107 protein-coding genes and 3 pseudogenes are annotated in these 111,008 nt (G+C 42.4%); 15 read left to right on the forward strand and 95 right to left on the reverse strand.

The features are described 5' to 3' along the window. Window positions 1-77: 77 nt before the first annotated feature. The 10 genes from D5281_RS09895 to D5281_RS25575 form a co-directional block, all read right to left on the reverse strand. On the reverse strand, window positions 78-2,501 hold the full coding sequence (locus D5281_RS09895; protein ID WP_160560002.1) for an ATP-dependent DNA helicase: 2,424 nt from the start codon (window positions 2,499-2,501) through the stop codon (window positions 78-80). 249 nt (window positions 2,502-2,750) lie between these two features. Then, window positions 2,751-2,978, reverse strand: a complete 228-nt coding sequence (locus D5281_RS09900; RefSeq protein WP_160560003.1) for an HPr family phosphocarrier protein — start codon at window positions 2,976-2,978, stop codon at window positions 2,751-2,753. 287 nt (window positions 2,979-3,265) lie between these two features. Further along, the gene (locus D5281_RS09905; RefSeq protein ID WP_330584927.1) at window positions 3,266-4,054 is read right to left on the reverse strand and encodes a TIGR03915 family putative DNA repair protein; all 789 of its coding nucleotides are present in this window, start codon (window positions 4,052-4,054) and stop codon (window positions 3,266-3,268) included. A gap of 17 nt (window positions 4,055-4,071) precedes the next feature. Beyond that, on the reverse strand, window positions 4,072-5,388 hold the full coding sequence (locus tag D5281_RS09910) for a putative DNA modification/repair radical SAM protein (protein WP_160560004.1): 1,317 nt from the start codon (window positions 5,386-5,388) through the stop codon (window positions 4,072-4,074). A gap of 136 nt (window positions 5,389-5,524) precedes the next feature. Further along, window positions 5,525-6,853, reverse strand: coding sequence for a replication-associated recombination protein A (locus D5281_RS09915; protein ID WP_160560005.1), 1,329 nt, complete (start codon window positions 6,851-6,853; stop codon window positions 5,525-5,527). Window positions 6,854-6,951: 98 nt separating this feature from the next. Then, complete coding sequence (locus D5281_RS09920) at window positions 6,952-8,217, reverse strand: hypothetical protein (protein ID WP_160560006.1); 1,266 nt, start codon at window positions 8,215-8,217, stop codon at window positions 6,952-6,954. 113 nt (window positions 8,218-8,330) lie between these two features. Further along, window positions 8,331-11,465: a type I restriction endonuclease subunit R gene (locus tag D5281_RS09925; RefSeq protein ID WP_160560007.1), complete on the reverse strand. Its 3,135-nt coding sequence runs from the start codon at window positions 11,463-11,465 to the stop codon at window positions 8,331-8,333. A gap of 157 nt (window positions 11,466-11,622) precedes the next feature. Further along, window positions 11,623-12,795 carry a restriction endonuclease subunit S gene (locus D5281_RS09930; protein WP_160560008.1) on the reverse strand — a complete coding sequence of 391 codons (1,173 nt, stop codon included), beginning with the start codon at window positions 12,793-12,795 and terminating at the stop codon, window positions 11,623-11,625. After that, window positions 12,776-14,659: a class I SAM-dependent DNA methyltransferase gene (locus D5281_RS09935; RefSeq protein WP_160560009.1), complete on the reverse strand. Its 1,884-nt coding sequence runs from the start codon at window positions 14,657-14,659 to the stop codon at window positions 12,776-12,778. The genes D5281_RS09930 and D5281_RS09935 overlap by 20 nt, the downstream gene beginning before the upstream one ends. 225 nt (window positions 14,660-14,884) lie before the next feature. Continuing rightward, on the reverse strand, window positions 14,885-15,007 hold the full coding sequence (locus tag D5281_RS25575; RefSeq protein ID WP_277935277.1) for a hypothetical protein: 123 nt from the start codon (window positions 15,005-15,007) through the stop codon (window positions 14,885-14,887). Window positions 15,008-15,115: 108 nt separating this feature from the next. Between D5281_RS25575 and D5281_RS09940 the strand changes: the two genes are divergently transcribed. After that, on the forward strand, window positions 15,116-15,382 hold the full coding sequence (locus D5281_RS09940; protein ID WP_160560010.1) for an AbrB/MazE/SpoVT family DNA-binding domain-containing protein: 267 nt from the start codon (window positions 15,116-15,118) through the stop codon (window positions 15,380-15,382). Next, window positions 15,379-15,783: a putative toxin-antitoxin system toxin component, PIN family gene (locus D5281_RS09945; protein ID WP_160560011.1), complete on the forward strand. Its 405-nt coding sequence runs from the start codon at window positions 15,379-15,381 to the stop codon at window positions 15,781-15,783. Before D5281_RS09940 ends, D5281_RS09945 begins: the two co-directional genes overlap by 4 nt. Window positions 15,784-15,943: 160 nt before the next feature. Here D5281_RS09945 and D5281_RS09950 read toward each other — a convergent pair whose 3' ends face one another. The 4 genes from D5281_RS09950 to D5281_RS09970 all read right to left on the reverse strand — a co-directional run bounded on the left by D5281_RS09950 (window position 15,944) and on the right by D5281_RS09970 (window position 18,449). Beyond that, entirely contained in the window at window positions 15,944-16,132 is a 189-nt protein-coding gene (locus D5281_RS09950; RefSeq protein WP_160560012.1) for a hypothetical protein, read from the reverse strand. Between the two features lie 281 nt (window positions 16,133-16,413). Further along, window positions 16,414-16,764: a hypothetical protein gene (locus D5281_RS09955; protein ID WP_160560013.1), complete on the reverse strand. Its 351-nt coding sequence runs from the start codon at window positions 16,762-16,764 to the stop codon at window positions 16,414-16,416. A 112-nt stretch (window positions 16,765-16,876) separates the two neighbouring features. Beyond that, window positions 16,877-17,347 (reverse strand): hypothetical protein, encoded by a 471-nt coding sequence (locus D5281_RS27315; RefSeq protein ID WP_456299540.1) that lies wholly within the window; start codon window positions 17,345-17,347, stop codon window positions 16,877-16,879. Then, window positions 17,295-18,449, reverse strand: coding sequence for a methyltransferase domain-containing protein (locus D5281_RS09970; RefSeq protein ID WP_160560014.1), 1,155 nt, complete (start codon window positions 18,447-18,449; stop codon window positions 17,295-17,297). Before D5281_RS09970 ends, D5281_RS27315 begins: the two co-directional genes overlap by 53 nt. A gap of 213 nt (window positions 18,450-18,662) precedes the next feature. Between D5281_RS09970 and D5281_RS26920 the strand changes: the two are divergent. The 4 genes and pseudogenes from D5281_RS26920 to D5281_RS09995 all read left to right on the forward strand — a co-directional run bounded on the left by D5281_RS26920 (window position 18,663) and on the right by D5281_RS09995 (window position 20,785). Further along, window positions 18,663-19,020 (forward strand): annotated as a pseudogene (locus D5281_RS26920) (type III toxin-antitoxin system ToxN/AbiQ family toxin). 343 nt (window positions 19,021-19,363) lie between these two features. After that, on the forward strand, window positions 19,364-19,858 hold the full coding sequence (locus D5281_RS09985; protein ID WP_160560017.1) for a GNAT family N-acetyltransferase: 495 nt from the start codon (window positions 19,364-19,366) through the stop codon (window positions 19,856-19,858). A gap of 70 nt (window positions 19,859-19,928) precedes the next feature. Continuing rightward, window positions 19,929-20,186 carry a TfoX/Sxy family DNA transformation protein gene (locus D5281_RS09990; protein ID WP_160560018.1) on the forward strand — a complete coding sequence of 86 codons (258 nt, stop codon included), beginning with the start codon at window positions 19,929-19,931 and terminating at the stop codon, window positions 20,184-20,186. 56 nt (window positions 20,187-20,242) lie between these two features. Beyond that, on the forward strand, window positions 20,243-20,785 hold the full coding sequence (locus D5281_RS09995) for a hypothetical protein (protein WP_160560019.1): 543 nt from the start codon (window positions 20,243-20,245) through the stop codon (window positions 20,783-20,785). Window positions 20,786-20,801: 16 nt separating this feature from the next. On the opposite strand, the gene D5281_RS10000 is transcribed toward D5281_RS09995, so the two are convergent. The 6 genes from D5281_RS10000 to D5281_RS10025 all read right to left on the reverse strand — a co-directional run bounded on the left by D5281_RS10000 (window position 20,802) and on the right by D5281_RS10025 (window position 23,271). Then, window positions 20,802-21,029 carry a DUF6809 family protein gene (locus tag D5281_RS10000; RefSeq protein WP_160560020.1) on the reverse strand — a complete coding sequence of 76 codons (228 nt, stop codon included), beginning with the start codon at window positions 21,027-21,029 and terminating at the stop codon, window positions 20,802-20,804. A 65-nt stretch (window positions 21,030-21,094) separates the two neighbouring features. After that, a complete protein-coding gene (locus tag D5281_RS10005) occupies window positions 21,095-21,502 on the reverse strand; it encodes a type II toxin-antitoxin system HicB family antitoxin (protein ID WP_160560021.1) in 408 nt (135 codons plus the stop codon). Between the two features lie 39 nt (window positions 21,503-21,541). After that, window positions 21,542-21,721 (reverse strand): type II toxin-antitoxin system HicA family toxin, encoded by a 180-nt coding sequence (locus tag D5281_RS10010; protein ID WP_129180456.1) that lies wholly within the window; start codon window positions 21,719-21,721, stop codon window positions 21,542-21,544. Window positions 21,722-21,732: 11 nt separating this feature from the next. Further along, on the reverse strand, window positions 21,733-22,086 hold the full coding sequence (locus tag D5281_RS10015; RefSeq protein WP_277935278.1) for a hypothetical protein: 354 nt from the start codon (window positions 22,084-22,086) through the stop codon (window positions 21,733-21,735). A gap of 181 nt (window positions 22,087-22,267) precedes the next feature. Further along, window positions 22,268-22,858, reverse strand: a complete 591-nt coding sequence (locus D5281_RS10020; RefSeq protein WP_160560022.1) for an ATP-dependent Clp protease proteolytic subunit — start codon at window positions 22,856-22,858, stop codon at window positions 22,268-22,270. Next, a complete protein-coding gene (locus D5281_RS10025) occupies window positions 22,855-23,271 on the reverse strand; it encodes a helix-turn-helix domain-containing protein (RefSeq protein ID WP_160560023.1) in 417 nt (138 codons plus the stop codon). Before D5281_RS10025 ends, D5281_RS10020 begins: the two co-directional genes overlap by 4 nt. A gap of 226 nt (window positions 23,272-23,497) precedes the next feature. Here D5281_RS10025 and D5281_RS10030 point away from each other — a divergent pair, with 226 nt between their 5' ends. Beyond that, window positions 23,498-23,977, forward strand: a complete 480-nt coding sequence (locus tag D5281_RS10030) for a superoxide dismutase family protein (RefSeq protein WP_160560024.1) — start codon at window positions 23,498-23,500, stop codon at window positions 23,975-23,977. Window positions 23,978-24,032: 55 nt separating this feature from the next. Here the strand turns inward: D5281_RS10030 and D5281_RS10035 are convergent, their stop codons facing one another. From D5281_RS10035 to D5281_RS10045, 3 genes are all read right to left on the reverse strand, one after another. Further along, the gene (locus D5281_RS10035) at window positions 24,033-24,761 is read right to left on the reverse strand and encodes a MerR family transcriptional regulator (protein ID WP_160560025.1); all 729 of its coding nucleotides are present in this window, start codon (window positions 24,759-24,761) and stop codon (window positions 24,033-24,035) included. Between the two features lie 178 nt (window positions 24,762-24,939). Next, on the reverse strand, window positions 24,940-27,195 hold the full coding sequence (locus tag D5281_RS10040; RefSeq protein ID WP_160560026.1) for a M56 family metallopeptidase: 2,256 nt from the start codon (window positions 27,193-27,195) through the stop codon (window positions 24,940-24,942). A 137-nt stretch (window positions 27,196-27,332) separates the two neighbouring features. Then, window positions 27,333-27,740 carry a BlaI/MecI/CopY family transcriptional regulator gene (locus D5281_RS10045; protein ID WP_160560027.1) on the reverse strand — a complete coding sequence of 136 codons (408 nt, stop codon included), beginning with the start codon at window positions 27,738-27,740 and terminating at the stop codon, window positions 27,333-27,335. A 663-nt stretch (window positions 27,741-28,403) separates the two neighbouring features. Between D5281_RS10045 and D5281_RS10050 the strand changes: the two genes are divergently transcribed. Next, on the forward strand, window positions 28,404-28,760 hold the full coding sequence (locus D5281_RS10050; protein ID WP_160560028.1) for a hypothetical protein: 357 nt from the start codon (window positions 28,404-28,406) through the stop codon (window positions 28,758-28,760). A gap of 209 nt (window positions 28,761-28,969) precedes the next feature. Continuing rightward, window positions 28,970-30,292, forward strand: coding sequence for an alpha-glucosidase/alpha-galactosidase (gene melA / locus D5281_RS10055; RefSeq protein ID WP_160560029.1), 1,323 nt, complete (start codon window positions 28,970-28,972; stop codon window positions 30,290-30,292). A 242-nt stretch (window positions 30,293-30,534) separates the two neighbouring features. On the opposite strand, the gene D5281_RS27170 is transcribed toward melA, so the two are convergent. The 5 genes from D5281_RS27170 to hypB all read right to left on the reverse strand — a co-directional run bounded on the left by D5281_RS27170 (window position 30,535) and on the right by hypB (window position 35,844). Next, the gene (locus D5281_RS27170) at window positions 30,535-30,693 is read right to left on the reverse strand and encodes a DUF5605 domain-containing protein (RefSeq protein ID WP_408637268.1); all 159 of its coding nucleotides are present in this window, start codon (window positions 30,691-30,693) and stop codon (window positions 30,535-30,537) included. Next, entirely contained in the window at window positions 30,694-31,731 is a 1,038-nt protein-coding gene (locus D5281_RS10065; protein WP_160560030.1) for a DUF5692 family protein, read from the reverse strand. Between the two features lie 97 nt (window positions 31,732-31,828). Then, window positions 31,829-32,173: a hydrogenase maturation nickel metallochaperone HypA gene (locus D5281_RS10070; RefSeq protein ID WP_160560031.1), complete on the reverse strand. Its 345-nt coding sequence runs from the start codon at window positions 32,171-32,173 to the stop codon at window positions 31,829-31,831. A gap of 20 nt (window positions 32,174-32,193) precedes the next feature. Beyond that, entirely contained in the window at window positions 32,194-34,977 is a 2,784-nt protein-coding gene (locus D5281_RS10075; RefSeq protein ID WP_160560032.1) for an FAD-dependent oxidoreductase, read from the reverse strand. 192 nt (window positions 34,978-35,169) lie between these two features. Then, the gene (gene hypB / locus D5281_RS10080; RefSeq protein ID WP_160560033.1) at window positions 35,170-35,844 is read right to left on the reverse strand and encodes a hydrogenase nickel incorporation protein HypB; all 675 of its coding nucleotides are present in this window, start codon (window positions 35,842-35,844) and stop codon (window positions 35,170-35,172) included. A gap of 402 nt (window positions 35,845-36,246) precedes the next feature. Here hypB and D5281_RS10085 point away from each other — a divergent pair, with 402 nt between their 5' ends. After that, window positions 36,247-36,720 carry a GNAT family N-acetyltransferase gene (locus D5281_RS10085; protein WP_160560034.1) on the forward strand — a complete coding sequence of 158 codons (474 nt, stop codon included), beginning with the start codon at window positions 36,247-36,249 and terminating at the stop codon, window positions 36,718-36,720. Between the two features lie 80 nt (window positions 36,721-36,800). Here the strand turns inward: D5281_RS10085 and D5281_RS10090 are convergent, their stop codons facing one another. The 14 genes from D5281_RS10090 to D5281_RS10150 form a co-directional block, all read right to left on the reverse strand. Next, the gene (locus D5281_RS10090) at window positions 36,801-37,610 is read right to left on the reverse strand and encodes a methyltransferase domain-containing protein (RefSeq protein ID WP_277935279.1); all 810 of its coding nucleotides are present in this window, start codon (window positions 37,608-37,610) and stop codon (window positions 36,801-36,803) included. A 94-nt stretch (window positions 37,611-37,704) separates the two neighbouring features. Continuing rightward, the gene (locus D5281_RS10095; RefSeq protein ID WP_160560035.1) at window positions 37,705-38,244 is read right to left on the reverse strand and encodes a BUD32 family EKC/KEOPS complex subunit; all 540 of its coding nucleotides are present in this window, start codon (window positions 38,242-38,244) and stop codon (window positions 37,705-37,707) included. Further along, on the reverse strand, window positions 38,241-39,260 hold the full coding sequence (locus tag D5281_RS10100) for a LacI family DNA-binding transcriptional regulator (protein WP_160560036.1): 1,020 nt from the start codon (window positions 39,258-39,260) through the stop codon (window positions 38,241-38,243). The genes D5281_RS10095 and D5281_RS10100 overlap by 4 nt, the downstream gene beginning before the upstream one ends. A gap of 205 nt (window positions 39,261-39,465) precedes the next feature. After that, window positions 39,466-40,335 carry an ABC transporter permease gene (locus tag D5281_RS10105; protein WP_160560037.1) on the reverse strand — a complete coding sequence of 290 codons (870 nt, stop codon included), beginning with the start codon at window positions 40,333-40,335 and terminating at the stop codon, window positions 39,466-39,468. Then, window positions 40,332-41,237 carry an ABC transporter ATP-binding protein gene (locus D5281_RS10110; RefSeq protein WP_330584936.1) on the reverse strand — a complete coding sequence of 302 codons (906 nt, stop codon included), beginning with the start codon at window positions 41,235-41,237 and terminating at the stop codon, window positions 40,332-40,334. The genes D5281_RS10105 and D5281_RS10110 overlap by 4 nt, the downstream gene beginning before the upstream one ends. A 276-nt stretch (window positions 41,238-41,513) precedes the next feature. Beyond that, window positions 41,514-41,924 (reverse strand): DUF3783 domain-containing protein, encoded by a 411-nt coding sequence (locus D5281_RS26535; protein WP_160560039.1) that lies wholly within the window; start codon window positions 41,922-41,924, stop codon window positions 41,514-41,516. A 112-nt stretch (window positions 41,925-42,036) separates the two neighbouring features. After that, window positions 42,037-42,513, reverse strand: a complete 477-nt coding sequence (locus D5281_RS10120) for a pyridoxamine 5'-phosphate oxidase family protein (protein ID WP_160560040.1) — start codon at window positions 42,511-42,513, stop codon at window positions 42,037-42,039. Window positions 42,514-42,600: 87 nt separating this feature from the next. Beyond that, window positions 42,601-43,326, reverse strand: a complete 726-nt coding sequence (locus D5281_RS10125) for a SigF/SigG family RNA polymerase sporulation sigma factor (RefSeq protein ID WP_160560041.1) — start codon at window positions 43,324-43,326, stop codon at window positions 42,601-42,603. A 3-nt stretch (window positions 43,327-43,329) separates the two neighbouring features. Beyond that, window positions 43,330-43,824: an anti-sigma F factor gene (gene spoIIAB / locus D5281_RS10130; RefSeq protein WP_160560042.1), complete on the reverse strand. Its 495-nt coding sequence runs from the start codon at window positions 43,822-43,824 to the stop codon at window positions 43,330-43,332. Window positions 43,825-43,920: 96 nt separating this feature from the next. Further along, the gene (locus D5281_RS10135; RefSeq protein WP_277935280.1) at window positions 43,921-44,244 is read right to left on the reverse strand and encodes an anti-sigma factor antagonist; all 324 of its coding nucleotides are present in this window, start codon (window positions 44,242-44,244) and stop codon (window positions 43,921-43,923) included. A 145-nt stretch (window positions 44,245-44,389) separates the two neighbouring features. After that, window positions 44,390-45,808, reverse strand: a complete 1,419-nt coding sequence (locus D5281_RS10140; protein ID WP_160560043.1) for a tetratricopeptide repeat protein — start codon at window positions 45,806-45,808, stop codon at window positions 44,390-44,392. A gap of 11 nt (window positions 45,809-45,819) precedes the next feature. Then, window positions 45,820-45,969 (reverse strand): hypothetical protein, encoded by a 150-nt coding sequence (locus D5281_RS25590; protein WP_277935281.1) that lies wholly within the window; start codon window positions 45,967-45,969, stop codon window positions 45,820-45,822. A gap of 154 nt (window positions 45,970-46,123) precedes the next feature. Further along, on the reverse strand, window positions 46,124-47,449 hold the full coding sequence (locus D5281_RS10145; protein WP_160560044.1) for a bifunctional folylpolyglutamate synthase/dihydrofolate synthase: 1,326 nt from the start codon (window positions 47,447-47,449) through the stop codon (window positions 46,124-46,126). 12 nt (window positions 47,450-47,461) lie between these two features. Further along, window positions 47,462-49,045 (reverse strand): DUF342 domain-containing protein, encoded by a 1,584-nt coding sequence (locus tag D5281_RS10150; RefSeq protein ID WP_160560045.1) that lies wholly within the window; start codon window positions 49,043-49,045, stop codon window positions 47,462-47,464. Window positions 49,046-49,186: 141 nt separating this feature from the next. Between D5281_RS10150 and D5281_RS10155 the strand changes: the two genes are divergently transcribed. Next, on the forward strand, window positions 49,187-50,257 hold the full coding sequence (locus D5281_RS10155; protein WP_160560046.1) for a DUF3048 domain-containing protein: 1,071 nt from the start codon (window positions 49,187-49,189) through the stop codon (window positions 50,255-50,257). A 90-nt stretch (window positions 50,258-50,347) separates the two neighbouring features. Here the strand turns inward: D5281_RS10155 and D5281_RS10160 are convergent, their stop codons facing one another. The 8 genes from D5281_RS10160 to D5281_RS10195 all read right to left on the reverse strand — a co-directional run bounded on the left by D5281_RS10160 (window position 50,348) and on the right by D5281_RS10195 (window position 57,568). Further along, window positions 50,348-50,779: a YolD-like family protein gene (locus tag D5281_RS10160; protein WP_160560047.1), complete on the reverse strand. Its 432-nt coding sequence runs from the start codon at window positions 50,777-50,779 to the stop codon at window positions 50,348-50,350. Beyond that, on the reverse strand, window positions 50,776-52,305 hold the full coding sequence (locus D5281_RS10165) for a Y-family DNA polymerase (protein WP_160560048.1): 1,530 nt from the start codon (window positions 52,303-52,305) through the stop codon (window positions 50,776-50,778). The genes D5281_RS10160 and D5281_RS10165 overlap by 4 nt, the downstream gene beginning before the upstream one ends. A gap of 224 nt (window positions 52,306-52,529) precedes the next feature. Beyond that, on the reverse strand, window positions 52,530-53,168 hold the full coding sequence (locus tag D5281_RS10170) for an MBL fold metallo-hydrolase (RefSeq protein ID WP_160560049.1): 639 nt from the start codon (window positions 53,166-53,168) through the stop codon (window positions 52,530-52,532). Between the two features lie 249 nt (window positions 53,169-53,417). After that, complete coding sequence (locus D5281_RS10175; protein ID WP_160560050.1) at window positions 53,418-53,969, reverse strand: GNAT family N-acetyltransferase; 552 nt, start codon at window positions 53,967-53,969, stop codon at window positions 53,418-53,420. A gap of 204 nt (window positions 53,970-54,173) precedes the next feature. Beyond that, the gene (locus tag D5281_RS10180) at window positions 54,174-54,860 is read right to left on the reverse strand and encodes a TIGR00266 family protein (RefSeq protein ID WP_160560051.1); all 687 of its coding nucleotides are present in this window, start codon (window positions 54,858-54,860) and stop codon (window positions 54,174-54,176) included. Between the two features lie 88 nt (window positions 54,861-54,948). After that, complete coding sequence (gene rhaM / locus D5281_RS10185; RefSeq protein ID WP_160560052.1) at window positions 54,949-55,263, reverse strand: L-rhamnose mutarotase; 315 nt, start codon at window positions 55,261-55,263, stop codon at window positions 54,949-54,951. 253 nt (window positions 55,264-55,516) lie between these two features. Beyond that, window positions 55,517-56,269 (reverse strand): class I SAM-dependent methyltransferase, encoded by a 753-nt coding sequence (locus tag D5281_RS10190; protein ID WP_160560053.1) that lies wholly within the window; start codon window positions 56,267-56,269, stop codon window positions 55,517-55,519. Window positions 56,270-56,446: 177 nt separating this feature from the next. After that, a complete protein-coding gene (locus D5281_RS10195) occupies window positions 56,447-57,568 on the reverse strand; it encodes an aldo/keto reductase (protein WP_160560054.1) in 1,122 nt (373 codons plus the stop codon). A gap of 221 nt (window positions 57,569-57,789) precedes the next feature. Here D5281_RS10195 and D5281_RS10200 point away from each other — a divergent pair, with 221 nt between their 5' ends. Beyond that, the gene (locus D5281_RS10200; RefSeq protein ID WP_160560055.1) at window positions 57,790-58,908 is read left to right on the forward strand and encodes an aldo/keto reductase; all 1,119 of its coding nucleotides are present in this window, start codon (window positions 57,790-57,792) and stop codon (window positions 58,906-58,908) included. A 202-nt stretch (window positions 58,909-59,110) separates the two neighbouring features. Here D5281_RS10200 and D5281_RS10205 read toward each other — a convergent pair whose 3' ends face one another. The 17 genes from D5281_RS10205 to D5281_RS10285 all read right to left on the reverse strand — a co-directional run bounded on the left by D5281_RS10205 (window position 59,111) and on the right by D5281_RS10285 (window position 80,628). Beyond that, the gene (locus tag D5281_RS10205) at window positions 59,111-59,746 is read right to left on the reverse strand and encodes a flavin reductase (protein WP_160560056.1); all 636 of its coding nucleotides are present in this window, start codon (window positions 59,744-59,746) and stop codon (window positions 59,111-59,113) included. A gap of 319 nt (window positions 59,747-60,065) precedes the next feature. Then, window positions 60,066-61,442, reverse strand: coding sequence for an MATE family efflux transporter (locus tag D5281_RS10210; protein ID WP_160560057.1), 1,377 nt, complete (start codon window positions 61,440-61,442; stop codon window positions 60,066-60,068). Between the two features lie 205 nt (window positions 61,443-61,647). Beyond that, entirely contained in the window at window positions 61,648-63,735 is a 2,088-nt protein-coding gene (glgX, locus tag D5281_RS10215) for a glycogen debranching protein GlgX (RefSeq protein WP_277935291.1), read from the reverse strand. A gap of 257 nt (window positions 63,736-63,992) precedes the next feature. Then, window positions 63,993-66,269 carry a helix-turn-helix domain-containing protein gene (locus D5281_RS10220; RefSeq protein WP_277935282.1) on the reverse strand — a complete coding sequence of 759 codons (2,277 nt, stop codon included), beginning with the start codon at window positions 66,267-66,269 and terminating at the stop codon, window positions 63,993-63,995. Between the two features lie 19 nt (window positions 66,270-66,288). Beyond that, window positions 66,289-67,305 (reverse strand): family 43 glycosylhydrolase, encoded by a 1,017-nt coding sequence (locus D5281_RS10225; protein WP_277935283.1) that lies wholly within the window; start codon window positions 67,303-67,305, stop codon window positions 66,289-66,291. Window positions 67,306-67,318: 13 nt separating this feature from the next. Continuing rightward, window positions 67,319-68,179 (reverse strand): carbohydrate ABC transporter permease, encoded by an 861-nt coding sequence (locus tag D5281_RS10230; RefSeq protein ID WP_160560059.1) that lies wholly within the window; start codon window positions 68,177-68,179, stop codon window positions 67,319-67,321. 27 nt (window positions 68,180-68,206) lie between these two features. Further along, a complete protein-coding gene (locus D5281_RS10235; protein WP_160560060.1) occupies window positions 68,207-69,121 on the reverse strand; it encodes an ABC transporter permease in 915 nt (304 codons plus the stop codon). Window positions 69,122-69,271: 150 nt separating this feature from the next. Beyond that, window positions 69,272-70,999 (reverse strand): extracellular solute-binding protein, encoded by a 1,728-nt coding sequence (locus tag D5281_RS10240; RefSeq protein WP_277935284.1) that lies wholly within the window; start codon window positions 70,997-70,999, stop codon window positions 69,272-69,274. Window positions 71,000-71,377: 378 nt separating this feature from the next. Further along, the gene (locus D5281_RS10245) at window positions 71,378-72,421 is read right to left on the reverse strand and encodes an electron transfer flavoprotein subunit alpha/FixB family protein (protein WP_160560061.1); all 1,044 of its coding nucleotides are present in this window, start codon (window positions 72,419-72,421) and stop codon (window positions 71,378-71,380) included. A gap of 144 nt (window positions 72,422-72,565) precedes the next feature. Further along, complete coding sequence (locus D5281_RS10250) at window positions 72,566-73,348, reverse strand: electron transfer flavoprotein subunit beta/FixA family protein (RefSeq protein ID WP_160560062.1); 783 nt, start codon at window positions 73,346-73,348, stop codon at window positions 72,566-72,568. A gap of 110 nt (window positions 73,349-73,458) precedes the next feature. Beyond that, window positions 73,459-74,613 (reverse strand): acyl-CoA dehydrogenase, encoded by a 1,155-nt coding sequence (locus D5281_RS10255; RefSeq protein WP_160560105.1) that lies wholly within the window; start codon window positions 74,611-74,613, stop codon window positions 73,459-73,461. Between the two features lie 235 nt (window positions 74,614-74,848). Further along, a complete protein-coding gene (locus D5281_RS10260) occupies window positions 74,849-75,688 on the reverse strand; it encodes a 3-hydroxyacyl-CoA dehydrogenase family protein (protein WP_160560063.1) in 840 nt (279 codons plus the stop codon). Between the two features lie 145 nt (window positions 75,689-75,833). Next, window positions 75,834-76,619, reverse strand: coding sequence for an enoyl-CoA hydratase-related protein (locus D5281_RS10265; RefSeq protein WP_160560064.1), 786 nt, complete (start codon window positions 76,617-76,619; stop codon window positions 75,834-75,836). A gap of 150 nt (window positions 76,620-76,769) precedes the next feature. After that, window positions 76,770-77,954, reverse strand: coding sequence for an acetyl-CoA C-acetyltransferase (locus D5281_RS10270; RefSeq protein WP_160560065.1), 1,185 nt, complete (start codon window positions 77,952-77,954; stop codon window positions 76,770-76,772). Between the two features lie 195 nt (window positions 77,955-78,149). Then, complete coding sequence (locus tag D5281_RS10275; protein WP_277935285.1) at window positions 78,150-79,244, reverse strand: hypothetical protein; 1,095 nt, start codon at window positions 79,242-79,244, stop codon at window positions 78,150-78,152. A gap of 626 nt (window positions 79,245-79,870) precedes the next feature. After that, a complete protein-coding gene (locus tag D5281_RS10280) occupies window positions 79,871-80,257 on the reverse strand; it encodes a hypothetical protein (RefSeq protein ID WP_160560066.1) in 387 nt (128 codons plus the stop codon). Window positions 80,258-80,295: 38 nt separating this feature from the next. Next, entirely contained in the window at window positions 80,296-80,628 is a 333-nt protein-coding gene (locus D5281_RS10285) for a hypothetical protein (RefSeq protein WP_160560067.1), read from the reverse strand. A 461-nt stretch (window positions 80,629-81,089) separates the two neighbouring features. Between D5281_RS10285 and D5281_RS10295 the strand changes: the two genes are divergently transcribed. Further along, a complete protein-coding gene (locus D5281_RS10295) occupies window positions 81,090-81,404 on the forward strand; it encodes a hypothetical protein (RefSeq protein ID WP_160560068.1) in 315 nt (104 codons plus the stop codon). Window positions 81,405-81,534: 130 nt separating this feature from the next. Then, complete coding sequence (locus D5281_RS10300) at window positions 81,535-81,879, forward strand: hypothetical protein (protein ID WP_160560069.1); 345 nt, start codon at window positions 81,535-81,537, stop codon at window positions 81,877-81,879. Between the two features lie 100 nt (window positions 81,880-81,979). On the opposite strand, the gene hflC is transcribed toward D5281_RS10300, so the two are convergent. The 28 genes and pseudogenes from hflC to D5281_RS10440 all read right to left on the reverse strand — a co-directional run bounded on the left by hflC (window position 81,980) and on the right by D5281_RS10440 (window position 109,897). Beyond that, a complete protein-coding gene (gene hflC / locus D5281_RS10305; RefSeq protein ID WP_160560070.1) occupies window positions 81,980-82,858 on the reverse strand; it encodes a protease modulator HflC in 879 nt (292 codons plus the stop codon). Between the two features lie 131 nt (window positions 82,859-82,989). After that, window positions 82,990-84,108 (reverse strand): FtsH protease activity modulator HflK, encoded by a 1,119-nt coding sequence (hflK, locus tag D5281_RS10310; protein ID WP_160560071.1) that lies wholly within the window; start codon window positions 84,106-84,108, stop codon window positions 82,990-82,992. Between the two features lie 787 nt (window positions 84,109-84,895). After that, complete coding sequence (locus D5281_RS10315; protein ID WP_160560072.1) at window positions 84,896-85,966, reverse strand: M23 family metallopeptidase; 1,071 nt, start codon at window positions 85,964-85,966, stop codon at window positions 84,896-84,898. 251 nt (window positions 85,967-86,217) lie between these two features. Then, window positions 86,218-86,985 carry a histidinol-phosphatase gene (locus D5281_RS10320; protein ID WP_160560073.1) on the reverse strand — a complete coding sequence of 256 codons (768 nt, stop codon included), beginning with the start codon at window positions 86,983-86,985 and terminating at the stop codon, window positions 86,218-86,220. Between the two features lie 51 nt (window positions 86,986-87,036). Beyond that, window positions 87,037-87,840: an ABC transporter permease gene (locus D5281_RS10325; protein ID WP_277935286.1), complete on the reverse strand. Its 804-nt coding sequence runs from the start codon at window positions 87,838-87,840 to the stop codon at window positions 87,037-87,039. Between the two features lie 182 nt (window positions 87,841-88,022). Beyond that, window positions 88,023-88,829: an ABC transporter permease gene (locus D5281_RS10335; protein WP_160560076.1), complete on the reverse strand. Its 807-nt coding sequence runs from the start codon at window positions 88,827-88,829 to the stop codon at window positions 88,023-88,025. After that, on the reverse strand, window positions 88,826-89,812 hold the full coding sequence (locus D5281_RS10340; protein ID WP_277935287.1) for an ABC transporter ATP-binding protein: 987 nt from the start codon (window positions 89,810-89,812) through the stop codon (window positions 88,826-88,828). The genes D5281_RS10335 and D5281_RS10340 overlap by 4 nt, the downstream gene beginning before the upstream one ends. A 319-nt stretch (window positions 89,813-90,131) precedes the next feature. After that, the gene (locus D5281_RS10345) at window positions 90,132-90,776 is read right to left on the reverse strand and encodes an ABC transporter ATP-binding protein (protein ID WP_160560078.1); all 645 of its coding nucleotides are present in this window, start codon (window positions 90,774-90,776) and stop codon (window positions 90,132-90,134) included. Window positions 90,777-90,874: 98 nt separating this feature from the next. Continuing rightward, window positions 90,875-91,513 (reverse strand): hypothetical protein, encoded by a 639-nt coding sequence (locus tag D5281_RS10350; protein ID WP_160560079.1) that lies wholly within the window; start codon window positions 91,511-91,513, stop codon window positions 90,875-90,877. A gap of 88 nt (window positions 91,514-91,601) precedes the next feature. Further along, the gene (locus tag D5281_RS10355) at window positions 91,602-92,408 is read right to left on the reverse strand and encodes a hypothetical protein (protein WP_160560080.1); all 807 of its coding nucleotides are present in this window, start codon (window positions 92,406-92,408) and stop codon (window positions 91,602-91,604) included. Continuing rightward, on the reverse strand, window positions 92,401-93,171 hold the full coding sequence (locus D5281_RS10360) for a hypothetical protein (protein ID WP_160560081.1): 771 nt from the start codon (window positions 93,169-93,171) through the stop codon (window positions 92,401-92,403). The genes D5281_RS10355 and D5281_RS10360 overlap by 8 nt, the downstream gene beginning before the upstream one ends. Before the next feature lie 51 nt (window positions 93,172-93,222). Then, the gene (locus D5281_RS10365; RefSeq protein WP_160560082.1) at window positions 93,223-94,431 is read right to left on the reverse strand and encodes a hypothetical protein; all 1,209 of its coding nucleotides are present in this window, start codon (window positions 94,429-94,431) and stop codon (window positions 93,223-93,225) included. A 184-nt stretch (window positions 94,432-94,615) separates the two neighbouring features. Then, a complete protein-coding gene (locus tag D5281_RS26540; RefSeq protein ID WP_160560083.1) occupies window positions 94,616-95,854 on the reverse strand; it encodes a sensor histidine kinase in 1,239 nt (412 codons plus the stop codon). A gap of 50 nt (window positions 95,855-95,904) precedes the next feature. Then, the gene (locus tag D5281_RS10375) at window positions 95,905-96,630 is read right to left on the reverse strand and encodes a LytR/AlgR family response regulator transcription factor (protein ID WP_160560084.1); all 726 of its coding nucleotides are present in this window, start codon (window positions 96,628-96,630) and stop codon (window positions 95,905-95,907) included. A 126-nt stretch (window positions 96,631-96,756) separates the two neighbouring features. Next, a complete protein-coding gene (locus D5281_RS10380; RefSeq protein ID WP_160560085.1) occupies window positions 96,757-99,000 on the reverse strand; it encodes an ABC transporter permease in 2,244 nt (747 codons plus the stop codon). Between the two features lie 5 nt (window positions 99,001-99,005). Further along, window positions 99,006-99,686: an ABC transporter ATP-binding protein gene (locus D5281_RS10385; RefSeq protein WP_160560086.1), complete on the reverse strand. Its 681-nt coding sequence runs from the start codon at window positions 99,684-99,686 to the stop codon at window positions 99,006-99,008. Window positions 99,687-99,754: 68 nt separating this feature from the next. After that, the gene (locus tag D5281_RS10390; RefSeq protein ID WP_160560087.1) at window positions 99,755-100,939 is read right to left on the reverse strand and encodes a sensor histidine kinase; all 1,185 of its coding nucleotides are present in this window, start codon (window positions 100,937-100,939) and stop codon (window positions 99,755-99,757) included. Continuing rightward, window positions 100,936-101,607 carry a response regulator transcription factor gene (locus D5281_RS10395; RefSeq protein WP_160560088.1) on the reverse strand — a complete coding sequence of 224 codons (672 nt, stop codon included), beginning with the start codon at window positions 101,605-101,607 and terminating at the stop codon, window positions 100,936-100,938. The genes D5281_RS10390 and D5281_RS10395 overlap by 4 nt, the downstream gene beginning before the upstream one ends. An 83-nt stretch (window positions 101,608-101,690) precedes the next feature. Further along, window positions 101,691-103,505, reverse strand: coding sequence for a M56 family metallopeptidase (locus D5281_RS10400; RefSeq protein WP_160560089.1), 1,815 nt, complete (start codon window positions 103,503-103,505; stop codon window positions 101,691-101,693). Window positions 103,506-103,581: 76 nt separating this feature from the next. Further along, window positions 103,582-103,962: a BlaI/MecI/CopY family transcriptional regulator gene (locus D5281_RS10405; RefSeq protein WP_160560090.1), complete on the reverse strand. Its 381-nt coding sequence runs from the start codon at window positions 103,960-103,962 to the stop codon at window positions 103,582-103,584. A 106-nt stretch (window positions 103,963-104,068) separates the two neighbouring features. Then, on the reverse strand, window positions 104,069-104,566 hold the full coding sequence (locus D5281_RS10410) for a hypothetical protein (RefSeq protein WP_160560091.1): 498 nt from the start codon (window positions 104,564-104,566) through the stop codon (window positions 104,069-104,071). A gap of 106 nt (window positions 104,567-104,672) precedes the next feature. Further along, window positions 104,673-106,031: a sensor histidine kinase gene (locus D5281_RS10415; protein ID WP_160560092.1), complete on the reverse strand. Its 1,359-nt coding sequence runs from the start codon at window positions 106,029-106,031 to the stop codon at window positions 104,673-104,675. Next, the gene (locus D5281_RS10420; protein WP_160560093.1) at window positions 106,028-106,744 is read right to left on the reverse strand and encodes a LytR/AlgR family response regulator transcription factor; all 717 of its coding nucleotides are present in this window, start codon (window positions 106,742-106,744) and stop codon (window positions 106,028-106,030) included. Before D5281_RS10420 ends, D5281_RS10415 begins: the two co-directional genes overlap by 4 nt. A 100-nt stretch (window positions 106,745-106,844) precedes the next feature. After that, a pseudogene (locus D5281_RS25605) lies at window positions 106,845-107,033 on the reverse strand (lantibiotic ABC transporter ATP-binding protein); the annotation flags it as partial. Window positions 107,034-107,581: 548 nt separating this feature from the next. Continuing rightward, window positions 107,582-107,725, reverse strand: a complete 144-nt coding sequence (locus tag D5281_RS10425) for a helix-turn-helix domain-containing protein (protein ID WP_160560094.1) — start codon at window positions 107,723-107,725, stop codon at window positions 107,582-107,584. Beyond that, a pseudogene (locus D5281_RS10430) lies at window positions 107,712-108,151 on the reverse strand (RNA polymerase sigma factor). The gene D5281_RS10425 and the pseudogene D5281_RS10430 overlap by 14 nt, the downstream one beginning before the upstream one ends. 164 nt (window positions 108,152-108,315) lie before the next feature. Further along, window positions 108,316-108,945, reverse strand: a complete 630-nt coding sequence (locus tag D5281_RS10435) for a GyrI-like domain-containing protein (protein ID WP_160560095.1) — start codon at window positions 108,943-108,945, stop codon at window positions 108,316-108,318. Window positions 108,946-108,997: 52 nt separating this feature from the next. Then, window positions 108,998-109,897, reverse strand: coding sequence for a helix-turn-helix transcriptional regulator (locus D5281_RS10440; RefSeq protein ID WP_160560096.1), 900 nt, complete (start codon window positions 109,895-109,897; stop codon window positions 108,998-109,000). 218 nt (window positions 109,898-110,115) lie between these two features. Here D5281_RS10440 and D5281_RS10445 point away from each other — a divergent pair, with 218 nt between their 5' ends. Beyond that, complete coding sequence (locus D5281_RS10445; RefSeq protein WP_160560097.1) at window positions 110,116-110,898, forward strand: helix-turn-helix domain-containing protein; 783 nt, start codon at window positions 110,116-110,118, stop codon at window positions 110,896-110,898. The last annotated feature ends 110 nt before the right edge of the window (window positions 110,899-111,008 follow it).

Here is a 111,008-nt window from a genome sequence, read left to right on the forward strand (position 1 = left end):
TGATAATTGAATCATTGCCAGATATTGAGTTTTCAAGGTGCATAGCTAAAATCTATGTGCGAAGTTTGAGTTATATACTATAACCATTCATTCCAAAACCTTTCTATCCTCCTACCAATCTGTTCAAGGGATATTCTTTCATATTTTTCCCACTCTCTTGGGAACATTCTGAGGTAGGAGGAATTGAGGAACCTTTCATCCAAAAGCACAATAATTCCAACATCATCCACCGTCCTGATTACCCTGCCTGCCGCTTGAAGCACTTTATTCATCCCCGGATATTTGTAGGCGAAATCAAATCCGCTTTCTCCTCTCAAATCAAAGTAGCTTTTCAAAATTTCACGTTCATTGCACACCTGCGGCAAACCTGTTCCTACAATAATCGCTCCGATAAGGCTGTCCTTCTTTAAATCAATTCCCTCACTAAAGATTCCCCCAAGCACACAAAATCCCAGCAGTGTTTTTCCTTCTTCATCCGCTCCGGCAAATCTGGCAAGAAATTCCTCTCTGCTCTTTTCATCCATACGCTCCTCCTGCAAAAGGCATTCTACACGGTTGGTATCTAAAAAATAATTGTAATACACATCATATATACTTTTCAAAAATACATGGGAAGGGAAAAACACCATATAATTTCCTTCCCTCTGGCTGATAACGTTGTGGATATAAGCGGCAATATTGTAATATTCCATATCTGAACGTCTTGTATATCTGCTGGTCACATCCTCTGCCACAAATACTCTTTTTTTCTCCGGGTCAAAAACGGAATGGGCATAGACCTCATAATCCTCCGCCTCACCGCCCAGCAGTCGCTTATAATACTGAATTGGCAACAAAGTAGCGGAAAACAGAATCGTACTCCTCCCACGCGTCATACACTCACGAAGGTTTTTGGCCGGATTCACACAAAAGAGCCTGATCGAAAACCCTCCATCTGACGCAAGCTGTGTGTAGACCACATAATTTTCATCCAGCTTATCGTTTATCAGCAAAAAATGAGAGACTTCAAAATAAAAATCCAGTACCTCGCCTCTTGCTGCACCTTCCTCATTATCCTCCAGATAATCCTCCATAGCGGCAGAGAGCCTTGTAAGTGCCCGTATAAACGGTGCCATATCTTCATCGTCAAGATACGTATAGTCCTCACACTGCCTTTTTAGTTTCAAAAGCTCCCTGTTGCACGCCTCAAGTTGGCGGTACAGCTTCACTTCATATTCCTTTACCACCTTCTTAAGGGCCAAAAAATCCTCTTTTTTCAGAACCGCACTGTACATTTCCCTGCCACGGTCCACCAGATTATGCGCCTCATCAATTAAAAATATGTAGTCTTCCCTGACTCCCTCTGCAAAAAAGCGTCTTAAATACACATGTGGGTCAAATAGATAATTATAATCTCCAATCACTCCATCCGCAAAGAGACTCATATCAAGGCACAACTCAAAAGGGCAGACTTTATGCGCCCTTGCGCAATCTTCTACCGCCTCTCTATTAAAGTTGTCCGCATGAGTCAACAAGTCGTAAATCGCATCATTGATGCGATCAAAATGTCCCTTGGCATATGGACAAAACTCCGGATTGCACTCTGTCTCCTCCATAAAGCATATTTTATCCTTAGCAGTCAAAACCACGGATTTAAATTTCAGTCCCTTCTTCCGCATCAGCTCAATCGTATCATCCGCCACCGTTCTGGTAATCGTCTTTGCGGTCAGATAAAAGATCTTTTCCCCCATCCCCTCCCCAAAAGCCTTTACCGCAGGAAATAATGCAGAGATCGTTTTCCCCACACCGGTAGGCGCTTCTATAAATAACTTCCGCTTATGATAAATGGTTCGATAGACATAAGAAACAAGCTCTTTTTGCCCTTTGCGGTAAGGAAAAGGGAAAGAAAGATTTTTCATGGATGCCTGCCTTTCCTTCTGCCATGAAAATTGAAAATCAGCCCATTTCCTATACTGCCCCATCAACTCACCAAACCAATTATCCAATTCTTCTTTATCAAATTCAAAATAAAAATACCTGATTTCCTCCGTATCAATGTTGCAGTAGGTGAGCCGTACTCTGATGTGTCTTAGGCCATTTTGGATTCCATAAATATACGCATAGCATTTTGCCTGTGCCAAATGCACCGGCACCGCTTCCTTCATTTTGTGGATATCTCTGTAAGTTCCCTTAATCTCATCTATGGTCACTGACACCAAGTCTCCACTGTCCCCATCTCCCTCACTGCCGGGCAGTGGAGGCGGATAGGCTATGTCGCCTCCCTGGCTTATGATAATACCATCCGCCCTCCCCTCAATATGTATATCATAATCCGGCGTCTTTTCAATGTGGCGCAAAAAAACTTCCGCATGATAATCCGCCCCCATAGTGCGCTGAATCAGGCGGTGGATTCTTCCGCCCTCCTGCATGGCATTTTCAGGAGCTGTCGTTCTTCTGTTATCTATATTTCCGGAACGCAGAATAAACTCCACCAGATTCCTTACTGATATATGTATCTCCATTTAAACCCTGTATCCTTCTTATATGGCGGCAGTCACCAAATATCTATGAGATGCTTCGCATCTCTATAAGCACGTCTACTTGGCTCGTTGCCTGCGGGAATAATTGCCAATCATGAAAAAAATCTCCTAAAAAGATAGTACGCTATCTTCTCAGGAGAGTCAATCAAATGCTTCTATAGATTACTTTGCGCCAACAACTCATACATGAATGCTTAAGCAAGGTCCTTCCTAAGCCTTTCAGGTCCGCACCTAGTATGCAAAAGCCAGACGATTCATCATCTTTTCAAATTCCGGATTATATCCATTATAAGCCACAGTCAAAATCCTATTTAAATCCAATCCTAACACACCGACAATTGACTTGGCATCTACCGTGAATCTGTTGTAAGAGACATCGATATCAAAATCACATCTTGAAGCTGTAATCACAAAATCCTTCACATCATCCAATTCTAATTTGATCTTTCTCTGCATCATAATTATCACCCTCCTTCTTGTCAATGCATGGCGGAAAACGTTTTCTTGTTTGAAGAAAGATTACCACCCAATTCCAAATTTGTAAAGTATTTTTTTTAATACAATCTCCGGGCACACCGCATGCTTTTGGCAATTTGTATAAACCATATTACGCCCTTTTATGCTATTTTGCCTTACACCTCACATCTGCAAAGCTTCACAAAACAATTTTAACAGGCAAAACGGCACTCCTGATATGCACATCTTCTAAAATAATCTACTATTCATATCCATTATCACCAAAATTTCTATTTTTTATACTTTTCATTTTCCTGAAATTCTGTCATATACTCACGGTATCTAATGGGCAGCATATTGCGCTGCAGCCCATAGCTTTCGCGTTCCTTTATTGCTATAGTATGAAAAAAGCAGCTAAACAGTTCGCTATACTTTCTCTCACCATCAGAGCAGCGCCGCTCCGGCCGCCCTGTTTCCTCATCGCCACACACCAAATACCAATCCTTCTTAGCCGGATGCACCGCATAGATATCCCTTTTTTCGTCATGGATCACGAAATTCTCAAGGGGAAGCCTGTCTGCAAAATGCGGTACAATAAAGGTAAGCACATTATTCTTCGGTCCAATCACTGCATACAAAATCCCATTTTCCAGCTCCTTAAACCGCAAAAATTCCACATGATAATGAGCTTCATTGGCTGTAAACCGCGCCATCTCAAAAACTCTGTGGATATATGGGTTTGACAGGTTTCCCATCAGCTCTTTTTTGTTTTTCATGGCAAACCCTGCCACCACTGCCTTATACACTGCCTCTCCCTTATCCATCTCCCTGGATGCAAGGGCCCGGCAGATAGACAGATATGCCTCCTGCCCAAATTCCCTTACGATTGTTCTTGCCACGCTGGCTGTCTTTTTTGCATCCGGCAAGCAGGTTTCATAGACAGCAAAAAGCCTGTAATTTTCTTCCTCTCCAACGCAAATGTGTATCTGCTCATGGGGTTTTTTCTTAAGATATGCGTCATATATCCCTGTAAAAACTCCTTCCAGAGAATCCTCGCAGCTCAAATAATATTCTTCCACAGCAATCCTCCACCATATTACCATTGACATGCGGCATCATCAAACAAAGACAGCTGCCTGTAAGTCATACCATCTCTGTCAAAGGGCAGTTTTTCTTTTCTGTCAATCAGATTTCGGGCAATGTAGTTTTCTTCCAGCTTTGTTGGGTACATCATCCTGCCATTGCAGGTAATAAAATACAGTGCCCTCTTTAATACCACGCCAATCTTCTTAAGATCATCAAAGCCAAGATTTCCATTGCGCCTTGCTCTTACAATACGCTGGGCGCTTTTAACGCCAATTCCTGGTACCCGCAAAATAATTCGGTAATCTGCTCTGTTAATCTCAACAGGAAATTGTTCCAAATGTCGCAACGCCCAGTCAGCTTTCGGGTCTAATAACACATTGAAATTAGGCTTTTTCTCGCTCAAAAGCTCCCCCGCCTCAAAGCCATAAAAGCGCAGCAGCCAATCCGCCTGGTACAATCTATGTTCCCGCAATAATGGCGGCCCCTCCGGCAGCGCCGGCAGAGACTTATCCACATTTACACTGACAAAAGCAGAGTAATAAACTCTTTTTAGGTCAAACTTCTTATAAAGGTTCTCTGCTACCGTCATAATCTGGTAATCGCTCTCGGGAGTGGCGCCTACAATCATCTGTGTGGACTGCCCCGCAGGCACAAAGGATGGCGCATGCTTATAAACCATAATTTCATTTTTATTTTGGGTAATTCCCTGCTGAATCTGGCGCATAGGCCACAATATATTCCTACGGTGTTTATTAGGCGCTAACTGCTTAAGCCCCTCCGCCGTGGGAAGCTCTAAGTTGACACTCATCCGGTCCGCTAAAAGCCCCATCTGTCTAACCAGTTCCGGATCTGCGCCAGGTATCGCTTTCACATGTATATATCCCTGAAAGCGATGTAATGTTCGCAGCTTATACACCGCCTCATAAATTAATTCCATAGTATATGTGGGACTATAAAGAATCCCGGAGCTCAAAAAAAGCCCTTCAATATAGTTGCGCCTGTAAAACTGGATGGTCAGCTCGCAGATCTCATCCGGTGTAAAAGACGCTCTTGGCACATCATTGGATTTTCGGTTGATACAATATTTACAATCATAGATACACTCATTGGTAAACAGAATTTTCAGAAGGGAAATGCACCGTCCGTCTGCTCCAAAGCTGTGGCAAATGCCAGCTGCCAATGTGTTTCCAATGCCTGTCCCATCTCCCCTTCGGCCTACGCCGCTGGAGGAACAGGAGACATCGTACTTGGCGGCATCTGACAATATCCTCAACTTCTCCATAATGGACATTTCTTCCTTTTTTCTGACAGTAAGACCATTCTCCATGACTCCGCTCCCATAATACAAATCGATTCGCAGTGCGTTTTCGAACACGTGTTTGCAATATCATATCACGATTCATCACAGTAAGCAATAGTTTTTTCGAATGTTTGTTCCATTATATGGAATTGCGTATTACTTTCTATATTTTAAAAGATTTTTTAAATGTTTTAATCCGTTCTAAACGTTCCTTCACAGCTCTCTCCGCTCCCTGGTCAGTGGGCACATAATATTCCCTGTCCTCCAAAGACTCCGGAAGGCATTTCATATCCGTAAGCTTTTCTTTTGTATTATGGGCATACTGGTATCCCTCACCATAATGCAGCTCCTGCATCAGGCTGGTCACACCATTTCTGATTTGCAACGGTACCGGTTCGGTCAACATCTTTTCCGCGTCTGCTCTCGCCTTTTCATAGCCTGTGTAAAGGGCATTGGATTTGGGCGCCATACATAAATAAACCACTGCATGGCTCAAATTCACATTGCATTCCGGCATTCCGTTAAAGTGGCATGCCTGATAAGCGGCAACCGCCACCTGCAAGGCCTGGGAATCCGCCATTCCTACGTCCTCACTGGCAAACCGCACCAGCCTCCTTGCTACATAAAGGGGGTCTTCCCCAGCTTCCAGCATCCGCGCCAACCAGTAAATTGCCGCATCCGGATCACTGTTTCGCATTGACTTATGTAATGCAGATATCAGATTGTAGTGTTCTTCTCCATTTCTGTCATACAGCAGCATCTTCTTTCCGGTGCACTGCTCCAAAATTTCCTCCTGCACAGTTATGGAACCATCCGCTTCTATTTTGCCATTTAACACTGCCATATCCAGCGTATTTAACGCCGTTCTAGCATCCCCATTCGCAAAAACTGCAATGGCATTTAACAGTCTTTCTTCTATATAAATTGTATAATTACCAAGTCCCCGTTTGTCCGTAAGCGCATGGTGTAACAGCTTTTGCATATCCTGACTGGATAAGGCCTTCAGCACAAACACCTTGCACCTTGACAAAAGAGCGGAATTAATTTCAAAGGAAGGATTCTCCGTGGTGGCCCCGATTAAAATGATACTTCCCTTTTCCACATAGGGGAGAAAGGCATCCTGCTGCGCTTTATTAAAACGATGGATCTCGTCCACGAACACAATCGTCCTTTTTCCCATCATCCGGTCAAATTCCGCCTGCTTCATGACATCCTTTATTTCCTTAATGCCACTTGTGACAGCGCTGAAATCAATAAATGACGCTTGTGTCTTTTTGGCAATAATCCGCGCTAATGTAGTCTTTCCCACCCCTGGAGGCCCCCAGAATATCATGGAGCAAAGCATATCCTTATCCAAAAGGTTCTGCAGCACCTTTCCTTTTCCTACCAAATGCTCCTGACCGATATAGTCATCAAGTGTCTGCGGTCGGAGCCTGCTGGCGAGAGGTGTACTCATATTTACTTCCTGTGTGAAAAGTGATAATTGTTCCATCCTTTAGTCCTCTTTCGAACATTTGTTTTTATTTTATCACTATTGGCCTCATTTGTAAATCAGATTTCAAACCTTCTGTGGCACTATTAACAGCAGCGCTAATCCCATATAAAATAACGAAAATCGGTAAAGTTTTTAACCCTGTCAAACTCCTCCTGTGGTAAGAACAAATATCTGTAAGGGGTAATTTCCTCTTTTCCCGGACAATAAACAGAAATACTGTAACCGCTAAGCTTCGTCCCTCCCCAGAGCATATCTGACGGCTCCAAAATTTCTTTTTCCTCACTTAGATAAATCACATTTTCCTCATAAGCGGAAAATTCTCTCCATCCATAATACAGGATACCATACTCCTCCTCCCGCCATCTCCCTGCGGTCTCCTTTACCGGCACAGCCTCCATCCCTTCTACCAACATGGTAAAATCCTTTTCCTCCTCATAAACCCCATTGGTAATACCGTGCAGGTCAATGCGTATTTCACTTGATTTCTTCCTGTCATAGGAAATCAAATAGCTGTCCACATAATTGTCATTCTCATCAAACCCTTTCAGCATAGTGTCAAAGCTTATGATTGTCCCATCCGAGCTGAAATGAAGTGAAAAGCTGGTGGCAATGCAAAGCTTTTCGGGTAACGCCACCTTCTTTTCAATGTCCTCTAAAATTCCGGACAGCTTGTCTTCATAAAGATTATCGTGCACCAGTTCTGTCCGTTTCGTATTTTTCATCTCCTGCAAAAACCACGACAGCTTTCCATTGTAGGGCACAGCACTTCTTACCACAAGCGCCATTCCAATAAAACTAATGCATATCCATCCTAAAAGAATTGGCGTTTTCAAAAGGCATTTCTTCCTGATGCCAACTGCTGACAGCTTTAGTTTCAAAAACTCCCGCCCCTCGTCTCCTTGCAAAGACTCACCCTGCAAATCCTTTGCCTCATGATCCAGTTCTATGTTAAAAAAGTGCCCTTCTTTATCAGCAAGGCAGCATCCTTTCTTATTCCAGCGATAATACACAAGGTCGGAAAAGGGAATCTCTTTGCAGTAATCGTTAATCTGCACGGTCAATTCTCCATCTTTTACGAAAAACCTCTGATAGGTAAAGGGCAGGCTGTTTTTCTGATATTTGCTGCAGGAGAAAAGAAACCTTAAAAATAGTATGAAGAAAACGACGGTGCATACAAGCAGCACTGGTACATTCTTTTTTATTCTTCCATACTGACATAAAGAGTAGAGATGAAACCATGTTATTCCACCTAAAAGTAAAACCGGAATACGGCAAAAAAAGCGGTAGAACATCTCTTTACGGATTCTTCTTTTAAAGGCTTTTTCTGTATTAAGCTGTATGAATTTCGTTCCTTTTACCAAATTTTTCTCCTCTTTTTATGATTTAAATTCTAACACTCTGCTGCCAATGAGCCACCTGTAATCGTACAATATCTGTTCCTACAATAATCGAACTTTCTCCATATTTATTATGTTTATGCCACTTCCTTATATCTCACATAGACATATTCAAAAATCTTCTGTCTATATGTAAATATTGCATTATCCGAATAGCATTCCGGCAGTTTCTCCCACAAAATCTTGCCAATGAGCGTATCTATCTCCGCTTTTGTTTCTTGCTTATCTGTCCAATGGTCAAGCTCTGCAATTTTGTTCTTAATCTTATCCAGTAAGTCTACTGCAATTTTTTTAATCTTCTTGATTTCTTCCTTAGAAAGATCTTCATCAAATAGCATATCGTATAATGATAATTCTTCATCGCTTGTGAAGCCTTCACGAACGTATCTTTGTTCTTCCTGGTTCATGGAATTGGCCAAATCCATAAGTTCCATGAATATCCTTTCAATATTGGCCCTGTCCTGCTCCTTATTATATTCTTCGATAATCTTCTGATAGCGCTCATAATAATCTACACGCCTGGGATTGTCCTTGAGCATTTTATGTAAACGGGTCTGAATCAGTTCATCCAGCTCCATGAGCATAAGGTTCTTCTTTTTAACCTTAGCAAACTCCCTGCGAAGTAAATCAAAATCAATCTTGCTGATGTCAAAGCGCTTTGCTATACTCCGATTTTCGTTTGTCTTCTCTATCAAAATGTATTCATTTAATATACCATTAATCTGTACCATCAAATCAACTGTATTCAAATATTTCTTCTTTTTCTTTAACTCATTAAATATTGCAATAACAGCATCTTTCTTTTGCCTGTCTCCCTCTGAAATATTATGTCTGTCAAGATATCTCATCATACGATTAAGCTCGCTACCATAAGTCATAAATTGCTTTTTACTCTCTCTACTGTCAGTTACGACATTTGCCGCTTCCTGCAGCAGGGCAAGTTTAGCAAATCCCTTTGCAGCCACAAGTTCACTTAATATAAAGCCTTTACCACGCAAAAATTCATCTGCATCAGCTATAATTTTCAGGATTCTCTCTATCAATTTTTCTTTATCATCTGTTGGATCTACACTTTTTCCGCCAGCATTTACTGTATAATCGGCAAGTGCCTTGCGAAGTGCTTTTACGATACCAATATAGTCAATAATAAGTCCGTTATCTTTTCCCTCGGCTACACGGTTTGCCCTTGCGATAGTCTGCATCAGGGTATGCGCTTTTAAAGGTTTATCCAGGTATAAGCATGACAAACACTTTACATCAAATCCTGTAAGCCACATCGCACAGACAAAAACGACTCTCAAATGATTGTCCTTATCCTTAAATTCTTTATCAAGCTCACGCTTTTCCATCTTTTCACGGTGTGGTTTGATATCCAGACTCCACTTCCTAAAGGTTTGGATTTCGTTCTGCTCCTGTGATATTACTACAGCCATCTCCGTATCCGTCATCCACTTTATCTTGCGTTCAAGCTCCTGCACTTCCTGTTGTGAGGCATTTTTTCTCTTATTCCTTAATAATTCAATTTCTTCATGCCAATACTCCTGCACCATATTGTACATGCGGACACAAGTAACCTTATTCAAGCAAACAAACATTGCCTTGCCGCTTGCCCATAGGTCAGAGTAATGTGATACAAAATCTCTGGCAACCGAACGAAGCCTTGGCTCTGCTGTCAAAAGATGAATTTCTTTTTCAAACTCATGCTCTAATTTCTCGACCTTTTCTGCATCAAGGTCTGCCGCCTCAATCGCATCAAGGATTTTATCTGTAATATCGGGGTTCTGTATATCAAGTATCTTCTCACCTCTATTCTCGTAGTAAAGCGGCACAGTAGCCTTATCTTCCACTGCGCGCTTAAAATCATAAATAGAGATATAACCACCAAAGGTACGTTCCGTAATATTATCGTTCAATAAAAGCGGGGTTCCGGTAAAACCAATTCTGGCAGCTGTCGGAATCAAGTCCATCATATTATCTGCAAATATGCCGTATTGACTTCTATGTGCTTCGTCCGAAATGATAATGATATCATGGTCGGTGATAATGGGTTTTTCTACTTTCTTATTAAATTTTTGAATAAGAGTAAATATAAAGCTTGGGTTGCCTGTCAATTTCTTTATCAGGTCGTCACCACTTGTAGCTATGAACTTTGAGGCCTTTGTCTTTCCCAACAAACCACAGTTTTCAAAGGTATCGCTAATCTGCGTATTAAGTTCGTCCCGATCAGTAAGTACAACAATGGTAGGCGATCCTGCAAATTTTCTACGGATTTTCTGAGAAAAAAATACCATCGAATAGCTTTTGCCGGAACCCTGTGTATGCCAAAACACACCAAGCTTTCCATTGTTAAGTTTACGGGCCTCATAAGCCTTCACCGCTTCATTCACTCCAAGATACTGATGATTTCTTGCAAGTATTTTGACAGTAGTTCCTCCGGAGTGGTCATACAAAATAAAATTTTCTAATAAGTCCAAAAAATTAAACTTATTACAAATACCCCGAAGCATTGTTTCCAGCGCAACGCTGCCTGTCTCCTGTTCATTAAGTCTTTTCCATTCATGAAAAAACTCATACTTACTTCCAAGCGTACCTACTTTTGACTCAATACCGTTTGATAACATCAAAAATGCATTATAATAAAACAGATGGGGAATGGTATCCAAATAATCTGTATAATTATTTGTATATGCGTCCTGTACATCTACTGTATTCTTTTTCAATTCTATAAATAAAAGCGGAATACCATTTACAAATCCCACAATATCTGTACGCCTGTGGTATAAGTCACCATGTATTTTTAGCTCTTTAATAGCAAGAAAATCATTATGATCAGGATTTACAAAGTCTATAACAACTACTCTCTTTTCCTCTACTTGTCCGTTTGATTTTTTTACTTTTACAGGAATACCATCACGGATATAGCCATACTTTTCCTCGTTTATCTGCATCAAAGAAGAAGTGGAAAGATGCTGTTCAAAAGTCTTTAGCGCATCCTCCACAAGTTCTGGTGTTATCCATGGATTAAGTTTCTTAAGGGCATCTTTAAAATAACGTATTAAAAGAATATCCTTGTAGGATTTTCTTCCAAAAGAACCGTTATCACCAAGAATTTCTGCATTATATGCAAGCTCAACTCTCCATCCAAGTTCTTCTTTTAGAAAGTTGCCGGCACTTTCTTGAACTAATATATTTTCTGAGTAATCGTAGCTCATATACCTTTCTCCTATAATTTTTCATACGAGATAATATCTCTTTTAAGAAAACCCTTAAAAAGTAATTATCATTTAATACAGCTTTATGCTTCTACCCCTTAGAACAATATGTGCAAAAATCCCATCATAATTTTACTACAGATTTCCAAATAACATATTACACCACTATTTCTCCACCCATAAGTTTCGGTAATAATCTATCTCGCATTTCAATTAATTTACGATTTTGATTAAGCAATAATTGCCTCTTTTTAAAATACACATCAAACGGCTCATACATTTTATTGGGTGCTCTCAGTAATTCAATTGTATCAATATGTTTTTTTCCTAAATGCGATACGGTTGCACCAACAACCGTTTTTTCAAAATATTTAATAGGATCCCGAATTGCCCACAATAACCATCCATGGATAGCTTTATCATACGGTCTAATGCAGCATGTCCGTTGCACTAAATATGAGGTTTCTCCACACCAAGAATTGATATGAAATTCACCATCCATACCGACAATAATTTCACCGTTCTGAACTCTATACTGGTCATCTGCATTTTCTGGTGTATAATCACCTGTAATTCCAGGTGGAATATTTCTAATTCTAATTATCGGAGTTCCATTTCCCTTATTATTAAATAAAGTCCCATCAAAAGCATATCCATATTGAACATCACAAAGGTCAACTAATTTTTCTTTTTTCCACCCTTCTGGTACTCCGTCAACAATATCATATTTCTCATATCCAGGAAACCTCAAATCTACAAACCATTCCTTATAAAGGCGTTGTGCTGCTTCTTCTAAGAGTTTAAGTTGTTTTTGGTTATTTTCAATGATGTCATCAAATGGTTTTAAAATATTTACAATTTTTTCTTGCATTTTATAGGGCGGAATTTCAATTTCTATGCCTCTTAGCGCTGTGAGACTAATAGTCCTTTGTGCCGCTCCCAAAGCAACGGCATCTGCTTTCATATAAAAGTCTCTATTTAACATTGTATAAAATAGGAATTCTGGAACTATCTTTTCCCTGTCAGGTCGTAAAATCGCAATATGGCGTTGAAATACGAATTTCTGTTCCTCATTCATAAATACAGGAATTCCAAATGATCCAACTACAGAATAGAGAATATCTCCTATGCGAGCTTTTTTCTTATCATCTAATCCATCATAATACTCTTGCGGAACAAACATTGTATCTGTTAAATCAAATTTATTATTATTTGTAATATTGGAAATTGTTACAAAAGGGATTCCGCTATCTGCCTTTGGAGGCGGCTGATGATCTCCATCTGCAATTGAATTACAAACATCAGCTAATTTATATTTTCCCCAGCTCATACCCCATCTCCTTCATATTCCGCGAGATGACATCCATCAATTTATTACTTTCCGCCTGTAAATCTAAAAGTTCCTTATGTATCTCAACCATTCTTTCTGCAAAGTCAACCCCATCATCCTCTGCAGGCGCCACCCCTACATAGACTCCTGGAGTAAGCGACCATCCTTTACTTTCAATTGTTTCAATATCTGCAATTTTACAAAGTCCAAGAATATCCTTATACTCACTCTCACCAAACTTGCTGTAAAGCCACCTCGCTTCCTTTACCACTTCTACGATTTCTTCTACAGATAAAATTTTTTCGTCCCACAAAGCCTGCAACTGTTTCTTTTCTTTCTTATCACAGGATTCCGCAACCTTCTTTGCTCCCTCTCTGAGTTTTTTTAGATGCGTATTGGCTATTTCAAATCCATCTATGAATACATTATCCATTACAGCATTAAGAGGCTCCTCACCCGCCTCTATAATCATTTCTTTCAGCACAGTCTTATATTCTTCAAGTAATGCCTTGTACTTATCTGTCTCACCCCTGTAAAGCCAAACAATAGCATTTATATTTTTAAGCTGCCATTCGCTCCACTCATTCAGTGTGCGGTCTACCACCGTGTAATAATTTCTTGCATCTATAAAAAGGACTTTATTTTTTAACTCATCTGCCTTCCCCTTATCAAAAAACCATAAAGAACAAGGCAAACTCTTTGTGTAAAAGAAATTGTTTCCTACGCTTACCATAACATCCACATGACCGGTCTTGACAAGCTTTTCTCTAATGTCCTTATCGCCTCCCTGACTATCTGTTGCGGAAGAAGCCATAACAAATCCTGCTCTGCCTGTTTCATTCAGATAAGCATAAAAATAAGAAATCCAAAGATAATTTGCATTTCCGATTTCTTTACTCTTATTCTCCTTCGGCATTCCAAAAGGAAGCCTGCCCGCATTAGCTACTGACTCCGCCTTTACTTTATCTACATTGAAGGGTGGATTCGCCATAACATAATTACAACACCCCTCCAAATTATGCGCGTCATAATAAAAACTGTTTGCCTGATCTCCTGATTCGATTACTCCGGTCAATCCATGTACAGCCATATTCATAAGACAAAGCTGCGCATTATACGCAACCTTTTCCTGTCCATAAAAAGTCATTCTGCTGTTTGCCTGTAATCCTGCCTCATTTACAAAATCGCCTGTCTGTACAAACATACCGCCTGAACCGCAAGCAGGATCTAATAGCACACCGCCTGCAGGCTCTAAAATATTTACAATCATCTTTACCAGTGATTTAGGGGTAAAGAACACCCCATCATCAGAAGCAATATTTTTAGCAAATTTATTCAGGAAATATTCATAGATACGGCCAATAACATCACCCCCAACTTCATCAAGGCCGTTGTTATTGAATATTCTCAAAAGTTCGCCAAGCAAATCATCTGAAAAATCTGTATAACTCTTTGGCAGTACTCCGGTAAGCTGCTCACTTTGCTGCTCCACAAGCTCCATAGCGTTATTTACTATCTCCCCAAGACTTCCCATAGTTTGGCCTGCCACATTCGTAAGCACAAGTGAAGCCACATTCTCCGGCAAATTTACAAGCCAACTGTATTGGGCCATTTCCGGAAGATACAAGGCACTCTTAGCAACAAAATCTCTTGCCTCTACCGGCATCTTACGTCCATTCCTCATGGGCCTATTTTTTAATATTTCTTCTTCTACCATTTTAAATCTGCTATACGCATACCTTAAGAAAAGTAAGCCAAGTACCGGCATGCAATACTGATTGGAGGTCAACTTTGAGCCCGCCCTAAGCAAATCAGCAGACTCCCACAAGTCTGCTTCTAATTTTTTAATACTTTTATTATCCATTGCGATGCTTCCTCCGAATTTTTTATCCGCATCTTTTCACATCTTCATTATATACTGGGGATTTCTATTTGAAAAGATGCGGATAAAACATTTCATCTACATTACAATAAAGATACCATTTATAACTTCTCGGAATCTCAATGAATGAGATGCCTCCTAAAACTTGACAACTGAATATCGTGTAGGAAAAGGAGCTTGTTGGAGCGTTCCACGGAAATCCTTCTGTCATATTCCTTTTCCCATGGGATGCTTACAGGTGTTAAACTTAAAATCTATGACCGGGTCACAGCCCCGGATCAGGACGATACTCTTTTTATTATCCAGTTTTCTTACCTCGTCCAGTGTCATAAGCTCTTTGCCGTATTGTCAAGTGGTGAATTCAATTTTTCTTGCATATACTTTGACGTTGTGGCATAATATAAGTAAGAAATTCTTACAAGAAAGGAGCATATGTAAATGAGTACACAAATATTAACTGTTTCTTCCAAAGGCCAAATATCTCTGCCAGTTAGCATCCGAAAACTTCTGTCGATTGATACGGGTGATAAACTGGTGGCATATACTTCCGGAGATGTTATCATGCTCAAAACTTTAAAACTTCCTTCTGCCGAAGAATTTGAAGCGTCACTGGACGAAGCGCAAAAATGGGCAAAGTCTGTTGGATATAATGAAAACGATGTTAATGATATAGTCAAATCGGTTAGAAAGAAGAAACGAGTATGAGAATTGTGATAGATACAAATGTTTTGATTTCTGGTGTGTTTTTTGGCGGATTCCCAAGAGAAATTCTTCGTGCTGTTGTTGATCAGAAGATAACAGCCTGCGCTACGACAGAAATTATTAACGAATATGAGGAAATCGTGCAGGAGATGATTGACAGAAAACAAGGGCATATTAATAGAACAATTTTAAGCCCGCTAATTAAAGCTATGGAAATTATCGAACCTGTTACTCATGTTGAAATATGCCGTGATCCTGACGATAACAAATTTCTGGAATGTGCAAAAGATTCTCACGCTTTATATATTGTCAGCGGAGATAAAGATCTACTCGTAATAGAGCAGTTTGGAAACATTCAAATCATGAATGCAAAGGATTTTTGTGAGAAATATTTTTCCGAATAAAAAAGCTATTCTCTTTTCGATATGTTGAAAAACATAGCTAAAAACTGTATCTTAAATAATAAAGGATATAACTATATTGAAGACATAAACTGTTTTATAAAAACAACCCTTCTCCATATAAAGAGAAGGGCCATATATTTTATTTTAATTTTCCTCTGTATCATTCGTCTGATTTTCCGATAGACTTGTGATTTTTTGCTTGGCAGATAATGAGTACATAAGCATATCCCATAGAGTAATACATTTTTTGAAATTTGATCTCGACTGATGACCCTTTCCATTTATTGATGTTAATAACTTCATGAGCTGTCACAGATTCAATCTTATCCGCTGTCGCAAATCTGCTCATTTTCCTGTCATGCTTTCAATTGCATATACAATTGTTCAGTCCCATCTTTTTGCCAGTCCCCAGGACAGCATTTTCCATGCAGCTGTCGGAAACTGTCTGACAATTCCAGACAGGGCAGATCATATCCACCTACGGAATTGCGCCTGAATTATGCCCAATTCACGCAGGAAGGCCGCCCAGATCATTCCGGACGGCCTGTTTTTCCTGTTCCCTTATGAAATTGTCCCCATTCCACGCACACTTCGTCAAACGTCTGTTTTGCCTATAGTTGCCATGCTTCCCTACAGCCAGTCCCTCCCTGTATACCCGGATAATGCCCGCAGGGCGTGGGCAACGGTTACTGCATCTGTTTCATTCATATTCGCTGACAGCCTCTCTTTGTTCCAGAATAAATCGGACAGTCTGCTTAAGGGGCATCCTGTATCAATGTCCGGCATACAGATATACTGGCCGCTCATATATTTCCCGAACACTGCATTGATACAGCTGTCCCTCCCATAAATAATAAGCTCCGCCATGCAAGGGCCGTAACTTCTGACTTTCACTTCCCCAAGCCATCTTTCTTCCCTTTTTCCTTCTTCCGCCGGCACGGTGCATACAAACTCCATGCTCCCTTCCGGCCATGTCATCATCCCACACCTCCCAGCATCTCATGGTCCGCCACAAAACGCACCATGTGCCCGTCCAAAAGCCGCTTCTGCTGCTGGCACGCATACATCAGAGCCTTTTCACATACACGGTTTATCATCCGCGGTATGCCCGCAGATATTTTATATACTTCATCTTCTGCACCGCTGGTAAAAATCTCTTTCCCTGCTCCTGCATGTGGCGGTTTTTCTCCGGCAGCGTCAGCATGGGGATATAGTAATCCCCGACAAGAACATAGTCAATGCCGTTCTCATGTGTGTATTTCAGCAATTTCTCCATTATCGACCTCCTGTATTCAATTTTCAGAATCCAGCTGATCGTGTCCCTGTCCATGTGAAATTCAAGGCAACTGAACTCTTCACCAACAAGTATGTCATAATCGTTTCCAGCTTTTGTAAATAAACATTCTTCACGGAATACTCTTGTAAGTCTGTCATGTTCCTTTTTGTCAAAATGCTCAAATGTGTATGGAATAAAATATCCTTTACTTTCCTTTATGATTACACCATACATATCAAGCAAGAGTATTTGCTTTTTTCCCGGTCTTTTTTCCAATCTTCTTTCCATAAGAAATCATGTTTCCTTTCACAAACGTATATCCGGCAGTCGGGTTATCTGCAAAGAAATCCGCAATTTCAATATTTCGACTGCAATAATCTTCGGCTTCTTTGCGGGATAAACCATGGGTTAATAAATGGAGAATCAGCCTTTCCTTTTGCTCATCACGAATGCCAGAGGTCCAATCGTTATATGCGATAAAATCATTTTTTGTTTCCTCATAATCTGCATATTGCGTAGTAATAAACTCTACCTTATCGTTCATTCTTACATCAACATCGGCGAGTCCCAGCTTTTGCATCATATGTGCAGTTTTGATGGCAACCGCATAATCACGCCCCTGCATTGCAAGTTCAGTCTGCCACTTTTTCTCCAATCCTTCATGCCTGCATAGCTCCTGATAATCCATGCCGTCAATATAAAGCCCACAGCACTCAAATTCTCTGTTTGCATCTATGCATACAACATATCCATCTGGTTTTGCAAACTGAATCATCTTCTGTATAAAGGCTGACGGATTATCCAAATGCCTAAGAACAGCCTGACATACTACAAAGTCATACTGGTTTTCGACTGAATAATTAAAAACATTTTCACAGAGAAAATCCGCCTCCAATTTTTGACTTTCAAAAAGAGCTTTTCCCTTTTTGATCAAATCTACTGCGAAATCAATTCCTGTATAAGAGCTTCCCTCAGGCAGATAAGGAAGCAGCAACAATCCTAAAAATCCATATCCGCAGCCGCAGTCCAATACAGAAATTGGTTTATCAATCTTCCAGACCTGTGAAATAAGAAAGCGCGTATAGTCATCGTTCCAATAACTTTTTCGTGTCCTTAAAAGGTATTCCTGCTTTTGGTTCCAAAACTCTTTTGTTGCTGTTTTTTCAGGAATATATATCTCACCGTCAAGCGGTTTTAAACCTAATAACTGATCTGTTGATACTTTAAAATAATCTGCCAGTAATGGAAGAATGGTTATATCCGGCAGATTGACTCCGTTTTCCCACTTGCTGATTGTTTGAAATGATACACCTATGCTGTCTGCCAGTTCCTGCTGTGTTACTTTTGCTTTTTTACGCAAGTCTGCAATACGCAGTAATATTTTATTCATCTCTAAAACCTCCTAAATTAAGAGATGTCTTATAGGTTTTCTCTTGTTTTTATAATTATATCAAAAACCAGGAATTTTGCATTCACTTAAAATGGCGAATATTTTCGCTTGCAGGTTGAAATATTCGATTCTATTACAATTGATTTGCTGTCTGGCGATGCTATTTTCACGAGGAGATATATGCAGACGGATTTTAAATTATACAAGGTGGATATGAAATATATCCGAAATCTACACACTATAGATGATAAAGTGCTTTCTGTTTCGCCACAGACTGGAAGGGTTAACAGAGTTTTCATAGAAATTGTTATTGTTTGCGAGAGTCATAAATACTGCACACCGTTTCCATCGCCGAAAGAAAAGCATAAAAATATGAAAAACTCTATGGATTTTCCAAGAGTTAAAATGGTGTCAGGCAAATAGTGAAATGATTTGCAATAAAGCCAATGTATTGTATAAAAAATACATATCTAACGAGCCATTTGCGGGCAGAAACCGTTGTCTGAATTTTCCAAAATTAGAATCGGAATGTAAAAAATATAATTCAGCAAAAAAGAGAGGCACAAAATAAACCTCTCTTTATAAGGCCTGCTTTGTCGCAGTCTATCCGTAAAAAGCAGCCTGCATACTGTCCCCTTTTTGTAGATTTTTTGAAAGCATTTCAATCAGTGTACCAATTGCCGTATATTTTGTGTTATAATATTTTATGTGATTTTGTTTCCCTTATTTTTCCCTTATCAGGGTTCGTAATGCCCTGTGGGAAGATATAATATAAGAGGAACAATAAGGGAAAGCTCATCTGCGATAAACTTAGTGTTTTCAAGAGTTAGCAAGGATTTTGATCATAAACTATAACAGCTAATAATTCCCTTAAAAATCATCAAATCACAATCGTAATTTGCGAGGATATGAAAATGGAGTATAGAAAACTATCCGTGAATGAAGCAGAACAATTTTGGAGTTTGATGAACCAATTGGATTATGAAACAAAGTATATGCTATACGAACCGGGCGAAAGGACAAAGAATCTTCCTAGAATTGAGTCTTTCATACGAGATTCTGTGGAAGGCGGAGACTTTCTTCTCGTTGCCGAAACAGATAATAAGCTTATAGGATACATATCAGCACAAAAAGGCAGATTGAATCGTATCGCTCATTCTGCATATATCGTTGTTGGTATCTTAACGGATTATCGTGGCAAAGGAATTGGAACAGAATTTTTTAAAAGATTGAATGTTTGGGCTGAAGAAAATAAAGTTGTCCGCTTAGAGTTAACTGTAATTTGTGAGAATGAAGCTGCAAAACACCTGTACACAAATAGCGGATTCGAGATAGAGGGCATTAAACGAAAATCGGTTTGTGTAGATGGAAAGTATTTGGATGAATACTATATGGCAAGGGTAAAATAAATTCCCGTTTTTGGAAGTGTAAAACCGGGATTTAGAAAAATAAGCAGAGCAAGGAGAGTTGGAGATAGATATGTCAGATTTAACAACCATGATGAATATTGGTAAAGAAATGGAGAAAAAGCTAATATCTGTTGGCATTGTATCTTCCGAGGAACTAATTGAGGTAGGTGCAAAAGACGCATTTCTTAGGCTAAAGCAGAAATATCCAAATGTTTGTCTCGTACATTTATATACATTAGAGGGTGCAATTCATGATACAGAATATAATAGACTTTCAGAAGATACAAAAAAGGAATTGAAAGAATTTAGCGATTTTCTGAGAAAATAACAGCAATGTAAATTTCAGTTTGACAGACTGAAAAATCGGGATTTGAAGGTGGCGCTATGACGATAGAAGACCAAGCAAATTGTATTTTATATGACTGTGGATTATTAGAGGAATTAAGTAAATACGGAACACCTCATATTATTGGAAGTTACCGCATGGATATGATGGCATGGAATGATTTGGATATTGATATTGAGAACGAGAATATGTCATTAGACAAATTATATCGCTTATCACAATTTGTCATAGATAAATTTCATCCTATATGGTATGAGGCGAAGGAAGAAATCAATTCCGAAAATAAAACGGTTTGGTTTCAAGGATTTGAGGCATTTATAGAAAATGAACTTTGGAATGTAGACTTGTGGTTTTTTGATAAAGACACAATAAAGTCAGCTGAAGAATATTGCGATAAGATTGTAACGCAGGTAAAAGAGTCGCCTGAATCAAAGGAACAAATTATTCGTCTAAAAAAAGAACTTATCGTGCGTAAATTGTACGCCTTTGACCAATATACCAGTATTGATGTATATAATGCAGTTTTAAACCAACATATAGTAGATATAGAGAATTTTCTTACAAATTATGTGAGAGCTTAAATTCCCGTTTGCAGGGCTATCTTTGCCCCAGCTTAAAACCGTCAATAAACATTTCCGAGAACTCATACGGGATTACATCTGGCTGCTCGTCCATGATTTCAATAAACCGTTTGTCAAGGGGCGGGTTCAGCTTGCTCAATAGCTCAATAAAATCATCATAGTAGTTATAGTTCCCTTGGTAGCTTTTCTGGTATTCCTCACTTCCTAGAGCATACTGTTCCGCCGCTTTCTGTAGGTGTCTCAATGTTACATTCCCATCATGTAATGGCACGGTCTACAGAAAGAAGCTGCCCTATAAAAAGCAGCTCCCTATATTTCCTTTGCCTGTGCCATTGAGAATAAGGTTTCTTGTAAAAGTTTAGAGAAATTGATATTATTTTTTTCAGCAAAAGTATTCAGCCATGCAGGAATAGTAAGATTTTTTCTTACAGCTTTTTCACCATATTTTTCTTCATAGGCATCAATGTCTAATAATAACATATTTATCATACACCCATTTTCAGCAGTTATTTCTGAATAGTCGGAGGCATGTGGAATTTTTTCCCCATCTTCAAGTTCTCCTAATATCCAGCCACTGGCTGCGTCAATTCCCATTTCAATAGCCTGTTCTAAGTCTTTTCCCTCTGTTACACAACCGGGTAAGTCTGGAAATTCTACCACATATCCTCCGCTTTGATCTGTAAAAGGCTTAAATACAGCCGGATAAATTAATTTCATTATATTCACCTCCATTTATATAAATTAAGCAAATGAGGCTTAAAGCCCCGCTTGTTTCATAATTGATTTTACTGTATCAGGATTCAAATCCCCTCCATGTTCTGGGATTGTCACTTTTCCAAGCTTAGTCGGGTGTTTGTATTGGTGGTGTGAACCTTTTTGCTTTACTTGATACCATCCATTTTCTAATATCATACTTTCAATTTCTCTAAATCTCATCCAATACCTCCTTATTCATCCATGGCATCTCTCCTTTCCGTTAATTTAATTATATTATAATACGTATTATGCGCATTGTAAACAATTCTATTCCATAAAAAGCATAAAACAACGCCAAATTCCTTGTTGTCACTATTAACCGCATGAACATCTAAGGTGGCAGAATGCCCCTGTAGGTTCTTTAGCGGTTCTTGCGTTCGAACTGATTTAATTTTTATGTTCCTTTTTCCTAAAACAATCTGTAATATCAGTTCCAAACCCTCAAAATTATCTGCAAGGCAGACGGTCATAAAATCATCGTCCATGTATCGGAGTGATTTCAAATGCTCTAAGTCCTCTTGATGTATCTGCTCCGTTGTATCCAAAAATATCACCTTCTTTTACTATTTTTATTTTACATCGGACAATATCTTTTGAAAACTGAATTTTTCGTGAACTTCTTACCTCAATTCGTTACTTCTCTTCTAATTCCCCTCTGTCAGTGGACGTTTGGAATCCAGTCCCATTTTCTTTCTATCTATGGATGTCAATAAATCTTATAGAAAATTAACGCTTATCTATAATTTTATCAATCAAGCCGAAATCCATTGCTTCTATTGCTGTCATATAATTATCACGTTCCGTTGCAATAGCAATCTCATCAATACTTTTACCTGTGTTTTCTGATAAAATGGTATTTAATCGCTTTTTGCTTTTTTGTATGTGGTCAGATGTAATTTTTATATCGGTTGCCTGCCCTTGAATCCCATTTCCATGAATAGCAGGCTGATGTATCATAATTTCTGCATTAGGCAAAGCAAGACGTTTTCCTTTTGTACCTCCTGCCAATAAAAAGGCTCCAAAACTTGCAGCAAGACCTATACATATTGTCGAAACATCGCATTTGACATATTGCATTGTGTCATAAATAGCAAAGCCCGCCGAAACAGAACCGCCCGGACTATTTATATATAACTGAATGTCTTTTCCTGGGTCTTGTGATTCTAAAAACAGCATTTGTGCAATAATCAAACTTGCTGAAATATCACTTACTTCTTCTCCTAAAAAAACAATTCTGTCGGACAATAGTCTTGAATAAATATCATAACTTCGTTCTCCTCGACTTGTCTGTTCAATAACATACGGAATTGTACTCATGCTGCCAATTTACCTCCTGCTAAATAATACATAAATGAATATCCAGTAAACAAATTCATCATGCATATCTTCGATTGTTTCGGATAGAACACACCATTTTTTCGATAAATATTGGGCGTACATTCATAGAGCTGTTTAAAAGCTAATGTGAAAGCTTGCTGTGATTCATAATGTGCTTCGAAAGCAATTTCAACAATGGGCTGCTCTGTTTCCACAAGTTTTTGAGCAGCCAAAGTCAACCTACGCCCCTGTATATATTTATAAACCGTACATTTTGTTTCTTCAGCAAAAATCCTGGCTATATAGAATTTTGAATAATTTAATGCATTTGCTATTTTGCCAAGCGGTAAATCCTCATTAATATGTGTCTCTATATAGTCTACTATTTTTTCTACTACTGCATTATTGTTCATATATGACACCCCTTTCCCTAATTTAATATAGCATAACTTTCTAAAATTATCTTAATAGAAATTGCCCTAATTAGAAGCCAGAAAAGCGACAGAATATAATATCCTGCCGCCATTCTGTTATGGGTTTTGCTCTTTGTTTTCTACTCTGTCGAAATCAACTTTTTTGCATAATATATAGCAATAACAAGGAAAGCAATCAAAGCTGACCAACCAAGGGGGAGCGCTTATGCCCTTTATCAATTCCCTTTATCCTGCTATTCCCGATGCCCAGGCCGTTGTCCACGGAAATGAATCCTATCCCAACTTAAATGGCATTGTCTTTTTCTGCCAGATGCCATATGGTGTTTTTATCAATGCACAGTTTCATGGCCTGCCGCCTATCAATGCCACAAATCCTAACCGTTTTATGGGCTTTCATATTCATGAAAATGGTGACTGCTCTTTAGATCAAAACCAGGAATTTGCTTTCACCGGAAACCACTATAATCCGGACAATATGCCTCATCCAAGTCACCGCGGCGATCTGCCGCCTGTTATCAACTGCGGCGGTTACGCCTGGCAGTCTTTTCTGACAGACGCCTTCCGCGTAGAGGAAATCATCGGCCACAGTATCATCCTGCATGCTTTACCTGATGATTTTATGACACAACCATCAGGTAACAGCGGTGCTAAGATTGGCTGCGGCATTATCAGGGTAAATGCTTAAATCTTAAAGTCATTCCCTTCAAGCGGGGTAACCTTATATTTGCTGCGGCAGATGATTATTTTCCGCAGTAAATCCGGATTGCCCCAGCAACAAATTCTGCGGTTCCCGTCCCGCCCATGCGGTCAATGTTCTCTGTAAATTCTCCGCCTTTGCCATACATCTGTCCAAGCCCGGAGAGAATCTCATTGGAGCATTGATAATAATTCTGTGTAATAAAATCCTGTAATTTTTTTACCTGGTCCTGTACACGGGCAGTTTCCAATCCATTTTCTTTCAGCTCTCCAAATTCCTGAAACAGCTGCGTGAATTTTTCCATGATAAGCCTCTCCTCTTCCTTGCTTCTGTTTTGGGCCTTTTGCTCAAATTCTTTATATTCGGGCGTTTTTCCCCACTGCTCCTTTGCCTGCCTTGCATATTCGTCCATTTTGCTGGTGTCAAATACCGAAAAATCCATTGTCTTTCCTCCTATCAATTGTATTTCACGGGCAAAATCAATCAAGTTTTCCAGATGCTCCTTTTTCATGGTGAGCAAAGCAATCTGTTGCTCTAATGCCTTATCCCTGTCAAAGCCCGGTCTGGATATCATCTCTTTGATTTCTTTGAGAGGAAATTTAAGCTCCCGAAACAGTAATATCTGCTGTAGCATCTCCAAGGCTGTATCGTCATACAGCCGATAGCCGGACTGCGTGTATTGCGTTGGCTTCAGCAGTCCGATTTTGTCATAATATTGCAGGGTGCGTATACTCACTCCTGTCAATTTGCTTACCTCTTTTACTGTCCTCATTACACCTCCTGCATACAATAGGCAAAGCCTATTGTCGTGTATCGCAAGCGTTGCTTACGTTACTGTCACCAATAAAGAGTTTGGAAATTTACTTCCAAACTTCTCCCTTCCTCCTCCCGTGTAAAAAAAGTATAAACTATTACGTAACGTAGGAGTCAATAAAAATTTTGAAGTCTACTCATTGCTTCAATACAAACCTCTCAAATGTCCAATTTGCCCCCAAATTCTCTGAAACATACCGTGCCTTGATACCACCATTTTTACTGTAGTCTTCTTCCCCCACATCTATTACCAGCACTCCCTCCTCAAAAAAGGGGGCATAGGCAATGGAAGCATATTCTTTTTTCCCGCTAAAGGATGCCGTTTTCCAGCTGATTCCTCCATCGTCCGTCCTAAGTACATACGGCTCCTTGGAATCCCTTATTGTGATAAAGCCTATTTCATTGGTGATAAACCGCATATCCATAGTGAGGGAATGGGTCATAAGCTCTCCCCCCACTTTCTCCTCAATCTCCTCCCAGCTTCTTCCACCATCCTTTGTTACATAACAAACGGTACCTTCCTGCCACATCGTCCGCTCGCAGGTAAGCAAAAGATATCCGGTCTTTCCATCCTCAGGAAAAGACACAAACAATCGTCTGACGGAGCCATAATTCTTCGTCACGACACTGTTTCTAAATCCGCCTGCCTCCTCGTCATAATATACCACTTGAACCGGCAGACCTGGATTTTGTCCGAAGTTTCCACACCCTCCATAGGCAAAAATCTGTTTTATTCCATCACACTGGTAACTTCCATCCTGTAATTTGGTAAGAACGCCATCCATTTCATCCCCTCTGGTAAAGAGCTCCTCCAAAGTGACCGGAACGGTCATCCATTCTTCTACCCCTTCTTTTTTTATTTCAAGACTGTCTTCACTTATCCTCACCTCATACCCTGTCTTAGTTTCAAAGGCCGGCTTTCCCACAAAGCAGGGGACATCGCTGTAATCCATTTGGGGATATCTCACACGAAATGCCTCCACCGTCTCGTCCATCCTTCCAATCCCCTGAAGCTCAAATACGCAGTCCCCCACCATTTTCACATGAACCGCTAATGGATAATAGGCATAATAATAGCCATCTGCCTTTTCCAGTCTGGCAAAGAATGGAATATCTTCTTCCGTCTCCGACCAAAATTCCCGAAGAACCATCGCAAAAACAGCCTCCTTTTGATTCCCTGCAAGAAGCCTTTGGTAGGAGGTTTCAAGTTGCTCATATGTCCCATCTGCCAGAAACCTGGCACTGGCAGCAATTTGATCCCTGTCATAATTTAAGTACCGGTACACCAACTGGCTGACACTCTCTCCATAATATCTGGCTCTCTCAAGTCCAACTTGCCATGGTTCTTCCGTTTCAAAGGATAATTGACCGTTTTGATCTGAATTTATCTCATTACCAGCAAGGCTCTGCACCTCTTTGCTATATGCGTCTTCCCCCACCGGAGCTAATGACAGCATTCTCTCTAGCGTTTCATCTGTAAAGCATTCCGGCTTTTCATATCCCGCATAAATATTTTCCGGCGCCTTTTGTACTTGCTGCTGCTTTATCGTTTCCCAGCCTGTTACAGTTATCACTAGTACTGTTTCGATCAACAGCAAAACTGCCGCAATTTTGGCAATCCTATCATAAGGCCTTTTCTCCTCCATAATTGCTACTATCCTTGCCCTCATTTCCCTTCCGCTGGCGCCAAAAAAGGCAGAATGAACATATTCCTTTTCCTGCACTCTTTTTAAACTGTCAATCAAAAACTGTCCATAGTCAGCCCGCTCCTTCTTTCCGCATCCTGCTATGACCGTCTCGTCACAGTCAATTTCAATATCCCGTCTGCCCACGCTGCAAATCAAATACGCCAATGGATTGTACCAGCAGACCGCCTCGCACAAAAAAAGAAACAGCTTATACCAAGTGTCCTTATGCCTAATGTGCACACATTCATGGAGCAGGAGCAAATCACAGGTCTCATCTTCCTTCACCCACTCCGGCAGCAAAAGCACTGGTTTATAGAATCCCAGCACAAAAGGTGTTGCAGCCTTTGCACTTTTGTAAATAACCTTCCGGCTCTCCTTTTCAATTCCTGCCTGCACGCAGGCTTTTTCGTATCTGCTTTTGAGGCCTTCCTCCTGCACAGGATATAATCCACTAATGCATTCCGCCCGAAACCTCCGATAACGAATCAAAAAAATTGCCGCCATCAGCACACTCACAAAGGTCATACCTAAAACCACAAGTGTAAATCCTCTATGATAAAAGACATAGGGCAGATTCAGTCTGACACAGACTCGATACCAAATATAATCTGCCTCATACCTGATTTTGTTCAGCAAAAAAACATGGAGCAGGCATAGCTGTATCATCAAAAGCGCCCAAATAACCTTTTTCCACCTTCCACTCATTTACGCCCTCCTTCTAATTTGCATAAGTCATAACCATTGTAACTAATCCCCCATGCTTCCGACCGCCCTCAAATTTGGGCGCCAAGCACAAATTTGTGGTTGATAAAATCAGTCGTCAGACTGATTTTTCAACCTAATCAGCTCATCTGTCCATCTTTTGTCTTTTCTAAGTGACTGGTCCCTCTTTGTTCATCCAAAAAATTTTGGAGCTTGTCAATCTCCACATCATTTAACCGTTCCCCACTATATAATGCGGCAGCAAAAACAGACAAAGAGTTTCCAAATAGATTTTTCAAAACCTTTTTTCCGGTTTCCTGTAAATAAGGTTCCTTTTCCGCAGCTGCAGTATAGTAATTTATTTTCCCTCTTTTTTCCTTCACAACAAAGCCCCTTTCTTCTAGCCTTGATAAAAGGGTTAAAACTGTACTTGGCATCACGCTCTTGCCGCTGCACATTTTCTCCTCAATCTCACTTCTGGTTATGGGATCTTTGGCATCCCAAATAATCATCATTAATTCCTGCTCCGCTTCCGGTAATTTTTTCATTCTAACCTCCAAGTTTCAATGGTCTATAAAGAATTGATATTCTACAATTGTCTAATATAAATTAGCACAAGTCTATTTTAGTGTCAACAGAAATCTATTATAAGTAGGATATAATTGTAGCAGTTCGGCCGAAGGCTTCCCTGTTACATATAATTTGGTAACAGTGAAGCCAACGTCTGAGCTGTTGTTACGATTCACGACCTGGGAGCCGCTCATAGTAACATTCGGGGCGATATTCCAAGTTTCGCTTCGCAAAAATCGCCCTCGCCCCTCACACCTGAATCACGTTCTCACGCAGTGCGCAGTAAATGCGCATTCCTGACTCGTGAAAAGTAACGAGCTGTTACTATAATCAGGGTAAATGCAAAAGCCGAAATTTAAAGTAAATAAAAACTGTGATATACTTACATCATAGTAATGCAAATGGTATGTTAGAAAGTGTGAAATGGTATGTCAGAAAATGAAATGTTGAAAATTTCAGTTGAAGAATTTTCAAAAATCCAGGATTGAATGGAGATGACTGAAAAAGATTCTGCACGATATAACTCTTTCAGAAAAAGATAGATTGACTCAAAGGTCATTCTGACAGCTTTCAGTATTAATCATACAGAAATTAACAGAATAAAAGCATAGTTATGAATCATCGCCAAGGAGGATTGAAATATGTCATTTACTGAAATCTGCATTTATCAGGTCAAGCCACAAAAAGTGGAGGAATTTGAAGCGCTGATGCTTGAAGCCAAAAGTTTTTTAGAAAAGCAGGAGGGATTGCGCTTACTTCGTTTTATCAAAAGAGGGTATCGCATAGACATGGAGCAGATTAAAGAAGGCCTTCCCCCGCTTAAAATCACCCGCATTGTGAAAAGCGTCAAGTATATGCTTTATTGGGAATTTGATACGAAAGAAAATTACGGTGCGGCACAAAAGGCTCTTTACAACAGCTATTGGAAAGCAATTGAAAGGTGTTTGTTAGTTCCGCATGACAAATATTTAGGAGATCAGATTTTCGAAGCTAATTAAATTTTTTGAATTGAATTAAATTTTCAAAGTATAGAACATTTTATATAACATTTCCACTCTTTTTCCAAACAAAAATCCCTATCAGAGTTTTCGGATATCTTTTATAATGAAAAAACATTGCATCGTTTGATACGAACAATTTTAGTTGGATTTTGTGTGGAAGCGTCACAGACTGTATTATATGAAAACGCTTCGGAATGGAGGAGAAAATGCCAAAAATTACTTTTATGGGAGCTGGAAGCACTGTTTTTGCCAGAAATGTTTTAGGAGACTGTATGTGCACTCCCGCACTCAGGGACAGCGAAATCGCGCTTTATGACATTGATCAAAAGCGTCTTGAGGAATCAGAAATCATCCTGGGTGCCATTAACAAAAACACTAATGAGGGACGGGCTGTCATCAAAACTTATTTGGGTGTGGAAAACCGCAGAGAAGCCCTAAGAGATGCTGACTTTGTGGTGAATGCCATTCAGGTAGGGGGATATGACCCCTGCACCATCACGGACTTTGAGATACCGAAAAAATATGGTCTTCGTCAAACGATTGGGGATACTTTGGGAATCGGCGGTATCATGCGTGCGCTGCGCACCATCCCTGTGCTTCGGGATTTTGCTGAGGATATGAGTGCGGTTTGCCCTGATGCCTGGTTTTTAAATTACACCAATCCTATGTCCATGCTTTCCGGTTACATGCAAAGATACACCAGCGTGAAAACAGTGGGTCTTTGCCACAGTGTCCAGGTCTGCTCTGACCATCTGTTAAAGGATCTGGGTATGGAAAATGTTTTAGAAGGGCGCAGGGAACTCATTGCCGGAATTAATCATATGGCGTGGCTTTTGGAAATTTATGACAAGGACGGTAATGACCTTTATCCGGAAATCAAAAAGCGCGCTTTGGAAAAGAATCGCAACGAAAAGCATAAAGATATGGTGCGTTATGAGTATATTCACCGTTTGGGTTACTACTGTACGGAATCCAGTGAGCACAATGCAGAATACAATCCCTGGTTTATCAAAAGCCGCCGCCCTGACTTAATTGATACATATAACATTCCTTTGGACGAATACCCACGCCGCTGTATCGAGCAGATTGAGGGCTGGGAAAAGGAAAAGAATGATATCCTAAAGGATGGCAAGGTTACGCATGAGCGCTCTAAGGAATATGCTTCCTATATTATGGAAGCTATGGTAACAAACGTTCCTTATAAGATTGGAGGAAATGTGCTGAATGAAGGGCTGATTACCAACCTGCCACAAGATGCCTGTGTTGAGGTTCCTTGCCTCATCGACAATATGGGCGTACATCCCTGCCAGGTCGGCCGTCTGCCTGTGCAGTTAGCTGCTATGAATATGACTAACATAGGCGCCCAGTTGATGACCATTGAAGCTGCCGTGACCAAAAAGAGAGAGGCCATTTATCAGGCTGCTTTGCTGGATCCACACACTGCCGCCGAGCTGTCCGTGGACGAGATTATAGCCATGTGCGATGAATTGATTGATGCCCATGGAGATTATATGAAAGAGTACCGCTAAAAATACTCTTGCAAATATGTAATATAGCGCCATAAAATTATGGGGTCAAATACCTGCCTCATCCAGCGCATTTGATATTTGACTTTAAACCGGAAAAGGTACGTAAGCCATTCAAAAAGCCTACGCACCTTTTCCGATTTTAATTCTGCCCTGGTTTATCTCTCACATTACCTTAGCATGAACCATGTATTATCTTTATGCTATCTTTGGATTCCCTTTGAGCCCTAAAGACTCTCTTTACATTATTTTACGAATCCCAATGCCATATATTGTTTCCCTGGCATTTTAACTTGGTGAAATCCTCTCATTGCCCCAAGGGATGTAACCGTCATGTTCCAGGTATCAATCACTTCCACCTTATAATCGGCATCATCACTTTGCCCTCCATGTTTCCAGGCTATTTACTCCGCTCTGTCCATCGCCAATTTGAAATCCTTCTGGTCCGTAAAGATTTCATTGGTATACGGATTCTTATTCTGCGCCTTAGCACGCTTCATGATTGCCAGGAACACCACCAGATTCACCACAATGGAAATCACAGAGATAATTCCCTGGGCAGCAGGGTTCGCCGTAGCAGGCATATTCTCCCCAAACGCTGCCGCCGCGCCCCCTGGGCCATAAACAGAGGATACGGTTGTAAAACGGCTTGCATCCTGGAACAGCGGAAATACCTGGGCAAACATACACCATAGTGCAAGGGTATTGGCCCGGTTCTGAATCCAGCCGCCTTTGTTCCACAGAGCGTTTGCCACCGTGGGCGCAAGCAAAAGCGCAAATCCGCAATACCAGGAATGGGTAGGCAGATTTAAATAGGTATACTGGAAGTTCCAGATATCATACGCCAGAATAAAACACCATGTCATATCCGGCCAGAGCATATCCTTTTTATCTTTAGAAGAATAAATGCCCCACCACCCTGTCATACAAAAGATATTTAAAAGTCCGGCGATGCCGTTTAAAATATTCCACCAGCCCCCATACAGCCAGACTCCTTCAGAGGACTTCCACCAGCCGCCGGCTATGGAACCTGCACGGATGACGGACTCAAAATCGGATACCACCGCAATCAAAATGTTGATTGCCACAATCACAAAGGGGAACACCTTAAAACCATGGGATTTTCCCAACTTGCCCCAATGATACTTAAGAATCATAAAGCCGATACAGCCGGCAAGCGCCGCATACAGCTTTGCATAATGAAACCAGCTGTTCATATGTACATAGGTCTGATTGTTCAGCGCCCACTCAGCTCCCCTTGCCGCTCCCACATAAATGGAAATAAAATAAACGGTAAGCACGGCAGGAAGTGCAAAAAAGCATGCCATCCCGCCTATCTTTGTGCGGCGGGCAATTTCATTTACCAAAATAAGTCCGCCAAAAACCATCACCCAGCCCAGCAGCTGCCAGCCGGTCCCACCACTGTAAATTTGAAAAATCATACTCTCCCTCATTTCTGCGCGGCTTTATCTATTTATTTTCAGGTTTGAGCCGCCGTGCTGGCGCAAACCGGTCTTCCTACAATTAACTGACCCGCACTTAATACACTTCTATTTCTTTTATATTAAATTCATTCCCCTGCATCAGCCACGTATCGGGGCTTTGGCAGTGGGGACAAATTTTTCCGTACTCCACAGTGGGATAGGTCTGCCCACAGTTTTCACAGTAAGTTATGGCAGGAAGTTTTAAAACCACAAGCTCCGCCTCTTTAAAAAGCTCCCTCTTTTCCGCCGCCCACTTCCAGCAGTTTTGCAGATAGGAATCAATCACCGTGGAGACCTCTCCAAGCTCCAGGATCACCTTATTAATGCCTTGGACCTGGTTTTCTGCGGCCACCTTTTCTACGCTGTCCATAATATGAAAAACAACACCCAACTCGTGCATGAATCTCTCCCTATGATTGTTTATTTTTTAGATGCAAATTTAAGTTTAATAGACTGCTTTATCATATTGGGGAGCACATATTTCAGCTTATCCTCGGATTTCACCATCTCAGAGCAGCCTGGATGTTCTCTGTACAGACTTATGGCGTCAAAAACACATTTCGTGGTACAAACACCGCAGCCGATACATTTGTTTTCATCCACCACAGACGCTCCACACCCAAGGCATCTTGCGGTTTCCGCCTTCACCTGCTCCTCCGATAAGGTATTGGACAAATCCCGGAAGGATGCCGCCATAGCCTCCTGGGCACGCTCCGGTCTTTGCCGGTCAGTGTTATCATAATTTGCAACAAGAATATCCTCCTTGTCAAGCTCCGTAAAGTCCCTTCTGTTTCTGCCGATGGTAAGGGTACAGTGTTCATGCACGAAGCGGTGAAGGGAAATTGCGCCCTCCCGCCCTGCCGCTATGGCATCTATGGCAAATTTAGGCCCGGTGTACACATCGCCGCCCACGAAAATATCCGGCTCGGCGGTCTGGTATGTAAGTTTGTTGGCAATGGCTCCGCCGTTTGGACGAAGCTCCACCTTCGTTTCTTTCAGCAAATCTCCCCACAGGACTATCTGGCCCACACTGAAAATCACCGTTGAACAGGAAACCTGCATGGTTTCGTTTTCATCATAAACCGGTGCAAACCTGTGGTTTTCATCATAAACCCTGGTGCATTTTTTGAATACCACGCCCACTGCCCTGCCATTTTCGGTAAGGATTTCCTTGGGTCCCCAGCCATTGTTGATGGTAATATGCTCCTCACTTGCCTCCAAAATTTCTTCTCTGCTTGCAGGCATTTCATCCCTGCTTTCCAGGCAGAACATGGACACTTTCCCATTTCCACAGCGGGTACTGGTTCTGGCTGCATCTATGGCAACATTGCCCCCGCCAATCACCACCACATCTCCGCCTAGCTCAAAGGCTTCCTTATCCTTTACTTCCTTCAAAAATTCCACTGCCGTGTAGACACCTGCCGCGTCTTCGCCGGGAATGCCGGCCTTTCTGCCTCCCTGACAGCCGATAGCCACATAGAATCCTTTGTAGCCCTGCTCCCGAAGCTCTGGTATGGTCACATCCTTTCCTACCTCCACACCGCATTTTATCTCAACGCCCATAGCCTGTATGACATCAATCTCCTCCTGAATCAAATCCTGCTCTAATTTATAGGAAGGAACTCCATAGGCTAACATACCGCCCGGGCGTGCATTCTTTTCAAAAATAGTAGGCTTATAGCCTTTATCCGCCAGATAATAAGCACAGGAAAGACCTGCCGGCCCGGCGCCGATAATCGCTATCTTCTCATCAAAACCGCCTCTTAAGGAAGGCACCGTAGGCTTGGGAATATACCTTGTCTTTGCCTTCAAATCCTGCTCCGCCACAAACCGCTTTACCGCGTCAATGGCAACTGCTTCATCTATTGTTGCCCTGGTGCAGGCATCCTCACAGCGGCGGTTACAGATTCGACCGCAGATTGCCGGCAAGGGATTATCTTTTTTAATCAGCGCAAGGGCCTCCTGATAACGTCCTTCCTTTGCCAGCTGCAAATATCCCTGAATCGCTATATGGGCGGGACAGGCCGTCTTGCAGGGCGCGGTTCCTGTGTCATAACAGTTGATCCGGTTCACGTCCCTGTAATTGTGGGTCCACATGTGTTCTCCCCACTTTTGCTCCGTTGGCAGCGGCATCTTGGGATACGTCACCTCATTGCCGTCTTTTTTACAAAGCTTTTGTCCAAGCTTTACGGCCCCTGCCGGGCAGAACTCCACACACTTGCCGCAGGCAACGCATTTGGATTTATCCACCCTTGCCACATAAGCGGAACGTGACATATTGGGCGTATTAAAAAGCTGGGAGGTGCGCAGCGCATAGCACACATTCACGTTGCAGTTGCAGATGGCAAAAATTTTGTTGGCACCGTCAATATTGGTGATCTGATGCACAAAGCCGTTGTCCTCCGCCTGTCTGAAAATATCCAGCGCTTCTTCTCTGCTTATGTAACGGCCGTCCTTCTGGGTCTCCACCACATAGTCCGCCATATCCCCCACCGCAATGCACCAGCCTTCCGGGTCATCCCCGCAGCCTTCGTCATGGGTAAGCCTTGATCGGCGGCAGGAACAGGGACTTGCCGCATACTTGCCCTCATATTTGGAAAGCCAATACGAAATGTGCTCTAAATCAATGGACTCGCTTTCCATTTCAATTGCTTTTTCCACCGGAATAACATGCATGCCAATGCCGTTTCCGCCCTCCCCCACAAAAGGGGTCACGTGTTCAAGAGGCAGCCTTGACATATGCTCGAAAAACAGACTCACCTCCGGGTGTTCGGCAACCACCTGACTGTTCATATTAAAAAATTCCCCGCATCCGGGTACAAACATGGGCAGCACATATTGTTTTTCATGCTTTGGATTTTCCCAGTTGTATTCCAAAATACCCTTGACGGACATCTGCATCAGCTTAGGCTCTAATTCTTCTTTCGAAATTCCCGTAAGCTTCACCATCTCCTCTAAGGTCTTTGGCTTTCGCACTCCCATCTTTAAGGCAATCTCCGCCTCCTCGTCCGTCAGCACTCCCGCAAGCCCCCAGTATTCCGGGTCGTCCCGGGTAATCTTCTTGATGCCCAGCTTCTGGGGGATCCTGTCCGTTATCATTTTCCCCAGCTTTAAAATGCTTTCCCTTGCAGGCTGACTGTTGTCCGCCTGATGCTCCGGATAGACATAATCCGGATACAATTCTTTGTCTAATTTTTTCTCCATACTATACCTCCTGCATACGGCAAGATATGCCTGCCATACTGCATTAATAAATTACTTGGAAGTTTACTTCCAGACCAATCCCCTCCGTGTGTCATGTGCTTTGCCTCTTTCCACATAATATACTGCAAACCTGTTTGCCATACCTCGTTTATTATCTCCCAAAACAGCAGACAAAGCCTTGTCATATCAATCTTATGTTTCCTTCACCCAAATTTCCCTCTGCTTAAGAAGCCAGTCTGCCCATTTATCTATCCCCTCGCCGTTTTTCGCGCAGATAGGAATTACTTTTGCCTCGGGATTTCTCTTATGGATATACTCTGTACACTTTTCCATATCAAAATCAAAGTAAGGCAGCACATCAATTTTGTTGATCAATACCACATCACAAACCGAAAACATCAGCGGATACTTAAGAGGTTTATCATCCCCCTCCGGCACAGACAAAATCATTGCATTTTTGGCCGCTCCCGTATCAAACTCCGCAGGACATACCAGATTCCCCACATTTTCAAGAATCGCAAGCTCCACATCCCCGGTTTCCAGCCCTTCTAATCCCTGTCTGGTCATAGCCGCATCCAGATGGCACATTCCGCCCGTATGCAGCTGAATCACCTTTGCCCCCGACCGGGCTATGGTTCTTGCATCCACATCCGAATCTATATCCGCCTCCATCACGCCGATTTTGACCTTTCCGCCGATGGCCTCAATGGTCCGCATTAAAGTGGTGGTCTTGCCTGAACCGGGAGATGACATAATGTTTAAAAGGAACACTCCCTTTTCCTTAAGTTCCCTGCGCAGCCCTTGGGCCTGCCTGTCGTTGTCCGCAAAGACACTCTGCTTAATTTCCAAAATTCTTACATCCGCCATATAGCACCTCGTTCGTTTGATTCCTGCAAGCAATCAACAGCGCAGCGCCTGATTGGATTGCCCTGAGATTTTTGGCCCATATTATGTTTCTTGGTCAAATGCTCTTTTTTGTCGAAATATTTATTATATTTTATCATATTTTTCCCTTAATGGGTAGCCCTGTGTCATACATTTAATGCTTTGTGGGTAACAGTTCAGCCCAGGGCTTTGCGCTTGCCTGTCTCTCGTCAAGAAATTTATTGACATAAAAATAGAATCATGGTAAGTTTTTAAAAATTAAGAAGAACATAGAAATGCGGAACTTACGTTTCACAATGTGCTATATGTACATGTATTACAGACGTACTTATAAGGAATTGTGTTTCAATTAAATGTACAGTTACGCAGGTAGGCAGGATGTATATGGACGTAAGATTATCAAGGGCTAATATTGGCGATGCAAAAGAATTACACGCCATGCAGGTAAAAGCATTCAAAGAATTATTAGAAAAATATCAGGATTTTGACACAAGTCCCGCAAATGAAAGTATCGAAAAAGTAGAAGCACGTTTGAAACAAGATTTTACATTTTATTATTTTATCTGCATCGGTCAGCAAAAGGTGGGCGCTATTCGTATTGTTGACAAAATGGAAACCGGAAAAAACAAGAGAATTTCGCCTGTCTTTATCTTGCCGGAGTTTCAGGGAAAAGGCATTGCACAGAAAGCAATCCGGTTATGTGAAGAAATGCATGGAAAGGAAAACTGGGAATTGGACACAATTTTACAGGAACAAAGAAACTGCCATTTATATGAAAAAATGGGATATCGACAGACTGGCAAAACAGAAATCATTAACGAAAGACTTACTTTAACATTTTATGAAAAAAGGGAGTAAGACGGAATATGAATGTAAGGCGGAAAGGTAAACAGGAACGGAGCAGTGAATTGGCCAAAATTGCTCTGTTGCGGGTAGCGTTATTTTACTCTTTCCGCAATCATAATATCCATACAATGCTGATGTGGGATTCCACCGCTATTGCAGTCAAAAATAATTTCTTCTGTCTTATGCAATTTCCAATCATAATAGAGCATAAAAAGTTCTCCGGAATTCCATCGAAACCAATTTGCATCTTTATCCGGCGGCTCTGACACGAAGGGTTTCTCTACAAATACATTGATTGCGTGTATGCCGTTTTTATTTGTGCATTCCTTCAGGTTTGCCGTAATTTCCTTTCGGATTTCCGGCTTGATCATATGAAATACTCCGCTGCTAAAAATAATGTCATAGTATTTTGTTGCACGAAAATCAGTGATATCCGCTTTAAAAAAGTCTACATGGGTATTCCATTTTTCGGCAAGCTTTTTCCCCTTTTCTATTCCGGCTTCGGACAAATCAAAGGCCGTTACAATATAGCCGTTTCGGGCAAGAAAGACAGCGTCTTTCCCCTCGCCACAGCCAATATCCAACACTTTTAACGGTTTGATTGGTGGTCGCAATTTCATTATTTCATAGCATAAGTTGTTAGGGGTTATCCCCCAATAATAATCCGCTGTGTCATATCGTTTATCATAATCGGAAACCATAAAAGGCTTATATCCCAAAAGAGAATCAATACTTGTGTCCAACACACTTGCAATCATAGGAAGCATTTCCATTTCCGGATAATTCGTTCCATTTTCCCATTTTGACACTGCCTGAAAAGAAACATTTAGTTTATCCGCCAAAGTTTGTTGCGTATAGCCTAAAGCCTTTCTTTTATTCATAATCACCGTTCCAATCTTCATATAAATCCTCCATGCTTCCAGTTCCTTCAAATTTGGCGCCAGCACAAATTTGTCTGTGAAAAATTTATTTTTCACAGTAGCGTCTTTGTAACTTTTACTTTCCCTGCTCCGTTACATGCTGTAAAAATTCTTCTGTCTTTGACCAATATTTAACGCCCCAGTTTTCAAAATTCCATTCCTCCATATAGGCATTGCATTCATAGTCAATGTAGTACAAATCCTTTTTTTGCATCACGAAATTTGTGGGAAAATAATCAATATTTATATTGGCCGGATAAAGCATTTCGCACATCTTTCTTACTTGGTCAATGCATTCCTCTATGGGTTCATCCTGCAAAATCATTTCGTAAACTGTTTTTCCATCTATATATTCCTTTATGATCCGTTCTGCTTTTGAATCGAAGTCAATCAGCTTCGGCAATCGTATGCCAATCTCTTTTAACCGCCTGTAATCCCGCAGCTCCGCCTCCATCTTGTCGCCAAACTGATAATAATCACAGGATTCATGATGTATCTGCTTTGCCACAACGAATTTTTCCTTATCCCTGGCAAGATAGGAATATCCGCCTTTTCCTTTGCCCAGCAGCTTTATGATATCATACGCTTTCTCATTGACAGTCAGTCGTTGTTTCATTGTGTCTCCTCATTTAAATTCTTTACACTCTTACGCTCCACAAGAAAAACTGGCAATTTTACAGTCCTGTCTTCCTCTATTCCCATTTTCAGGTTTTGCAAAATTGAAACGGCTTTTTCAGCCCTCACCCTTGGGTTTTGCCTTACAGTTGTCAGGGATGGCGAGCAATAATTGCATAATGCGCTGTCATCAAATCCCACTATGGAAATCTCTCCGGGCACGCTGATTCCTTTTTCCTGGAAATAATGAATCAATTCAACTGCATATAAATCAGACACCGCAAAAACTGCAGTATACTCTAAAATCTCCCTTTCCTTTTCCTGATAAAAACCTATCCTCTCCTTTTCCTGCACGGGAATTTGCAAAAAGTCCACCGCATCTTCTCCCATAGCGGCCACACATCCCTTTATCCTCTCAAAATCCATACAGATAAAATTATCTGAAAGGCAAGGGACCCTTTTATGCCCCATGTTTTTTAGATATCTTCCCACCTGATAGCCGCCGTCATAGTGGTCTATGGTCAGATTGCAGATTCCTCCGGTTTCCTGAAAGTACCCGTCATACACCACAAAGGGTATATGCATGGATTCCCGCAGTTTTTTGTAATCCTGCTCGCAAAATCCAAGAAGCACCAGCCCTTCCATGTTCCACATAGAGGCAAACCTGACGATTTCATCCCATGCTGTTGTCACTTTTACCATCATAAAATAGTCGGCCCAGTTCAACTCTTTGGACAAAGCATTTATGGATGCCGACACAAACCCATCCTCCAAAACATGCCCTTCATACTTTTCATGGTCTTTTACCGCCACGCCAATGATACCGGAATTATTCTGCGCCAGCAAAATACCGGCCATGCTTGGAATATAGCCTCTCTTTTCTATCAGCTCCTGCACCCGCTTAACCGTTTCATCAGAAACTTTCTTTGTTTTGCCGTGAATCACGTTGGATACGGTTGCCGTGCTGAGGCCTAATTCCTCCGCCATATCTACGATTCTGACTCTCTCCTTTTCCATAACCGTCTGCTTTCTTTTTCCTTTTCATTCCATCCATATCCCCGCCGCATATGACAGGACGGCAAGCTTGAAACATACTAAGTTTTACAATATCAGTATAATAAAGCTATACTCAGTTTTCAAAGGTTAAACGCATAACCCTGCACAAAAAATCAATCCTGTTTTTGTATAAATTACTATTTCCCACATGGAGCGGCATAATGCTTCATTCCTTTTGTTTCTTTCCTAAATTCATACACGCAAGCCCCATAAACACCACTCCTGTAACCAATAAAATACATACGCTTATCAGTGGCGTGACCTTAACATCCCCAAAATAATATGTCACTCCAAAAAACTCACAAATCCCTTCCACAACCTGCCCCGGCATTTCTGAAAATACGTCCTCCATGAGGGTTTCCATCATAAGCTGGCGCAGCAGCACCGCACCGTGGGATATAGGAAAGCACTTGATAATCCACTGGACGATTGGAGGATACATGCCAATGGGCAGATAAATGCCCATTGCAAAACCAAGCAAAGTTCCAATTATACTTGATGCGGAACTGTATGCCTGCTGACTTTTAAAGATTGATACAAGGAAAGACATCATGCTGGTAGATGCAAAATTCACCAAAAATATCACGCCAAAAATCTTTGGAAGTTTTACAGCGGCAATAACAGCCCCTCCATTCAGCAGAATATATCCTTGCGCCAGTACAAATGTAACCGCTGACATAAAAACGCTTACTGCAAAAGCACTGATGATATATCCGCCTGTCAATGCGCTGTTTTTTACCGGCGAAACATAGAAATCCTTTATGATTCTCCTTGCTTTATCCTCTATGATTATCCCAAGCACGCCATGTGATACGGTAACGCTTACTTCCGCCACAATTCCCGCCATTACCCAGTTATCCATAATTTCATTTGCACTTTTAACCGCTATGCCGTTTTCCACAATATTTTCTGCATATACATTGCCAAGAAACAGAACATATAAACCAAATGTTATCAATACCGCAAAGATTGAAAAAAATACTGCGCCCTTATCCCGAAAATAAAGTTTTAAATTTCTGATGGCAAATGCCCTCATTCCCGTATCTCCTTTCCCGTGATGTTTAAGAAAACATCATCCATTGAACCCTTTTCTACCGTATAATCCGAAATATAGTTCTGCATTTCCTGCAGGATAGGTATAAATTCCTTTGTTGTCCTGCCTGCTATTTCTATGTAATCCGCAATCTCGCGAAATAAGATTTTCTTATCCTTAAGAAACTCTACCGCCTGTTCCCGATCAATGCATTTTATTTTCAAACGGTCATTGGTGTATGATTCTTTCAGTGAAAACGGCGTTCCCTTTGCTACAATTACTCCATCATCAATCACTACCACATAATCCGCATTTTCCGCTTCTTCCATATAGTGTGTTGTAAGAAATACCGTCATCCCCTCCTGTTCCTGCAAACCTTTTATCGTATTCCAGATACTCCATCTTGTCTGTGGGTCAAGCCCTGTTGTAGGTTCGTCCAAAAATAATATTTTAGGCGTATGCAGCAAAGCCCTTGCAATATCGCACCTTCTTCTCTGGCCTCCCGATAATTTCCCATACGGACGGTCTAAAAAATCCTCCATATCACTCCACTTTGCCGCTTGTTTCACTGCATTTGTCAGTTTTCTTCCCTTTAAACCATACAATCCGCCCCGCAATGTTAAGTTCTCCCGGACTGTGAGCAAATCATCCAACAGGTTTTCCTGAAACACGGTCCCAATATCCCATCGTATTTTATCATCTTCCCTGCCTAGCAAATGTCCGTTTACTACAACCGTCCCGCCATCTGGCTGCAAAAAAGTACAGATTGTGTTGATGGTGGTAGATTTTCCCGCGCCGTTCGGACCAAGAAAAGCAAACAATCCGCCTTGCTCCACAAAAAAACTGACATCTTTTACCGCCTGCACATCCTTATAAAATTTCCTCAGATGTGAAACCTCAATCACTTTTTCCAAAATATTGCCTCGCTTTCTATCAAACTGTTTTCAATCCCTGTCTGTCGCATAAAAATTTTGATAAAGCCTACTTCACTGCACACATAGGCTTTGGCGTTATGTTTTGATACATTCTTTTTCATATCATTGTTACATATCATCGACTGATTGTAAATCTCTACAACGATAAAATGCTAAAATCCAGGAACCTGTTTCAATGGTTCCTGACTCCCAATTAAGACACAATTACATTATGCTGCCTGTCCTATTTTCTTGCGTCTTTTCTAATTAAACTGTTCCTCTTGCCAGCTCCATTGCCGCATGCTCCTTCCTTAATTCTTCCAAAAGGTCAATTCCGTTCCAGTTCTGATTTGTCTGGGTCAGTACCGCCTTATATGGAATTTTGCCACAGGCCGGATTAGAATGAAGAAGGGATAAGACACTCTCAAGCTTGTCCTCCCCAAGTTCCACAAATACCATCATCTGTCCATCCAGCTCCGGTCCGTTATAAGCGGCAAAAGGAGCTTTTTCATCCGCCGCCAGTATTTTAAGTGGTACCCCATATTCCTGCTTCGATACAATCCTGCACTGTACCTGCGCCAAAAACAGGGCCATCTGTACCGCTTGCAGCTGGGATTTTTCCCTGAAATTAAAAAGCAGCGCTTTCTCCTGACCAGTCATATTCATATTCGTTTTCACATTACACCCTTCATTTCTTATATCAAATTTTTATCGCTGTCTCTACATTCCTATAACACTTAAAATTAGAAGCTCACAGCCCCGAAGCTTAGGCGTCTTTCACATCCTTACCCTATACCCCGCTTTTCATGCGTCTTTTACCCGTACAGGTTTCCACTGTCAGCTTGAACACTTTTGTTCTTGGTATCACTGCTTTATTATATGGAAAGTCTTCCTTATGATAATGCTTCATCAGGATATCAAGCGCCCTCTCCTTTTCTGAATCCGGCAGGATTTCAATCTTTCCTCTGCCAATCACACTTTCATATTCCATCGTACAGTTTCCGTCCTCCAAGGTCGTAACCAGTCTTGCAGCGCAATCCATCTCAAATCCCGCCTTGTTATTTGCAGCAATCAAATCATATTTTTTTCCCTCTAAGGCTCCATGAAAGTAAAAAATCACCTTCCCGTTCTCAAGAGCCATGCCGAAATTCAGCGGCAGAATGTAAGGATATTCCCCGTCATTTAACGCCAGTCTGCACACCTGGCATTTGCTGATCACCTGAAGTATTTCGTCAAAATCTTTTATCTCCCTGTCCTGTCTTCTCATACTTTCCCTCATTTCTCCAATGTGAATTTTTTTACTTTTGCTGAATTGTTACCAGTATATCACTTTTTGCGGTAAAAATCTTTATTTTTATACCTCCGCCATCTTCTCCCGCATATGCAACAGAATTTTCTTCTCCAGTCTGCTCACCTGTACCTGGCTGATTCCAAGAGCCCGTGCCACCTCCGTCTGGGTCTTGTCCTGATAATAGCGCAGTATTATCAGCTTCTGTTCATTTAACGGCAAGCCGTCAATCAACTGATGCACCACCAGATGGTTTAAGACCTTCTCCTGCTCATTCTGTTTTTCATCTGCGAGCTGATCTACCATGAATATTTCGTTTCCATCGTTTTGGTAAACAGATTTATAAATGGATTCCACCTGCACATTGGCCTCCATGGCAAGCACTACCTCCTCCCCCGTAAGCGCCGTCTCGGCCGCCACCTCCGCTAAGGTAGGTTCCCTGTTTAGGGTACTTGCCAGTCTTTCCCTTGCATACTTTACCCGCATTCCGTTTTCTTTGAGTGTACGGGACACTTTCACCATCCCATCGTCACGGATGAATCGTTTGATTTCCCCGGTGATAAGCGGAACCGCATAGGTAGAAAATTTTACCTCATAATCCGTATTAAATTTATCTATGGACTTGATCAGTCCAATTACGCCAATCTGAAATAAGTCCTCAGCCTCATATCCCCTTCCCAAAAAACGTTTTACGATATGGCGCACTAATCCCAGATTCTGCTCAATCAGTACTTCTCTTGCTTCCTTTTCTCCTGCCTGTGCCCTTTCGATTAGTACTGCATTCTCCACCATAGACTATTCCTCTTGCAAAAGCCATGCGGTCGTTCCCAGCTTTTTTTTCATCAGCACCACTGTTCCACAGCCAGGCCTTGACTCCACTTCCAAGTCATCCATAAAGGCTTCCATAAAGGCAAACCCCATGCCGGACCTGTCCAATTCCGGCTTGGTCGTAAAAAGCGGTTCCATGGCCTGTTCAATGTCCTCAATCCCTTTGCCCGTATCTCTGACTTCCACCTCTAAAACATCATCTTCTATAACGCATCGCAAATAAACCTGGTTCTTTTCCTCCTGACAATCTCCCTGCCAAAGTTCAGAATCATATCCATGGATAATAGCATTGGTCACCGCTTCTGAAACCGCCGTCTTTATATCCGAAATTTCCTCCATGGTAGGGTTTAAAGGCGTCACAAAAGCCGCCACTGCCACCCTTGCAAAGGCTTCATTAACCGAAACGGCATCAAATGTTATCTCCATTTCGTTTCTCAATCTCGTGTTATTTTTTGTTTCCATATCTTTTCCCTTTCTCTTAATGAATATTTCATATCAATTTACGTTTATATCTCCTATTCCTGCCAGCAACACGCAAATTTGCGTAAGTGGCAATCTCTATTCCATAATTTCTATCACTTTATGTAAACCACATATCATCAAAGTTCTTTTAATTCTCGTATCTGTATTAATCGCAAAAACCTTACCGCCAAAATAAGATATTTTCTTATATCTTCCTATAATAATGCCAATACCGGAGCTGTCCATAAAACGGGTATCCTCAAAATCAAAAACCACATTTCCCACACCCTCCTTCATGATATACTCATCAGCGGTTTTACTTATGTAAACTGACTTGTGATGATCTACCTCTTCCGGCATTTTAACCATCAGATAATTTTCAATCACTTTAAAGTTTTCTTCCATTTCCAATTCCTCCATATGATTTATTTCCTGCAGTTCCAGACACAAATACATCAAAAAAAGAGAACAAACGAAATGTCTGTTCTCTTTTGTACTTTACTTTTCATTTTATATTCTAGCTTATTGGTACCTTAACCCCAACGGAGCATGCCCGTTCTTCACACTAACCTGCATTGTTAATCTCCGCAAGATGAGTCTCCGAACTGCTTGCCTTTCTGGTACCCGGATAATCGTCAATTACCTGCGCAAAGATTTTCTTTGCCGTATCATAATCCTCGGTATAAAAATAGCTCTCTCCTAAATAGAACAATGCATCACCATTGGTATTGTTATAGCGGTACGCTCTTTCCAGATTGGGAATCGCCGTATCATAATCCTCTGACCGAAAGCTGCTATAGCCGATATTATAATAATATTCTTCCAGTTTAGGCCCCACAGTGGCAACCAGACTATCATACAGGGAAGTAAATGCATCTGTCTTGTGCTCCTCTGCTTCCTCCCCTTCTTCGTCCAACGCTTCCAAATAATCTGCAATCGCTTTAATGTCATCCGGCGCCTTCATATATGCGCTGACAGCCATCATAAGACCGTCTGTTGCCTGCAAGGTTCCATCTGTCCCCTGGTAGGAGGCAAGTTCCTCCGAAAGCAGCGCCTTTTCATCTGTCAGCTTCTGTACCTTCTGTTCCAGCTCATCTATGGTTGCAGTCTTGGCGTCCGACTGTTCGCTTACCGCCCGCAGATCCTTATTGATATCCGCCTTGGCGCTTTGAATACGCCCCGGCAAAATCAAAAAACACGCTATCGCCACACCAATAATCACCCCCAGCCCTAAGTTCAGCAGGGAAGATACACCCCTATGCTCCTTTACATTCAAAGGCTGGATAATCGTCTCATTTCCACTCTGGTATCGGACAATCTTTTCAGAAGATCCTCTCTTTTTGGGTGCATTCTTAGTCCCTTCCTCAGGTGAGAGCATATGCTCCACTTCTTTCATATATCGAAGGGTGATCGTGTTGTTGGCATCAATTTGACAACATTTTTGCAGTTCCCTATATGCCTTTTCCCATTCTTCCGTCTGAATGTACAAAAGCGCCAAAAGCTGGTGGGCACATACGTATTTAGGATTATAGGAAAGCACTTTCTTTAGCTGTATCACAGCCAGATCTTCACTGTCCTGGTAGCAGTACTGCAAGGCCTGATTATACTTTTTTATCGTTTGATTGATGGTATCAAGCCTTGACTGATTGTTCTGTACCATATCAATATAATCATCTGCAATATTTTTTTTTGGCCGCAGGTTCTTGCTGATGACCCACTCACTTAATGCAGACACCACTTCGCCCATCTCAAAATAGACAAGGCCTAATAAATTCCTTGCATCAATATGATTCTTATTTAATTTTAAACTTTGCCGTAAGCTGACAATCGCTCCGGATAAATCTCTCACTGAAGCCTTTTCCAGACCATCATTATAAAAACGGTTGGAGGTGAACATAATTCTTTTATATAAAGAAACATCCACACCACAACCCGTGCAAAAATTGTGTTCTGACAAACGGCATCCACAGTTATAACAAATCATGCCGTCACCCCTTATTCTTCTTCTTCAACCTTTGGTTTATCTGTCATTTTAATCAATATATCTATCATATCTGTTAAATCATGATTATATATAGCTTCCTCCGCATCCTCAATTTCAAGGCTGGGGTGAAATTTTTTTAATTCCTCTTCAAAATCAATCATCCGGTACCTCCATACTTCCAACAGCCTGCAAATCTGGGTGCAAACACAAATTTGCGGTTGAAAAATCTTTCCAACCTGGCCTCCATGCTTCCAATCATCCACACCTTATGGGTAAGCACAAAATTCCTCAGTTCGTCCGAACTGCTGTTTCATCTTAACCGTTGTTCATTTGAACTATTGTTTCATCTGAATCATAATCTGCTTTTCCAATTAAGGACTTCATCTGTCCCACCAAATACAGCGAGCCGGCTATATAAATCACATCCTCTGCTTCTTTGCAGGATATCAGCTGCCGATACGCCTCCTTTGCGCTTTCATGGAAGCTGCAATGCAGGCTTCCATACTGCTTCCATACAGTTTTCAATCTATCGATAGATGCACTTCTGTCTGTCTCCAAACAGGTCAGCGCCACCTCGCCAAAAAGCTGCGACTCTGCAATTTGGAAGGCCATCGCCTCATAACGCTTATCCGCCACAACCCCAAACAGTAACAATCTCTTTCCCTGACAGCTATCGCATCTGACCGCATGTAAAAATGCTTCTATTCCATCCTCATTGTGGGCGCCATCCAAATAAATTCCAGGTAAAACTTCTTCCATTCTGCCCGGCCAGTACATAGCCCACAGCCCTTTCTCAATCGACTGTGGTGTAACTTTGGTATTCTCCAGTCTCTCTGCTGCGCAGACCGCCAATGCCGCATTCTCTGTCTGATACGGTGCAGTTGTATTCAAAGAAAGACTAACATAATTATAATAACCAGTCTCAAGCGAAAAATCAATGCTTTTATTATTTATATTCACATCCAAAATATTGTTATTTCCGATAAAAAAAGCAGAGCTTCGTGCCTTTTTTACATATTGAGTCAAAATCTCTGTACACTTTTGTCTTTTGTCAAAAAAAATAACCGGCACACCAGCCTTTATAATACCTGCTTTCTCAGCTGTTATTGCTTCAATGGTGTTGCCCAGATACTGCATGTGGTCATAGCCTATTTCCGTTATGATGCACAAAGCCGGCTTTTCTATGGCATTGGTGGCATCCAGTCTGCCGCCCATGCCGGTCTCCAAAATAATATAATCTGGCTCCTTTTCCTTAAAATAAGCCATCGCCATCAAAAAAAGGAACTCAAAAAAAGAAGGATGATTATCTTCATCCACTATCTCCTTTATCCTGCAAAAGACATCCACAAATTCTTCTTCTGATATCATTTCATTTCCAATACAGATTCTCTCACGCATGGTCTCCAGATGAGGGGAGAGAAACATTCCCACGCTTAAACCGCTCTCCAGCAAAATAGAACTCAAATAAGCACAAACGGAGCCTTTTCCGTTTGTGCCTGCAATATGAATCACTTTCCCGGGTATCTTATCACCGACCGCTTTCCTTAAAAGTTTTTTTGTCTCCTCCAAGGTATGTTTTCCGGCGAATCCAGGAATTTCAAGAATATATTGTTCTGTTTCCGAATACGTATATGTTTTCATAGTGTTTTCTGATTAGGAATAGGCGATAACACTGCTCTCAATTATGCCGTTTTGATGATAATATTTCATCAGGCAGGTGGTATCCTCTATAGGCATTTGCGCCTGTGCAAGACTCACAACCGTACCTCTGTAGATATTGCCTTTCACCATAATCTTAGCGTCCTTCCCTCTCACCACCAGGCTTTCCATTTCTTCAAGCACCTTGTTGTTTTCACCCATTTCTTCCTTCAGCGTCCTAAGACGGCCTTCCAGATATTGCAACTGGGTTTCCAGCCTCTGAGGGATTTTCCCTAACTGCTTTTTCTTGCACAATTCTTTATATTCATCGGAGGCCTCCTTGACCTCCTCCGACAGTGACAGCTCTTTCGACTTGGCTGCATACATCTTTTGATAAATCTCTTTTTCGCAGCCTGCATGGACTACCGTCTTAACCTCTACCGAATTTCCGATTTCAGTAGCCTGAATGCCCAGCATTCCATGGGTGTAGCCTCCAATGATCGTTCCTCTGGCTCCTGTTAAAACAACCTCCCCGTCAGCTACAATTTTGGAATTGATGATACTATTTGCCTGTACATTGCCCCCGGCCATCATAAGGGTGTGCTCAATAAAATCTGCAAAAATATCGCCTTTGGCGGAAACCTTGGCTCTCTGGGCTCCCTGTATGCCCCGGCTTAGGATAATATTCCCTCCTGCAAATAAATTGACTGCTTCAACGGTTCCCTTAATCTCAATATTTCTTCCTGCCCGGATTGTAACGCCTGCTTCCACATTCCCGGTTACTACAATATCTCCGTAAAATTCTACCTTTCCGGTTATCAGCGTAAGGTCTCCCTTGATCTCATGGACAGCCTGAATGTCTATTTTTCCTTTCTTCAGCTCTATCTTTCCGCTTTTTTGCGCCAGATATACATCCGGATCTCCTTCCGTATAAATATCCGAACCTGTAAGCGGCGTTGCTTCTTTTACCTTTCTTGCCTTAAATGACTTTCCTTTTATATTATAACCGTCCTTACCTTCCTTGGCATGGTGGTAGATTGCAACCACATCTCCCTTTCGCACATTCTGCAGGGTACTCATCGTGGTATAATCCACACGTCCATCCTCCAAAACTTTAGGGGCCTTATTCTGATCCGGGTCAAATTTATACTCATAATACCCGTCCTTGCCTTCTACGGCAGGCTGTCCCTGCGCCACTATGATTTCCCGCTCGTACACCCGCTTCTTGATCATTGCCGCCAGATTGGAATGATGGTATCCCGTGACAATTCCTTTCTTTTTGAGGAATTGATCAAACTCCTCCATTGTATAGTTATCTTTTCCTTCTCCCGGAACAGTTAAATACATCCAGGCAGTCATATTATCCTGGGAAATTCTGATGTAAGAACCATTTTTTTCAATGCCAAGAGGAGCCTCTTTTTCTTCTTCCGTCTCCTCGCCTTCAACAGCATCTAAACTTTTCGCCTGCTCTTTGGTTTCCTCTGGCATCTGCTTCTCTTTCGCTGCCGACAGGTCATCGTTTGCCTCTGCAAGCAACTCCATCTCACGGCGCAGTTCCATTAAATCATCATTTGAAAAAAAATCATGCTTATTGCCCATTTAATCCGCTCTCCCTTCTTTTCTTATTGTAGCATTGTACTTAACTTATGGCAAACAAAAAACGAAAATTCCATTCTTTCATTGACCCGCCATCCCCGATAAAGTATGATAGAATTAATTCAATAGAAAGGGGTTAGATTTATGAAACTGAAAAAATTATTCAAAAAAGCCACTGCCGCTGCCCTTGCCCTAAGCGTTTATGCCTTAGGCATGGTTTTAGTGCCTTCACTTTGCGGAACAGACCAGGTTTTGGCGGATGAGCAGGTACCCAGCGTTTACACCGGCGAACCTGTCCCTGCTGCCCTAGCGTCCCAGCGTCCCATTGCAGTTATGATGCCCACCGACAAAAAGGCGCAGCCTTCCTACGGAATCGGCAATGCCAAAGTGCTTTATGAGATCATGGAAGAAGGGGATATTTCCCGCCAAATGGCAATCATTGACGACTGGCAGGGCCTTGGCCGCATTGGAAATATCAGAAGCTGCCGGGATTACTACATCTCCATTGCTACGGAGTGGGATCCGATTCTGGTTCATTTTGGCGGCGTTTTTTATATGAAAGACCGTATCAGCGCACCTGATATCAACAATCTGTCCGGCGTCAGCGAATACGGCACCGGCGGAGAAAGACCTGGCTCGGAAGCTTTCTTCCGCACATCAGACAGAAATGCGCCCCACAACGCATATATCAGTGGTGAAGGCATTACAAATGCCTGTACTTCACTTGGTTATTCTCTGTCTGTAAGACCGGAACATTATAATACCTCCCATTTTACCTTTGCACAGGGCGTTAATACTTTAGAGCAGTACGGCAATGCCATTCCCGGCAATGTGGTAGATTTATCCAATATATTTACTTATACTAAGAGCCGTTTTACATACAACCCGGAAACCGGCCTTTACCAGAAAGATCTTCACGGTTCCGCACAGGTTGACGGCCTTACCGGCCAGCAGCTTACCTTTTCCAATGTCATTATCCAGAACACCAAGTGGTCTAAGCGGGATGCAAAAGGTTATCTGACTTTCCAAACCATTGATACCACAGGTGACGGGTACTATTTCACCAAAGGCAGGGGGATTCATATCACATGGAAAAAGACTTCTGATTACGCTCCTACCAAATATTATGACGACAATGGAAATGAAATTCAAATCAATACCGGAAAAACCTACATTGGAGTTGCACAGGAGGGACGAGCAGTCATGTATTCTTAATATCTTAATATAAGGTTTTGATACCAGACTGTTTCATAAAGATACAGGGATAAATGCCAGGGCAGGGCGCCGGCACTTATCCCTGTATGATTACAAAGCGAAAAACACTTCTCCATCTATCTCCGTCAAATCTTCCACAGGTATGCTTGTGCCATCCTGCATCCTTATGACGCCTTCATACACATCTATTTTTTTGACACTGCCCTTGGCCGTAACGTATGCGCCGCCTGCCTTATAAGCATCCGGCTTAAAATAAGTGATTGCAACCTCCGGCTGCTCCCGTTCCAATTCCTTAAGTATCCGCAGCTTTTTATCCAAAACAGTTTTCTCGTCCTCATCTAATTCCGCCCGTTCGTCTGTGAGACGGCCTGTTTCTTTTATGGCATCCTCATACCCGGTGAGGGCTGCAAAAGGGGAAAACTGTGCGGCGCGCTCCATTATCGGCATAGGCGGATGGCCCTTGGAAATATGGCGGGGAAGGTTTATCATATCTTCATAATCGGAAACCTTTTGATCCCTCATGCCTTATGCCCTCCTATCTGTCTGTTTCTCTCAACGCTCATGGCTCCCTCCTCAAGGTTCATTCCTTTAAGGACAGCATTTTTCCCAAACTTCTTCTTGATATCCAGCATGGCCTTCTGTATCTTTTTTTCGCGCTCTAATTCCGCTTTTTCTTCCTCGTTCTGTCTCTGCCGCGCCTCATAGTCCGTAAAAAGGTCCAACTGCTCAAAAGCCTCCTCCTCTGCCGCCCGGCTTTCTTCTATCACGTGATTTGCCGTAACATATACGCGTCTGATTGACAGCTCTTTATGAACAATCTGATCATATAATCGGGTAACGGCATCTAAAATCAACCTGGCGGAAGATGTGGCTTTTCCAAGATTGATCGTTCCATGGGCATGCTTTGGGACCTTCCGTCCATATTGGTCCGTTGTGACAGGGCCTTTATAGCGGTTTCGTATTTCCGGATCAGATAAATTTTCTCTGTCATACCCTATGGTTAACACCATCTGGTCGGTTGTCAAGCCCTTATCAACCAGGTCAAGCGCCAGAAGGTCGGTCATTTCCCTTACAATCAGCCTTGCCTTCTCAAAGCTGTAGGGACACTGAAGCACCTGGCCGGAGCCCATACTGCTTTTGTCCGGCTTATACGCTTTCACATCTGCAATGGTGCATGGCTCCCATCCCCACGCATGGTCAATGAGCAACTCCGCATTAATGCCAAATAGCCTGTACAAAAGCTCCTCGTTATAATAATCCGTATCCTTCCCCATGGAGCACCTTGCAATATCTCCCATTGTAAAAAGACCGTTTTCCTCTAATTTCCTGGCATATCCTCTCCCCACACGCCAAAAATCCGTAAGGGGACGGTGGCTCCATAAAAACCTGCGGTAATCCGTCTCATCCAGTATTGCAATCCTCACCCCATCCTCGTCCGGTGCCACCTTCTTCGCCATAATATCCATAGCAACTTTAGATAAGTAAAGGTTAGCGCCAATCCCTGCTGTGGCAGTGATACCGGTCTTTTGTAAAATTTCCTGTATGATTTTCTTTGCCAGCTCCTTAGGACTAAGGCCATAAGTGTCCAAATAATATGTGACATCCATAAAAACCTCGTCTATGGAGTAAACGTGGATATCCTCCGGTGCAATATATTGTAGATAAATATTATAAATTTTCGTGCTATATTCCATGTAAAGGGCCATCCGCGGCACCGCCGCCACATAGGAAATCGAAAGCTCCGGATGGGACTTTAGTTCTCTGTCATCAAAAGAAGAACCGGTAAAAAAATGTCCCGGCGCCTTAGATAAACGCAGGGCATTTACCTCCTTTACCTTCCGTACCACTTCAAAAAGCCTTGCCCTTCCCGAAATGCCGTAAGCTTTCAAAGAAGGGGATACCGCAAGGCAAATGGTTTTTTCCGTGCGGCTTACATCCGCCACCACAAGGTTGGTGGTAAGAGGGTCAAGGCCCCGCTCCGCACATTCAACGGATGCGTAAAATGATTTCAGGTCTATTGAAATGTAAACATGATTTTCCTTTGCCATTTTCCACTCCTTTACAGAGCTTGTTTGAAAATTATCCTACTATATTTGCAAGCGCTTGTTTGGATGACATGCTGCAAACTTCAAGCTGTCATTATCTTTTTATATATTATACCAGAACTTATGTTCTGTTTCAATAGGATAACATGGATTATTATTGGGAAAATATAACAATCCGGACTTTGGCTCCACTGTTACGGAATCTGCACATTTTGTGAGAACATAATTTATTTTACCCACCGCTTATTTGGCACCGGCTTACCATGTCCAAAATATATGATTCTGCTGCCCATATCGCCTATCTTTCGTGCGCTTTCTAACATATTGTCCCTGTTATGATACAGCATAGAAACCGTAGGATAAAACATATTCATCAGGGCATCGCCCACTATCAAATGCTTATGCTCCACATCTATACCAATAGAGCCATCCGTATGTCCCGACAGCGCAATGATGCGTGCATCAATTCCATAGTCAGATAGGTTATCGTCATGATTAAGCAGTACAGCAGGCTTAAATTCCGGCATGGCGCGAACCGCAAATTCTTTCAGAGATGCGGATAAAACAATCTTTCCCAAAAAACCGGCGGCTGATAATGATTGGTTTGTGTTTGACCGAATCAAATTGCAGTCCTTCCCGTTCATTCCAATTGGTATTCCCAATTTATCCGATATTTGCGCTGCATTTTCAGCATGGTCAAAATGCGCATGGGTCAAAACAATCATCTTAACATTATAAGATCTACATGCATGGATCACCTTATCCATAAACTCTTTTTTCCCTGTGTCCACTAATATCCCGTTTGTTCCGTTTTCAACAATATAACAATTGCCATTACCGCATTTTATTCGATGAATTTCACTCATTTTTATAACCATACTCCCTTCTTAACGTGCGAATTTGTGCGCTCAAGCACAAATTTTCGGTTGAAAGGATGCAATTCTTTCAACCTTCCTCCCTTCCAAAACATTCTTTGAAAGAAACACAAAGCCAGCCGATTTAAAAAGTTTGAAAAGAAAATATTTTAAGGACTATGCTGCCATAGTCCTTAAATGCAGTATCGCCCCAACAACTCTGTCAGGCTTTACATGTCCACTTATGGACAGGACGCTCCTCTAAGAGAGTTCTATCCAAAACCGTTTCATATACGCCTCAAGTCCTGTTGACCAGACCGTTTTTTCGTATTTACCGCCACCCGATAAAATCGTTTTCTCGCTTGCAATATTGTTCTCGTCACAGGTAATCATCACTCTGTCCAGTCCATAATCCCGGCAGTTCATCAGATTTTGACGCAGCATTTCCTTTGCGTACCCTTTGCGTCTTTCATCAGGTCTTACACAATACCCTATATGGCCTCCCCACAATCCTAAAACCGGATGGTTGATATGGTGTCTGAAATCTGTTATTCCCACAATCTTATGATCTGATTTTCTGACCGCCAGATAAGTATCCGCATCCACTAACCCTTCCGGACACGTCTCCCGGTATCTTAAATTTTCCGTATACGCAATCCAGTCTTCTGCCTTTTCGCAATCCCTAAGATTGCTGGTGCCTCCCATGTCTTCATTTGGATCATGGTCAAGAAATTCCTGACGATATTTCATAATATCCTCCGCATAATCCACTGAAGGCCTGACCAACTTTATTTCTTCCCTGGCCGTTCCCATTTTCCTTTTATCCTCTCTGTTATCACTTCAGTTAATATTCCCGCCGCGGCGTGCGCTATGCAGTATACGCTCTGCAGCGCCGCAGGATTAATGCCTCCTTGCCTGCAGCGGAGAGTGTTGACTTGCGCAGTAAGAACCAAATATATAAAATATGTATATAGACCATGTCCATTTGACTCTTTTCCTGCAGGAATTAACTGTTATTTAATTCGCTGATCCGCTAGATGGCATAAATGGAATAATTCTCTTTGCAAGCTCTGATGCACTCATAGTCTGCAGCCATACCTTGCCTGGTCCTGTGAGCGTGGACAAAAAAAGCCCTTCCCCTCCAAATAGTATGTTGGCAAACCCTTTTACCATCTCAGAAGAATACTGTACGCTTGCTTCAAAATATGCAATATTTCCGGTGTCCACCTTAAGCGTTTCGCCTGGCGCCAGCTCCTTTTCCACGATTGTCCCGTCAAGCTCCAAAAAGGCAAGCCCTTGTCCCGTATACTTTTGCAACACAAACCCTTCACCGCCAAATAATCCGCTTTTTACTCCTGTCACAAAAGCGCTTAAGGTTACGCCAGGAGTTGCGCACAGGAAGGAATTTTTCTGGGCAATGTATTCTTTACCATTCCCCAGCTCAAGAAGCCTGATTTCCCCAGGAAAGCTGGACGCAAGGGTAATCTCCGCCCCTGGCCGCTGCGCGGTGTAGGTTGCCATAAAAAGACTCTCTCCGGCAAACATTCTGCCAATTCCTTTTAAAAAGCCGCCCTTCATGTTGGTTTCCATGGAAATCCCGTCTGTCATCCAGGTCATACCGCCCGACTGGGTATAAATATTTTCTCCCTGTTCCATTGTAATCGTCACTGCCGGCATTGGACTGCCAAATACTCTGTAATGCATCACTTTTCCTCCTCATTTATCTATTGTAAATTCTTATGTGACAGTTCCGGCAAACTGAACTATCACTTTCTTAAATATACTTATAAGATTAATCCAGATGAAATACCTGCTTTAAATCTGTACTCACCGGACTGTTATCCTGGTTGATTTCCATAATATCCGCCATATAATCCCACCATTTCCGGTTGATTGCCGTATCCGCAGATTTACTCCATTTTTCTTCACTTTCAATTTCCAGATAGCCGTAAAGCACATTCGTCTCCTGGTCCAGAAAAATAGAATAGTTTCTTCCGCCATATTCATGAATCATTTCCTTCATCTCCGGCCAGAGCATGTTGTGGCGCTTTTCATATTCCTGCGCCATTCCAGGATGCAGATGCATTTTAAAACCCTTTCTAACCATTTATCTTTCCTCCTTTTCATACCGATACAACACTATTTTGAGGAGTTTCTTTTAGGATGTCAAGTATGGAAGAATAAAGTTAATAAAACATAAATCTAAAATGAGATATTTCGCATTTTTATAAGTACGCTTACTTGGTCCATTACCTGCGGGGTGCAAAAAAAGGAATAGCCTTTCAAGCTATCCCCCATGCCGCTGCTTTTTTGTTTCTTACTTTCCGTTCACCATGTCAGGAAACACATGATACCATTTTCTATTTCTTTTGGCATATAACAATCATAGATAAACCAGGCAGTCTTATCCCCGCTTTACTGAGCATCCGGTTGAACAGGAAATCCAGATTCAAACAAACAGTCAAGATTCCGGTCAGAAAATTCTTCTGTCCATAGCTCCAATGAGAAGTAAACTTTTGATCCGGATCTATCGGCAAATGCAGCATCTTTTGCGCAAATCGAATTATAAATAGTGAAGTGTAAAAATTATGTTCCTCGATTTTTTCCAGTTCCGGCACCTTCTTTAAAACTTCGGAAAAAGACTTCCGGCTATATCGGCGGAGATTCTTTATATTGATATCATAATCAGAAAACAGAATTGGATAGGCAGGTAAGGTAAAGAAGAAAAAGCCTCCTTTTTTAATCCGCTGTGTCATTTTTCTGACATAATCCACATCATCCTCCATATACTCCAAAGAATCCATCATAATAGCATAATCTACTGCATTTGCTTCTATATCTTCCAGCCTATGATATTTGTGAATCCTTCTGCCCTCAGACCCCACTTTCTCATATGCGGTATCAATGGCATATACCTGACTTTTTTTATACTTCTTCATCAGTGCCTTATCAAAATACAAATCACCTGCCCCGGCATTTATATAACTGACACGTTCACCCTTTTCATCCAATTTATCGAGATATTCTGAAAAAAACTCCAGGACACACTGTGTCCTGCTTAATTCCCATGGATGCCTGTTCATCTTTTTCCCGGTAACTTCACTTAAATCCATTGTTTTCACCTCTCTGCGTACAATATATTTGTCTATTTTATCAAATACATAACATATTGTCCACTATTTGGCGTTTTCTTTCATAACTAACCCTTTGTTGGCGGCAGTAATCAAAATATTTTACACTGCAGTTTTCCGCCTGATCTGCAAAGATTTTCTCGAAATCCGCTTCATTCTTTAAAATACCGCGGCGCAGTCCTTCAATTTTTCAATTATTTTTATCTGCTGTGGACAGGCTCTCTCACATTGACCACAAGCCACACAAGCGCCAGCGCATCCTGCATCCTTAACAGCCTGCGCATAGTCAGCTTTTCCTTCCTCAAGCTGTCCCCAAACCAGCTGCTTGTTCCGCGCCGCAAAGATTTCGGGAATTGGAATTTTCTTCGGACATCCGGCAGTGCAGTAATGGCAGCCCGTACATGGAATAGACTTCACCCCATTAATCGCCTCCTGCGCCTTCCTGATTGCTAACTGCTCCTCCTCATCCAGAGGTTTAAAATTTTTCATATAGGAAAGATTATCTTCCATCTGTGCTACATTGGACATGCCTGAGAGCACTGTCATAATACCATCTAAGGAGGCGGCATAGCGGATGGCCCATGATGCATAAGACACATCTTTATTTGCCTTGTCAAAAATCTGACGGACAGCTTCCGGCGGATCTGCAAGTGCACCACCCTTAATTGGCTCCATAACTACGATAGACTTCCCATGCTTCCTTGCCACCTCGTAATTTTCCCTTGCAGTTACATCCGGGTTCTCCCAATCTGCATAATTGAGCTGCAGCTGTACAAATTCAGCATCCGGGTGAGCGGTCAGAATTTCATCCAAAATATCCGGCGTTGCATGGAAAGAAAATCCCCAATGCTTAATCAGCCCCTTAGCCTTCTGCTCTTTCACAAAATCCCATATGTGGTACTGGTCATAGGTCTTATAATTGCCTGCCTGAAGGGCATGAAGCAGGTAATAGTCAAAATATCCGGCGCCCGTGCGCTCTAAACTGGTATAAAACTGCTGCTTGGCAGTTTCTTCATTGTGGGCGCCCATCCATGCACACAGCTTTGTCGCCAGCGTATAACGCTCACGAGGATACCGATCAACCAATGCTGCCTTGGCAGCTTTCTCCGAATCGCCTCCGTCATAGACATAGGCCGTATCAAAATAGTTTAAACCGGCATCCATGAATAAATCCACCATCTTTTTGGTTTGTTCTATATCAATCTTTCCTGCCGCATCCTTAGGCAGCCGCATTAGCCCAAAACCAAGCTTTGGTATTGCCTCTCCAAAATAACGTTCCATTACCGTTCCTCCTTCTTTATCTTCGAATTTATCTTTTTCATAATAATTATATAAGATTTCTTTATACAAGACAATTTTAATTTATGGAATGAATTATTAGAAAAACTTATCAATAATTACTTAAAAGCAAATTGTTTAAAGTTGCAACTACATATATAATATAAATAAACACTTTATAAATCGAAATTAAAACATACAAAATCATTAAGGAGGAAAACAGTATGAAGCAATTTTACCCTGAGGTTCAAAAAAAGCTGGGTTTTGGCTGTATGCGTCTGCCCATGAATGGCGATGAGGTAGACACCACAGAAATGAAGAAAATGGTAGACCTGTTCCTTGAACGCGGATTCAACTATTTTGACACAGCTCACGGATATGTCGGCGGCAAAAGTGAGCCGGCGTTGAAAGAATGCCTCACCAGCCGCTATCCCCGGGAAAAATATATTCTCACCGACAAGCTCTCTACCCATCACTTTAACAAAGAAGAAGAAATCCGTCCTTTGTTTGAAAGTCAGTTAGAAGCTTGCGGCGTGGATTATTTTGACTTTTATCTGATGCACGCTCAGGATGAAAATATCTTTGCAAAATTTGAGCGCTGCAACGCTTATCAGGTAGCTTACGGTTTTAAAGCAGAAGGAAAAATCAAACACTTTGGTATCTCCTTCCACGATAAAGCCCATGTTCTTGAAAAAATCCTAAAAGCCCATCCTGAAATCGAGGTGGTGCAAATCCAGTTTAATTACGTGGACTTTGAGGACCCTTCCGTAGAAAGCCGAAAGGTCTACGAGGTTTGTGAAAAGTACGACAAACCGGTCATCGTTATGGAACCCATCAAAGGCGGCAGCCTTCTTACTCTGCCTGATGAAGCGCAGAAGCTTTACGATGCTTTAGGTAGTGACTCCAATGCAAGCTATGCCATCCGTTTTGCAGCAGGATTCGAAAATATTATGATGGTTCTCTCGGGCATGAGCACTGTCGCAAATATGGAGGACAATACCTCCTACATGCAGGATTTCCAACCACTTAGCGAGAAGGAAAAAGAGGCTGTCATGAAAGTTGTTGAAATCTTCAAAGCCCAGAACTTAATTCCCTGCACTGCCTGTCGTTATTGTATGGAAGAATGTCCTAAGGGTATTTCCATCCCCAATCTGTTTGCACTTTTGAATGCAAAAAACCGTTTTGGCAACTGGAATACCGATTACTACTATAACAATATACATACCAGCGAAGGACGCAAGGCATCCGACTGCCTTAAGTGCGGCAAGTGTGAACGCATCTGCCCACAGCACCTGCAGATTCGCGATTTATTGAAGGACGTTGCGGCAGAGTTCGAACACTAAAATTCAAATTTATGCTCTGCCCACCGTAGAGGAAGGCGGTCTCTTAAAAACTATCTCAAATATCCGGTGCAAACTATACTCCGGGATTTTATTTCACAGTGCACAAGTTTATGCCCGCTCACTACACACTGACTTTCTATCCTCAATGGCTCCAGCCAATTTTATGAAAAAGAGCAATTGTTATCCGCAACAAAAGCACCCTTTACATTTTCACAAATTTATCTACACCCATACCGCATATAGGGCATTTAAAACCTTCCGGCAGTTCTTCGCCCTCATAAATATAACCACAAACCTGGCACTTAAATTTATTTACGCCGCTTTCTTTAGGCTTTTCCTCCTCAGGGATATAGGTAGGCGCATTTTTAGGACTCTTACCCTTGACTACCTTATGATAATAAGCATACGTCATAGCCTCTCTGTCTCCAAAAATTTCCGCTCCTTTCACCTCTCCTAAGAACACCGTATGGGTGGCCGTTTCCATCTTGTCAATCACTTCACACACAATATAACCGCAGACATCCGACACCACAGGCATATTATCCTCTATTGAGTATTTTACCTCCGCAAACTTATCAAAATCCTTACCGGACTTAAATCCGAAATTCCCAATAATCGCCGGATCCGTATCCTCCGCCAGGATAGAAATAGCAAACTTGCCGTTTTCACTGATGCATTTGTTGGTGTAATTATCATGGTTAATGCTCACTGCAATTGTAGCGGGCGAAGATGTGATCTGCATTGCGCTGTTGGCCGTACAGCCCGTAGGTCTGCCATTATCCCAGCAGCTCACCACATATACACCATAAGAAAGCTTGTGAAATGCATTTACATTCATATTAATCCTCCATTCTTGCCAGTGCCCTCAAATTTGTTGGTTTATCTTCATCTTTCATTACCTTTAAATTGGCCCTCGCGGCATTCGCCAAATGTCTGCTTCGCAGCCGCTTGGCTCATTGCCCGCGGAAATGAATATGAAGTATACTATCGCCAAACATAAATTTTTTATGTAAAATTTCCGGAAACTATTTCTGTTTCCACATGAACTTATATTAATACCTCTACCTACAATAGGCAAAGCCTCTTGTCATGTACTTGTCTCTTGAAAAGCCTCTTGACTCTTGAAAACAGTACTGCATCCGCGCAGAGCACAATATTTAAACCGCCTTATTTTTCCACTTTCCTTTTTTATAGAAGAAAAAGGTCACGATCGCTCCAATCAGCCAAGAAACTAACAGAGAGATAAAAATACACTCCTGCCTTCCGTTGGGTAATTCCGGCGTCCTGGTAAGAAATGCAATTCCGTAAGCAATCGGTACACGAACAAATATGGTTGTTGCAATAGAAATCCACATAGGTGTCATCGTATCGCCCGCACCTCTCATGACACCAGAAAGGCTCTGCGTAACCGCCATGGCAATATAGCCCACCGCAAGGATTCCCATCATATCCCGGCTAAGCTCCACCAGCTCTGGTGTTTTGGTGAAAATTCCCATAAGACTTTTTCCAAATATCAAGATAAGGCCGGTAAGCACAGCGGAAACCGCCATAGCAATCCATGTGCCCTGCTTTGCGCCTTTGTCCACCCTGTCATACAGCCTGGCCCCCACATTCTGTCCGGCATAAGTCGTCATTGCCGTACCGAAGGAAAAGTTTGGCATCATGGCAAAACCGTCCACACGCATAACAATTACGTTAGCGGCAATAAACATTTCCCCAAAGCTGTTGGTCAAAGACTGCACCACAATCATGGCCATAGAAAAAATTGCCTGCGTAACACCTGAAGGCAGACCCAGCTGGATAATTTTCATGGTGTTCTTCTTTTTAAGCTTCAAGTAGCTTTTATCCATATCAAAAATATTGCTCAGCCGCATCAGACGAATGAAACATAAAATAGCTGAGATTGCCTGTGCAATTACAGTCGCCAGAGCCACACCGTTCACTCCCATGCCAAACTTAGCCACGAACAGTACATCCAGCACGATATTAACTGCCGTAGATACCAGCAGATAAGCAAGGGCCGACATAGAATCCCCAAGCCCTCTTAAAATTCCGCTTAAAATATTATAGTACGCAAGTCCAATAGACCCGATAAACAAAATCAGCAAATAGGAATGGCACCAGTCAATGATAGAATCCGGCGTACCCAAAAGCAGCAGAAGCGGTTTGGCCAGCAAAGAAGCCACCACCATTACAAACAACGTGGCAATCCCCGTAAGCGTGATACAGTTGCCAATGGTCATCGACAATTCCTCTCTCTCCTTTGCTCCAAAATACTGTGACACCATAATACCGGCACCCACACTGATTCCTACAAACAAAACAATCAGCAGATTTAAAATAGGGCCTGCACTCCCCACCGCTGCTAAAGCATTGTCACCCACATAATTCCCTACAACCACACTGTCAACCGTATTATAAAGCTGCTGCGCAATGTTTCCTACCAGCATGGGAACCGTAAATAATACAATTTTTTTCCATGGCGATCCTTCCGTCATATCCACAGGTTCTAAAAAAGTTTTAAGAAATTTCATGGTAACAGTCCTCCTCCTTATCCTTGGCTAAAATCAACCATATTTTCCACATGTTCTCTTTCAAGAGAGCATTGTACCTATTCTATCATGAAGCCTTTATAACAGCAAGATAATTTTTATGAGGAGCACGGTCTGTGCAGTAAATGCACAGACCTGGCTGAACAGTTACGACTTTACAGCCAGTGAGAAGTTCTAGGCCGGGCTGTTATGACGTCAGAACATACACACTGCGGGCTGGTATCCGCAGGGTATTGCCCGTAATGATTTTTAGCTCCCCATCTTCCGGTATAAAAGCCGGATAATACCTGCCGCTGGTATCCGCTGCCATATGCCAGTCTTTACCACCTGCAAGGAAAGGAATGGTAAATTCCTGCTCCTCCCAGAAGGTATTGACCGCCAGACACACAACATCATCCTCCGTATTTTCTTCATTCCTTCCCGCATAAATGACTCGAAGCACTTTCGTACATCCATCTACGCCCATAACCTGGATCTCCGGGAATCCGCATGCACTGTTTCCTGCAAATTTTCGAAGCACAGGATGCCCTTTTCTAAATCGGATCATATACCTGCAGAAATTAAAGTGAACCTCATTCTTTTTTACCTCTCGCCAATCCAGCCAGGAAATCTCATTATCCTGACAGTAAGCATTGTTGTTGCCATATTGGGTGTTTAAAAATTCATCCCCGGCAAAAAACATTGCGGTTCCCCGGCTGCATAAAAGCACAGCAAAGGCATTCATGGCAAGACGTTTCCGCAGGGTAAGCACTTCCGCATCCTTCGTATCCCCCTCAACGCCGCAGTTCCAGCTTCGGTTGTCATTGCTTCCGTCCGTGTTGCCCCAGCCGTTTGCCTCATTATGCTTTTCATTGTAAGAATATAAATCCCACAAAGTAAAACCGTCATGACAAGTGAGGAAGTTTACGGAAACATCATTTCCACGGTACTTAGGGTCATAAATATCCCTTGAACCCGTGATCCTGTTTGCAGCAATCTCCCACATGCCATAATCCCCCTTAAGGAAATTACGCATGTCATCTCTGTACCTGCCATTCCATTCCGCCCATCTGCTCCAGGAAGGAAAACTTCCCACCTGATACAAACCGCCTGCATCCCAGGCCTCTGCAATCAGCTTTACATTACCCAAAATAGGGTCGAAGGCAAGACTCTGTAAGAGAGGCGGCTTGCTCATAGGCGAGCCATCCTCGTTTCTTCCAAGTATCGTTGCAAGGTCGAACCGGAATCCGTCCACATGGTATGCCGTTGTCCAATACCGCAGACACTCCAGAATCATCTGGTGTACAATCGGATGATTACAGTTTAAGGTATTGCCGCAGCCGCTGAAATTATAATAATACCCTTCCGGTGTCAGCATATAGTAAATATTATTATCAAACCCCTTAAAGGAAAAGCATGGGCCCATCTCATTGCCTTCCGCCGTATGGTTGAACACCACATCCAAAATACATTCTATTCCATTTTCATGGAGCAAACCAATCAATTCCTTTAATTCCGTTCCCTCTCTGTTATACTCCTTGCACGCCGCGTAACTGCTGTTAGGCGAGAAAAAGCTGACCGTATTGTACCCCCAATAATCCATTACCGCTCTGCCGTTTACCACCCGGTAATCCTTCATCTCGTCAAACTCAAAGATCGGCATCAGCTCCACGGCATTAATGCCCAGTTTCTTTAAATAAGGTATTTTTTCTTTTAACCCTTCAAAGGTGCCCGGATAATTTACCTCCGATGAAAAGTGTCTTGTAAAACCACGCACATGCATCTCATAAATAATCAAATCTTCCATAGGGATATGAGGCTGGGTATAATCCTTCCAGTCAAAATCGTCCTTTACCACCCTGGCCTTATAGGCCACCCCCTCTTTCTTGGGAATCCCCCATATCTTCTGGCCTGTCACCGCTTTAGCATACATATCCAGCAGTACATTATTCTTATTAAAAAGCAAGCCCTCCTTCGGATTATAAGGCCCGTCAATCCGATAAGCATATTCAAAATCATAAATACTAAGCTTAAAAACAATCATGGAATAAACCTTACCGATTTTATAATTTTCCGGAAATGGCAGCACTGCAAAAGGCTCATCCTCCCCACGCTTGTAAAGAAGCAGCTCACAGGCGGTCGCTCCATACGAATATACCGTAAAATTAACACCGCCGGGAATTGCCGTAGCCCCGTTTATATCATACATCCCTGGCCGCACCTCAAAGCCGGCAATCACATCCATGGGCACCATATGAATCCTGGTCATTGGCGCTATAATACTATTGTTTTCCATCCTGTTATTTTCCGTTCCCCCGGTTTCTGTTCTGTTCATTTCCATACCCCTTCATTCCACACCTTTCCCGCCATCGCCTGCTGCCATCATACCCAGCAGCCGCGGCTGTATTTTTCTATCTAATAAAATATCCCTGAATAATATTCTATCAAATATACCCTCCTACTGCAAGAATTCCGTATTTCTAAAACAATGTTTGCTATTTATGGATCAAAATGACCCTGCCCAAAAGAGCAGAGCCAAACCGCCACATACTTTTACATAATATTTTCCTTTTCAAACTGTGATGGCGTGACACCCACATACATTTTAAAAGTCCGGCGAAAGGTAACATCATTGGTGAAACCGCATTTAAGCGCAATTTCCTGGACGCTCATATTTCCTTTTAAGAGGTATTTTTTAGCGCATTCAATCCTTCCGGATGCAACGTACTTCTGAAATGTGCAGCCAAACTGCTCCTTAAAATACTTTCCAAAGTACGTTGGCGTATAATGCATCAGCTTAGCCGTTTCATTCAGGGAAAGGTTCGCATCCGTTAAATGCTCCTTTACATAATTGCGGATAATCTCATTTCTGGCATAATAAATCGGATTTTCTTTCACACTGCAGCGCTGCATCAATGCCTCTGCTTTCATTTTGAATGTCTGAAGATAGCTCTTGATGCTTCCATAATTTTCAGGATTCAAAAGCTCCATCTGTTCAGTGGCGCTTGCTTTATTGCCACTCTCAAACAAATCGGGAATGCTGTTGTTAAGCCTTCGTATTCCAATCAAATATGCCTCCTTATTCAAACCAAGTTTGTGAAAATTATAAGCAAGCATTTCCTGATACTGCTTTACAAATTTTTCGGCATCCATCTCAAGCACGGCTTGTTTCATCTCCTCCATCCGCTTTTTATCAATCTCAAAAGCCCGGCAATTTTGTTCCCGCTCCTCAATATGATTCTCATCCATTGAAATAATTTTCTTCTCCGGATAGAAAAAAGAATATTCAAGCGCCCTGACCGCCTGGTTATAAGCAGATAGCAAATGCAGAATATCTTCATGCGCCTTACTCATACCAAGAGCGGCATCCTCATAGCCTGATTCGGAAAATGTCTGGGACAAAATCTCACTGATTTCTTCCACCAGGCTTTCATCACCATAGCTCAAAATCCATATATAATAATTATTTTCTTCCAGAAACGCCGCATGAACCTGTGGATAAATTGCCAGACAGGAATCAATTTCCCTGATATACTGCCTGGCCTCATGACGGTTTTTTAACACCAGCGCGCGATACAATAAGTACTGCCTGATGGTATTGACATATTTTACTTCATTTGCCTGAGGTTTGTTGGAGTTTAATAAGGCATGCAGAATGTACTGTTCAATCAATGGATTTTGTTCAAACACAGTCACTTCCAGCCGTTTTTTCTGGGAATCCAGTTCTTCTAAAGCTTTTTCAATGATTTGATACTCATTGATTTCCTCCCCATAATCTTCCTCCCGCAGCATATCCATGATACGCTCCAAAGGCTGATAGCTATACTTGGTCATCCGAAATGCCACCAGCAGAATCAACCCCAAAAGAATCAGGCAGCCCGCTAAAATCCATTCCACAAATAAGATAAAATCGCGGTAGAGAAAATCATTTCCCAGAACCTGCACAATCCCTATCTCCATTCCCACCTTGGTATATTCCGCCACATAATGTCGCAGTTCCCCGCTGTAAAAATAGTTTTTCTCCCCGGATTTAAAGCGCTCAATATTTTCTCCTACTGGCAGAATCTGTTCTTCCTGACTGTCCGTATAAATGATTTTATCTCCATCAGTCAGATATAAATACCGCGTGCCCTCATCCGTAAAGTTATCAATATAAGCGTAAATGCTCTCATACGGGACAAAAAAGAGAATGTTCACTTCCCCGGAGTAAATATTCCCCAGGGGAATCGTCTGTACCAGAAAAAATCCTTTAATGCGCCGACCGTTTTTCAAAAGGCTCACATCATGGAAAATCACCTTCTGGTTGTTCCTGCTCAGCATAACGCCGGACATAAATTCTTCTTCCTGACACTGTACATGGTTCAAATCTATATACCTTTGCCACCCTGTTTTTCCATAGCTGCTGATTCCGAACTCTCCCAGACTATAATAAATGTAAATAGACTCAATCATATTATCATTGATTTCCGTAAGGGAAAGCATTCCCGCATAGTCCGAGATATCGGACGCCGTAATATTCTCCTCCATAAGCTGCGGTGTTTTCTGCATATATTTCAGCCGCATCACCCACGGCGTCATGGCATACTGGGCCGATGATTTCAGCAGATTATCCATTATATTTTTTAATTCATTGTCCGCCGTCTCGCAGATAGAATTTTCAAAAGCCAGCACACTATCCCGGGAAATCTTATAATAAACAAAAGAAAAGAGACTTGAGAACACCAAAAGAATACCCACCGGAACAATCACATAGGAAACAAACATCTTGTGTTTTGTCTGGTATCTTTTTTCCCTTCTCATGCTCTTTCCTTTCCTGCTCTTTATCATCATAAGTTTTTCGGCTCCTATCCTAAAACAGAAAATCAGCCTCCAAACGCGCCAGCCCAATCTGTTCAAAGACCCATATGGGTTCTTCGTATGCAGCTCCATTATACCACATTATCCACTGACCATTCACTTTCATCACATAAGGTTTATAGACCGCTACCGAATCCCAGGCGCCTTCTGCCGGTGCAACCAGCGGATTATCCGGATGCCTTTCCCATCCTGTGATTCCATCCCGGGACCTTGCCAGACCTACCTGCGCACGTTCTTCATGAAGATGTCCTACGTAAAATAGATAAAACCACCCATCCTCCTTGACCACACAGGGGGCCACCACCTTATGCTGTTCCCAAAGCTTATCCGGATTAGGACAAAGAACCGGATTTTGGTTATACTTTTTCCAACTTATCCCATCATAGCTAAACGCATAGCCGATAGCGTCCGGCTCATGGTTGCAGCCTGCCGCATACCACATTTTGTACTGCTTTTCATCCTCATCATACAAAACATGGGGACACATAACCGCCTGTTTCTCCCAGCTTTGATCCGGCACCATCACAGGTTTCGTTTTCCGTCTCCACAGGATTCCGTCATCACTGACAGCAAGGCCAATCACGGACCGCCCATCTTCCAGATAAGGTTTCATCTGTCCCGAATACCACATCATGTACTGCCCTTTATGAAAAATGACCGTGGGACGGTTCACTTCGTCTCCCTCCCAATCGGAACCCTGAAGCGGAGGCAATACCAACTCAGGCTCGCTCCAATTGATGCCATCATAACTTTGTGTGTATCCGATTCCTTTTTTGGGCCTCCAGGAAAACCACATCCGAAAAATCACTTTCCCGTCCTTATCTTCCTCCCGCAGCACGGATACATCAAAGCATGTTCCATATTTACCACCAAAAACCGGATTATTTTCATATTTTTTCCAACCGCCTTTTGTTCCATACTGATAATATTTTTTATTTTCTTCACAGTCATAAAACGCAATGCGTTCCGCACTGCTCATTTCTTCCGTTGCTTTTATATTCATACGCATCCCCGCCTCCTTATTATTTTACAGCGCCAATCAGCACGCCTTTTTCGAAATATTTCTGGATAAACGGATAAAGAATCATGATTGGAAAGCAGGCTACCACTATGACTGCATACTTCATCTGCTCATTCATCAATATCGCATCCATCCCCATGCCCGCAACTCTCACTTCACTGGTAATTAGAATACTTCTTAAATATAGCTGAATCGGCTGAAGCTTTTCATTTGAAAGAAAAATCAGCGGCGCAAAGTAGCTGTTCCAATAACCCACTCCGTAAAACAAGATCAGAACGGATATAATTGGCTTCGAGAGCGGAAAAAATATCTTTACCATAACCGTCCACTCCGAACCGCCGTCAATCTTAACCGCCTCCGCCATGGCCTCCGGCAAAGACTCAAAAAATGATCTGGTGATAATCAGATTGTATGCACTGATAATATAAGGCAGGATAATCGACCACCTGGTATTGTACAGATGCATTTTCTGAACCAATATATAAAGCGGTATCAGTCCTCCGCTGACAAACATCGTAAGTGTCATTAAGAAAGAGAGCTGCCTTCTTAAAAAAAACTTCTTTCTGGAAAGTGCGAATGCCGTAGTGGCCGTTAAAAGCACACTGACAGTCGCCCCCACCACCGTATACCAAATCGTATTCCCAAAAGACCTCAGCACAGTATCGTTCTTCAGGATCATTTGATAGGCTTTCAGCGAAAAGCCCTTCGGCAGTAAATAAATATCCCTTGCAAGCACGTGAATCGGGTCGCTGAAAGACATGCTTACAACATATATCACGGGATATAACGTTATAATAATAATCAATATTGTCACAATATAGATTGGAATGTCCGATGATATCAATCTTTTTTTCCTGTTCATAAATCCCTTCTTCCCTTCATACATCTTCTAAAAAATACTTGTATCTGTGGTCTTTCTGGCCAGGAAATTAGCTCCCAGCAATATAAGCACATTCACAATGGAATTAGCCAGTCCCACTGCAGATGCAAAACTGTACTGCGCGCTCAAAAGACCTTTGCGGTACACATAGGTAGAAAAAATATCCGCCGTGGAATAGGTTGCGGGATTGTACATCAAAATCACCTTTTCATATCCTATATTCAGCATATTCCCCATATTCATAACCAGCAGGAGAATAATGGTAGGAGCGATAGAAGGTAAAGTAATATAGACCAGCTTTTTCCACCTGCCCGCTCCGTCCAAAGAGGCCGATTCATACATCTCCTGATCGATAGACGAAATAGCAGCTACATAAATAATGGAATTCCACCCAAACTCCTGCCACACCCCCGATCCTACATAAAGCGTCCGAAAGGCCTCCGGTAAATTGAAATAATTCTTTGGCTGCACTCCGAAAACCTGCAGCAGCTGTGTAAGGACCCCGCCGTCCGAAGACAGCAGGTCCTTCAATATCCCCACCACCACTACCACCGAAATAAAATGCGGCAGATAGGCTGCAGTCTGTGCCACGCGCTTTAGCTTGTTATGCTTTAGCTCATTCAGAAGGAGGGCAAAGGCGATTGGGACCGGAAATGACCAGACCAACTGTTCTATGCTCAAAAGAAACGTGTTTTTTACCAATCTTCCGAAATAAACCGAATTTACCAATTCCTTAAAGTGCTTTAACCCTGCCCACGGACTTCCCCATATACCTTTAGACACATTATAGTCCTTAAATGCCATCAAAATCCCATACATAGGCCCATAGCAGAAAACCGCAAAGTAAATCACTCCCGGAAGAACGATCAAAAGCAGCATCCAATCCCTCATAACATTCTTTTTCAAAACCCCCATTGCCCTCATTGCCTTCTGCCTCCTGTCTTTTTGCTTGCGTTCTTGCATTTTGTCACTTGTATTTTTACATCTTGCTAGTCGTGCTCTTATGTCTCATCATTTAGGTTTTACATCTTTAAATTTGCACTTTTCGTCTTGCCATTTACATTCTTACATTTGTCACTCGCCTACGATTTCCTGGTACCTTCCATATTGCGCCTTTTTAATCTCAATAATCTCCTGCATACCCATACTGTTTGCCGTTTCCACATATTTGTCAAAATGATCCAAAGATTCCGTGCCAATTACGAAAGCTGTAAACATTTCATTTAAATAGGTACTCAAATCCGGCCAGATACTGGTATAAACCTCAGACTCCTGCGCAGTTCCCAGCATTTCCGGGAAAGGATCTTTCATATTATTATAGGCAGCCTTGCAGGCATCCTCCACCTTAGTTCCCTCGAAAATCTTCATAAACGCTTCGCCCGAATCATTGATAAAATAAGTAGGCCAGGCTCCTACACTTCTCAGCGCCGAGAAGGCGGAGGTATAAGTTTCATTGTTGGTCACCAAATCGGTAAACTGAATTTCTCCGTTTTCATCATATTCATAAGTCAGCCCTTCAATACCATAATTGTAAAGCATACTGCCATCTTTGCTGGCATACACATAATCTATCCATTTAATTGCCACCTCCGGATTTTCACAGGCCGAAGTAATTCCATAGTAATGCCATGTAAGACTTCTCTTGGTCATCTGTGCCGTACCACTATCATCTGTCTGGATGACCGGCATAAATTCGTAATCGCAATCAGGATTGCCTGTCATTGCAAGATCATCGGAAGATGCCATATTATCCGCCGGGTCATGACAAACGATACCCACTTTGTCCTCGGTGATGTTCTGCGTCAGAAGATTGCCTTCCAGGTCATCGGAAATAAGTCCCTCAGAATAACATTTATTTAAAAATGTCAGCATTTCTTTAAATTGTTCTTCCACAGCCGCATAATGTACCTCGCCCCCTTCATCCACATACCAGAGGGAATTGGTTTCATATCCGAATCCGGTCATCAGATAATAAAGCTGCCAGATTCCATTCTTTGTTGCAAGAGGAATTTCATCACCAGGATCTCCGTTTCCGTTGGCGTCCTGTTCCTTAAAAGCCACCAGAACATCATAAAGTTCATCTATGGTGCGGGGCATTTCCAATCCCAGATTATCAAGCCAATCCTGCCTGATATAAAGATAATCGGGAACATAATCATTGATATCACCCCACCATCCGGCAAGTGCATAAATGTTACCGTCCGATGAAGTACACATTGCTTTCAGCGCCGGATATTTTTCAAACAGCTTCTGAATATTCGGAGCATTCTGTTCAATCAGGTCGTTTAACGGAATCAGAACTCCGTTGCTTGAATAAGTATCCACCCCTACGTTAGAATCAAAAGGCGGCAGTTCCACCATATCCGGAAGACCTTCCATAGAAGCAAGTCTGGTCTGAAGTACTGTTTCCACATCACTGCTGTAGGTATCCCATTCAATATGAACTCCTGTACGTTTCTCTATCTCCTGCTGTACAGCCGTCCCGTCATTATAACTGACGCCCGCACACCATGTATCATTTCCCATATAAGTAAGCTCTACCGTACCGGGCTCACAGATAGGAAGTGCAAGCCCTCCCAAATCATATACTGTCCCGGTTGCATCTATTGAAGATGTATCCTCAGTGGCCGTAACCGTTTCCCCGGAAGACGTGACTGCATTATCTTCATTTGTTTCTTCCTTTCCTTCACTCTCACTGGTCTGACTGCTTTCTTTGGTCTGCTCCCCGGAACTCTGGCATCCTGTCAAAGCAGATGTCAGCATGACCGCTGATAACAGCACTGCAACTATTTTCTTTTGCATAATTTTTATAACCTCTCCCTTTCTGCAGCCTGCAAGCTGCTGTTATGTAATTATTATTTCCTGTTCTTTATCACTATTGCCCACAAAATTTGCAGCCCGTGTACTTTTTTGCAAAACATTTTCTCTTTTACTTTATCTCGTACTGCATTTTGCACATAACCAGTCCGGCCGTAACCGGTTACGTTTTAGAAGTTAACTTCATTGGTATCAGTTTATAATCATATTGCACAAATATAAAGAATCAAAAACAGTCTTTTAGTACATAACACACAAATATATTGGATTTTGTTTGAAATAATAGAATTTGTTTGAATTGAAAAAAGAAAAAAAGCTGGCAGACCCTGAAGGTTCTGCCAGCCGTTATTTGATACAAACCGTTTATTTTGCAGCAAGCTCTACTTTCAATCTTTCGGTAAGTGCGGGAACGATCTTATTTAAGTCTCCTACAATACCGTAATCAGCCACATCAAAGATAGGCGCTGTCTCATCCTTATTAATAGCAATGATAATATCAGCTTCTTCCATACCGGCCACATGCTGAATCGCTCCTGAGATACCGATTGCAAAATATACGTTAGGACGAACTGTCTTACCGGTCTGTCCAACCTGCAAATCTTTCGGTTTCCAGCCTGCATCCACTACTGCACGGGAGCAGCTCACCGTACCGCCGATTACCTCTGCAAGGTCCTCAAGAATCTTAAAGTTCTCAGGGCTGCCTACGCCACGTCCGCCGGATACCAGGATTTTTGCATCCATAATATCTGCTACATCTGAAACAGCCTTCACTACTTTTAAGATTTCGACATACTTATCGTTTGGAGTAAATCCGGGATTAAACTCTACAATATTTGCTTTCTTTCCTGCTTCTCTGGGCGCCTTCTGCATAACACCAGGACGAACCGTTGCCATCTGAGGACGGAAATCCGGGCAAGCGATGGTAGCAATCGTGTTGCCGCCAAATGCAGGACGTGTCATAAGAAGCTGGTTGTGCAGCTGTTCCTTGCCGGGAATCGGATTGATTGGGAAATCACCGATGTCAAGCTGTGTACAGTCTGCCGTCAAACCTGTATGTATTCTGGCTGATACCCTAGGGCCAAGGTCACGGCCGATTGCGGTTGCGCCAACTAAGAAAATTTCAGGCTTAAATTCATTGATAACAGATGCCAGGGCATGCGCATAAGGCTCAGTCCTGTATTCTTTCAGTTCAGGGTCATCTACAACGATAACCTTGTCAGCTCCGTACTCAGCAAGCTCATCAGCAAGCCCTTTAACATCGCTGCCTACCAAAACTGCTGTCACTTCCGTATTTAAATCTTTGGCAAGGTCTTTTCCTTTGCCAACCAATTCTAAAGCGATTCCGCTGAGTACATTGTCTACCTGCTGCGCAAAGACAAATACTCCCTTATAGTCTTGAATATTCATTTCGAACCTCCATTAATATATTTAATCCATTATGTAAAACCTTAATCTAATCCATATGCTGTCAATGTGCCGCCAACATCCTGTCCTTTCCATATTTGTACAAGTCTGTTTACTCCCATTAACAGCAATCTAAGAAAGTACCAATTAGATTACATGTTTTACTTTCAATTTGTCAACGATATAATCTACGGATGCTGCCGGGTCAAGGTTAACCTTCTCACCAGCTCCCTTTCTTACCTTATCGGAAGCCTTAGCAATCTGGGTAGGTGAACCCTTAAGTCCTAAGTTGGAATCATCAACGTCAACCAGATTTGCTCTACCCCAAACAGTGATCTCTGCATTGTAAGCATCGAAAATTCCGCCGGGAGTCATATAACGGGGCTCATTTAATTCAGCAAGCGCTGTGATAAGACAAGGCATTTTAGCCTTTAACACATGATATCTGTCGTCATACTGACGCTCAACGATTACATGGCCGTCTTCAATTTCAATCTTCTGTGCATAAGAAATAACAGGGATTCCAAGATGCTCAGAAATCTGAGGACCAACCTGTGCCGTATCGCCATCAATAGCCTGACGTCCTGTGATGATCAGATCATATTCCAGATTACGGATTGCACCGGCAATTGTCTGGGAGGTTGCCCATGTATCTGCGCCGCCCAATACTCTGTCTGTTACCAGAATGCCTTTATCTGCGCCCATTGCCATTGCTTCGCGGAGAACTTCTTCCGCTTTGGGAAGTCCCATAGTAACTACAGTTACTTCTGCGCCATACTGATCTTTTAATCTGAGTGCTGCCTCCAAACCTGCCTTGTCATCAGGATTCATGATTGTGAGCATTGCACCTCTGTCAAGTGTACCATCGGGATTAAACTTAACGCCACCCTTGGTATCCGGTACCTGTTTAACACAAACAACAATTTTCATTGTATTATCTCTCCTTATAAATTAATCTATTTGTCCTTGTGATATAACGCCGATTTTTGCTGCCTGTAAACGCAGATTCTACCTTGCAAAAATCGTGCGCAGTAAAATATTTACTTAAGCAGAGCGCTTGAGATAACCATTCTCTGTACTTCACTTGTACCTTCGTAAATCTCAGTGATCTTAGCATCACGCATCATACGCTCAACGTCATATTCTCTGATATAACCATATCCGCCATGAAGCTGAACAGCCTTGGTCGTCACTTCCATAGCAACCTCTGCCGCATACAATTTAGCCTGCGCTGCCTCGATAGAATAAACCTTCTGGGTTGCCTTAGCCATTGCTGCCTTGTAAACAAGAAGCTGCGCTGCCTGTACCTTGGTAGCCATGTCGGCAAGCTGGAACTGTGTATTCTGGAATGCGCCGATAGCCCTTCCAAACTGCTTTCTTTCTTTTACATATTCAATGGTTCTATCAAGGGCGCCCCCTGCAAGACCAAGAGCCTGTGCGGCGATACCGATACGTCCGCCGTCCAATGTATGCATAGCGATACCAAAGCCCTTGCCTTCCTGTCCCAAAAGGTTTGCCTTCGGGATACGGCAGTCTGTGAAAATCAATTCATAAGTGGATGAACCGCGGATACCCATCTTCTTTTCCTTTGTACCAAAGGTAAAGCCGGGTGTTCCTTTTTCTACGATAAATGCGGAAATCATTTTTTTGCTTCTGCCCTTTGCGTCCGTAACAACGTTTGTCACTGCAAAGATAACATAAACGTCCGCTTCTTTACCGTTTGTGATGAAGATTTTAGAACCGTTAAGTACCCACTCATCTCCATCCAAAACAGCCTTTGTCTGCTGTCCCTGGGCATCCGTACCAGCGCCGGGCTCAGTAAGACCGAAAGCGCCTAATTTCTCACCTTTTGCAAGGGGAACTAAGTATTTCTGCTTCTGCTCCTCGGTACCATATGTCATAATCGGGTCGCAACAAAGGGAAGTATGTGCTGAAACAATAACGCCTGTTGTGCCGCAAACTTTAGAAAGTTCTTCCACACACATAGCATATGTAAGAGGATCGCAGCCCTGTCCGCCGTACTCCTTGGGTACAGGGATTCCAAGAAATCCTGCTTTAGCCATTTTCTCAACTGTTCCTCTGGGGAAAACTTCTGTTTCATCCACTTCCTGTGCCAGAGGCTTTACTTCTTTTTCTGCAAACTCTTTGAAAAGAGTTCTTGCCATTTCATGTTGTTTGGTTAACATAAAATCCATGATTTTAATTCCTCCATAAAAATATGTTTTCTTATCTAAATTTTTCAAAGAACCGCCATAAGCCAAGGTATGGAAAATTCGCACTGCCTCCATGCCGCCTCTCTGCTTATGGCAATTCCTGTTTTTCTACTGTCAGAAATTTGTTCCCTAAAAAACTTACTTCTCAAAACTTATATCTCAAAAACTTTACTTCTTAAGGAAAACTCGTTCTAAAGAAATTTATTTCTAAAGAAATTTATTTCTTATAGTCGTAGAAACCAACGCCTGTCTTCTTGCCAAGCTTTCCTGCGCGTACCATCTTCCTAAGAAGCGGATGAGGACGATACTTAGGATCGCCAGTCTCATTTAACAATACTTCCATAATAGCAAGTACGATATCAAGACCAACCAAATCGCCTAAAGCAAGAGGTCCCATAGGATGGTTGGCGCCTAACTTCATAGCTTCGTCAATATCAGCTACGCTTGCTGTGCCGTCTGCATAAATGCCGATAGCTTCGTTGATCATAGGAATCAGTATTCTATTCACAACAAATCCGGGCGCTTCTTTAACCTGAACAGGTGTCTTGCCGATTTCTACGGCAATTGCCTTAATCTTTTCAACCATCTCATCCGGTGTGTTCTCTCCTGCAATCACCTCAACTAACTTCATTCTGTCAGCAGGGTTGAAGAAATGCATACCGATCATAGGCCTGTCAAGTCCTGCACCAATCTCTGTAATAGATAAAGAGGAAGTGTTGGATGCAAACATGCAGTCAGGTTTTACGATACCCATTAATTCCTTGAAGGTATCTTTCTTAATCTTCATATTTTCAGGAGCAACCTCTACAATCAGGTCGCAGTCCGTGCAGATATCTTTTAAACCACAGGTAATCTTAGCCATAATTCCATCAGCCTTCTCCTGTGTGATTTTTTCCTTGCTTACGAGGAAGTTCATGTTTTTCTGGATTCTTGCCTTTCCGCCTTCGGCAAATTCCATCTTGATATCGCAAAGGCATACTTCATATCCATCTGTCATTGCAAATGCCTGTGCAATTCCGGCACCCATGGTACCTGCCCCGATAATACCTACTTTCATTTTCAAATCCTCCTAATTATTTATTGGTTTTGTATTTATCACCGCCACCTGGCAATTGTTCTTTGCAACCGCCTTTTAGCAGTGTTAAAATCTGATCCTGTAACGGCTAAAGCCTTGTCAAACCGCACCCATCCTTACAGATTCATTAACAGTTCTTGAAAGGCTCTTTCACCTTCTCTTTATTCTTGTCAAGGAAGAAAGCCATACCATACTTCTGATCCTCTGTCTCGAAGCAGTCTCCAAACAATTTTTCTTCAATTACAATTGCCTGGTCCATATCTACATCCAGACCATCGTTGATTGCCTTCTTGCAGTTGCGCACTGCAATTGGAGCATTCTTTGCAATACCTGCTGCCATCTTCTCCGCTGCAGGCATCAATTCTTCCTGGGTGTAAACAGCGTTTACCAGACCAATTCTAAGGGCCTCATCCGCTTTGATATTTCTTGCCGTATAAATCATCTGCTTTGCCATGCCTGCGCCAACCAAACGGGCAAGTCTCTGGGTACCGCCAAATCCGGGAGTAATTCCCAGTCCTACCTCAGGCTGTCCAAATACCGCATTGTCAGAACAGATCCTAATATCACAGCTCATGGAAATCTCACAGCCGCCACCAAGTGCGAAACCGTTAATTGCCGCAATGACAGGAATCGGGAACGTCTCTAATTTACGGAATACGTCATTTCCCTTCTTTCCAAAAGCTTCACCCTCTGCCTTGGTAAGCGTGCTCATCTCTCCAATGTCCGCGCCAGCTACAAAAGATTTCTGTCCTGCGCCTGTTAAAATCAAACATCTTACTTCATCCAGATTCACCGCATCCAAAGTCTGGTTCAGTTCGTCAAGTACAGTTGAGTTTAAAGCGTTCAGCGCCTTCTCGCGGCTGATAGTAATGATGCCATAAGCGCCTTTCTGCTCATACACAATAAATTCCATATCCACAGCTCCTTTTCAAATTAAATAGTATAAATCCAAACCCAAACCCATAAACCGCCTGTTCTTTTGCCGTTTAGGTTTTTAAACCACCCAAAAAATCATAAAACTTCTAAGGCGCTGCCATACACCGCCTTAGAAGCCTTTTTTTCATTAATCTTCAATTTTAACTATGGTAGCGCATCCCATACCGCCGCCGATACATAAAGTTGCAAGGCCTGTTTTCGCTCCCTTAGCCTGCATCTCATGAAGCAGTGTAACTAAAATACGGCAGCCTGAAGCTCCAACCGGATGACCAAGCGCAATAGCGCCGCCGTTCGGATTGAGCTGCTTGTCAACATCAATGCCAAGATCCTTGCCCACTGCTACAGACTGTGCTGCGAAAGCTTCGTTAGCCTCAATGATATCGAAGTCTTCAATCTTCATTCCGGTCTTAGCCATAACCTTCTTAGTAGCTGCCACAGGACCGATACCCATAACCTCAGGGCGAACGCCTGCAAGCGCTCCGGCCACGAAAGTAGCCATTGGTTTAACACCTAATTCTTTTGCTTTTTCTTCGCTCATAACAACGATAGCAGCAGCGCCGTCATTGATACCAGAAGCATTGCCAGCCGTAACGAATCCGCCCGGATTGATTGGACGAAGCTTTGCAAGGCCTTCAATTGTAGCGCCATGGCGAGGGCCTTCATCCACCTTAAACTCTACCATCTCTTTTTTCTTCTTCACCATAACAGGTACAATTTCAGCGTCAAAAGCGCCTGCATTCTGAGCTGCCTCTGTCTTCTGCTGGCTCTTTAATGCGAACTCATCAATTTCTTCTCTTGTAAGTCCCCATTCTTCACAGATATTATCTGCTGTCTTAATCATATGATAATCGTTGAATGCATCCCAAAGAGCATCCTTGATCATGGTATCAACCAATACACCATTGTTCATTCTATATCCGAAACGTGCCTGAGGAACCGCATAAGGAGCCATGGACATATTTTCCATACCGCCTGCAACAACTATATCAGCATCCCCTGCCATAATCATCTGTGCTGCCTGATTTACACAGTTAAGACCTGAACCACATACAACGTTCATGGTAACCGCCGGTACCTCGATCGGCAAACCTGCCTTGATAGAAGCCTGACGGGCAACGTTCTGTCCCTGTCCTGCCTGAATAACACATCCCATATAAACCTGGTCTACAGCTTCAGGTGCAACACCTGCTCTGTTTAAAGCTTCCTTAATTACGATTGCCCCCAGCTCTGCAGCAGGCACTGTGCTCAAAGAGCCCCCCATCGTGCCAATAGCGGTACGACACGCGCCGGCTAATACTACTTTTTTTGCCATGTTCTCTCTCCTCCGTTTGATTAAAAGCTAAAATTACCTTAATTACATCGCCGCAATGATTGTTAATTTTTTATCATTACTAACGCACATATTATACCATAAAGCCTTTCCTTTTGCAATGATATTCTTCCCGCCTTCTCATGGTCCGTGGTCGTTTTGATTCCTTTTTACGAACCAGAAATGCGCGCGGGCTGTTTAACCTGTAATATCTACCGCATGCATATAAGCGTCCGAACCCCGGGCGCAGGTCACCGAAACCTTCCTGCCCTCTATCAGGACCTTTAATCCCACAACGCTCCTTACATTATCCAGCTTAAGCTCCATCTGCCCCTGCTGGGTATCCAAATATAATTTATTTTCGTTTGATTTACTCCCCACAGTCCCCTTGACCGTAGTTAAGGATGTGGTGTCAACTCCCGCTGCCTGGACGCTTTCCTTACTTGCCACAATGGTTGCCGCATGCATGTAGGCGTCCGAACCATGGTAAACATAAACCGTCACGGTTCTGCCGGCGGTAAGAATCATGCCGCTTCTGGAATCTGTGTTCTCGTCAATTACAATCTCCATCTCTCCTTCCTTAGTGGAAAGATATAATAGACTTTCCTTTGTTTTATCCGATACGGTACCGGAAACCGCCGTTGTGGCTGTGGTGACAATAGACTTTGGCGCGGGCGTAAAAGAAGAAGAAGCGCTCCCGCCTCCGGATACGATTCCATCGTAAATAGAAACTGCGTGCATATAAGCGTCCGAACCCCGGGCACATGAAACAGTGTATTTATTTCCCACCACAAGCACAACACATCCGCTCATGTTTGTATTGGGATCAAGTTTGATCTGCATTTCTCCCTGGGCAGTATTTATGTAGAGAATATCTTCCTGGCTTTTATCGCTCAATGTCCCAGAGATAGTAGATGTTGAGGATGAATCAACGGACGCCGCAGTTTTCTGCACCCCGCTGGCAATTTTGACCGCATGGAGATATCCGTCCGAACCGTGGGATACCGTCACATTAACTTTCTTATCCGGGAGGAGCACTTTACAGCCACTTGTATCCGTTCCACTGTCTATCTTAATTTCCATTTTTCCTTCTTTGGTGGAAAGCAGCAGCAATTCGGAGGTTGTCCCCGACATAACCGTTCCCCCTACCGTCACTTCCTCCGCCTGCACCATAAGTCTGTTGCCTGGAATCATGACCAGTGCAAATATCAGGCAAAATGCAATACATAATTTTGCAGTTCCACGTGTCCTCATATCTATGCCTCCATCTTTTTCTATTTTTTCTTCTATCATTTTTATAACCATGCTCCTTTCTCAACGTGCGAATTTGTGTGTTCAAGTACAAATTTGCGGTTGAAAGAATGCAATTTGCCAAACCTTATTGCCTTAAAATTTATTAAGGCTCAAATAACGGATGCCGCAATTCAAAGGACAACTTTATATGAACAATAACAGCAAACGCTGTCACAATCCCAACATATACCCAGCCCTTATCAGACGCCCACATTATGCAAATTCATCATATAATAATCAGCATTTAATGACAATATACTTTAATAAAATTTTAATAAAAAAATATCTTTGCCGATGTAAAATTTATTTTCACTTCGGCAAAGATATATGTCAATCACCGTAGACCTTCTCCGCGCATTCCGAACATATCATACCATCCGGGCATTTCCCTTTCTACAAAGCAAACAGGTAAATCCACTGTTTTCTCCTTTTGTCAAAACCCGCACTCTGTTTTGAAATACTTCCCCTAATTTACTTTTAAAAGGTTTTTCCTTTTAAATATAAGCGTATATTTCCCTTGCGTCTTCCGCATTCCTTAAGTTATATGCTTGATTGATTTTCAGCATTAATATAATGTCTCTTTTCTTATCTGCCTCCATATACTTTCCCCTGCCATATCGTGATTACTAAAGAACTCTCTCATTCAAATCATATAAAATCTCATTTACCTCCATTACGGTAAGATGATGTAAAAATCCATAGATCAGAACCGCATCTCTCTGGCTTCTCGGGTCCAGCCAGGCCACCGATGCAATGCGTAGCAGCTTCTGTGCCTCGTCCAGGCTGCACTTCATTCCAAGGGCAAGCGCTATCAGGATATCCTTGCTTGCCTTTCTCTGGTTTTTAAATACTTTATATATGTAATCTCCCTGCTGGGATTCTTTCATCACATCCACAATCTTCATCTGCTTTTCTTCCATCAGCTGATGCAAATATTCCTCTGGTGTCAGGGATTGCAGTTCCTTTTCATTTTCTGTTAAATAAACCTCAATACGCTTCGTGTTTTGTATCAATGACAGTAATTCTTCCGTACTTTTTTACATTATTCCTTTTATCTTTTAAATCCATGTACTTTTCCTCCGTAACCTATTTTCTTTCGGAAACAAACGCACCTTTGAAAGCCATTATACCTTAAAAGCACATATTTTGTATTGGACTGGTAGTCCAAAATCATAGATTTTATCACCGACCATCTGTCAGAATCCTTTTGTAAAGGTTCTGTCTGCTCCATATCGGGCTTGTATTGCCTTCCCTGATAAGAAAGAAAACTGTCTATATCCTTACAACACAAAATAAGGGCTTGGGGCGTGTCGCTGTGGGTATTCTGAAAAGCAGAAAAGCCGCCCTTGCAAGGTTTACCGATTTCAAATCGGGCAATTACCACCGGGACTACCCCATAATTTCAGGATGGACGAATATTAGCGGCGCATCCTGCTGCCATCCTGAAAGATTTTGAAATGGAATCTGCTGCGGAAAACGCTTTTGTCAATATGGTACTGGTGGACATGACCGAATACGCAAGGCAGCACAGTGACAAGGCAGTAAAAAAGACTTTAAGCATCCCCATGTGGCTGAATACTCTTTGTGACTGTATGTTAAAAGGTTATGGGTCAGTGGCCGCTTGGCTCATTGCTTGCGGAAATAAATTTGCGCTTACGATATGTACTTCGTGCCTATTCAATTGGTGTGCTATTTTGGAAACATGGAGGACGAGTGAAAGAATTTGACGAAACTTTCACAATTTGTTTGTGCCTTCGAAAGGAATGGTGAAAGGTTAAAAGAATTGTATTCTTTCAACCGCAAATTTGTGCTCGAGCGCACAAATTCACATGTTAAGAAAAGAGCATGGTTACAAAAATGCAAGTCGTTTCTCGAAAGGAACTGGAAAAAAATTACCGGATGGTTAAGCTGCTTCGGGACACTCCCGGATACAAAATCGAATTGGTTGAACGAATTAGTGATAAAACCAAATTAATAAAAAGAACCTATTTTGAGGATAAACGGGAGATTTTTTCCCTGCTTATGAAGGCGGACATTCCATATGTTATCCACTTAAAAGTAATGCTTTTTGACACGGACACCATCATACTGGAAGAATATATCGAAGGGCAGACTCAAAGATTTTCACCGGACAGGAAACCGCCCCCTTTTTGCTATTAAGCGAAGGCCAACAGATAACAGATTCCGCCCCCCCCTGAAAGGTCAGCCTGATTCTGTTCGGATACAGGCATCGCTTTCATCGGATGGACTTTCCCTGACAGATACTTTAAATAACAGCCTCGATTTTCTTTTGTCCAACCGTTATCCCGTAACAGAATCTTATCCTGAAACCTCCCTCTATGCCGAGCTTCTCTTATATGATATTGATTCCGATGGACAGGATGAAATCTGGATTGCCATAAACGACCGCTGTTATCTTACCCTGCGCAATCATTATGTGGTCTACAACCAGAATTATGTAGCCGACTGGTGTATTTATTGCGATGAAAGCGGAAACTTTCAGCTTGCTGAAGGCCAGCTTTTTACTGAGCTCGGAAATTTAGAGATTGACCAGGTTATTTCCGGAGGCATCTGGATTGAGCAAACGTTCGAAGCTTATCTCCTTAAAGATGGTGCCCTGACATACCTTCCCTAATAAGCTGCCACTGTTTTGGAATGGGTAATCCCCGGGCGTTCTATTTCTCGCATACCATTTTGAGTGTTATTTTATAATGTTCGTTTTGCAGCCGCTTAGCTCATTGCTCGCGAAAATAAAATATCTGTGCAATAGGCGATGTTTCGTCAATGATTAAGGTTTTATTATCCCCTGTCATGGTTGCCTTTGCAGCGTCAAGCGCACGTAAAAAGAGATAAAAGTCCGCTTTTTCAGGGTCGTTATAGGTCTCACTTAAAATACGCATGTATTCAGCCTCCCCTTTGGCTATGATCTCCTGGGCCTGGGCATCGGCCTGGGACTGCATGACGATAATCTCCGCCGTAGTGTTATTGGAAATCTCCTTGGCCTCCTCCTGTCCTTCCGCCTGGTAGGTGGCTGCTATATTATTTCTTTCGGAAATCATACGCTCATACACTGCGCTTTTATTTTCATCCGGAAGGTCTAAAGATTTTGTTTCCACTGCAAGCAGCCTGATACCGTATTGCTCTAATGTGTCCCCGATATTTTCCATAATTGCGCTTGTCAAAGCACCGTCACGTCCACTGATGACTTCCTCCTGGCTTAAGCTGCTGATTACATTTTTCAGGCTGTTGTATACAATTGTGTCAATCCTAAATTCCGCATTGCTTTTCTGGGCGCTCAGGGTCTGTGTGTATTTGTAAGGATCTTCTATCTCCCAGAGCACAAAGCAGTCCGCAATCATGGATTTTTTATCCTTTGTCATAACATCGCTGACCGCTAAGTCGTACAAAAGTACCTCATTTTGAATAGATTCAGCCGTCTGTATCAAGGGGATCTTCATGCTAAGTCCCGGCGTCTTTCGGATGCTTACAATTCTTCCAAACTGTTTCATAATTGTATATTCGTTAGGGTATGTCACTACAAGACAGCCCTGTATCAAAATGAGAGCCGCTAAAATAACCAAAACAGATATAACCACACTAAACTTTTTCTTCATAATTTTTATCCTTTCTGAAACAAACGATGCCACCTTTCGCAGGCCAGCTATGAGTTTCCCTTTTACATAATTTGCAAACAGAGTGAAATGCTCCCTCTGAGCTGTTATCAATTTTTTCAATAACACATGTTTTACTCTCTATCCATGTCACTATTGATATCATTCTTGTTCCTATCCGTGCTGTTTTTGCTGACATCATTCCCATCTGCGCTGCCAGCTGCAGCGTCAGTACGATTATTCTCTGTTCCCCCGTCAATCCCTTTTAACGCTCCGGAATCTATAAAGGATTCCAAAGGCAGCATGGTTTGGGTGGTGCCATTGCTCTTTTCAATGATGATTTTCATATCCGGCAAGATTTCCTCCATGGTTTCATAAAACATCCTCTGCTTGGTAATCAACGGATATTTTTGATATTCCGCATAAAGCTCGTTTAATCTGGCGGTCTGTCCCTTCGCCTCATTCACCCGCTCCTGTGCCTGAGCCTGGGCTGTTTTTATAGTCTCATCTGCCTGTGCCCTGGCCGCCGGAATGTCCTCATTCCGTTTCTGGTTTGCCTTATTAATGGAAGTTTCCTTTCCCTGTTTGGCATTTTCTACATTTTTAAAGGCATTTATCACTTCCTGGGTAGGCGGCTCTGCATCCTGTATGGTAATGTTTACAAGCTGAATGCCGATATCTTCCGCATCCAGACGGGTAATAATTTTATCCTTGATAGATGCCTGGATCTCATTTTTCCCGGTTGTAATAACACTGTCCACATCATATAAGCCAATGGTATCACGGATGTAGCTTTGGGTCAGATTCTTCAAAATTGCCACCGGATTCTCCGATGCAAAAAGGTACTTAACCGGCTCTGTCACTCTGTATTCCACATAAAAATCTACATTCACAAAGTTATAGTCCCTGGTAATCATGAAGGATTCCTTGTCAACGGACTCCCCTGACCCCGCATCATATCCGATAGAAAAACCATTGATCGTCTTTGGCACCTTAGAAAGGCGCTGGATATAGGGCAGTTTCATATGGATGCCTGATTCCTCCACAATTGCAGGCATACCGAAAGTAGTAATAACAGCATATTCGTTTTCCTTCAGGGAATAAATACTTCCTCCTAAAAGATACAAAAGTGCAAAGGTGCATACAATAACACAAGATATTATTTTCGCTGTTTTTCGGTTTTTTTCGCCTCTGTGTTTGCTTTCCTGGGTTGGCTGGTCATATACAGTTTCCTTTCTTCTTCCTTTAAACATACTTTTTCCTCCTTATTTAGCAGTTGTTTTCTCGTAACAGTTCTGTTTAACCAAACTGTTACATTTTTGTTGAAACAAGACGGCCGCCCTGTTTTGGTTATATTCATCCTGCATTGCACTTCACCTACAAGATACTCGAGATGATTGAACAGACACTGCCACCCTTTGCGAGCTAGCTTATCGTAACAAACGCTGTCATGCTTCGCGGGCTGGCTTATCGTAACAAACGCTGTCATGCTTCGCAAGTTAGATTCTTGTAACAAAAAAGACTTTTATCACAGTTTTAGCCTGCGATAAAAGTCTTGCTACGGCTCAATTTCTTCCGAACTCGAATCGGATGTTTCCATCGTCCTGACGACTCGAATATACTTAAGTTTATACCTTAGGTATCAGCTACTCCCTTTCATCTCCTGAAATTATATTAGCATATTGTTAATTTTTTGTCAAGATATTCAGCCGGATTCTTGAAACAAACAGAATTATATCGGAAATCATAATTTTATGGCTATTCGCTTTATTTCATTTATTCCCGCCGCACAATTTTCTGTTTATTTATATTGTTTTACTTATTTTTCAGTTTTATTTTAAATTATTCTAAAATTACAAGCACTATTTATATCATTTCCAATTTTTTGAATTTCTTTGCAAGTTCTTTTTTATCTATAGAATGATTTCATTCATTTTTGTCCTATCTTTCAGCCTCTCTACCCTGTTGAATCCTGTGTAAAAAGGTTGTATATTCTACTATTTTGTACGTCCGTCTTCTCGCATCCCCGTCCAAACTGCCTTATGCTGGGGGTTCTGGGGACTTCTGCTCGTATGCGGTCACGGCCGGGTCTTTCATTTGGAAACAACGGAACCATTCTTTGGTCTCCTGATTTTTTTCGGTAAGGGATCTGTTTTTATAGAGGAAACGGGTCAAGGCATAGCAGTCTATCCAAATTTCATTACTGCCTTCTTTTTGGGATTCGTCAAAAATAAGCTGTAATCCCCAATGAAGATGTACCGTTTCAATATTATTCGTATTCTCCACCGTACTATAACCGGTGTGTCCCATGTAGCCAATTACATCCCCGGCCGTGACAACGCTTCCTTCCTTAAGATCCAAGGCATATGGAAAATTCTGACGCAGGTGTGCATAGTAATAATAGCGTTTTCCATCAAAGCTTCGAATGCCAATGCGCCAGCCGCCGTACTGATTCCAGCCAAGCGCTTCTACATAGCCGGATTCTATTGCAATAATCGGTGTGCCAATCTGTCCCATCATATCGTGGCCCAAATGCGGTCTTTTATATCCGTAGCTGCGGGAGGAACCGAAATCATCATAATCGCTGTACTCAAACCCCTTTGCAATGGGGGAAAATGCCTTCAGGCCATACACCTTCTTCCAGCTTTTTTCGCCCTGCTCGTTTTCCTGCTCGATTTCATATTCTCCCACCATGCCGCCGAGAACTGTCTCGTAGGCCTCGTAATAATAATCGTAATATTCCATATCCTTCGTCAGCTTCGCAATTGTAGTTTCGCCCGACGAAAGCTCCACCGCCAGCTTTTGAATCAAGGAAATGGTGCTCTTATCAAAGTTTCCTCCACTTTTAGCCCCGGCATATGCAAGTAGCTCAATCCAGTTCAGACGCACTGGCGCTTCATAGCTTTGTATATCTAAATCGTAGGCCGTGCACAAAGCCTCGTAAGTAACATTAAAATCTACCCATTTAATATAGTCTCCATTAGTACCGGCAGCCACCTCAACAGCGTTTGGCTCCTTTCTGCCGCTGCTTCGGTTTTCTATCATAAGACAAATTGCTGCAAGGAGAAAGCAGCATACCAGAATGGATATTTGATAACGTATGTATTTCATATTGTTCCCCTATTCCTGCCGGCAATCCACAAATTAAATACAGGCATTACTTTGTGTTCTGTGGCATCTTCGTAAAATCAGGTTACAAAAACATATGAAAAACCGCTGTAATATATTCATAGTATACCAGAGGGTATTATTTTATTCCTGCACTTGACATTCTCTTCTCCATCACGGAAATCAATTTTCATAGATGTTGTGTGCTGGCAAAGCAGCTTTGAAAATTGATTTCCATGCCTCTCCATTTTGGTTTAAGGCTTGCGAAATGTCACTGTGTCTATCAGATTAAGACCAAACTCATCTACCATTTTCTTAGCGGCGGAAAGAATTTCTGGGTCCCAAACCGTTTTCGGTTGATGTGCATCAGCTCCAAAAATCACCTTATTTCCCACATCACCAGCAATTTTCCAAAAATCCGGATTCGGGTAGTGACGCTTTCCCCTGATACCGAGAAAATTAATTTCTAATGGTATATCCAGTCTCTTTGCATGGCTGCATAATTGATGCATCCACTTATGATAAATTTCTGCGTTCCCTGAAAAATTCAGCAAATCAGGATGTGCAAAATATGTAAAAAGTCCTGTTTCCAAAGCTTCCTGTGATTGCATACAATATCTTTTCAGGTATTCTTCGCTGTCAGTTGGCGTACCGCTGTAAAAGTCATTGATCTCATTCCCAAGATAATGCTGTGCCAGCAAAAAGTATTCTATAGGATACTGATGTACTGCCTTGAGCAGTTCTTCTAAGTACCGGGGATAATATTCAACCTCCAAGCCAAGATGAATTTCCATATCTTTTCTATACTCAGCTTTCAGTTTCAGAATCGTATCCACGTAATCCTCCAGCTGATTCATGTCCATTTTTACATCACTGACATAGCCCTTTGGATATGGCATTGGCGTATGATCTGAAAATCCAAGTATTTTTAATCCGCCATCAATCGCCTTTTCAATATATTCTCTTTCTATTCCTTCTGCATGCTTGCAGCGCCATGTGTGCGTATGATAATTAGCAATCATATCCATCTCCATTCTTACGAATCATTGTTGAAAAATCTTTTGTTTTTCATCTCACCCTCCGCAGCTGTCATACCTGCGCATCCCCTGCCGCCATACCAGGGCGGATATCCCTGCCATGACAAACGCCACCACAGGGGAGAGCATACACAACCAGGGCGGAGCGTCCGGCTTGCCCATCAGATATGTTGCCGGATAAAAATTCAGGTAGGCCACCGGCACAATACCAGTTACCAGCACCCGGAAAACTTTTCCAAAAATTGTCACAGGATATTTCTGGGTCAGCAGGTAGAGCTGGGTAAACAGCGAGCTTAAAGCCTTCGCCTTTGTAATCCAAAATGCCAGACAGGAGATAAGGAAACGGATGCACACCACGATCACGCCTCCGGAAAGGATGAATACCACAAACCAGAGAATGTGCTCCATGTCCCAGCGCACACCGGTCTTAGCCAGTCCGGCAGCCACCAAAGCCAAACCCATAAAGGTATCGCACAGCCCTATGTGGTTGATATCGCCGCCCACCAGCTGCAAAAAGGGACTCACCGGCCGCAGCAAATATATATCAAAGACTCCGTTTACAATTTCCTCCTCTATCTTGGAGAGCTTTCGAAAAAAAATAGAAAAAATGCTCCACGCAACCATAAACATACCATAGAGCACCAATAATTCTCCCACACTCCATCCGCCAAGGCTATGAAAGCGCCAGGAGATCACCGACAGCTGAATGATGTTGGCGCCATTCAATAAAACCACGCTCACCAGACTCATCCAGAAGTCCGCCCGGTATTGCAGCATGCTCCGCATGGTCATTTTCAGCAGTGCTCCATACATTTTTATATGAAACCAAAATTCTTTCATCCCTATCCCTCCTGCATATCGCAGCTATGCTCGCGATACTGCTATTCGTCAAAACCCCGGCGGCGGCTTACATATAGACGGAGAATACTCACATTTTGGCATTCTCTGAAGCATTTAGAAACTCTTAGGCGGCTTTTTTGACATTTTAGAGTTTCTTTCATATTTTCTTCCACTTCTCCACTCTAGCCCCCTTGCACCGTAAGGCGCCTATGCATCCCTTTCCACAGCAGATGCCCCATCCCAAACAGCACCGCTGCCCATATGGTCTGCAAAAGCAATCCTTTCGGAATCTGCCTGCCCGTCACTGCAGCCGTATAGATATTCAGAGGTGTCTCAAAAATACACCGAAAGGGCAGGAACCTAATCAAAGTCTGCATCCACTCCGGATAAAGCCAGTTAGGGATGAGTTTCCCCGACAATATCGTGATCATACCGCTGTAGGCCATGGTAATCTGCCCGATATTCACTGTGGCGAAGCACACCATGCCCAGCAGGAAATTCAATGAAAACAAAATAAGGAAACTAAGCATGGCGCTGACCAGAAAACCAACCCCATAATAGATATCCGGCGGCAGCTCCATCCCCAAAAGCAGTACTCCCAAAAGCCATGCAGGCAGCACCAGCCACAAAGCGCTGAAAATAGCAGCGCCCACATTGCGTGAAAGAAGCTGGATTTGCAGATCCATAGGACGCAGCAGATCCGTATCAATCCGCCCTGTGCGCACCTGCTCTGATATGTAATTTTGAGGCGCGGCATCCAAAGCAGACGGATAGAAAATAATATCCAATGCCACTGCCAGCATGGCATAAGTAATCATAGATGGTAAGGATCTGCCCACTATAGCCGGGTCCTGGGCATACAGCACCACCCACAGGCTGCGCACGCCATACATGGCCAGCATCCCATACAATAGCTTGAGCAAAAAGTCCATCCTATATAGCCCGGCGAAACGCTGTTGTGCTTTCAAAAAGGCTGGAAAAGTCCTCATACATCACGCCCGCCTTCCTGATAAATATCCCGTACAATCTGCTCAATATCCGCCTTCTGAATAATGATATCCCGTATCGTAGAGCCTGTCTTTCTGATATGGGAGAGCATCTCATCCACCGTATAAGCATTCTGGTCAAACATCACCGCCAGCCCCCCGTCTTCCATTCTCTCTGTGTCCACGCCAGGCAAGGTAAGATCTGGCGGCTCATTTTCAAACTGCAGCTCCATCCTGCGCTGTCTGCCGTAACGCTCCCTCAGTCCATGGATGGCCCCATCATAGATAAGCCTTCCACCATGGATGACAATCACCCGGTTCACCAGCTTTTCCATATCCACTACATCATGGGTGGTGAGCAGCACACTCACGCCTCTTTCCCGGTTGATTTCAAGGATAAACTTGCGCAGACGCTCCTTGGCCACCACATCCACACCGATGGTGGGCTCGTCCAGGAAAAGAATCTTGGGGTCATGCATCAGGGCCGCCGCCAAATCCGCCCGCACCCTCTGGCCCAGGCTTAACTGCCGCACCGGCTGGTTAAGGAAATTCCCCAAGTCCAGCAGCTCCGTAAAAAGCGCCAGGTTCTTTTGAAACCGTTCATCTTCCACCCTGTACATCTTCTTTAAGATGTGCAGGCTGTCAATTACAGGCACATCCCACCACAGAGAGGTCTTCTGTCCAAATACCACGCCAATATTGTGAAGATGCTCCTTTCTGTCCCTGTGGGGGATAAGGCCGTCCACATACACCTCGCCGCTGGTGGGCACTAAGATTCCGGAGAGCATCTTGATCGTAGTGCTCTTACCCGCACCGTTTTGCCCGATATACCCTACAATTTCTCCATCCTTTATAGAAAAGTGAATGCCGTCCACCGCCCTGCGCTCTATGTATTCAGGATGCACAAGAGATTTGAGCGCAGAGAACCGCCCCTCTCTGGGCCGGACAATGCGATAGGTTTTTGATAGATTGTTTACGGTTATCAACGCAGACTGCCTCCTTTTTCTTTCCTTCGCAAATAACATTTGTACTCTTTATCACACCAAAGTTTTTTAACAAAGAGTCACACATGCTAATACTTTATTTCAATTTCAATATTTAGAATTTTTCCCGCCTATATTATAGGCGATGTCATCTGTGGATTCAATCATTTTATATTAATATTTTCTTATATCTCCTTTTCAATACAGGAAACAAAAAGGACTAAACCGACTGACAAATCAGTAAACTTAGTCCTTACTGTGTAGACATAGGCAAATGCTACTGTGGTTCTTCTCCTGTTTGAACCTCTTTATCTCTTGCGCATTATAAATGATACAATTCCAATCTCCCCCGATTGATTTCGTACACTTTATCACACAAAATCTCTATATCCTCTTTATTGTGGCTTGCCAGTATAATTGTTTTTCCTTCGTCCCGCAGCCCCATCAAAATCCCTCTGACCTCCTCTACGCCCTGATTATCCAGACTGTTCATCGGCTCGTCCAGAATCAGTATCTCAGGATTTTCCATAATAGCCTGTGCTATGCCCAAACGCTGTTTCATTCCCAGAGAATATTTCCCAACCTTTTTACGACTGTCCGGGTCAAGTCCTACTTTTTCCATACTCTCCCTGATTTCCTTTTTACCGATTATATTACGTATGCCCGCCAGATATGCAAGGTTCTTAAACCCTGTATACCCCTTCAAAAATCCGGGATTTTCAATGATAATCCCTATGTTGCCCGCGAAATCCGTATCCTTTCCAATCTCTTTTCCACTTACAACAACCCGCCCTGCAGTGGGTTTTAAATAGCCTGTTATAAGCTTAAACAGAACGGTCTTTCCTGAACCGTTTCTTCCGACAATTCCATAGATTTTTCCTTTTTCCATATTTAAATTAACATTTTCAAGAGCGGTAACATCACCAAATCTTTTGGTTAAATTCTCAATGCTGATAATCTCTGTCATACGAAAAACCCTTTCCTTTCCTGACTAAAGCCCCGGAAGGCGGCTGCTACGCATCCGGCGCCGCTTTGCGGCTTATGATTCCCGCGATACCTTGATTTCTACCTGTTCCGCATTTTCCTCCCCAGCAAAATCCTTCCCGCCAGGTAGCCAATCGCAATCAACGTCATCTCGGTTAACAGGGAATACAGCACACAGACTCCCGTCTCCCCGAAATACCATTCACTCTGAAAATACATACCCCACATTCCGTACATAAATCGCGCTATCCTTATATTGAAAAAGCCCACGAGAAATGTAACTCCTTCCAGCAACAACAGGATTGCCGGTACAAGTTCCCTTGTCCTAATCATATCCAGCACAAGAAAGAAAGACAGTATCGTTATCATATGGGCAAACCATAAAGTAAACACTTTCCACACTTCGTCCGGAAAACCCCCGGCATTCACAATATCAGCCGCCATTGCTACAAGAAACAAAAGCATCGCCGCCAATATACCATTGAACAGACCTCTGAGAAATTTCCGCCTCCACCATATTTTAACCGTTGCATAACGGTAACACACAAACGGCTCTATTTTCCTCCACTTTTCAAGCCATACCCCTTCCGCCAGCAGACAAATGCCAATGGGCAAAAGCCATCTTGTCAGTTCATAGAGCACTTTATCAAAATCAACCATACAATCGAAACCGTCCTGTGAAACTCCGCCAAAAAATCTTAGAATCATGCTCTGCTCCATTATGCGCCTCCCTGTGTCCTTGTATTATCCCGCCTCGCTATTGCAGTCAAATACCCCGCTCCAAGCAACAAAACATCAAATTTTCAACCTATCTCGCCTGAATATCCACCCTCTCTGCGGCAAATAATGATACCAGCGACATAACAAGAATGAAAGCCAACATCATACCAGGATACTTCCAATAACTGCCTGTGCCGTCTACATAATACGCCGGGCTCTGATGCACTCTGGCAATAACGGATAAAATAACACCTCCCAGATGCGCCGTTGCCACCGCCGCCAGTCCCCAAAAACTGCCAAGCACAAGGTTACAGACATACAGAAGGACGCCAAGGAATATGAAATAACATAGCATATACAAAAAAGTAATTCCAAACGCCTGTAAAGCCGTCATATATTTCATCATCCCCACGCCCTCAAAGAAAACATAATATTTTTCCGCAACTGCACTCGAGGCGTTGGTCCCCAGCATATAAACCGGGCTGCTCCAAAGTCCTCCAAAAAAGCCATAAGGAATACTGGCTACAACGGAAACCACAGCCAAACACATTGTATACATAAAAGCCTGGGTTGAAATATATAGCAGCATACCCATATTCCAAATCCGTCTGCCACTGCGATACAGGAGTAAATAGGTATTCCCTTTGGCAAAAGGCGCATCCGAAATGACCAGCAGGTACCCCAGTACCCAGAATCTGCCCGCTACACCCTGATTCTCTGAGACAATAAATGCCTCACAAATATTGACAGGTTCTTTCATCTCCATTGCGTACCCCAAAAAATCGTTTAAACTCAACGCCAGAAATGTCACCCCCAGCAGATATCCCATGATTCCCCTAACGCTCCCTATTTCCTGCCGCAACATTCCATTGGTAATCCTTATCGCTTTACTCATCTTTGCATCTCCTCCTGAATCCTGTCATGGCGGCAGCAGCAGCGGCAAAAAGCCAGACGCACTCCATCACAAGCGACAGCAAATGTCCTGCATCGTCTCCACGCACTAACAGGGCCGGATTCAGACAGTTGGGCATCAAAATATAAAGAGATTCATATAGGACAAAGGGCGCAATCAACGACACATACTTATTCGGCATCCACACTGCAAATGCCAATCCCACCAGCGCCCATGCCGCACCGAACAAAAAGCCCAGCAATACCTTGACTGCCACCATCACTCCAACCCCATAGGTCTGTCCTATTACCACCATTTCAATATCTGTCTCCACCCTCAAAACATTCACCCCAAAAGCATCCAGCCCCAAAGAATTGGCGTCAGCCAGCCCCGGCGCTTTCTGATACACAGCCGCAAGGCATATGAGAAGATAGGGAAACGCAACAATTGCCCCGCCCGAGAGCGCTACGCTGGTCATCCTCACCCAGGCAAATTTCTGTATTTTCATCCGGGCAAGAATCAGCCTGTAATATCCGCTCTCATACTCCCCGCAAAAACGGGACGCATACCCCAGCACCGGGAATACCGGCAAAAATACAGTAAACCCAGACACTGCAAGTATATTTACAATTGCATAATAAGGGCTTCCCGAATGGAGCGATTCTGTGACAAAATTATACGCAAGCAGTGCTCCCAGCCCGAAAATGCCTGCAAAAAATCCCGGATTGGCAAAGCTCCTTTTTATATCCGTCCATAAAAATTTCATATGCATGCCTTCCTGCACCTTCCATCACTTTACCCGCTTTCACCAACATTTCTAATCAGCATCTTCCAGTTCTCCTGTGACTGCATTCACGCAAATATGTACCGGCCCCACTGCATCGCCATAGCCTCCATCCACATATTCGTCAAGAGGTATATAGATATGCCATATGGGCGTAAGCACCAGCTCAGGCTTATACTCTATCTCATCCGTGGCAGGCGCAGGATTGGGCACCGGATAATAATTTAATTCCACTCTATCGTATGTTATTCTACCGTCCGACTCTATCATGCCGTTGTCCAGATACTGCTCAAGTGTTTTCAGGACCTGTTCAAACGAAAGAGCCGTAACAGGTTCTTTATTCGCTGCTTTTCCGCAAAAATCTATTAGGGTTACCTCCGCCACACCCTCCTTCGAAACATACGCATACCCGTTTGGCGAAACCTGTCCCAAAGCATAGCTATCGCTCCCGATATCCACCACTATACCGTCATAGACAGGTACGAACTCCATACGGTAATAGCTGTAATCACTTCCCTCCACATAATAAACCGCTTTAAAGGCAAGCTCACTCACCCCCACAGTTCCCACCTTATCCAGAAGGATTTCCCGGGCTCTTTCTGCCGAGAAACTGCCTTCCTCCATCCGGTCCCTGGTAATGAGCGTTTCGTTGCAGTCCCCATCGTAAATCCTAAAGCATTTTTCCCTTAAGTCATTATCAATATAGCACGCCCCTGTATGACTTGAAAAGGATGCCTCCTTTGTCCCATCGCTAATCCTGTCTGCACTGTGATCGCCGAATTTGGAATATAAAAACTTTTCTCCGCTTTCATCGCCAGTGGCATTATATCTGTCGTTCTCCTCTATCTCGCTTAAAAGTTCCTGTGAGGTGTCCTCTATGGCGCCGCTTTCGCTGTCAAGGAAGGCAACAAGAGCATCTCTGTCAAGTCCATCATCCGGCTTAAGTGTGATTTTGTACAAGTTATCAGGTATTGCGGGAATTTCGGCGTTTATATTTATTTTGTTATCGCCTGTACCTACTGTACCCTGGTATTGACCTGCTGCCTGCTTCCGGGCTCCATCTTCCCCTTGTATCTGTTCCTGTTCGTCTGCTGCAACAATCTCCTGCACCTGCCTTTCCATATCACTCTGGGCGTGCATAATGCCGTTTCCTTCCGCCACATCCGGCGTTTTCTGACAGCCGGTAAGCCCAAACGCGCAAAATATTGCCACCATCGTCAGGCATAGAATGTTTTTTCTCATACTGATACCTCCTACAAGATTCCTTTGTAATTTGGCATGCTTTTCGGCGCTGTCTTTATTTTCCAAGCCGCTTCTTTCCACATGCTTATCAAACCATACCACAAATTCGGACACTTTTTGGAGTTTGGCGAAATCAGACCATATTTATGACGAAATCAGCCTGAGAAATTATTATTTTCTTATATTACATCTCTTTTATGTACATTATGATATCTGTTTCCATACTTCCGTTTTCACATATCAGCTCCATATCTCCGTGATATTTTTCGATAATCCTTTGCACATTGCCCAGACCTATCCCATGATTTGGCGCGTCTTCTTTTGTTGTTTCCAGACGCCCTACCTTTCCGTCTGCAATTCCCAGGCAACTGTTGCGGATATGGATAAACAGAATTCCTTTCTCCAGATTGATTGCTATTTTCAGCTTTTTTTCTTCTGTCTTGCCCGCCGCCTCTATTGCATTATCAAGCAGATTCCCCAATACTACATTTAAGTCAAAAGAGTGCAGCATCAGTTTTTCCGGTATACTTATCTTTGCCTCCACCGTGTCCAGAATCTCATTTGCCCTTTGCAGCTTGTAATTTAACAAGCTGTCCACAGACTCGTTCCCTGTGGAAATATACTCTGATGGGTTAACCATAAAATTCTGCATGGAACTAAGATACCGGCCGGCTTCTTCCCACTCTCTTTTCTGCAAAAGCATCTGAAGCGCCAATATATGGTTTTTCATGTCATGCCTCAACGCACGGAGACGTCCCTGGGATTCCATAATCACATCCAGTTGGTTAGCGTATGCGTATGTCTGCTGCCGGTATATATCATTTTCCCTTAAATTCCTGTAATTTTCCGCCATCATATGATAGAGATAAAATATACTCAGATTGATAATCAGTATGGAAATACATATCAACATCGCCGTTGCCCCCTCATATCCTCCATACAGCAAAACACATAAAATGAATACACTTGCTAAAGGAATTACAATTAAGATAAAGGTCTGCCTTTTATCAAATGCTATTTCCCTGCTGTCCGCCGGATAAGCTATATGGCTGATAATGGTGACAAGAATCAGAAGCAAAAGCGTTTGGATTGCCTGCTGATGTATGATGAACTTTTGCGAAAAGGCAAAAAACACTGCAAGAGCGCATGCCATGTCCGTAATAAACACCACCAGCGACACCCATATCCGGTTTTTCCATGTTCCCTGATACAAAAAGGTAAGTCCTGCGATTCCAAGATAATTACAGATTCCGTACGGTACCGAAATATTAAAAATACCATACAGGATTGCGCTCAGCAGATAATAACATGCAAATCCACTCCATACCTTTTTTCCGTCTTCATCATCTACAGGAAAAAACAGTTCCATCATTTTCCTGATAACTAATACCCTCAGAATATTTACAATCAGTTCTGATATCACATTAACCTCCATGTCGCTGCTTTGCATCGGCACATTTGTGACTTTTCAATCTATTGACCATATATTTCCGTTCTCCGGTATTGCTTTACTTTATCTCTTATTTGCTTCCGATATGGCTTACTGATACTTAAAACAGTTCCATCAGACATTCTCACATAATCGTAGGCGTATTCGCCGACATATAGCTGATTGACTATATAAGACTGGTGTATCATCATAAAATCGGCGGGAAGTTCTTCTATGATACTTTTCAGCTTTCCATAAAATTCATCTTCGCTGTTCCTTGCAACCAGTTTGATTTTCTTATCCATACTCGTAAAATAGACAATATCCTTTGTCGGAATCCTGAATATTACGCTCCCCTTTTGGTACTCGAAGCAGTTTCTGAGGCTTTGCTTTAGCCTGATGCTTCTGATAAGAACTTCCTTTATCTGCTCACCGGATACGGGCTTTACCAGAAAATCAAGAGGTTGAACCTTAAACAGCTGCATTGCGTACGTCTGCTTGGAAGATATATATACGATATGAGTATTGATGTCCTCCATTCTATTGCGAATAAACTTACCTATTGATATACCATCTGCCTGTACCAATTCGATATCCAGAAAAATCAAATCCACCTGTATGTCATTTTGTAAATCATGCAGCATACTTTCACCGGAGTACCAAACTTCAGCATCGACTTTTACTGACAATTCTTTTGCAATTTGATAAATTTGTTCTTCTAATCCGGAACATAATGCTTTATCATCATCACAGATTCCAATCCTGTACATACCTCATTCCCTCTCTGTGAAACATGCATTTATTTCAATCTTTTCTCGTCCTGTTTCTGGTTCAAATTGACGTCTGCCAGCTCTTTTTTGTCAAAAATAAAACAAGCGTATCACTTTACAAACATTCTACATCATAGTATCATCCCGCAGGGCATCCGCCAAATTGACCTTAAGTATCTTTTTTCCGCCGAGGTAATATGCCCATGCCACGAACCCAAAGACAGTTATAATAAACGCCAGAATCGGCAGAACCGGCGCCACTTTGATAAATTCTATAGGGTCTAAATAACTCGCCTTAATCATAAGCGCCACAGCCACTATTGTCAACATTGATGTGATAAGCACCGGACGTCCGACAATAACCAGAGCCTCAATGCAAAATATTTTGCGTATTCCTGCCGGTGTAAGTCCAACAGACTGTAACCGTGCAAATTCCCGTTTCCTTTGACGCAGGAAACCCAAAGTATGGGAAAACACATGGGCGATCCCAATGATTGCAAGCAGAACACAAAACGCGCCTAATATCAGTTCATACCCCCCTATCATTTTATCATTGTCTATTCTCTCCTGAATACGGTTCTCGCTTTCCACTTCATATTCCCGGCTGACCACCTGCATTATCTCATCTTCCAGCATATTCATTGCATCCGGTTCTGTCCTGTCATTTGCCAGTACCCGGACATAAGCATCCTGCTCCGCTCCGCCTATCTGCCTTTTGATTTCCTTCCACAGGGATAAAGGGAGAAACTCTACCAGCGGAAAGTCGGATTTTTCGTATTCTTCCCGCAGAAGCGGATATTCCTGTGTACAAGCCAGCACCGGAATCTCTGTCATGCTTTCAAATGCCCTGTCTCCTTTGGCGGCAGCGTTATGCAAAACAATTGTTTCCATATCATCTTTCACATAGGGAATGTATTTTGGATAACGGAAGTTACTGTTTTCACTGTCCCATAGCCGGTTTAAGACAATGCCCCCGTCAAGCCGGAACGCAATTCCAATCTGTTCACAGAATTCACCGAAACTTTCATCATCCAATATAACCAGAGGCGCCTTTACCTGAAAAGCTCCCTCACCAGAAAATTGAGGCTCACCTGAAAACGCTTCCAAACCGCCTGCTGCCAGCAGCTGCTGGCTTTGCGCTTCCTCCGGCAATATGCACACCGCCTCCGCCTTTTGATATACAACACTGCTGTCTACTCCTGACAGTTCCCGAATGTCCTTTGCCAGTGTAAAATCCTCTATGGGAGTATCTTTCACCGTCACCATGACATCCCATGCATCCTGGTATTTTTCAAAATAGGTATGATTTGTGCTGATACCGGAAAGCGTCCAAAAGCACTGCATTGTCATAAATCCAAAAAAAGCCAGTGTCAGTGACAATGAGGTGGTACGCAAAGCCTTTCTCTGGGCCTTTATCGCATTTCCGGCTATTTCTCCTTCCATTCCGAACAATGTGGATAAAATAGGGGAATGCTTTTTTACCCAAAATCCCATACGCCTTTTTTTAAGCTGTAATTCATCCGTACCCCGGATTGATTCAAGCGGAGTCAATCTGCTTAGCTTTCTCGCCGGAAGCCATGCGGAAACAAGCACTGTAAGGATAGATAAGATAAGGACAAGAAGCAGAAGAAACGGATGGCAGCTATAGGACATCTGCCGCCCTCCCACAAGGTTCTTTGCAAAAGCGTTCATTCCCCAAACGGTACCAAAGCTGAAAACAATTCCTGACAAAATCCCCGCCATAATCGGCACGGCAGCGCGAACAAGCGCCTCCTGTATCAGACATGCCCGAATCTGCCCCGGAGTAGCCCCAATGCTTGAAAAAATTCCAAATTGGTGAACCCTGCTGTTCATAGATACCGCAAAGGAATTATGGATTACCAGTATCAAAGAAAAGCACATAATCACCACGATCACCAGATAGGCCGGCATCAGAAGCCTTGGCATATCGTCCCCCGGAATACGGACAAAATAAAGGGATAAAAGCTGATAATTGTAATCGGCCGCATCTTCCGGCAATCCCAGAATATTTACCAGGGCGCGCATATCCTGATATACCGTCTTTTTGTTAGAAAAATACACATCCATCACGGTTCCCTGTTCCCCGGATAATTCCTCATTCACTACCGCCTTTTCCACATTGGCAAAATGATTGACAGCCGCCAGATCATTTCCACTGATTTCCCCGGTGATGCGGCCATGCCAGTCGCCGTCCTCCAATTTCGTCCCTTCAATGCCATCCAGCCAGAAATTGTAAAACAGACAACAAAGAAAAGAGAGAAACAATGCGGCAATGAAGGATGCCGCCATGATAGATATACCGGAAGTGCGGTTATTTTTTATATAATCTTTTGCATAATTTTTCCACATACTGCTCACCCCCGCTTCTCATCGCTGACAATCCGCCCATCCTCTATGGTTACAATGCGGTCTGTCTCAAGCGCAATCTTCTCGTCATGCGTAATCAACAAAATGGTCTGCTTCAGATTACGGTTGGATAATTTCAGCATATCAATGATTTCTCTTGAATTTTTCTGATCCAAATTTCCCGTGGGCTCGTCCGCTAAAAGGATCGCCGGACGGTATATCAAAGACCGTGCAATCGCTGCCCGCTGCTGCTGGCCTCCTGATAACTGGTTCGGGAGTGATTCTAACCTGTCGGCGATTCCTAAGGATCCGACTATCTGTTCAAAATATTCCTGGTTCGGCTTTTTCTTATCCAATAGCAGCGGCATCAGGATGTTTTTCCGAATAGTAAGCGTTGGTATCAGATTATAAAACTGATAGACCAGCCCCACCTTCCTGCGTCTGAAGACAGCTGCCTCGGTTTGATTCAAGGTTGAAATATCGGTTCCTTCAATGATGACCTTTCCCTCCGTAGGTTTATCCACGGATCCAAGGATATGCAGTAAGGTAGATTTTCCGGAACCGGAAGCCCCCACAATTGCCACAAATTCTCCCTTCTCCACGGACAAATCCACTTTGTCCAAAGCCGTAACCTTGCTGTTTCCGGCGCCGTATAACTTTTGAATCCCTTCGCATTTCAAAATCTCCATGCCTTATTTCCTCCTGTCATGAATTGTACATTGCTTATAATTCTATTATAGCAACGTTAAGTGACAACTCAGTGACTGTAAAAACGGATTTCAAAACAGGCGCCGGCATTTGTAAGGTTCCGTGCCGTGATCGTTCCATTCTGCGCCTCTATGAGCGCCTTGGAAAGGGCCAGGCCGATCCCTATCCCCTCTCCTTTCATCTCCCGCCCCCTGTAAAACCGTTCAAAAAGGTGCGGGATGTCCTCTTTCGCAAATCCGGCTCCCGTATCCCAAATCCTGATTTGCGTATAAAGCGGATTTTGTTCATAGGAACAGTGGACACGCTCTCCCGGCGGCGTATGTTCCATGCAGTCTTTTAAAACATTCATGATTGCCTCCATTGTCCACTCCATGTCCGCACGAATCATCATTTCACCCAATTCCAGTATATCAACGGAGACATCCGCCCTTGAAAATATTTCCTGCAGATTATCCGCAGCAAGCATAAGAACCGTGAAAACATCAACATTCTCCTGTTTCAGGGACAAAGTTCCGGCATCAATACGTGATAACAGTAACAGCGCCTCCTCTAAATGTGTCATACGGGAAAGCTGCCTGTTTATTTGTTCCAGATGCTGTAAAGACGGATTCTCCCGCATCATCTGCATGGACAGGGAAATAGAAGTGATAGGCGTTTTGATCTGGTGGGCGATATTATAAAGGTTTTCCGCAAAATTATTTTTCGCTTTGACCGCCGCATCCCTTGTCTGCTGCAATTCGGTCACTACCTTATAGATTTCATCCTGCAATTTAGAAAAGTCATCCTCGCCTGTCCGGAGCAAAACGCCGCAGCATCCCATATTCACCTTTTCCAGATATTCTGTCAATACTTTAATGCGCATATTCTCCTTTTGCCGCCAAAGCATACACGTAATAAGAAATAACAGCACCCCTGCCAGAAAACCGGCAGCCGAAAAAAATCCACTATACTTGACCGCCGACCCTCCAAAGTATGAGGGGCCGTAGCCATATGCCAAAAGAATATTTTCTTTTGGCACGTTAGTCTGTCCATATTGATATTCTTTCAATACCTCCAATATTGTCTGCTGTGCCTTTGGCTGTTTTTCTATCACTTTCTGGCAGATTTCACCCAGCATCTGCATATGTGTATGATTATAATAATCTGTCAAAAGCATGGTGGCGATTGAAACTGCAAGTACACTTACAGACAAAACAAGCCCTGTCAGAATCATCATATTTTTTCTTCCGCTCATTCCGTCTCCTCCATTCGGTATCCTACGCTCCTGACCGTTTTCAGGCTGGCCGGCTGATGCAGCTTTTCACGCAGACGCTTCATGGTAACAGTGAGTGTATTGTCATTCACATAGTTCCCACTGCTGTCCCAGATTTCTTCCAATATTTTTCTTCTTGTAACTGTTTTTCCCTTGTTCTGTAACAGATATAAAAGCAGCTGGTATTCTGACGGGCTTAAACTTATTTCCTCCGCGTTGTTATAAACCGACATTTTGTTCAGATCCAGGGTTATGGAACCGCAGGATAAATATTGTTTTGAAACATCCCCCATCCTCCGCAGCAGCGCCTTGATACGCGAAAGCAAAATATCCAGTTCAAAAGGTTTTACCACATAATCATCCGCGCCATTCTCAAAGCCGGAAACAATATCGCAGGAATCTCCACGAACCGTAAGAAAAATAACAGGCAGATCCTTCCATTTAGAACGAATCCACCGTACAAGCAGATTGCCACTCCCATCCGGCATATTCCAGTCCACCAAAACAAGGGTTGGACGCATGCCCCGCAAAGCCTCTTTTGCGCCGGCAACCGTAGGAAAAACTGAAATCCTATAGCCTCGCTGCCCAAGAAAGTCTTTCACTGCCTGGGCTATGACCTTATCATCTTCTACATAGTATATGTCAATCATTCTTCTTCCCCGCTTCCTGTCATATAACCGCTGTCCTTATCGTCTTTTCCTCCAAATAGTCAACCCCCAGGGTAAAATGAAAATCAGAAATCATCAGGATCCTTCCTATCGCCCAGCAATTCAACCACTTCCGCCTCATCCATATAGGAAACGTCTATAATTTTCCCATTCTCTCCACGGGTGAGCCTAATATTCACTGTTCCGGCCGGGTTTATCTCTAAAGTATGATAAGCGCGGTTGGACCAAATATCCATGAAAATGTTGACCAGATGTCCCTGGTAGTAATAATTCTTGCCATCCTTTGTAACACCCACGGCCTGATATTCTGCTATTTGCTGTTCTTCCCATTTTTCTTCCTGGATATCTTTTTCTTCATTCAGCGCCAGTTTATCATACAGCAGTGACTGGAAATTCCGATAGCCATCCTCCAATGCCCTCTCCAGGTAGGATTCCAGTTCCCTTTCATCCATACAGTCTGCTAAGATAGAGAAAAACGCAGTCTCGTCATCCGTATATGCTTTTTCCGCAAAATCGGCAAGAAATGAATGATTCCCTTCCAGCGCGTTTACTGCAATGGAAAAAAAGCCGGTCTTGCCATCCGTATATGCCTTTTCTGCAAAGCCGGCAAGTAGTGAAGAGTTCCCATCTAACACGCTTGCCGCAATGGAAAAGAAAGGGATTGCATCATCTGCATAGAGCCTTTCCAGCCATGCAAGCTGTTCTTTCTCATCCAATCTGGAAAATGCAATTTGGAACAGAGGCAAACTGCCAGCCTCATAATATCGCTCCGTCTGAGCGGAAAATACCTCGGCATGTTCCGACTTCTGATTGGGCGCTGCCAAAACAGGATAAACACCCAAAATAGATGCCCCCAAAATTATGCACAGGGTCAGCGCTCCTGTCAATATTTGAATCGCCATAGATTTTTTCTTATAGTTCATAATTGCGTTTAACCTCTCTTTCAATATTTTTATGTTCTCACTTAGGGTGACAGCGCCAAGAGAACCTCTATATTTCCCAACTGCTGCCATCGCGTCAAGTAATGTTTTCCCATAATCCTCTGCGTTTGTATATCCTATCTTTGCAAGGACAGCTTCATCGCAGGAAAACTCACATGCTTTGGTAATCTCCCGGCTCATAAGATACACAAGCGGGTTGAACCAGTGCAGGCAGACTGTTAACTGCACCAGCCATTTATAGAACATATCCCTCCGCTTATAGTGGGTCAGCTCATGCAACATGATATACCGAAAATCCTTTTCGGAAATATCCACACCTGACAATACAATGCATGGATGAAAGAATCCCATTAACAGAGGTGAAGAAATCTGCGGATTGACGCACAGCTCCACTGGCCTATGAATCCCCATCTGTTCTGCGATAAGGGAAAGTCGGTCTAAACTATCCATATCAGATACCGGGACTGAGCCGGAATTTACATACTGCACAAAGCTTTGATAAACTGTTACTTTCCGTATTAGCATTCCCAATACAACCGCCAGCCAGACCAGCCAGATATGGCTTGTCAGCAACGTTATCATGTCCCTGAAAGGATGTACGGCCGTCAACGCGCCTGCACCATCGTCCGCTTCCTGCATTTCATTTTCCCGCTCTTGCCCCACAGCCGGAAGGCTGTCCTCCATCACATCCGGAGATTGTGACTGCTGTAAGATTTCTTCCTGAACCATCCTCTGTTCCATGGCTTGATAGGTCTTTCCCATCAGATTTATTTCGGTCCGAAAAGGAAGCAGCAGCCTCATAATCACAATGAGCCAGATATAATATTGCCACTGTCTGCTGAGCTTATCTTTCAAAAATCCTTTGCCCAAAAACAGTGCCACAATAAGCAAAGCGCCGGAACAAGACATAGACAAAAATAGTTTCAAAACCATACTCATTTTTATACCCCCTGCATACCGTAAACATAGCTTGCGGTACTGTTTTAATAGAAAGTTTGGAAGTAAACTTCCAGGCTTATGCCTTCCGCCCTTTTTCCAGCAGACTTCTCAATTCTTCATATTCTTCATCCGCTAGCAAATCTCCAAAAATCAGGTTAGACACCAACTCTTTTGCGCTTCCCTCATACATCTTATTCATGAAATTTTTTGTCTGCTCTGTCTGATATTCCATTTCCGAAACCAAAGCAGTATATTCATTATGGCGTCCAATCTTCTTAGCTTTCAAAAATCCCTTCTGAACCAGCCGTGACAATAGCACAATCAGTGTGTTTTTCTGGCATGGCCTCCCTCTTAAGGTCAGTTCTTCCATGATATAGGGAAACAACGTCACTTCCTGGGAATTTCCCCAAATAATCTTCATAATCTCATGCTCCGCATCCGATATTTGTTGTAGCATATAGTATCCTCCTAAAAAGTATAACACCGTGTTATATCCAAAAGAATAACACGGTGTTATACTTATGTCAAGCCCATATCTTTATAATTTGTATGAAAACTATTTTTTACACAGAAACCGAAATCCTTGCCTCCTGCTCCATAAGAACCGCCTCCCCTTCCTTTGTATAGGTCACTGGCTCTTTTATGCCATTGCTCTTGAGTCCATCTGTTTCCGCCTCCGTTGTATCCATATCCGGATTATCCTTTATGAACGCCTTTCCTTCCTCGCTGATTTCCACGTTATCCATATTGGTATCAGCATTCCTGTTTTCTCTGGCCTTTTCTTCCAGTTTTTCACGTTCTTCTTTACGCTTCCGGATCGCCTCCTCGCACTGTAACTTCGCTTTTTCCCTGGTTTCCTTTGCGTCTTCCTCCATTCCTTCGTCAGCTTTTGCCTTATACTCCTGCGCCTTGTCGGAAAAGTCATTGACATATCCCATTGCCCTTTCCATTGTTGCCGTATCTCCTCTACGCCTTGCTTCCTTGTAAATGCGCATAGGGGTATTAAGCTGATTCATATTTGTCCTTGCCCCTACAAGCCCTTCCATTGTCTTTGTATGCATAATACTCCTCCTTATCACCCTTTTGGGAAACATAAAGCCCCTTATTTTTTCTTTCGGCAGCACAAATAAAGATATTAGATTTATGTTCCAAACAGTCGTTTTGATGTCACATGCGGCATTTAAGCGGCATTAAAATGGATATTACAAAAATTCCCTTCTCAGCTTCGGTATTCATTACCCCGTCATATTTATTCATCACATCACTTACATTGAGCAGACCGATTCCATGTTCCTGCGGGTTATCTTTATTTGTAAATCCTTCCGTATATTTTTCTGTCCTGTCCATACTGTTTTTCACTTCAAGAAGAAAACATTTTTTAACGGTTCTGGCCTGAATATGAATCAACCTATCTTCATTACACCGCAGCCGTTCACACGCTTCTATTGCATTGTCCAGAATATTTCCAAATAAGATACATAAGTCAAACTCATCCATATTCCCCTCTTTCGGCACCTGCACATCGCATTCCCACCGGATTCCCACTTCCCTGGCCCGTTTCCGCTTCTGGTACAGAAGCGCATCCACCGCGCTGCTGCCCGTCATATCCCCGCCGCTCTCCATCCCGCTGCTTTCCATATTTTTCAGGTAACTGTCCAGTTTCTTCCATTCTTTATTCCGTGAAAGCGCCGACAGGGCAATGATATGGTTTTTCATGTCATGCCGCAACCCCTCCGACTGCCTGTACTGCTCCGCCAGCATTTTGTAGACAGCAATCTGGGAATGGTACCGGTTGTTTTTTTCCTGTTCAGCATAAATCCGCTGCATCCCAAACACATAGAAGCCTACCGCAGCCATAGAAAAAAGCGTCAGAAATACAAATTCGGCATGGCTGAAAATCTGGTCATAATACAGTCCCATGTTTCCCCCGCTTCTTACCATAATCCCGTGGCATGCGCCCCATGCTGTCACATCAAATACTGTAATGAGCATCAGCAAAGGAATTGCCAGCGCTGCGTACCATTTCCCCGGCTTACCGTCAAAAACAGGTGCAAGGCACCCCCACATCCAATAGACAGCGTATATGGTAAGGCAATAGTAAGCGCAGACAATCAGCCCGGATTCCCACCCGCTTAAAAATGGTTCTGGGATTTTTTGGACTGTATATCGGAAAAACAGTATCAGGCATGATAAAAAGGAGCTGCAAAAATTTCCCGCCAGCCTGACCGCCGTCATCAGCAGGGAAGCTGCCAAGATTTTTTTCTCCCAGCCTGACCCAAACAGCAATAGCACCAGTCCCATAAACAATATATTATACAGTATCGCATAGAGTATATATGGACCCGTATAACGTATATTCGCAATATTCAGCGTAAGATGACCGCCAAAAGAGAAAACAATAAACATCAGTTCCTTTCTTTTTGAAGCCCCCAGATATTTTTTACAGAATTTATCCGCCATACATAAATATCCCAGATAACATGGCGCTTCAATTAGAATATCTGCATAGTCTATGAGTTGTTTCATAGAACTCCTCCATTTTCCCGCATAACCTTAAGCACCTCCTGGCAGAACGCCTCATATCTTCTTTTGGCAATCACAATTCTTTTTCCATTGTCCAAAATTGCTTCCTGCCTGTTATACCCGTCAACATATTTCAGATTGATCAGATAGCTTTTATGGCATCTGAAGAAGCCTTTATCCTGTAGCTTGTTTTCCAGATCCTTTATCTGTTCGTAGTAGGTAAAAATGCCCTCCGTTCCATGAACATCCACCACCCTCCCCTTTATCTCAAAATAGTATATATCATCAAGAAATAACTTCTTTTTCTGCCTTTCCCTGCTGACAATAATAAATTCTTGTGAATGCCTTTGGGTTTTGAGGGTTGCTTTTTGCAGTACCCTTTTCAGTTTCCTCTCATCTACAGGCTTCAGCAGATATTGAAAAGCCTCCACGTCATACGCTTCAAACACATACTCCCTGCTGGACGATACAAAAATGAGTATCTTATTGGATGCCTTTTCACGGAGCATCTGTGCCGTCTTCATTCCATCCGGATCCTGCATCATAATATCAAGAAAAACAATATCGAAACTTTCCGGCGCCTGCAGTAACTCCCCGCCGCTTCTGAACTGGCGGATAATGCATGCTTTTTTCATTTCTTCCATTACTTCTTTAATTTTCTTTGCCATGTTGCAGCATTCTATAACTTCATCATCACATACTGCTATTGAAAGCATTTTATCACCTGCCTTATAAGAGGATATTATATATATCGGCAAAAATGGAACTATCGTTTTGTCAATGTTATGAACGGACATTTCCATGTAATGATCGTTTTAGGAGGCAGGCGGCGGAGAGTATATGGCTGGCAGTATGGACAGTAATCCCTTTTTGCAGGAAACTCCTGATAAGTTCATGCAAATCTTAAATGCCAATCGGGTCTGACCCATTTGTCGGTTCATCCAGGATAAGCAATTTGGGCTGCCACAACAACGCAAGGGCAATTCCAAGCCCCTGGTGCGTTCCTCATACTGCGTCTGCATGGCATCCTCGAAAACGCTGAACCAGTCTTTCATTTTTTTCTTTTCTGCCGCCGGGCAGATATTGGTATATCTGAAATATTAAGTCAATGCCAAGTTTTATACTTCTGCAATTTCAACTTTGGTTTTAAGCCCTCTATAAGAAATAAATGCTGAAAACGCTGCTACACAAAACAATACAATAGCAGGAATGTAGGAATAGCTCATGGTCGATATTACATTTGCGGTGCAGGCACATATAATAACAGACGCAATGATCGTTGTCTGTATAGATTTTTTTGCGAACCCAATTCTTACAGAAATAATTCCAATAAAGAAAGAAACAGACATAGCATAGTTTCAGAAAAAACTTTTACGCACAATGCAGCAGATAGATGATCGGGTACTAATGGGAACAGCTTTTCTGATAATGAAAAAATAACGTACATTACGACCGTTCCGCATATCATAAAAAATGCTGCCAATAGCCACACCAAAGCAATTTTACTATTAAGAAGTTTTTTGCGTTCTACCGGGTAAGAATATATTAGAACATCATTTTTGCCCGAATAATCTTTTTTCAAGGGCGGCAAGCCGGATTCTCTTGCTGTAATGCCGCAAAACTTCCTCCACGGCTTCCGGCTCGCCGTTTGTCGCTCGGACAATGGTTTCATATGGCACAAGGTTAGTATTCCCCATGTGAAAATCCCTCCATTTCTTTCTGCAACATCTGTAATGCGCTGTGTATGTAATGCCATGCCGTATTCTTGCATTGTCCGTATAAATCCACGATTTCCTGCTGTGTGTAATTCCCGAAAAAATAAAGGTAAATGATTTCCCTCTTTTTCTCCGGCAGGGATAACAGGGCGGCAGCAAGCTCCCCATTAGTGAGGATAATTGTCTGACCGCAGATTGTAACAGGGTATTGTTCGTAAGGTGATTTGAGAAATTCGTCTGATGTGCTTAGAGGGTAGAACTTTTCTTCTGTGAGGTATTCAAAGGATATTTCTTTTGCCGCCTGTTTCTGTCGTGCCATGCGTTGATAGCGGCATAGCGTATGACAACTTTGCAAAAGGCATTGAAAGAATACATGATGTGTTCCCTGTATGCTTCTGTGCAAGTCATAGAAATTTCCCCCTTTCTCCCACATGGGGCGGTGCTTGGTTTATGGTTGCTGTTTATAATCTAAAGGGGCAACAACATTTTAAGTCGTTGCCCCTTGATTACTAAAACTAAATTTCAAATATAGCTTTATATTCTTGTCACTGGCTCGATAGATTTACTGTTTTCTAATTTACCTTATATCTCAAAATTGTTTTAAGCTTATCCTCTTTTGTTCTATTAGTTAAATAGATTTCTCTGTGACAATCTGATATGCGTTGCAGACCATTTTCTTCTGCAAATTTATCCATTTGCTCAAAAGAGAATGGTTCATTGTCATATGAGCCAGTATGCAGAATTTCAATACATTTTCCGTCATGTATCGTATCAAAAATAATATTTTCATACAGTCTGTTTGGCTTTTTAATTTTTACCTTTTCCAATGCAGCACATACCATTTCCGCTGTGATAAAATCCGGCTGACGTATCATAATGGTATATTCCAAATTTTCTTTTATGAGTTTACCCGTAGCAGATTCCGTTTCAACGTTTTTCTGTTTCCAGATACCCTCTAAAGGATAAACCGTAAAGTCGTGGATTTCATTTGATAAAATATTTTTAGTTGCAGTAGATTTATAACCCATTTTAATAGCATACGCTAATGAAAAGAGAGCTCCTACCTTATCTGAAAAATCTGTGTCGTTAGGATTTCCGCTTCCCTTAATCATAATAAAATTTTGTATGGGTATATCTACCAAAGCGGGTATACTCTTTGCTCCATACAGAGCTTTTTCGTGCTTTCTCCATTCAAATTTCATATCAGCACCTCCTTATGGAAACAGTGTATCAAATATAACCTGACGCCCAATGTCATGTTCTATATTTTTCCTGCATTTTCTGTAATCTTTTTTTCATCTGCTCCCGTATAGACTGTGGTTCTATTACCTCAACGCTATCCGAAAAAGACATCACATAAGAATACAGAACCTCATTGTAGGGTAAATCTACTTGGACATATAAATTTCCCTGTGAATCTTCTGTTATGTTATCTGTAAATTCATCATAAACACGAAAAGCCGCTTGCCTGTCAAATTTCAACTTAACGGCAACAGTATTTTCAACTTGTATTTGTTTTTCGATTTTTGTCGGTGTTAAATCTTGCGTAAAAGTTTCAGACAGCATTTCAAGCTCTTTTATTCTCGTCAACTTAAAAAAGCGGTAATCATTTCTTAACAGGCAAAAAGAATATAAATACCAGCTTTTGCTCTTGAATACTAACCGAATAGGTCTTACATTTCTTTTCTCTTTATTTCCTTTTCCGCTAAAATAGCAAAAGGAAATAGTTCTCTTTTGGAAAATGGCTTCTTTGATGATATTAAATGTATCTTGCTGTGGGGTACGATGCGCCCAGTCTGAAAAATCAACTTCAATCCAATTTGTAGATTTTATCTGAAATAAACCGCTTAACTTTGTAAGCAACTCATTAGAGTTTTTTTCTGTGGTCACAATCATTCCTTGTAGTGCTGTTAGCATTTGTTCCTGTTCTTGTTCAGAAAACAAAGATTTATCCAGCGTATAATCGTTAAGGATAGAAATACCTCCCCCTTTTCCCTGTGTTGCATAAATAGGGATTCCAACACTGCTTATGGAGTCAATATCTCTGTAAATGGTTCTGATTGATACTTCAAATTTTTGAGCAAGTTCGGGGGCGGTTGCCTTTCCGTTCTGTAAAAGATAATATACAATTCTAAATAATCTGCTTTCCCGCATTTTCATCACCTCCCGTATATTATAACATATAAACCCGTCAATGGAATGTCATGTTATAAAAAATGAAGAGAGTGTCGAAATACGGCAAAAAAACCGTCATTTTGCTGAATATAACATATTCGCAACACACTGTTGACAATGTTCCATTCAGAAAAGATAGAAAGTTACAATCTAATCCGATAAGATTGACCTATCAAAACAAACCAAGGAGGGCACATATGACATTCGGAGAAAAATTGTTTAAGTTAAGAAAAGAAAAAGGGCTTTCACAGGAAGCACTTGCCGAACAAATCGGAACAACCAGACAGGCGATTAGCAAGTGGGAAAATAATCAAGGATTTCCGGAAACAGAAAAGCTGTTACAATTATCCAATATCTTTGAAACATCTACAGACTTTCTGTTGAAAGACGAGAAATCCTCTAACACTATAAACGAGAGAGGATATTATGTAAGCAAGGAAATGGCAACAGGATTTATCGCAAACCAGAAAAAAATATGCAGATATGTCGGTATAGGATTTATGTCGTGGGCATTGGCGGGAATACCATATGTCATGTTTACATCTAATTTGACATGGCGTTTCTTAGGAGTGGCAATTTTTATTATCATAGGCATTAGTTCTTTTGTTTTAGGCTCATTTTCGGAACAAGAACAATACAAAGTCTTGAGAGAAGAACCTCTGATACTTGATTATGCGTATTTGCAAGAATTATCTAATGCGTATCAAGCAAAAAAGAGAATTTATGTTGCTATGTCCGTTCCAAGTATTATTTTATTTATAGTCGGTATTCTGGTAGTATCTTTAACTATGAGCGGCAAGTTTGGTTGGTCAGAGTACCATTCGTTTGTGTTTTTGGGACTGGCAATAGGACTTTTTGGGTTTTGCTATTTTATTGGAGTTATGGGGGCTTACGAATTGCTGATTAAAAGCGAGCAATATTCTTCTTGTTTATCGTTTAAGTTAAAACGCAAAATAAAAGATAAAATCAATAATCTTTGAGGCTGTAAAAAATCTTGTGTCTATGGGGATTTAAGCTTCTCTGATAAGAGTTCGATATGTAAAATTTTGCTGTCTATTTTATGAATTTATTGTTGTCGAATGTTCTTTCT

The sequence above is a fragment of the Parablautia muri genome, assembly GCF_009917485.1.
In the GTDB taxonomy this organism is placed as follows: domain Bacteria; phylum Bacillota; class Clostridia; order Lachnospirales; family Lachnospiraceae; genus Suilimivivens; species Suilimivivens muri.

What these genes read in the sequence shown, in the direction of transcription:
- melA (WP_160560029.1), top strand. Translation starts at nt 28,970, where the DNA reads ATGCCAAAAATTACTTTTATGGGAGCTGGAAGCACTGTTTTTGCCAGA.
- D5281_RS09930 (WP_160560008.1), bottom strand. Translation starts at nt 12,795, where the DNA reads ATGAGCTGGGGAAAATATAAATTAGCTGATGTTTGTAATTCAATTGCA.
- D5281_RS10225 (WP_277935283.1), bottom strand. Translation starts at nt 67,305, where the DNA reads ATGCGTATGAATATAAAAGCAACGGAAGAAATGAGCAGTGCGGAACGC.
- D5281_RS10405 (WP_160560090.1), bottom strand. Translation starts at nt 103,962, where the DNA reads ATGCTACAACAAATATCGGATGCGGAGCATGAGATTATGAAGATTATT.
- D5281_RS10085 (WP_160560034.1), top strand. Translation starts at nt 36,247, where the DNA reads ATGGACGTAAGATTATCAAGGGCTAATATTGGCGATGCAAAAGAATTA.
- D5281_RS10040 (WP_160560026.1), bottom strand. Translation starts at nt 27,195, where the DNA reads ATGAGTGGAAGGTGGAAAAAGGTTATTTGGGCGCTTTTGATGATACAG.
- D5281_RS10440 (WP_160560096.1), bottom strand. Translation starts at nt 109,897, where the DNA reads ATGCGGGAAAGCAGATTATTTAGAATTGTATATTATCTTTTACAGAAC.
- D5281_RS10320 (WP_160560073.1), bottom strand. Translation starts at nt 86,985, where the DNA reads ATGATTGCTAATTATCATACGCACACATGGCGCTGCAAGCATGCAGAA.
- D5281_RS10350 (WP_160560079.1), bottom strand. Translation starts at nt 91,513, where the DNA reads ATGGAGCAGAGCATGATTCTAAGATTTTTTGGCGGAGTTTCACAGGAC.
- D5281_RS10415 (WP_160560092.1), bottom strand. Translation starts at nt 106,031, where the DNA reads ATGAAACAACTCATAGACTATGCAGATATTCTAATTGAAGCGCCATGT.
- D5281_RS10020 (WP_160560022.1), bottom strand. Translation starts at nt 22,858, where the DNA reads ATGAGTACAATTCCGTATGTTATTGAACAGACAAGTCGAGGAGAACGA.
- D5281_RS10090 (WP_277935279.1), bottom strand. Translation starts at nt 37,610, where the DNA reads ATGAAGATTGGAACGGTGATTATGAATAAAAGAAAGGCTTTAGGCTAT.
- rhaM (WP_160560052.1), bottom strand. Translation starts at nt 55,263, where the DNA reads ATGGTTAGAAAGGGTTTTAAAATGCATCTGCATCCTGGAATGGCGCAG.
- D5281_RS10425 (WP_160560094.1), bottom strand. Translation starts at nt 107,725, where the DNA reads ATGGGGAATACTAACCTTGTGCCATATGAAACCATTGTCCGAGCGACA.
- D5281_RS09950 (WP_160560012.1), bottom strand. Translation starts at nt 16,132, where the DNA reads ATGAGCAGATTTGCGACAGCGGATAAGATTGAATCTGTGACAGCTCAT.
- D5281_RS10390 (WP_160560087.1), bottom strand. Translation starts at nt 100,939, where the DNA reads ATGAGCGGAAGAAAAAATATGATGATTCTGACAGGGCTTGTTTTGTCT.
- D5281_RS10205 (WP_160560056.1), bottom strand. Translation starts at nt 59,746, where the DNA reads ATGAATGTAAATGCATTTCACAAGCTTTCTTATGGTGTATATGTGGTG.
- D5281_RS10420 (WP_160560093.1), bottom strand. Translation starts at nt 106,744, where the DNA reads ATGCTTTCAATAGCAGTATGTGATGATGAAGTTATAGAATGCTGCAAC.
- D5281_RS09995 (WP_160560019.1), top strand. Translation starts at nt 20,243, where the DNA reads ATGACGATAGAAGACCAAGCAAATTGTATTTTATATGACTGTGGATTA.
- D5281_RS10035 (WP_160560025.1), bottom strand. Translation starts at nt 24,761, where the DNA reads ATGAGGACAGTAAAAGAGGTAAGCAAATTGACAGGAGTGAGTATACGC.
- D5281_RS10255 (WP_160560105.1), bottom strand. Translation starts at nt 74,613, where the DNA reads ATGGATTTTATGTTAACCAAACAACATGAAATGGCAAGAACTCTTTTC.
- D5281_RS27315 (WP_456299540.1), bottom strand. Translation starts at nt 17,347, where the DNA reads ATGGAAAGAAGATTGGAAAAAAGACCGGGAAAAAAGCAAATACTCTTG.
- D5281_RS10385 (WP_160560086.1), bottom strand. Translation starts at nt 99,686, where the DNA reads ATGGAGATTTTGAAATGCGAAGGGATTCAAAAGTTATACGGCGCCGGA.
- D5281_RS10245 (WP_160560061.1), bottom strand. Translation starts at nt 72,421, where the DNA reads ATGAATATTCAAGACTATAAGGGAGTATTTGTCTTTGCGCAGCAGGTA.
- D5281_RS10445 (WP_160560097.1), top strand. Translation starts at nt 110,116, where the DNA reads ATGACATTCGGAGAAAAATTGTTTAAGTTAAGAAAAGAAAAAGGGCTT.
- D5281_RS10200 (WP_160560055.1), top strand. Translation starts at nt 57,790, where the DNA reads ATGAAGCAATTTTACCCTGAGGTTCAAAAAAAGCTGGGTTTTGGCTGT.
- D5281_RS10365 (WP_160560082.1), bottom strand. Translation starts at nt 94,431, where the DNA reads ATGAGAAAAAACATTCTATGCCTGACGATGGTGGCAATATTTTGCGCG.
- D5281_RS25575 (WP_277935277.1), bottom strand. Translation starts at nt 15,007, where the DNA reads ATGACACTGGACGAGGTAAGAAAACTGGATAATAAAAAGAGTATCGTC.
- D5281_RS09910 (WP_160560004.1), bottom strand. Translation starts at nt 5,388, where the DNA reads ATGGAGAATGGTCTTACTGTCAGAAAAAAGGAAGAAATGTCCATTATG.
- D5281_RS10190 (WP_160560053.1), bottom strand. Translation starts at nt 56,269, where the DNA reads ATGGATTTAAGTGAAGTTACCGGGAAAAAGATGAACAGGCATCCATGG.
- D5281_RS10010 (WP_129180456.1), bottom strand. Translation starts at nt 21,721, where the DNA reads ATGAGATTTAGAGAAATTGAAAGTATGATATTAGAAAATGGATGGTAT.
- D5281_RS10315 (WP_160560072.1), bottom strand. Translation starts at nt 85,966, where the DNA reads ATGAAATACATACGTTATCAAATATCCATTCTGGTATGCTGCTTTCTC.
- D5281_RS10045 (WP_160560027.1), bottom strand. Translation starts at nt 27,740, where the DNA reads ATGAAAAAATTACCGGAAGCGGAGCAGGAATTAATGATGATTATTTGG.
- D5281_RS10220 (WP_277935282.1), bottom strand. Translation starts at nt 66,269, where the DNA reads ATGATGATAAAGAGCAGGAAAGGAAAGAGCATGAGAAGGGAAAAAAGA.
- D5281_RS10235 (WP_160560060.1), bottom strand. Translation starts at nt 69,121, where the DNA reads ATGAGGGCAATGGGGGTTTTGAAAAAGAATGTTATGAGGGATTGGATG.
- D5281_RS10265 (WP_160560064.1), bottom strand. Translation starts at nt 76,619, where the DNA reads ATGGAATTTATTGTGTATGAGCAGAAAGGCGCTTATGGCATCATTACT.
- D5281_RS10355 (WP_160560080.1), bottom strand. Translation starts at nt 92,408, where the DNA reads ATGAGTAAAGCGATAAGGATTACCAATGGAATGTTGCGGCAGGAAATA.
- D5281_RS10275 (WP_277935285.1), bottom strand. Translation starts at nt 79,244, where the DNA reads ATGATAGAAGAAAAAATAGAAAAAGATGGAGGCATAGATATGAGGACA.
- D5281_RS10380 (WP_160560085.1), bottom strand. Translation starts at nt 99,000, where the DNA reads ATGTGGAAAAATTATGCAAAAGATTATATAAAAAATAACCGCACTTCC.
- D5281_RS10075 (WP_160560032.1), bottom strand. Translation starts at nt 34,977, where the DNA reads ATGGAGAAAAAATTAGACAAAGAATTGTATCCGGATTATGTCTATCCG.
- D5281_RS10210 (WP_160560057.1), bottom strand. Translation starts at nt 61,442, where the DNA reads ATGAAATTTCTTAAAACTTTTTTAGAACCTGTGGATATGACGGAAGGA.
- D5281_RS09935 (WP_160560009.1), bottom strand. Translation starts at nt 14,659, where the DNA reads ATGGATAATAAAAGTATTAAAAAATTAGAAGCAGACTTGTGGGAGTCT.
- D5281_RS10105 (WP_160560037.1), bottom strand. Translation starts at nt 40,335, where the DNA reads ATGAGGGCATTTGCCATCAGAAATTTAAAACTTTATTTTCGGGATAAG.
- D5281_RS10025 (WP_160560023.1), bottom strand. Translation starts at nt 23,271, where the DNA reads ATGAACAATAATGCAGTAGTAGAAAAAATAGTAGACTATATAGAGACA.
- D5281_RS10150 (WP_160560045.1), bottom strand. Translation starts at nt 49,045, where the DNA reads ATGGGCAATAAGCATGATTTTTTTTCAAATGATGATTTAATGGAACTG.
- D5281_RS10050 (WP_160560028.1), top strand. Translation starts at nt 28,404, where the DNA reads ATGTCATTTACTGAAATCTGCATTTATCAGGTCAAGCCACAAAAAGTG.
- D5281_RS10125 (WP_160560041.1), bottom strand. Translation starts at nt 43,326, where the DNA reads ATGGTGGAGAATGCAGTACTAATCGAAAGGGCACAGGCAGGAGAAAAG.
- D5281_RS09925 (WP_160560007.1), bottom strand. Translation starts at nt 11,465, where the DNA reads ATGAGCTACGATTACTCAGAAAATATATTAGTTCAAGAAAGTGCCGGC.
- D5281_RS10145 (WP_160560044.1), bottom strand. Translation starts at nt 47,449, where the DNA reads ATGAAAACATATACGTATTCGGAAACAGAACAATATATTCTTGAAATT.
- D5281_RS10155 (WP_160560046.1), top strand. Translation starts at nt 49,187, where the DNA reads ATGAAACTGAAAAAATTATTCAAAAAAGCCACTGCCGCTGCCCTTGCC.
- D5281_RS09940 (WP_160560010.1), top strand. Translation starts at nt 15,116, where the DNA reads ATGAGTACACAAATATTAACTGTTTCTTCCAAAGGCCAAATATCTCTG.
- D5281_RS10120 (WP_160560040.1), bottom strand. Translation starts at nt 42,513, where the DNA reads ATGAGAAGACAGGACAGGGAGATAAAAGATTTTGACGAAATACTTCAG.
- D5281_RS10250 (WP_160560062.1), bottom strand. Translation starts at nt 73,348, where the DNA reads ATGAAAATTGTTGTTTGTGTTAAACAGGTACCGGATACCAAGGGTGGC.
- D5281_RS10030 (WP_160560024.1), top strand. Translation starts at nt 23,498, where the DNA reads ATGCCCTTTATCAATTCCCTTTATCCTGCTATTCCCGATGCCCAGGCC.
- D5281_RS10395 (WP_160560088.1), bottom strand. Translation starts at nt 101,607, where the DNA reads ATGATTGACATATACTATGTAGAAGATGATAAGGTCATAGCCCAGGCA.
- D5281_RS10160 (WP_160560047.1), bottom strand. Translation starts at nt 50,779, where the DNA reads ATGAGGGATCAAAAGGTTTCCGATTATGAAGATATGATAAACCTTCCC.
- D5281_RS09900 (WP_160560003.1), bottom strand. Translation starts at nt 2,978, where the DNA reads ATGATGCAGAGAAAGATCAAATTAGAATTGGATGATGTGAAGGATTTT.
- D5281_RS10005 (WP_160560021.1), bottom strand. Translation starts at nt 21,502, where the DNA reads ATGAAATTAATTTATCCGGCTGTATTTAAGCCTTTTACAGATCAAAGC.
- D5281_RS10065 (WP_160560030.1), bottom strand. Translation starts at nt 31,731, where the DNA reads ATGATTTTTCAAATTTACAGTGGTGGGACCGGCTGGCAGCTGCTGGGC.
- D5281_RS10345 (WP_160560078.1), bottom strand. Translation starts at nt 90,776, where the DNA reads ATGACAGAGATTATCAGCATTGAGAATTTAACCAAAAGATTTGGTGAT.
- D5281_RS10135 (WP_277935280.1), bottom strand. Translation starts at nt 44,244, where the DNA reads ATGGAGGAATTGGAAATGGAAGAAAACTTTAAAGTGATTGAAAATTAT.
- D5281_RS10375 (WP_160560084.1), bottom strand. Translation starts at nt 96,630, where the DNA reads ATGTACAGGATTGGAATCTGTGATGATGATAAAGCATTATGTTCCGGA.
- D5281_RS09915 (WP_160560005.1), bottom strand. Translation starts at nt 6,853, where the DNA reads ATGGAACAATTATCACTTTTCACACAGGAAGTAAATATGAGTACACCT.
- D5281_RS10270 (WP_160560065.1), bottom strand. Translation starts at nt 77,954, where the DNA reads ATGGCAAAAAAAGTAGTATTAGCCGGCGCGTGTCGTACCGCTATTGGC.
- D5281_RS09945 (WP_160560011.1), top strand. Translation starts at nt 15,379, where the DNA reads ATGAGAATTGTGATAGATACAAATGTTTTGATTTCTGGTGTGTTTTTT.
- D5281_RS25590 (WP_277935281.1), bottom strand. Translation starts at nt 45,969, where the DNA reads ATGATTGATTTTGAAGAGGAATTAAAAAAATTTCACCCCAGCCTTGAA.
- D5281_RS09955 (WP_160560013.1), bottom strand. Translation starts at nt 16,764, where the DNA reads ATGATGACATGGCCGGAAGGGAGCATGGAGTTTGTATGCACCGTGCCG.
- glgX (WP_277935291.1), bottom strand. Translation starts at nt 63,735, where the DNA reads ATGGAAAACAATAGTATTATAGCGCCAATGACCAGGATTCATATGGTG.
- D5281_RS10400 (WP_160560089.1), bottom strand. Translation starts at nt 103,505, where the DNA reads ATGAGTATGGTTTTGAAACTATTTTTGTCTATGTCTTGTTCCGGCGCT.
- D5281_RS10410 (WP_160560091.1), bottom strand. Translation starts at nt 104,566, where the DNA reads ATGCATACAAAGACAATGGAAGGGCTTGTAGGGGCAAGGACAAATATG.
- spoIIAB (WP_160560042.1), bottom strand. Translation starts at nt 43,824, where the DNA reads ATGGAAACAAAAAATAACACGAGATTGAGAAACGAAATGGAGATAACA.
- hypB (WP_160560033.1), bottom strand. Translation starts at nt 35,844, where the DNA reads ATGGCGGATGTAAGAATTTTGGAAATTAAGCAGAGTGTCTTTGCGGAC.
- D5281_RS10100 (WP_160560036.1), bottom strand. Translation starts at nt 39,260, where the DNA reads ATGGAAAAGGAGAGAGTCAGAATCGTAGATATGGCGGAGGAATTAGGC.
- D5281_RS10335 (WP_160560076.1), bottom strand. Translation starts at nt 88,829, where the DNA reads ATGAGGACTTTTCCAGCCTTTTTGAAAGCACAACAGCGTTTCGCCGGG.
- hflC (WP_160560070.1), bottom strand. Translation starts at nt 82,858, where the DNA reads ATGAAGAAAAAGTTTAGTGTGGTTATATCTGTTTTGGTTATTTTAGCG.
- D5281_RS10435 (WP_160560095.1), bottom strand. Translation starts at nt 108,945, where the DNA reads ATGAAATTTGAATGGAGAAAGCACGAAAAAGCTCTGTATGGAGCAAAG.
- D5281_RS09990 (WP_160560018.1), top strand. Translation starts at nt 19,929, where the DNA reads ATGTCAGATTTAACAACCATGATGAATATTGGTAAAGAAATGGAGAAA.
- D5281_RS09970 (WP_160560014.1), bottom strand. Translation starts at nt 18,449, where the DNA reads ATGAATAAAATATTACTGCGTATTGCAGACTTGCGTAAAAAAGCAAAA.
- D5281_RS10070 (WP_160560031.1), bottom strand. Translation starts at nt 32,173, where the DNA reads ATGCACGAGTTGGGTGTTGTTTTTCATATTATGGACAGCGTAGAAAAG.
- D5281_RS10095 (WP_160560035.1), bottom strand. Translation starts at nt 38,244, where the DNA reads ATGAAACAACGACTGACTGTCAATGAGAAAGCGTATGATATCATAAAG.
- D5281_RS10175 (WP_160560050.1), bottom strand. Translation starts at nt 53,969, where the DNA reads ATGGGAACGGCCAGGGAAGAAATAAAGTTGGTCAGGCCTTCAGTGGAT.
- D5281_RS10325 (WP_277935286.1), bottom strand. Translation starts at nt 87,840, where the DNA reads ATGAAAGAATTTTGGTTTCATATAAAAATGTATGGAGCACTGCTGAAA.
- D5281_RS10295 (WP_160560068.1), top strand. Translation starts at nt 81,090, where the DNA reads ATGGTTACAAAAATGCAAGTCGTTTCTCGAAAGGAACTGGAAAAAAAT.
- D5281_RS09985 (WP_160560017.1), top strand. Translation starts at nt 19,364, where the DNA reads ATGGAGTATAGAAAACTATCCGTGAATGAAGCAGAACAATTTTGGAGT.
- D5281_RS10230 (WP_160560059.1), bottom strand. Translation starts at nt 68,179, where the DNA reads ATGAACAGGAAAAAAAGATTGATATCATCGGACATTCCAATCTATATT.
- D5281_RS09895 (WP_160560002.1), bottom strand. Translation starts at nt 2,501, where the DNA reads ATGGAGATACATATATCAGTAAGGAATCTGGTGGAGTTTATTCTGCGT.
- D5281_RS10240 (WP_277935284.1), bottom strand. Translation starts at nt 70,999, where the DNA reads ATGCAAAAGAAAATAGTTGCAGTGCTGTTATCAGCGGTCATGCTGACA.
- D5281_RS10195 (WP_160560054.1), bottom strand. Translation starts at nt 57,568, where the DNA reads ATGGAACGTTATTTTGGAGAGGCAATACCAAAGCTTGGTTTTGGGCTA.
- D5281_RS10360 (WP_160560081.1), bottom strand. Translation starts at nt 93,171, where the DNA reads ATGAAATTTTTATGGACGGATATAAAAAGGAGCTTTGCCAATCCGGGA.
- D5281_RS10140 (WP_160560043.1), bottom strand. Translation starts at nt 45,808, where the DNA reads ATGATTTGTTATAACTGTGGATGCCGTTTGTCAGAACACAATTTTTGC.
- D5281_RS10180 (WP_160560051.1), bottom strand. Translation starts at nt 54,860, where the DNA reads ATGCATTACAGAGTATTTGGCAGTCCAATGCCGGCAGTGACGATTACA.
- D5281_RS10165 (WP_160560048.1), bottom strand. Translation starts at nt 52,305, where the DNA reads ATGGCAAAGGAAAATCATGTTTACATTTCAATAGACCTGAAATCATTT.
- D5281_RS10170 (WP_160560049.1), bottom strand. Translation starts at nt 53,168, where the DNA reads ATGAGTGAAATTCATCGAATAAAATGCGGTAATGGCAATTGTTATATT.
- D5281_RS10260 (WP_160560063.1), bottom strand. Translation starts at nt 75,688, where the DNA reads ATGAAAGTAGGTATTATCGGGGCAGGTACCATGGGTGCCGGAATTGCA.
- hflK (WP_160560071.1), bottom strand. Translation starts at nt 84,108, where the DNA reads ATGTTTAAAGGAAGAAGAAAGGAAACTGTATATGACCAGCCAACCCAG.